Source organism: Streptomyces sp. NBC_00012 (assembly GCF_045040875.1).
In the GTDB taxonomy this organism is placed as follows: Bacteria; Actinomycetota; Actinomycetes; order Streptomycetales; family Streptomycetaceae; genus Streptomyces.
The window spans coordinates 5,201,820-5,317,162 of the sequence record NZ_CP108309.1 but is presented as its reverse complement, the minus strand read 5'-3'; the positions used below and the strand labels follow the sequence as shown (position 1 = coordinate 5,317,162).

97 protein-coding genes, 2 tRNA genes, 4 pseudogenes and 1 riboswitch (2 of these 104 cut by a window edge) are annotated in these 115,343 nt (G+C 70.8%); of the genes and pseudogenes, 39 read left to right on the top strand and 64 right to left on the bottom strand.

Features of this window, described 5'->3' with window-relative positions; genetic code table 11:
- The 4 genes from hutI to hutU all read right to left on the bottom strand — a co-directional run.
- Positions 1-501, bottom strand: partial view of an imidazolonepropionase gene (gene hutI, locus OHA19_RS24515; RefSeq protein WP_405751616.1) — the beginning only. It extends 675 nt beyond the left edge of the window; only the first 501 of its 1,176 coding nucleotides appear in the window; it begins with the start codon at positions 499-501; the stop codon falls past the left edge of the window.
- A gap of 53 nt (positions 502-554) precedes the next feature.
- A complete protein-coding gene (locus OHA19_RS24510; protein WP_405751614.1) occupies positions 555-1,940 on the bottom strand; it encodes a formimidoylglutamate deiminase in 1,386 nt (461 codons plus the stop codon).
- Positions 1,931-3,139, bottom strand: coding sequence for an allantoate amidohydrolase (locus OHA19_RS24505; RefSeq protein ID WP_405753305.1), 1,209 nt, complete (start codon positions 3,137-3,139; stop codon positions 1,931-1,933). Before OHA19_RS24505 ends, OHA19_RS24510 begins: the two co-directional genes overlap by 10 nt.
- An 86-nt stretch (positions 3,140-3,225) precedes the next feature.
- The gene (gene hutU / locus OHA19_RS24500; RefSeq protein ID WP_405713334.1) at positions 3,226-4,887 is read right to left on the bottom strand and encodes a urocanate hydratase; all 1,662 of its coding nucleotides are present in this window, start codon (positions 4,885-4,887) and stop codon (positions 3,226-3,228) included.
- A gap of 317 nt (positions 4,888-5,204) precedes the next feature.
- On the opposite strand from hutU, the gene OHA19_RS24495 reads away from it, so the two are divergent.
- Entirely contained in the window at positions 5,205-5,789 is a 585-nt protein-coding gene (locus OHA19_RS24495; protein WP_405713336.1) for a roadblock/LC7 domain-containing protein, read from the top strand.
- Between the two features lie 24 nt (positions 5,790-5,813).
- Here the strand turns inward: OHA19_RS24495 and OHA19_RS24490 are convergent, their stop codons facing one another.
- From OHA19_RS24490 to OHA19_RS24475, 4 genes are all read right to left on the bottom strand, one after another.
- Positions 5,814-6,380 carry a hypothetical protein gene (locus tag OHA19_RS24490; RefSeq protein WP_405713338.1) on the bottom strand — a complete coding sequence of 189 codons (567 nt, stop codon included), beginning with the start codon at positions 6,378-6,380 and terminating at the stop codon, positions 5,814-5,816.
- Between the two features lie 142 nt (positions 6,381-6,522).
- Complete coding sequence (locus tag OHA19_RS24485; protein ID WP_405751611.1) at positions 6,523-7,137, bottom strand: hypothetical protein; 615 nt, start codon at positions 7,135-7,137, stop codon at positions 6,523-6,525.
- Positions 7,138-7,177: 40 nt separating this feature from the next.
- Entirely contained in the window at positions 7,178-8,026 is an 849-nt protein-coding gene (locus tag OHA19_RS24480; protein ID WP_405713342.1) for a MurR/RpiR family transcriptional regulator, read from the bottom strand.
- Positions 8,027-8,322: 296 nt separating this feature from the next.
- Positions 8,323-9,123, bottom strand: a complete 801-nt coding sequence (locus tag OHA19_RS24475) for a DUF6585 family protein (protein ID WP_405713344.1) — start codon at positions 9,121-9,123, stop codon at positions 8,323-8,325.
- A gap of 791 nt (positions 9,124-9,914) precedes the next feature.
- Between OHA19_RS24475 and OHA19_RS24470 the strand changes: the two genes are divergently transcribed.
- On the top strand, positions 9,915-10,334 hold the full coding sequence (locus OHA19_RS24470) for a hypothetical protein (protein WP_405713346.1): 420 nt from the start codon (positions 9,915-9,917) through the stop codon (positions 10,332-10,334).
- A 38-nt stretch (positions 10,335-10,372) separates the two neighbouring features.
- Here the strand turns inward: OHA19_RS24470 and OHA19_RS24465 are convergent, their stop codons facing one another.
- The gene (locus OHA19_RS24465; RefSeq protein WP_376622600.1) at positions 10,373-11,134 is read right to left on the bottom strand and encodes an SDR family oxidoreductase; all 762 of its coding nucleotides are present in this window, start codon (positions 11,132-11,134) and stop codon (positions 10,373-10,375) included.
- A gap of 149 nt (positions 11,135-11,283) precedes the next feature.
- Between OHA19_RS24465 and OHA19_RS24460 the strand changes: the two genes are divergently transcribed.
- Complete coding sequence (locus OHA19_RS24460; RefSeq protein WP_405713348.1) at positions 11,284-12,120, top strand: helix-turn-helix transcriptional regulator; 837 nt, start codon at positions 11,284-11,286, stop codon at positions 12,118-12,120.
- Positions 12,121-12,539: 419 nt separating this feature from the next.
- On the opposite strand, the gene OHA19_RS24455 is transcribed toward OHA19_RS24460, so the two are convergent.
- A complete protein-coding gene (locus tag OHA19_RS24455; protein ID WP_405713350.1) occupies positions 12,540-13,946 on the bottom strand; it encodes a cystathionine beta-synthase in 1,407 nt (468 codons plus the stop codon).
- 155 nt (positions 13,947-14,101) lie between these two features.
- On the opposite strand from OHA19_RS24455, the gene OHA19_RS24450 reads away from it, so the two are divergent.
- The 3 genes from OHA19_RS24450 to OHA19_RS24440 all read left to right on the top strand — a co-directional run bounded on the left by OHA19_RS24450 (position 14,102) and on the right by OHA19_RS24440 (position 17,852).
- Positions 14,102-15,169, top strand: a complete 1,068-nt coding sequence (locus OHA19_RS24450) for an SGNH/GDSL hydrolase family protein (RefSeq protein WP_405753303.1) — start codon at positions 14,102-14,104, stop codon at positions 15,167-15,169.
- A gap of 122 nt (positions 15,170-15,291) precedes the next feature.
- The gene (locus tag OHA19_RS24445) at positions 15,292-16,512 is read left to right on the top strand and encodes an acetyl-CoA C-acetyltransferase (RefSeq protein ID WP_405713352.1); all 1,221 of its coding nucleotides are present in this window, start codon (positions 15,292-15,294) and stop codon (positions 16,510-16,512) included.
- A 509-nt stretch (positions 16,513-17,021) separates the two neighbouring features.
- Positions 17,022-17,852: a hypothetical protein gene (locus tag OHA19_RS24440; protein ID WP_405721541.1), complete on the top strand. Its 831-nt coding sequence runs from the start codon at positions 17,022-17,024 to the stop codon at positions 17,850-17,852.
- 59 nt (positions 17,853-17,911) lie between these two features.
- Here the strand turns inward: OHA19_RS24440 and OHA19_RS24435 are convergent, their stop codons facing one another.
- The 3 genes from OHA19_RS24435 to OHA19_RS24425 all read right to left on the bottom strand — a co-directional run bounded on the left by OHA19_RS24435 (position 17,912) and on the right by OHA19_RS24425 (position 19,725).
- Entirely contained in the window at positions 17,912-18,229 is a 318-nt protein-coding gene (locus tag OHA19_RS24435; RefSeq protein ID WP_405713354.1) for a hypothetical protein, read from the bottom strand.
- Positions 18,230-18,565: 336 nt separating this feature from the next.
- Entirely contained in the window at positions 18,566-19,453 is an 888-nt protein-coding gene (locus OHA19_RS24430) for a Bax inhibitor-1/YccA family protein (RefSeq protein ID WP_405713356.1), read from the bottom strand.
- Between the two features lie 186 nt (positions 19,454-19,639).
- Positions 19,640-19,725 (bottom strand) — tRNA-Leu (locus OHA19_RS24425).
- Between the two features lie 491 nt (positions 19,726-20,216).
- Between OHA19_RS24425 and OHA19_RS24420 the strand changes: the two genes are divergently transcribed.
- Positions 20,217-20,987: an ABC transporter ATP-binding protein gene (locus OHA19_RS24420; RefSeq protein WP_405713358.1), complete on the top strand. Its 771-nt coding sequence runs from the start codon at positions 20,217-20,219 to the stop codon at positions 20,985-20,987.
- Between the two features lie 58 nt (positions 20,988-21,045).
- Positions 21,046-23,574, top strand: a complete 2,529-nt coding sequence (locus OHA19_RS24415; protein ID WP_405713360.1) for an ABC transporter permease — start codon at positions 21,046-21,048, stop codon at positions 23,572-23,574.
- Positions 23,575-23,683: 109 nt separating this feature from the next.
- Here OHA19_RS24415 and OHA19_RS24410 read toward each other — a convergent pair whose 3' ends face one another.
- The 13 genes from OHA19_RS24410 to OHA19_RS24350 all read right to left on the bottom strand — a co-directional run bounded on the left by OHA19_RS24410 (position 23,684) and on the right by OHA19_RS24350 (position 37,835).
- Complete coding sequence (locus OHA19_RS24410; protein WP_405713362.1) at positions 23,684-24,988, bottom strand: class I SAM-dependent methyltransferase; 1,305 nt, start codon at positions 24,986-24,988, stop codon at positions 23,684-23,686.
- A 277-nt stretch (positions 24,989-25,265) separates the two neighbouring features.
- Entirely contained in the window at positions 25,266-26,651 is a 1,386-nt protein-coding gene (locus OHA19_RS24405) for an NAD(P)/FAD-dependent oxidoreductase (protein WP_405713364.1), read from the bottom strand.
- A gap of 426 nt (positions 26,652-27,077) precedes the next feature.
- A complete protein-coding gene (locus tag OHA19_RS24400) occupies positions 27,078-28,019 on the bottom strand; it encodes an exopolyphosphatase (RefSeq protein WP_405751608.1) in 942 nt (313 codons plus the stop codon).
- Between the two features lie 179 nt (positions 28,020-28,198).
- Positions 28,199-28,732 (bottom strand): DUF501 domain-containing protein, encoded by a 534-nt coding sequence (locus OHA19_RS24395; protein ID WP_124722936.1) that lies wholly within the window; start codon positions 28,730-28,732, stop codon positions 28,199-28,201.
- 59 nt (positions 28,733-28,791) lie between these two features.
- Positions 28,792-29,262, bottom strand: coding sequence for a septum formation initiator family protein (locus tag OHA19_RS24390; protein ID WP_405751605.1), 471 nt, complete (start codon positions 29,260-29,262; stop codon positions 28,792-28,794).
- Between the two features lie 114 nt (positions 29,263-29,376).
- The gene (gene eno / locus OHA19_RS24385; protein WP_383719260.1) at positions 29,377-30,666 is read right to left on the bottom strand and encodes a phosphopyruvate hydratase; all 1,290 of its coding nucleotides are present in this window, start codon (positions 30,664-30,666) and stop codon (positions 29,377-29,379) included.
- Positions 30,667-30,964: 298 nt separating this feature from the next.
- Entirely contained in the window at positions 30,965-31,735 is a 771-nt protein-coding gene (locus OHA19_RS24380) for a transglycosylase family protein (RefSeq protein WP_405713370.1), read from the bottom strand.
- A 3-nt stretch (positions 31,736-31,738) separates the two neighbouring features.
- Positions 31,739-31,910, bottom strand: a riboswitch (cyclic di-AMP (ydaO/yuaA leader).
- A 300-nt stretch (positions 31,911-32,210) separates the two neighbouring features.
- On the bottom strand, positions 32,211-33,149 hold the full coding sequence (locus tag OHA19_RS24375; RefSeq protein ID WP_405751602.1) for a transglycosylase family protein: 939 nt from the start codon (positions 33,147-33,149) through the stop codon (positions 32,211-32,213).
- A 104-nt stretch (positions 33,150-33,253) separates the two neighbouring features.
- On the bottom strand, positions 33,254-34,567 hold the full coding sequence (locus OHA19_RS24370) for a cytochrome P450 (RefSeq protein WP_405751600.1): 1,314 nt from the start codon (positions 34,565-34,567) through the stop codon (positions 33,254-33,256).
- 109 nt (positions 34,568-34,676) lie between these two features.
- A complete protein-coding gene (locus tag OHA19_RS24365) occupies positions 34,677-35,639 on the bottom strand; it encodes a nucleoside triphosphate pyrophosphohydrolase (RefSeq protein WP_405751597.1) in 963 nt (320 codons plus the stop codon).
- Between the two features lie 46 nt (positions 35,640-35,685).
- Positions 35,686-36,336, bottom strand: a complete 651-nt coding sequence (locus tag OHA19_RS24360; protein WP_405713376.1) for a SurA N-terminal domain-containing protein — start codon at positions 36,334-36,336, stop codon at positions 35,686-35,688.
- A gap of 138 nt (positions 36,337-36,474) precedes the next feature.
- Positions 36,475-36,876: a GtrA family protein gene (locus tag OHA19_RS24355; protein ID WP_405713377.1), complete on the bottom strand. Its 402-nt coding sequence runs from the start codon at positions 36,874-36,876 to the stop codon at positions 36,475-36,477.
- On the bottom strand, positions 36,873-37,835 hold the full coding sequence (locus OHA19_RS24350) for a glycosyltransferase family 2 protein (protein WP_405713379.1): 963 nt from the start codon (positions 37,833-37,835) through the stop codon (positions 36,873-36,875). Before OHA19_RS24350 ends, OHA19_RS24355 begins: the two co-directional genes overlap by 4 nt.
- Before the next feature lie 123 nt (positions 37,836-37,958).
- On the opposite strand from OHA19_RS24350, the gene OHA19_RS24345 reads away from it, so the two are divergent.
- Positions 37,959-40,508, top strand: coding sequence for a YfhO family protein (locus OHA19_RS24345; protein WP_405751594.1), 2,550 nt, complete (start codon positions 37,959-37,961; stop codon positions 40,506-40,508).
- A gap of 17 nt (positions 40,509-40,525) precedes the next feature.
- Here the strand turns inward: OHA19_RS24345 and OHA19_RS24340 are convergent, their stop codons facing one another.
- The 3 genes from OHA19_RS24340 to OHA19_RS24330 all read right to left on the bottom strand — a co-directional run bounded on the left by OHA19_RS24340 (position 40,526) and on the right by OHA19_RS24330 (position 45,082).
- Positions 40,526-42,070 carry a protein kinase domain-containing protein gene (locus tag OHA19_RS24340; RefSeq protein WP_405713382.1) on the bottom strand — a complete coding sequence of 515 codons (1,545 nt, stop codon included), beginning with the start codon at positions 42,068-42,070 and terminating at the stop codon, positions 40,526-40,528.
- On the bottom strand, positions 42,067-42,873 hold the full coding sequence (locus tag OHA19_RS24335; RefSeq protein WP_405751591.1) for a hypothetical protein: 807 nt from the start codon (positions 42,871-42,873) through the stop codon (positions 42,067-42,069). Before OHA19_RS24335 ends, OHA19_RS24340 begins: the two co-directional genes overlap by 4 nt.
- 121 nt (positions 42,874-42,994) lie before the next feature.
- Positions 42,995-45,082 (bottom strand): N-6 DNA methylase, encoded by a 2,088-nt coding sequence (locus OHA19_RS24330; RefSeq protein ID WP_405713386.1) that lies wholly within the window; start codon positions 45,080-45,082, stop codon positions 42,995-42,997.
- Positions 45,083-45,318: 236 nt separating this feature from the next.
- Between OHA19_RS24330 and OHA19_RS24325 the strand changes: the two genes are divergently transcribed.
- Both OHA19_RS24325 and OHA19_RS24320 read left to right on the top strand, forming a co-directional pair.
- Complete coding sequence (locus OHA19_RS24325) at positions 45,319-46,176, top strand: DUF4190 domain-containing protein (protein WP_405713388.1); 858 nt, start codon at positions 45,319-45,321, stop codon at positions 46,174-46,176.
- Positions 46,177-46,257: 81 nt separating this feature from the next.
- On the top strand, positions 46,258-46,989 hold the full coding sequence (locus tag OHA19_RS24320; protein ID WP_405751588.1) for a hypothetical protein: 732 nt from the start codon (positions 46,258-46,260) through the stop codon (positions 46,987-46,989).
- Between the two features lie 90 nt (positions 46,990-47,079).
- Here OHA19_RS24320 and OHA19_RS24315 read toward each other — a convergent pair.
- A pseudogene (locus OHA19_RS24315) lies at positions 47,080-47,502 on the bottom strand (HNH endonuclease family protein); the annotation flags it as partial.
- Positions 47,503-47,625: 123 nt separating this feature from the next.
- On the opposite strand from OHA19_RS24315, the gene OHA19_RS24310 reads away from it, so the two are divergent.
- The 4 genes from OHA19_RS24310 (at position 47,626) to OHA19_RS24295 (ending at position 51,960) form a co-directional block, all read left to right on the top strand.
- On the top strand, positions 47,626-48,747 hold the full coding sequence (locus OHA19_RS24310; protein ID WP_405713390.1) for a tyrosine-type recombinase/integrase: 1,122 nt from the start codon (positions 47,626-47,628) through the stop codon (positions 48,745-48,747).
- A complete protein-coding gene (locus OHA19_RS24305) occupies positions 48,744-50,948 on the top strand; it encodes a tyrosine-type recombinase/integrase (protein WP_405751585.1) in 2,205 nt (734 codons plus the stop codon). The genes OHA19_RS24310 and OHA19_RS24305 overlap by 4 nt, the downstream gene beginning before the upstream one ends.
- The gene (locus OHA19_RS24300) at positions 50,945-51,529 is read left to right on the top strand and encodes a DUF6262 family protein (RefSeq protein ID WP_405751582.1); all 585 of its coding nucleotides are present in this window, start codon (positions 50,945-50,947) and stop codon (positions 51,527-51,529) included. The genes OHA19_RS24305 and OHA19_RS24300 overlap by 4 nt, the downstream gene beginning before the upstream one ends.
- A gap of 107 nt (positions 51,530-51,636) precedes the next feature.
- Entirely contained in the window at positions 51,637-51,960 is a 324-nt protein-coding gene (locus OHA19_RS24295; protein WP_405751580.1) for a hypothetical protein, read from the top strand.
- A gap of 103 nt (positions 51,961-52,063) precedes the next feature.
- Here the strand turns inward: OHA19_RS24295 and OHA19_RS24290 are convergent, their stop codons facing one another.
- Positions 52,064-52,246, bottom strand: coding sequence for a hypothetical protein (locus OHA19_RS24290; protein WP_405713396.1), 183 nt, complete (start codon positions 52,244-52,246; stop codon positions 52,064-52,066).
- A 102-nt stretch (positions 52,247-52,348) separates the two neighbouring features.
- Here OHA19_RS24290 and OHA19_RS24285 point away from each other — a divergent pair, with 102 nt between their 5' ends.
- Complete coding sequence (locus tag OHA19_RS24285; protein ID WP_405713398.1) at positions 52,349-53,140, top strand: hypothetical protein; 792 nt, start codon at positions 52,349-52,351, stop codon at positions 53,138-53,140.
- Positions 53,141-53,459: 319 nt separating this feature from the next.
- Here the strand turns inward: OHA19_RS24285 and OHA19_RS24280 are convergent, their stop codons facing one another.
- The 3 genes and pseudogenes from OHA19_RS24280 to OHA19_RS24270 all read right to left on the bottom strand — a co-directional run bounded on the left by OHA19_RS24280 (position 53,460) and on the right by OHA19_RS24270 (position 55,605).
- A complete protein-coding gene (locus OHA19_RS24280) occupies positions 53,460-54,251 on the bottom strand; it encodes an HNH endonuclease family protein (RefSeq protein WP_405713400.1) in 792 nt (263 codons plus the stop codon).
- A gap of 64 nt (positions 54,252-54,315) precedes the next feature.
- Positions 54,316-54,633, bottom strand: a pseudogene (locus tag OHA19_RS24275) (HNH endonuclease); the annotation flags it as partial.
- Between the two features lie 162 nt (positions 54,634-54,795).
- The gene (locus OHA19_RS24270) at positions 54,796-55,605 is read right to left on the bottom strand and encodes an SDR family NAD(P)-dependent oxidoreductase (RefSeq protein ID WP_405751577.1); all 810 of its coding nucleotides are present in this window, start codon (positions 55,603-55,605) and stop codon (positions 54,796-54,798) included.
- 87 nt (positions 55,606-55,692) lie between these two features.
- Between OHA19_RS24270 and OHA19_RS24265 the strand changes: the two genes are divergently transcribed.
- Positions 55,693-56,544, top strand: a complete 852-nt coding sequence (locus OHA19_RS24265; RefSeq protein WP_405751575.1) for a helix-turn-helix transcriptional regulator — start codon at positions 55,693-55,695, stop codon at positions 56,542-56,544.
- An 84-nt stretch (positions 56,545-56,628) separates the two neighbouring features.
- On the opposite strand, the gene mfd is transcribed toward OHA19_RS24265, so the two are convergent.
- From mfd to OHA19_RS24250, 3 genes are all read right to left on the bottom strand, one after another.
- Complete coding sequence (gene mfd / locus OHA19_RS24260) at positions 56,629-60,159, bottom strand: transcription-repair coupling factor (RefSeq protein ID WP_405713406.1); 3,531 nt, start codon at positions 60,157-60,159, stop codon at positions 56,629-56,631.
- Positions 60,160-60,478: 319 nt separating this feature from the next.
- Positions 60,479-63,064 (bottom strand): ABC transporter permease, encoded by a 2,586-nt coding sequence (locus tag OHA19_RS24255; RefSeq protein WP_405751572.1) that lies wholly within the window; start codon positions 63,062-63,064, stop codon positions 60,479-60,481.
- Entirely contained in the window at positions 63,061-63,849 is a 789-nt protein-coding gene (locus OHA19_RS24250; protein ID WP_405751570.1) for an ABC transporter ATP-binding protein, read from the bottom strand. The genes OHA19_RS24255 and OHA19_RS24250 overlap by 4 nt, the downstream gene beginning before the upstream one ends.
- A 522-nt stretch (positions 63,850-64,371) precedes the next feature.
- Between OHA19_RS24250 and OHA19_RS24245 the strand changes: the two genes are divergently transcribed.
- Positions 64,372-64,842, top strand: a complete 471-nt coding sequence (locus tag OHA19_RS24245; RefSeq protein WP_405751567.1) for a DUF485 domain-containing protein — start codon at positions 64,372-64,374, stop codon at positions 64,840-64,842.
- Positions 64,839-66,455 (top strand): cation acetate symporter, encoded by a 1,617-nt coding sequence (locus tag OHA19_RS24240; RefSeq protein WP_405713413.1) that lies wholly within the window; start codon positions 64,839-64,841, stop codon positions 66,453-66,455. Before OHA19_RS24245 ends, OHA19_RS24240 begins: the two co-directional genes overlap by 4 nt.
- Positions 66,456-66,581: 126 nt before the next feature.
- Here the strand turns inward: OHA19_RS24240 and OHA19_RS24235 are convergent, their stop codons facing one another.
- The 7 genes and pseudogenes from OHA19_RS24235 to OHA19_RS24205 form a co-directional block, all read right to left on the bottom strand.
- The gene (locus OHA19_RS24235; RefSeq protein ID WP_405751565.1) at positions 66,582-66,791 is read right to left on the bottom strand and encodes a DUF397 domain-containing protein; all 210 of its coding nucleotides are present in this window, start codon (positions 66,789-66,791) and stop codon (positions 66,582-66,584) included.
- Positions 66,788-67,118, bottom strand: a pseudogene (locus tag OHA19_RS24230) (Scr1 family TA system antitoxin-like transcriptional regulator); the annotation flags it as partial. The gene OHA19_RS24235 and the pseudogene OHA19_RS24230, both read right to left, overlap by 4 nt.
- Before the next feature lie 110 nt (positions 67,119-67,228).
- Positions 67,229-68,203 (bottom strand): MarR family transcriptional regulator, encoded by a 975-nt coding sequence (locus tag OHA19_RS24225; protein ID WP_405751562.1) that lies wholly within the window; start codon positions 68,201-68,203, stop codon positions 67,229-67,231.
- Positions 68,204-68,743: 540 nt separating this feature from the next.
- Positions 68,744-70,642 carry a protein kinase domain-containing protein gene (locus OHA19_RS24220; protein ID WP_405751559.1) on the bottom strand — a complete coding sequence of 633 codons (1,899 nt, stop codon included), beginning with the start codon at positions 70,640-70,642 and terminating at the stop codon, positions 68,744-68,746.
- A gap of 189 nt (positions 70,643-70,831) precedes the next feature.
- The gene (locus OHA19_RS24215; RefSeq protein ID WP_405751557.1) at positions 70,832-71,725 is read right to left on the bottom strand and encodes a cellulose-binding protein; all 894 of its coding nucleotides are present in this window, start codon (positions 71,723-71,725) and stop codon (positions 70,832-70,834) included.
- A 195-nt stretch (positions 71,726-71,920) separates the two neighbouring features.
- Positions 71,921-74,689 (bottom strand): SUKH-4 family immunity protein, encoded by a 2,769-nt coding sequence (locus OHA19_RS24210; RefSeq protein WP_405751554.1) that lies wholly within the window; start codon positions 74,687-74,689, stop codon positions 71,921-71,923.
- A 5-nt stretch (positions 74,690-74,694) separates the two neighbouring features.
- Complete coding sequence (locus tag OHA19_RS24205; protein ID WP_405751552.1) at positions 74,695-75,672, bottom strand: SMI1/KNR4 family protein; 978 nt, start codon at positions 75,670-75,672, stop codon at positions 74,695-74,697.
- A gap of 315 nt (positions 75,673-75,987) precedes the next feature.
- On the opposite strand from OHA19_RS24205, the gene OHA19_RS24200 reads away from it, so the two are divergent.
- Both OHA19_RS24200 and OHA19_RS24195 read left to right on the top strand, forming a co-directional pair.
- Positions 75,988-76,512, top strand: coding sequence for a YwqJ-related putative deaminase (locus OHA19_RS24200; RefSeq protein ID WP_405713423.1), 525 nt, complete (start codon positions 75,988-75,990; stop codon positions 76,510-76,512).
- 10 nt (positions 76,513-76,522) lie between these two features.
- Complete coding sequence (locus OHA19_RS24195) at positions 76,523-77,056, top strand: SUKH-3 domain-containing protein (RefSeq protein ID WP_405713425.1); 534 nt, start codon at positions 76,523-76,525, stop codon at positions 77,054-77,056.
- A 184-nt stretch (positions 77,057-77,240) separates the two neighbouring features.
- Here the strand turns inward: OHA19_RS24195 and OHA19_RS24190 are convergent, their stop codons facing one another.
- Complete coding sequence (locus OHA19_RS24190) at positions 77,241-78,557, bottom strand: sensor histidine kinase (RefSeq protein WP_405713427.1); 1,317 nt, start codon at positions 78,555-78,557, stop codon at positions 77,241-77,243.
- Between the two features lie 194 nt (positions 78,558-78,751).
- Between OHA19_RS24190 and OHA19_RS24185 the strand changes: the two are divergent.
- The 7 genes and pseudogenes from OHA19_RS24185 to OHA19_RS24155 all read left to right on the top strand — a co-directional run bounded on the left by OHA19_RS24185 (position 78,752) and on the right by OHA19_RS24155 (position 84,232).
- A pseudogene (locus tag OHA19_RS24185) lies at positions 78,752-79,371 on the top strand (hypothetical protein).
- Between the two features lie 23 nt (positions 79,372-79,394).
- A tRNA-Gln gene (locus OHA19_RS24180) sits at positions 79,395-79,466 on the top strand.
- A gap of 109 nt (positions 79,467-79,575) precedes the next feature.
- Positions 79,576-81,024 carry a bifunctional UDP-N-acetylglucosamine diphosphorylase/glucosamine-1-phosphate N-acetyltransferase GlmU gene (gene glmU / locus OHA19_RS24175; protein WP_405713429.1) on the top strand — a complete coding sequence of 483 codons (1,449 nt, stop codon included), beginning with the start codon at positions 79,576-79,578 and terminating at the stop codon, positions 81,022-81,024.
- Positions 81,025-81,144: 120 nt separating this feature from the next.
- Positions 81,145-82,119, top strand: coding sequence for a ribose-phosphate diphosphokinase (locus OHA19_RS24170; protein WP_405713431.1), 975 nt, complete (start codon positions 81,145-81,147; stop codon positions 82,117-82,119).
- Between the two features lie 186 nt (positions 82,120-82,305).
- Positions 82,306-82,890 (top strand): 50S ribosomal protein L25/general stress protein Ctc, encoded by a 585-nt coding sequence (locus OHA19_RS24165; RefSeq protein WP_405713433.1) that lies wholly within the window; start codon positions 82,306-82,308, stop codon positions 82,888-82,890.
- 120 nt (positions 82,891-83,010) lie between these two features.
- Complete coding sequence (gene pth, locus OHA19_RS24160; protein WP_405751550.1) at positions 83,011-83,604, top strand: aminoacyl-tRNA hydrolase; 594 nt, start codon at positions 83,011-83,013, stop codon at positions 83,602-83,604.
- A 157-nt stretch (positions 83,605-83,761) separates the two neighbouring features.
- On the top strand, positions 83,762-84,232 hold the full coding sequence (locus OHA19_RS24155) for a hypothetical protein (protein ID WP_405713437.1): 471 nt from the start codon (positions 83,762-83,764) through the stop codon (positions 84,230-84,232).
- Between the two features lie 27 nt (positions 84,233-84,259).
- Here the strand turns inward: OHA19_RS24155 and ppc are convergent, their stop codons facing one another.
- The gene (gene ppc / locus OHA19_RS24150; RefSeq protein ID WP_405713439.1) at positions 84,260-86,989 is read right to left on the bottom strand and encodes a phosphoenolpyruvate carboxylase; all 2,730 of its coding nucleotides are present in this window, start codon (positions 86,987-86,989) and stop codon (positions 84,260-84,262) included.
- A 325-nt stretch (positions 86,990-87,314) separates the two neighbouring features.
- Here ppc and OHA19_RS24145 point away from each other — a divergent pair, with 325 nt between their 5' ends.
- From OHA19_RS24145 to OHA19_RS24135, 3 genes are all read left to right on the top strand, one after another.
- Positions 87,315-88,316, top strand: a complete 1,002-nt coding sequence (locus OHA19_RS24145; RefSeq protein WP_405713441.1) for an acyl-CoA desaturase — start codon at positions 87,315-87,317, stop codon at positions 88,314-88,316.
- Complete coding sequence (locus OHA19_RS24140) at positions 88,313-89,002, top strand: TetR/AcrR family transcriptional regulator (protein WP_405713443.1); 690 nt, start codon at positions 88,313-88,315, stop codon at positions 89,000-89,002. Before OHA19_RS24145 ends, OHA19_RS24140 begins: the two co-directional genes overlap by 4 nt.
- 93 nt (positions 89,003-89,095) lie before the next feature.
- Positions 89,096-89,692 (top strand): Uma2 family endonuclease, encoded by a 597-nt coding sequence (locus OHA19_RS24135; protein WP_405753302.1) that lies wholly within the window; start codon positions 89,096-89,098, stop codon positions 89,690-89,692.
- Positions 89,693-89,695: 3 nt separating this feature from the next.
- Here OHA19_RS24135 and OHA19_RS24130 read toward each other — a convergent pair whose 3' ends face one another.
- Together OHA19_RS24130 and OHA19_RS24125 are read right to left on the bottom strand one after the other, a co-directional pair.
- A complete protein-coding gene (locus OHA19_RS24130; RefSeq protein WP_405713445.1) occupies positions 89,696-90,061 on the bottom strand; it encodes a VOC family protein in 366 nt (121 codons plus the stop codon).
- The gene (locus tag OHA19_RS24125; protein ID WP_405713447.1) at positions 90,061-90,858 is read right to left on the bottom strand and encodes a trans-aconitate 2-methyltransferase; all 798 of its coding nucleotides are present in this window, start codon (positions 90,856-90,858) and stop codon (positions 90,061-90,063) included. Before OHA19_RS24125 ends, OHA19_RS24130 begins: the two co-directional genes overlap by 1 nt.
- Positions 90,859-90,946: 88 nt before the next feature.
- Between OHA19_RS24125 and OHA19_RS24120 the strand changes: the two genes are divergently transcribed.
- Positions 90,947-91,444 (top strand): MarR family winged helix-turn-helix transcriptional regulator, encoded by a 498-nt coding sequence (locus OHA19_RS24120; protein WP_405713449.1) that lies wholly within the window; start codon positions 90,947-90,949, stop codon positions 91,442-91,444.
- Here OHA19_RS24120 and OHA19_RS24115 read toward each other — a convergent pair.
- The 9 genes from OHA19_RS24115 to OHA19_RS24075 form a co-directional block, all read right to left on the bottom strand.
- Complete coding sequence (locus OHA19_RS24115) at positions 91,403-92,209, bottom strand: LuxR C-terminal-related transcriptional regulator (protein ID WP_405751548.1); 807 nt, start codon at positions 92,207-92,209, stop codon at positions 91,403-91,405. The genes OHA19_RS24120 and OHA19_RS24115 overlap by 42 nt on opposite strands.
- A gap of 332 nt (positions 92,210-92,541) precedes the next feature.
- A complete protein-coding gene (gene galK / locus OHA19_RS24110; RefSeq protein WP_405751545.1) occupies positions 92,542-93,729 on the bottom strand; it encodes a galactokinase in 1,188 nt (395 codons plus the stop codon).
- Positions 93,726-94,706 carry a UDP-glucose 4-epimerase GalE gene (gene galE / locus OHA19_RS24105; RefSeq protein WP_405751543.1) on the bottom strand — a complete coding sequence of 327 codons (981 nt, stop codon included), beginning with the start codon at positions 94,704-94,706 and terminating at the stop codon, positions 93,726-93,728. Before galE ends, galK begins: the two co-directional genes overlap by 4 nt.
- Positions 94,703-95,746, bottom strand: coding sequence for a galactose-1-phosphate uridylyltransferase (galT, locus tag OHA19_RS24100; protein WP_405713453.1), 1,044 nt, complete (start codon positions 95,744-95,746; stop codon positions 94,703-94,705). Before galT ends, galE begins: the two co-directional genes overlap by 4 nt.
- A 218-nt stretch (positions 95,747-95,964) precedes the next feature.
- Entirely contained in the window at positions 95,965-96,669 is a 705-nt protein-coding gene (locus OHA19_RS24095; protein ID WP_405713455.1) for a LuxR C-terminal-related transcriptional regulator, read from the bottom strand.
- A gap of 279 nt (positions 96,670-96,948) precedes the next feature.
- Positions 96,949-98,847 (bottom strand): PQQ-binding-like beta-propeller repeat protein, encoded by a 1,899-nt coding sequence (locus tag OHA19_RS24090; RefSeq protein WP_405713456.1) that lies wholly within the window; start codon positions 98,845-98,847, stop codon positions 96,949-96,951.
- 133 nt (positions 98,848-98,980) lie between these two features.
- The gene (locus OHA19_RS24085) at positions 98,981-100,792 is read right to left on the bottom strand and encodes a PQQ-binding-like beta-propeller repeat protein (RefSeq protein WP_405713458.1); all 1,812 of its coding nucleotides are present in this window, start codon (positions 100,790-100,792) and stop codon (positions 98,981-98,983) included.
- 245 nt (positions 100,793-101,037) lie between these two features.
- Positions 101,038-102,798, bottom strand: coding sequence for a PQQ-binding-like beta-propeller repeat protein (locus tag OHA19_RS24080; RefSeq protein ID WP_405721550.1), 1,761 nt, complete (start codon positions 102,796-102,798; stop codon positions 101,038-101,040).
- A gap of 108 nt (positions 102,799-102,906) precedes the next feature.
- Positions 102,907-104,724: an ATP-binding cassette domain-containing protein gene (locus OHA19_RS24075; RefSeq protein ID WP_405751541.1), complete on the bottom strand. Its 1,818-nt coding sequence runs from the start codon at positions 104,722-104,724 to the stop codon at positions 102,907-102,909.
- Between the two features lie 152 nt (positions 104,725-104,876).
- Here OHA19_RS24075 and OHA19_RS24070 point away from each other — a divergent pair, with 152 nt between their 5' ends.
- Positions 104,877-105,128 (top strand): type II toxin-antitoxin system Phd/YefM family antitoxin, encoded by a 252-nt coding sequence (locus tag OHA19_RS24070; protein ID WP_189545522.1) that lies wholly within the window; start codon positions 104,877-104,879, stop codon positions 105,126-105,128.
- Positions 105,125-105,385 carry a Txe/YoeB family addiction module toxin gene (locus OHA19_RS24065; RefSeq protein WP_405713463.1) on the top strand — a complete coding sequence of 87 codons (261 nt, stop codon included), beginning with the start codon at positions 105,125-105,127 and terminating at the stop codon, positions 105,383-105,385. Before OHA19_RS24070 ends, OHA19_RS24065 begins: the two co-directional genes overlap by 4 nt.
- Before the next feature lie 12 nt (positions 105,386-105,397).
- On the opposite strand, the gene OHA19_RS24060 is transcribed toward OHA19_RS24065, so the two are convergent.
- The 5 genes from OHA19_RS24060 to rsmI form a co-directional block, all read right to left on the bottom strand.
- The gene (locus tag OHA19_RS24060; RefSeq protein ID WP_405751538.1) at positions 105,398-106,291 is read right to left on the bottom strand and encodes a 4-(cytidine 5'-diphospho)-2-C-methyl-D-erythritol kinase; all 894 of its coding nucleotides are present in this window, start codon (positions 106,289-106,291) and stop codon (positions 105,398-105,400) included.
- Entirely contained in the window at positions 106,288-107,196 is a 909-nt protein-coding gene (rsmA, locus tag OHA19_RS24055) for a 16S rRNA (adenine(1518)-N(6)/adenine(1519)-N(6))-dimethyltransferase RsmA (RefSeq protein WP_405751536.1), read from the bottom strand. Before rsmA ends, OHA19_RS24060 begins: the two co-directional genes overlap by 4 nt.
- A 47-nt stretch (positions 107,197-107,243) precedes the next feature.
- Complete coding sequence (locus tag OHA19_RS24050) at positions 107,244-108,110, bottom strand: TatD family hydrolase (RefSeq protein WP_405713468.1); 867 nt, start codon at positions 108,108-108,110, stop codon at positions 107,244-107,246.
- 86 nt (positions 108,111-108,196) lie between these two features.
- Positions 108,197-108,559 (bottom strand): hypothetical protein, encoded by a 363-nt coding sequence (locus OHA19_RS24045; protein WP_405713470.1) that lies wholly within the window; start codon positions 108,557-108,559, stop codon positions 108,197-108,199.
- Positions 108,560-108,730: 171 nt separating this feature from the next.
- Positions 108,731-109,627 (bottom strand): 16S rRNA (cytidine(1402)-2'-O)-methyltransferase, encoded by an 897-nt coding sequence (gene rsmI / locus OHA19_RS24040; RefSeq protein ID WP_405713472.1) that lies wholly within the window; start codon positions 109,625-109,627, stop codon positions 108,731-108,733.
- A gap of 53 nt (positions 109,628-109,680) precedes the next feature.
- On the opposite strand from rsmI, the gene OHA19_RS24035 reads away from it, so the two are divergent.
- The 3 genes from OHA19_RS24035 to OHA19_RS24025 all read left to right on the top strand — a co-directional run bounded on the left by OHA19_RS24035 (position 109,681) and on the right by OHA19_RS24025 (position 112,751).
- Positions 109,681-111,447 carry a dolichyl-phosphate-mannose--protein mannosyltransferase gene (locus OHA19_RS24035; protein ID WP_405713474.1) on the top strand — a complete coding sequence of 589 codons (1,767 nt, stop codon included), beginning with the start codon at positions 109,681-109,683 and terminating at the stop codon, positions 111,445-111,447.
- Between the two features lie 270 nt (positions 111,448-111,717).
- Positions 111,718-112,185, top strand: coding sequence for a GntR family transcriptional regulator (locus OHA19_RS24030; protein WP_405751533.1), 468 nt, complete (start codon positions 111,718-111,720; stop codon positions 112,183-112,185).
- Entirely contained in the window at positions 112,182-112,751 is a 570-nt protein-coding gene (locus OHA19_RS24025; protein WP_405751530.1) for an HD domain-containing protein, read from the top strand. Before OHA19_RS24030 ends, OHA19_RS24025 begins: the two co-directional genes overlap by 4 nt.
- On the opposite strand, the gene OHA19_RS24020 is transcribed toward OHA19_RS24025, so the two are convergent.
- Complete coding sequence (locus OHA19_RS24020; RefSeq protein ID WP_405751528.1) at positions 112,739-113,212, bottom strand: NUDIX domain-containing protein; 474 nt, start codon at positions 113,210-113,212, stop codon at positions 112,739-112,741. The two genes, OHA19_RS24025 and OHA19_RS24020, sit on opposite strands and share 13 nt — an antisense overlap.
- Positions 113,213-113,214: 2 nt before the next feature.
- Positions 113,215-113,976 carry an XRE family transcriptional regulator gene (locus tag OHA19_RS24015; RefSeq protein ID WP_405751526.1) on the bottom strand — a complete coding sequence of 254 codons (762 nt, stop codon included), beginning with the start codon at positions 113,974-113,976 and terminating at the stop codon, positions 113,215-113,217.
- Between the two features lie 605 nt (positions 113,977-114,581).
- Between OHA19_RS24015 and OHA19_RS24010 the strand changes: the two genes are divergently transcribed.
- Both OHA19_RS24010 and OHA19_RS24005 read left to right on the top strand, forming a co-directional pair.
- Positions 114,582-115,052, top strand: coding sequence for a transcriptional regulator (locus tag OHA19_RS24010; RefSeq protein ID WP_405751524.1), 471 nt, complete (start codon positions 114,582-114,584; stop codon positions 115,050-115,052).
- Between the two features lie 88 nt (positions 115,053-115,140).
- Positions 115,141-115,343: the 5' portion of a DUF6284 family protein gene (locus OHA19_RS24005; RefSeq protein ID WP_405751522.1), read on the top strand. 64 nt of this gene lie beyond the right edge of the window; the window shows 203 of its 267 coding nt (coding positions 1-203); its start codon is at positions 115,141-115,143; the stop codon falls past the right edge of the window.

Genomic DNA, 115,343 nt, shown 5'->3' with positions numbered 1-115,343 from the left:
GACGATGTGGGCGCCGAGGTAGGTGACCTCCTCGGTGTGCCGGGCGGCGATGCGCAGGGCGCGGGCCTCGTCCTCGACGGTGAGGCCGTAGCCGGACTTGGTCTCGAAGGTGGTGGTGCCCTGGCGCAGCGCCTCGGCGAGGTAGCGGGCGACGTTGGCGGCGAGCTGTTCGTCGGTGGCCGCGCGGGTGGCGGCAACCGTGGTCCTGATGCCGCCCGCGCTGTAGGCGCGGCCGGACATCCGGGCGTTGAACTCCTCGGTGCGGTCGCCCGCGAACACGAGGTGGGAGTGGGAGTCGACGAAGCCGGGGATCATCGCCCGGCCGCCCGCGTCGACGGCGTTGTCGGTGGCGGGTGCTTTGCTTGATTCACCGGTCCAGACGATCCGGTCGCCCTCGATGACGACGGCCGCGTCCCGGATCGTGCCCAGGGGGGAATCCGCGTGCAGGGAGGGGTTGTTGGTGACCAGACTGGCGATGTTGGTGATGGCGGTCGTCGTCATCGGGGTGCTGCTCTCCTTGATCGGGGTGCTGCTCTCCCTGCGGGGGTCCGGCGTCAGCGGTGCAGGGCTGCGATGGCCGAGGCGAGTGCCGCGGGGACGTCCTGGACGAGTGCGTGCCGCCCGTCGCGCACGATGTGCCGGCCCGCCACGACCGTGTGCCGCACATCGGCCGCGGAGGCGGCGAATACCACTGCTTCGGCAGCCAGTCGGGGTACCGGCCCCGCGGTTCTGACCGAGTCCAGGGCGACGGTCGCCAGGTCGGCGGGGGCGCCGGGTTCGATGATGCCCACCTCCGGCCGGCCGAGCGCCGCGTGTCCGTCGACGGTGGCGGCGCGCAGCAGGGCGGCCGCCGTCCAGTGACCGCGTGCCCGGGTGCGCAGGCGCTCGTCGAGCTCCATCGCGCGGGCCTCCTCGAAGAGGTCGATCACGGCGTGGCTGTCGCTGCCGAGGGAGAGCGGCGAGCCGGCCCGCTGGAGGGCGACGGCAGGGCCGATGCCGTCGGCGAGGTCGCGTTCCGTGGTGGGGCACATGCAGGTGCCGGTCGCGGAGGAGCCGAGGAGCGCGATGTCCTCGCCGGTGAGGTGGGTGTTGTGGATGCCGGTGGTGCGCGGGCCGAGGACGCCGTGGTCGGCGAGGAGCCGGGTGGGCGTGCGGCCGTGGGCGGCGAGGCAGGCGTCGTTCTCCGCGGTCTGCTCGGAGAGGTGGACATGGAGCGGGGCCTGCCGCTCCTCGGCCCAGGCGGCCACGGTGGCGAGCTGCGCGGCGGGCACCGCGCGCACGGAGTGGACGGCCGCGCCGATCAGGGCGTGGTCGGAGCCCTTGAGGAGGGAGGCCCGTTCGGCCCAGGCGTCCGCGGTGGTGTCCGAGAAGCGCAGCTGGTGCCGGTCGGGCTGCTGGTACTGGGTGGGGCGATCGCCGAATCCGGCGGAGAGGTAGGCGGTGTCCAGCAGGGTGATCCGGATCCCGGCCTCGCCCGCCGCCGCGATCAGCGCCTCGCCCATCGCGTTCGGGTTGTCGTACGGGGTGCCGCCCGGCGCGTGGTGCAGATAGTGGAATTCGCCGACCGCGGTGACGCCCGCCAGCGCCATTTCGGCGTACACGGCGCGGGCGAGTTCGTAGTACGAGTCGGGGGTGAGCCGGGAGGCGACCTGGTACATGGTCTCGCGCCAGGTCCAGAAGGTGCCGGAGCCCACCTGGACGGTGGAGCGCAGGGCGCGGTGGAAGGCGTGCGAGTGGGTGTTGGCGAGCCCTGGGAGGGTGAGCCCGCGCAGCACGGTGGCGCCCGGCGGAGGGGCGACGACGCCGGTGCGGACGCCCGCGATCAGCCCGTCGGAGACGTCCAGGGCCACGCCCGGCTCGACATGGGTGCCGAGCCAGGCGTGGGACAACCAGTACGTCACGGTGGCGGGCCGGCCCGCCGGCTCCGTTGTCAGCTGCACGCGAGACCTTCCAGTACGTCGGCGAGTGCGACCACCCCGGCCACGCAGTCGTCCTCGGCCGCGTGTTCGGCCGGTGCGTGCGAGATCCCGGTGGGGTTCCGTACGAACAGCATGGCGGTCGGCACCGAAGCGGACAAAATACCCGCGTCGTGTCCGGCGCCCGTCCCGAGGACGGGTACGGCACGACCGGCGTCGCCCCGGCCCGCGAGGATCTTGCCGAGTTCGTCGCGCAGGGCGTGCTCGAACTCCACGACGGGGGAGAAGGACTCCCGTACGACGTCGACGTCGATACCGGCCCGCTCGGCGTGTTCCCGGGCGGCCCGTTCGATGCCGGTGACCACGGCGTCCAGGCGGCCCTGGTCAGCGGCGCGGGAGTCGAGCCAGCCCCGGACGAGGGAGGGGATGGCGTTGACCCCGTTGGGCTCGACGGCGACCTTGCCGAAGGTGGCGACGGCGCCGGCCAGTTCCGCCTCCCGGCGGGCGGCGAGCACGGTCTCGGCGTACGTGAGCATCGGGTCGCGCCGGTCGGCGAGCCGGGTGGTGCCCGCGTGGTTGGCCTCGCCCCGGAAGTCGAACCGCCAGCGTCCGTGCGGCCAGATCGCGGAGGCGATGCCGACCGGGTCCCCGGTGAGGTCGAGGGCGCGCCCCTGCTCGACGTGGAGCTCGACGAAGGCGCCGATGCGGGCGAGCCGTTCGGGGTCCGGGCCGATGGTGTCGGGGTCGTACCCGGCCGCCTCCATGGCCTGCGGCAGCGTGATGCCGTTGTCGTCGCGGAGCCGGTGCGCCGCTTCGGCGGTCAGCCGTCCGGCGGCGAGCTGGGAGCCGACGCAGGCGAGCCCGAAGCGGGCCCCTTCCTCGTCGCCGAAGTTGCTGATGGCCAGCGGCCGGGTGAACTCCACTCCCCTGCGGCGGAGTTCGTCGAGCGCGGCGAAGGAGGAGACCACACCGAGCGGCCCGTCGAAGGCGCCGCCGTCCGGTACGGAGTCGAGGTGCGATCCGGTGACGACGGCGTCCCCGGCCAGGGGGTCCCCGAGCCAGGCCCACTGGTTGCCGTTCCGGTCGACCTCGTAGGTGAGTCCGCGCGCCTCGGCCTGCGCCCGGAACCAGGCACGGCAGTCGACGTCGGCCCCGGTCCAGGCGTAGCGCCGGTAGCCACCGCTGCCCCGGTGCCGGCCGATGGGCAGGAGCTCCCGCCACATGGCCTGGAACGAGGACGAGCCGCTGTGTGCGCCGGCGCCGGCCGTGTTCCCGGCCCCGTTCCTGATCGCGTCTCCGGTCGGCAGGCTCACCGGGCGTCCTCCGTCATCGGAACGCGCACGCCCTTGTCCGCGGCGACGGACTCCGCGATGTCGTATCCGGCGTCGACATGCCGGATGACGCCCATGCCCGGGTCGTTGGTGAGTACCCGGCGGATCTTCTCGCCCGCCAGCTTCGTACCGTCGGCGACGGTCACCTGCCCGGCGTGGATGGAACGGCCCATGCCCACGCCGCCGCCGTGGTGGATGGAGACCCACGAGGCACCGGACGCCACGTTGACCATGGCGTTCAGCAGCGGCCAGTCGGCGATCGCGTCGGACCCGTCGAGCATGGCCTCGGTCTCCCGGTACGGGGAGGCCACGGAGCCGCAGTCCAGGTGGTCGCGCCCGATGGCCAGCGGGGCGGCCAGCTCGCCGCTCGCCACCATGTCGTTGAACCGCTCACCGGCCCGGTCGCGCTCGCCGTAGCCGAGCCAGCAGATCCGGGCGGGCAGCCCCTGGAAGTGGACGCGCTCGCCGGCCATCTTGATCCAGCGGTGCAGCGACTCGTTCTCCGGGAAGAGCTCCAGCATCGCCTTGTCGGTCTTGTGGATGTCGGAGGCCTCACCGGACAGCGCCGCCCAGCGGAACGGGCCCTTGCCCTCGCAGAACAGCGGCCGGATGTACGCGGGCACGAAGCCGGGGAAGTCGAACGCCCGGTCGTAGCCCGCGAGCTGGGCCTCGCCGCGGATCGAGTTGCCGTAGTCGAAGACCTCGGCCCCGGCGTCCATGAAGCCGACCATCGCCTCGACGTGCCTGGCCATCGACTCCCGTGCGCGCTGCGTGAAGTCCGCGGGCTTCTCGGCGGCGTACGAGGCCATGTCGTCGAAGTCGACCCCCAGCGGGAGGTACGCCAGCGGGTCGTGCGCGCTGGTCTGGTCGGTGACGATGTCGATCGGGGCGCCCTCGGCGAGCATCCGGGGCAGCAGCTCCGCCGCGTTGCCGAGCAGGCCGATGGAGAGCGGGCGGCGCGCGTCCCGCGCCTCGGCGGCCAGCTGGAGCGCGTGCTCCAGGGAGTCGGCGCGCACGTCCAGGTAGCGGTGCTCGATCCGGCGCTCGATGGCGCGCGGGTCGCAGTCGATGCAGATCGCGACGCCGTCGTTCATGGTCACGGCGAGCGGCTGGGCGCCGCCCATGCCGCCGAGCCCGGCGGTCAGGGTGATCGTGCCGGCGAGGGTGCCGTTGAACTTCTTGGCCGCCACCGCCGCGAACGTCTCGTACGTGCCCTGGAGGATGCCCTGCGTGCCGATGTAGATCCACGATCCGGCGGTCATCTGACCGTACATGGTGAGCCCGAGCGCCTCCAGGCGGCGGAACTCCTCCCAGTTCGCCCAGTCGCCGACCAGGTTGGAGTTGGCGATCAGGACGCGCGGCGCCCACTCGTGCGTCTGCATGACACCGACCGGGCGCCCGGACTGGACGAGCATCGTCTCGTCCTGCTTGAGCGTCCGCAGCGTGCGCACCATCGCGTCGAACGAGCGCCAGTCGCGGGCCGCCTTGCCGGTGCCGCCGTAGACGACGAGCTTGTCGGGGTGCTCGGCGACCTCGGGGTCGAGGTTGTTCTGGAGCATGCGCAGGGCGGCCTCCTGCTGCCATCCCAGGGCGCTGAGTTCCGTACCGCGCGGTGCCCGTACGGGGCGGGGTCCTGACATGGCAATGCCTCCTCGCGACTGTAAGTCTTCTATTCACATCCTGATGGCCTGAATACTCGTAGTCAACAGTCCCGCGCCGTCGCACAGGGACGGACACCCGGCGCTCACCCCGCACACGGGTCGCCCGGCACCTCTGGCACGCGCCCTCCGTACGCCTCCGTACGCCCGGGGCACGTGCTCGCGGGAAGTGCCCGAACTCCTGTCCAGGGAAAGCACGTTGCGTAGCCTCGTGGTCACACTCACGCCGGGCCGGGAGGGGTGTCCGCATGCCCGCGGCCGCTCCGCCGCACCGGCCCTCAGACACCTGGGAGGCCCCTGTGATCCGAGCACTCAGACTGCGCGCCGGTACGAAGCCGCCGACGGCGCCCGAAGCCGAAGCGGGAGCGCAGGACGTCCTGGCCGAACTCCAACGATTACGGACCCGCCTCCCGCTCCTGTCCGGCGCCCTGGTCGCCGGTGTCGACGGGGTCGTCCTGGCCCACGACACCCCGGACGTGGCGGTGGAGCGCGTTGCCGCGCTGACCGCGGCCGCGCTCGGCGTCGCGACGCGGATGACGGAGGCGACCGGCCGGGGCGGCTTCGATGAACTTCTCGTACGGGGCGAGTCCGGCTGCGTCGCGTCGTACGCCGCGGGGCCCTCGGCCGTTCTCACGCTGCTGACCGAGGACCGGATCGACGCCGGGGCACTCCACATCGAGGGCCACCGGGCGGGCACCCGTATCGGCGAGCTGATCGACGCCGCGTCGCGTCGCGCCGCCCGTCCGGCTCCCCCGGCCCTCTCCGCCCAGCAACGGCCCCGGACACAGCCCCCGCAGCCCTCCCAGCGGCAGCCCCCGAACCTCGGCCCGCTGCCGTCCCAGCAGCAACCCCCGCGCCCCGGCCCGCTGCCGCCCCGCTCCTGACCGCCGGAGGTCAGGCGGGCGGATTCAGCGCCGGCGCCGCGCCCCGCCGGGCGCGGCGTCCCCTGCCATCGGCCCGGTCGTCCGGTAGCTCCCGACCTGCTTGCCCGCGGGCCGCCCGCGCTCCACCCAGTCGGTCCGCACCCAGTACAGGGCGTCGTCCCGCTCCTCGCGCCGCCCGATCAGGACGGCCTTGAGCCAGAGTCCGGCGCCCGCCCCGGCGAGCACCAGCCCACCGGCCCCGGGCAGCAGGAACGCGCTCGCCACCGCCACGAGGAACGCGCCGAACAACCACCACCGGCGCCCGCGCCGCCAGTTGCGTACGGTCACGGCCCGGTCCTGGAGGAAGTCGGACCGCCCGGCACGCGTGGCGCCCCCGGCCAGCTCCGCGTACCGGCGCCTGCGCACGAGCGCCACCACCGCCGCGGTGATCAGGAAGAGCGCGGCCCCGGACAGCAGGCCGATCCGGCGGCCGGTGAGCCCCGGCACCAGCGCGCCGATCGCCGCGGCCAGCAGCCCCGGCCACCACAGCGGTGCGGCACCGGCCCGTACGATCACGGCCACCCTCGCCAACGACTGCGCTCCGCGTCCCACGTCCGTACCCCTCTCCGCAGCTCCTGGTGAGCCTTTCCGGCCCGGAGATTAGTGGCCGCAGATGAGCGCTACCTGAGAAGTGACGCCGGAGGAGCGACTTCAGCGAGCCGACGGTTCGCGCGGGAGCCGCCCCGTCGCGCCCTCAGTACATGATCCCCACCAGTCCGTCGCCGCCCTCGGCGCACCGGAACCGGCCGGCGCAGCAGCGCGCCCAGCCGTCGGACCCCGTGCCGGTCAGGGTCAGTTGCCCCCACCTGTCGCCCACCGGAGCATCCCCGCCCAGCCTCAGCCCGAGCGCGGGCACGGCCACGGCGGTAGCCGGTCCCGGCAGCCGCACCGACTCCGGGAGCACCTGGAGCACCTCCTCGGCCGGGTGCCCGAACAGATCGACGCCGTCCCACACCACAGCAGCCGCGCCCGCGTGCGCCCCCGACGCCGGGCGCACGCGCCGCACCTCGACACCTGCGAGCCCGTCGGCCGCGCCCGGGCCGCCACCGGCCATGGTCAGCCGGAGCCCGTCGAACTCGGCCACGGTGTTCCACCCGGGCTGGAAGAGGTACCCGCCGAGCCACGCGTCGTGGGCATGGCGGAGTTCGGAGCAGTCCTTGATGGTCAGGGACCCGCACTGCATCCCCAGGTGGACTCCGTCCGCCGACGCCGTCAGCAGATCATGGGCCGCGTCGGCCCCCGTCCCGAATCGCAGCACCCCGGCCTCGCCCGGCAGCACCACACCGATTCCTGGCAGCAGTTCCAGCACCGCACCATTGTCCCCGGCCCGGACGACGGCCCCGGGGCCGTCACTCCACGAACAGCCCCCGCGCCGCCCTCGCGTCGAACTCCTCCAGCCACGCCTGCGCGTCGGGCAGGTCGTCGCACATCGCCTCCAGCAGCACCCGCCCCAGCAGCATCGGCGCGCACGCCGTGTCGAAGGCGAGCCCGGTGCCGACGGCGGCCGGGATCAGCAGATCGCTGTACTTGGCGACGGGCGCGAACGCGGAGTCCGCCACCGACACCACGGTCATCCCCTGCTCCTGCGCGTACGCGAGCGTGTCCACGACCTCCTTCGGGTGCCGGGGCAGCGCGAAGCAGATCAGCGCGGAGGCGCCCGCCCGGCGTGCGGCGTCGATCCGGTCGCGCAGCATGCTGCCGCCCTCGTCGAGCACCCGGACATCGGGGTGGACCTTGGCCGCGAAGTACCCGAAGCCACGCGCCTGCGAGGAGGCGGCCCGCAGCCCGAGCACCAGCAGCGGCCGCGAGGCCGCCAGCAGCCTGCCCGCCCGCTCGACGGGCCCGGGGTCGGCGAGCAGCTCGGCCAGATGCCGCAGATTCTCGATCTCGCCGAGCACCGCCTGCTGGTACTCGTTGTACGCGTCGTCCCCGCCCTCGCCCCCGGCCACGGCCTCGGCGGGTGCGACCTCCCGCAGGTGCTTGCGGAGCGCCGGGTAGCCGTCGAAGCCGAGCGCCACGGCGAAGCGGGTGACGGACGGCTGGCTGACCCCGGCGAGCTCGGCCAGCTCCACGCTCGACAGGAACGGGACGTCCCCGGCCCTGCGCACCATCGAGTGCGCGATGCGCCGCTGGGTGGGTGTGAGCCGGCGCCCCTCGAAGAGCTGCTGCAACCGCGCGGCCGGGCTGCTCCCGCTCATGCTGTCCTCTCGGTAGATTCCGGCGCACCGCGATCCGGCGCCGACAAATCCATTCAGCCAGCAAGGCGTCTGCATGTCCATATGCAGCCGGGGCGACCGGAGACACGGGCCGCCGGGCCGAATGAGGGCGGAAGGTGGAAATGAGAGTGTGAACCCCGACGTGATAGTGCACTTGATAGCGTGTACCCAATGCCGTTGTTTGAGAGGTGCAAGTAGTTCCTCTCCCAAGCACGGTGACCGCCGGGGTGCTGGTTCGTTGATCCAGACCTGCTGCCGGAGCGCCGGCCTTCGCCGGATCAGGCCGGATCGTCTGGTCGCGGCCTCTTCCCGGCCGCTTCCTGGCGCATCCTTGCGGCGAGGGCCAGGAAGACCGACAGATTCTCGACCATCTCTACGGGGAGCCTGGCCCACGGCTTTCCGCCGCCGTGCCGATGGATCTCCAGCCAGCCTTGTTTCACCGTGACCTGGTCGACCTCGCGCCAGCCGAGCCGGTGGTCGAGGTACCCGACACCGGCGGGATCGAGGTGGGCCCCGAAGAAGTCGACCCGTTCGCCCGCCTTCAGCCGGTCCCTGTCCTGCGGCAGCCGTACGCGCGTGAATGTCTTGTCCAGTTCGTCGATGAACCGTGCGACCCCCTTGTACGCGTCGGTCACCGTGATCTCGGCGCCCTCACGGGGACGCACCCAGAGTTCGTGTGTGGTGACGCTGGTGATCCCGTTCGTCACTTTGGTGCTGCTCCGCCGAATGCCATCGATCTCGTCCCATGAGTACGCCTCCGGCACGTGCCCGGCGACCTCCCGGACGATGCCGTGCTGGTAGTGACCTACCCAGACCTGCGCCTGCCGTCTCGTGAGCGCGAGGAAAAGGAAATACCCGGCTGCGGCGACTATGGCGGTCCCCAAGATGAGCAGCGGCAGCCCGTAGTACCAGGCGCCGTGGCTCCGCTGGCCCTCCACTGCGGCCGAAATCCCCAGCCAGAGCACCGGCAGTCCGACCAGTGCCGGCAGCAGCACCACGATCCACGGAAAGCGCTTGGGCTCGGTCCACACCAGCCCCTGGCGCGAACCGAGTTCGAACTCCCGCGCGACTCTGCGCATGAAGGGCGGAACAGGAGTGGGACCACGATCCGACACAAGCCCCCCAAGGCCAGACAGTTGAGGGCCATTATCGGGGAGAGGAACCCGTACGGGAAGAGCGCCCCGGCCCGGCGCATCGGTTAAGCGGACGGTCCCGCGCCCTCGGGCCGGGACGGTCCCCCGCTCTCGTCGCCGCCCCGGCCCTACGACGTCCCGCTGCGCTCGCTCGGCAAAGCAGACGCCCGCGCCGGCCACCACGGTCTGGGCCTGACCCTGCACACGGGCTGGGGGGCACGCACTACTACGGCAACATCCCGGCTCTCATCCTCACCCCAGACTGGTCCAAGGTCCCGTACCACCCGCCTGCGGAAGACCTCATCCGCGCCGCTCGTCAGCTGCCCCACCGCTGCGAGTGGTAGCCCATTGCGAGCAACACAAAACCCCGGGCCTCGAATGGCCCGGGGCCCGGCGGGAAAGCCCGCGGGCAGCGGCGACGCCGGGCCGCTCGCCCGCGCGAGGCGGACGCTGGAGGGTGACCCCGGCGTCGGTGAGTAGTCGCCGTCCACGGCCGTCCTCCCAGGAACCAAGTGGGAGCTCACACGCAGCGAGAACCCCCCTGGCCAGCTCCACTCTCATTTCCCATGTCCCAGAATGGCCTCGATTGGATATTCATCCAATCGACAGTGGCCAGGTCAGAGGGCATGTCAAGTCTGATCTTCAGCGGCGGCTCTCACGGGCCGAAGCGCCACCAGGCCCAAAGACGGGGGTTAGCCCCACTGCCCGCGAGGCCCTGGATTCATACCGTGAAGGGTATGAAAGCCCGTGACCCCGAGCTCAGGAACGAGCTCGACGCCGCCCTGCACGCCCGTAGTGAGCTGGGTTCGGAGTACGAGCCCGCGCTCGTCGAGTCTTTTCTGGAGAAGGTCGAGCAGCAGCTCGACAGCACCCTCGACCGCCAGGTGAGGCGCCATCTCGCCGAACAGCGGGTGAACATCGCCAGGGGCGCGCGCCCGCCGCAGCCCCTGGGGAACTTCGGCGAGCGCTACGGCTTCGGGATCATCTCGCTGATCCTGGCCATCCCGCTCTCGGCGATCGGCGCCGCGACCGCCGGCACCGGGGGCCTGGTCGTCGCCTGGCTCGGGATCGTCGCGGTCAACGCCGTGCACGCCGCCCGTAACTGGCCGTGGTTCTCGCGCCGTCCCGGACGTACGGGCTCCGACTGGGAGGACTGACGGCCGGGGCCCCGAGGCCGCCCCGGGAAGCCACGGCCCTACGCCTGGCGGGTGGGCTGCACGATCAGCTGGCGCAGGTTGATGTGGCGCGCCCGGCTGGTGGCGTAGGCGATCAGGTCGGCGATCTCGTCGCTGGAGAGCCCGCCGAGCGCATCGAACATGCCGTCGAGCTGGCCGCTCAGCTCGGCGTTGTCGACGTGTCCGGCCAGCTCCGTGTCGGTGAGGCCCGGCTCGATGTTCGTGACGCGGACGTCACGCGGCCCGAACTCGGTGCGCAGCGACGTCGACAGGTACGTCAGCGCGGCCTTCGTCGCCCCGTACACGGCGTAGTTGGGGAACATGATGTGCGCGCCGATGGACGAGATGTTGACCAGGTCCGCGGTGCGGCCCTCGGCAGCCGCCGCCACCAGGTCGGCCGTGAAGGCCCGGATGATCCGCAGGGCGCCCGTCACATTGGTGTCGATCATCCGCTGCCACTCGTCGGTCCGGCCCTCGTCCACCGGGTTCGGCAGCATCACACCGGCCGCGTTGACCACCAGGTCCACCTGGCCGAAGGTGCTGTGCACCAGCTCGGCCGCGGCGTCGACGGACGCCTGGTCGGTGACGTCGGTGGCGACGGCGAGCGCCTCCCCGCCCGCCTCCTTGATCGCGGCGGCCAGCTCCTCCAGCCGCTCCGCGCGCCGGGCCAGCAGGGCGACCCTGACTCCCTGGGCGGCGAGCAGCCGGGCGGTCGCGCTGCCCATGCCGCTGGCGGCTCCGGTGATGACGGCGGTGCGGCCTGCGAGAGTCGTGTACGACATGTCGTGCTCCTTGTGCGCTTCCCCGACCGGGGCGTTTCCCCGGGCCTGGTTCCACTCTGCGGGGGCGCCGACGGGTTACCCAGGGTGGTGCTTTTCCTGGGTCTGCCAGTACCAGGCTGGGCGCGCACGCTTCTTCTACGATCGACGCCATGGAAGCTGACCTGGGGGATTTCCTCCGCTCACGCCGTGCCCGTATCCAGCCCGAGGACGTGGGGCTCCAGGCGTACGGCCGGCGGCGCGTGCCGGGACTGCGGCGCGAGGAGGTGGCGCAGCTCGCGGGAGTGAGCGTCGACTACTACATCCGGCTGGAGCAGGGGCGCGGCCCGAGTGTCTCGGACGCGGTGCTCGACGCGATAGCCCGGGTGCTGCGGCTGGACGAGACGGAGCACACGTACCTGCGTACGGTGGCGCGCCCCAGGGCGGGCGCCCCGGCCCCGGCCTCCTCCCAGCGGGTACGTCCCGGGCTGCGTCTGGTGCTGGACTCACTGGCCGGCGCCCCGGCGTTCGTCCTGGGACGCCGGATGGACGTGCTGGCCTGGAACGCGCTGGGCGACGCCGTCGTCGGGTTCTCCCGGATGCCCGCCGCCGGGCGCAACATGCCGCGCCAGGTGTTCCTGGAGCCGACGGCGCGGGAGCTGTACCCGGACTGGGCGGCGGTGGCGGCGGAGACCGTCGCTTATCTGCGCCTGGACGCGGGGCTGCACCCCGATGACAGGCAACTGGCCACGCTGGTGGGTGAGTTGTCCCTGAAGAGCGAGGACTTCCGTCGGCTGTGGGCGGACCACCAGGTGAAGTCGAAGACCCGCGGCGTCAAGCGCATCGCCCACCCGGTCGCGGGTGAGCTCGTCCTGCCGTACGAGACGCTCGGCGCGGCCGGCGATCCCGGTCAGTCGCTGGTGGTCTACACCCCGGAGCCCGGCAGCGAGACCGCCGAACGCATCGCCCTGCTGGCGAGCTGGGCGGCCGCACCGGCACCGGCCGGCTGAGACACGTCCACGCATGGACCGACAGACGGACGGGCAGCAGCTCGTGCCGCACGCCCGCACCACCGGGCCGCACGCGCGCGCATGGACGGACGGACGCGCATGGACGGACGGATGTGTCGCGGGGACCGCCGCACCCCCGGTCGCCCGGGGGGCGGGACGACGGCGGTCCCCGCGAGGGACACGGTCCGGGTCAGTTCCGGTCACCGCGTCCTGGCGACGATGGAGGTCCGGGAGCCGCTCCGTAGTCCGTGTCGCCGCATCGGGTGCCGGCGGGTTCCCCTGCCGACACCCGTCAATCTGCCGGACTCGTGTTAAGCCGGTGCTGCGCGAACGTGTCGCGCTCGTACCGTTTTCGCGAAGCCCCGGCCCGCGCGTGCGTACGCCGCACCCGCGGGCCCTTCCCGCTCGCGGCGCGGCCGCTACGCCTTGCCGGCCGTCGCGTCCTTGGCGAGGAACGCCAGCAGGTCCTGCCGGCTGACCACGCCCTTCGGCTTGCCCTCCACCAGCACAATCGCCGCGTCCGCGGTGTTCGTGCCGCCGAGCACCGCCATCAGGTCCTCGACCGGTTCGCCGGAGCCGACCTGCGGCAGCGGCGGCGACATGTGCTTCTCCAGCGGGTCGGAGAGCGAGGCGCGCTGGGCGAACAGCGCGTTCAGCAGCTCCCGCTCCACCACCGAGCCGATGACCTCGGCGGCCATCACGTCCGGGTGGCCGGCGCCCGGCTTCACGATCGGCATCTGCGAGACGCCGTACTCGCGCAGCACGTCGATCGCCTCGCCGACGGTCTCCTCCGGGTGCATGTGGACGAGGGTCGGGATCGGGCCCGCCTTGTGGTCGAGCACATCGGCGACGCGCGCGGACGGGCCGGTGTCCTCCAGGAAGCCGTAGTCGGCCATCCACTCGTCGTTGAAGATCTTGCTCAGGTAACCGCGGCCGCTGTCCGGCAGCAGTACGACGACCACGTCGTCCGGGCCCAGCCGCCCGGCGACCTCCAGGGCGGCGACCACCGCCATGCCGCAGGAGCCGCCGACCAGCAGCCCCTCCTCCTTGGCGAGGCGGCGGGTCATCTGGAAGGAGTCCTTGTCGGACACGGCGACGATCTCGTCCGTGACCGTACGGTCGTAGGCGCTCGGCCAGAAGTCCTCGCCGACGCCCTCGACGAGGTACGGGCGCCCGGAGCCGCCGGAGTAGACCGAGCCCTCCGGGTCCGCGCCGACCACCTTCACCGATCCGCCGCTGATCTCCTTCAGATAGCGGCCGGTGCCGCTGATCGTGCCGCCGGTACCGACGCCCGCGACGAAGTGGGTGATCTTCCCGTCCGTCTGCTCCCACAGCTCGGGACCGGTGGTCTCGTAGTGGGAACGCGGGTTGTTGGGGTTGGAGTACTGGTCCGGCTTCCAGGCTCCCGGTGTCTCGCGGACCAGGCGGTCGGAGACGTTGTAGTAGGAGTCGGGATGCTCGGGGTCAACGGCCGTCGGGCAGACGACGACCTCGGCGCCGTAGGCGCGCAGCACATTGATCTTGTCCAGGGACACCTTGTCCGGGCAGACGAAGATGCACTTGTACCCCTTCTGCTGCGCGACGATCGCCAGGCCGACGCCGGTGTTGCCACTGGTCGGCTCGACGATCGTGCCGCCGGGCTGGAGCTCGCCGCTCTGCTCCGCGGCCTCGATCATGCGCAGGGCGATGCGGTCCTTGACCGAACCGCCGGGGTTGAAGTACTCGACCTTGGCCAGGACCGTCGCCTGGATGCCGGCCGTCACACTGCGCAGCCTCACCAGCGGGGTATTGCCTACGAGACTGATCATCGAATCGTGGAATTGCACCGTGTACTCCGGGGTCTCCGAGATGGTGCGGCAAGGGTATGCGTACGGGCACAGGATTGGGTGAAGCGATTGAGGGACGGTCACTGCGGGGCAGTTAGCTGTATGTACGGCGGTACGGCGACGAGGAGGTGGACCGGACTGTGTCAAGGGCAAGGGTGGCACGGCGGATCGCGGCGGGCGCGGCCTACGGCGGCGGCAGCATCGGATTGCTCGGTGCGGCGGCGGTAGGCGTCCTGCTGGCGGAGGTCCAGCTGGCGAAACGGCAGGTGGGCGGCGGGGTCGCACCGGTTCCGCCGAGCGCGGACGGGCGGTACGGGGTGGCGTTCGCCGGCCCCGCGGACCCGTTGCGGCTGGGGTTGCTGGGTGACTCGACGGCGGCCGGGCAGGGGGTACGCCGGGCCGGGCAGACCCCGGGGGCGCTGCTCGCCTCGGGGCTCGCGGCGGTGTCGGAACGGCCGGTGGATCTGCGCAATGTGGCACAGCCGGGCGCCCAGTCGGACGATCTGGAACGGCAGGTCTCGCTGCTGCTCGCCGACACCTCCCGTGCGCCGGACGTCTGCGTGATCATGATCGGTGCGAACGATGTGACGCACCGGATCCCGGCCACCCAGTCGGTGCGCTGTCTGACCACCGCCGTGCGCAGGCTGCGTACGGCGGGCGCGGAGGTGGTGGTCGGGACCTGCCCGGATCTGGGCACGATCGAGCCGGTCTACCAGCCGCTGCGCTGGCTGGCCCGGCGGGTGAGCCGGCAGCTGGCCGCGGCGCAGACGATCGGCTCGGTGGAGCAGGGCGGGCGCACGGTCTCGCTGGGCGATCTGCTCGGGCCGGAGTTCGAGGCGAATCCGCGGGAGTTGTTCGGGCCGGACAACTACCACCCGTCGGCCGAGGGGTACGCCACGGCGGCGATGGCGGTGCTGCCCACGCTCTGTGCGGCGCTGGGGCTGTGGCCGGAGTCCGAACGGCTGGACGGGGCCCGGCACGCGGACATGCTGCCGGTGGCCAAGGCGGCCTCCCAGGCGGCCAAGGAGGCCGGTACGGAGGTCACCGGGGCGCGGGCGCCATGGGCACTCCTCAAGCAGCGCAGGCGGCGGCGCCTGCCCGCGGCCACGGAGCCCCATCCGCACCCGGAGTCGCACGGGGAGCCGCACGGTCTTCCGGCCGGTTGGCCGACCGGTCCCCGGCCCGCCGAACAGCCCGCCGAGGACCGGCCGCCAGTCGACTGAGCGCTCGCTTAGAAAAGAGGTCGGCGTCACATGCGCTGCCCGGTGACCCAGCGTCTACGTACAGGTAACTTCCAAGTCAGTACCTGCCCGAACCCGCCTTCCAGCCCTCATGGAGCCGCGTGATGCCCGAAGCCGTGATCGTCTCTGCAGCCCGTTCCCCCATCGGCCGGGCCTTCAAGGGTTCGCTGAAGGACCTGCGCGCGGACGACCTGACCGCCACGATCATCCAGACCGCGCTGGCCAAGGTTCCCGAGCTGGACCCGAAGGACATCGACGACCTGATGCTCGGCTGCGGCCTCCCCGGCGGCGAGCAGGGCAACAACCTGGGCCGCATCATCGCCGTACAGATGGGGATGGACCACCTTCCCGGCTGTACCGTCACCCGCTACTGCTCGTCCTCCCTCCAGACCAGCCGGATGGCGCTGCACGCCATCAAGGCCGGTGAGGGCGACGTCTTCATCTCGGCCGGTGTCGAGATGGTGTCCCGCTTCTCGAAGGGCAACTCCGACAGCTGGCCGGACACCCACAACCCGCTGTTCGCCGACGCCGAGGCCCGCACCGCGGCCCGCGCCGAGCGGGGCGGCGACGACTGGCACGACCCGCGCGAGGACGGCGTGGTCCCGGACGCGTACATCGCGATGGGGCAGACCGCGGAGAACCTGGCCCGGCTCAAGGGCGTCACCCGCCAGGACATGGACGAGTTCGGCGTCCGCTCGCAGAACCTCGCCGAGGAAGCCCTCAAGAACGGCTTCTGGGAGCGCGAGATCACCCCGGTCACCACCCCGGACGGCACGGTCGTCTCGAAGGACGACGGCCCGCGCGCGGGCGTCACCTTGGAGGGCGTGCAGGGCCTGAAGCCGGTCTTCCGCCCCGACGGCCTGGTCACCGCGGGCAACTGCTGCCCGCTCAACGACGGCGCCGCCGCACTCGTGATCATGTCCGACACCAAGGCGCGCGAGCTGGGCCTGACCCCGCTGGCCCGGATCGTCTCGACCGGCGTCTCCGGCCTCTCCCCCGAGATCATGGGATACGGGCCGGTGGAGGCCAGCAAGCAGGCACTGAAGCGGGCCGGGCTGACCGTCGACGACATCGACCTGGCCGAGATCAACGAGGCGTTCGCCGCCCAGGTGATCCCCTCCTACCGCGACCTCGGCCTGCCGCTGGAGAAGGTCAACGTCAACGGCGGCGCGATCGCCGTCGGCCACCCCTTCGGCATGACCGGCGCCCGGATCACCGGCACGCTGATCAACAGCCTGCAGTTCCACGACAAGCAGTTCGGCCTGGAGACCATGTGCGTGGGCGGCGGCCAGGGCATGGCGATGGTCATCGAGCGGCTGAGCTGAGGCGCAGCGGAGGGTAGGGGTCGTCCGAGGCACGAGGACGGCACCTGCCCGCAGCGAAGACGAAGCGAACGCGACCGACAAGCACCAGCGGCTGAGCTGAGGCGCAGCGGAGGGTAGGGGTCGTCCGAGGCACGAGGACGGCACCTGCCCGCAGCGAAGACGAAGCGAACGCGACCGACAAGCACCAGCGGCTGAGCTGAGGCGGGCCGGGCATAGCGCCGGGCCGGGCCGGACCTGACATAGCCGTCAGCGGGCCCGGGCCCCATACGGTGGCCGGTTCCGAGCCCCGACCGTGACCGAATCTCCCCCAGGATGTGACCTATCTCCTGGGGGAGAGTCATTTCCGCAGGTCACACCCATCCCAGGGTTAAACAGCAGGCCCAAAGACCTGTCCAATTCGTGACGTAATGCACTGACACAGGGCGCAGGTAGGGGACAAGCTGATGTAGGAAGTCGGGGGATCGATTGAAACCGGGAGTATGTCAGTGAGCGCCATGTCTCTTGCCCTGTTGCTGACCACCGCCGCCGCCACGGCCGTGGGCGCCGCTGCTCTGCACGCTGCTCACGGGCTGCGCAAGCAGGTCACGGCCCTTCGTACGGAGCTGGCCGCGGCCAGCGTCCACAGCGCCGCCGTGCCCGCGCAGAGCCGCAGCACCGTCACCCCGGTCGCCGAGATACGCGCGGCCGTCGCCGAAGCGCTGGCCGAGGAGCGCGAGCGCGAGCTCGCCGAGGCCCGCGCCTTCTGGGCCACCCAGGAAGCCCGTGACGCCGCCGACGCCCCTTCCCTGCTGGGCGGCCTGACCGGGGCGGGCGAGGACGCGCCGTTCTTCATGCCCCGCCAGGCGGACTTCGCGGGCCTGGACGCGATGGACCTCGACGCCGCCGAGGCCCTCGACGAGCTGGTGGAACTGACGGAGCTGGCCGACATGACCGAGCTGCCCGGACCCGCAGAGTTCGCCGAGGACTCCCCCGAGCTGGCCGCCGCCCGTCGCCGGCACCCCTCGCACCCCGACTTCGTACCGGTGCAGACCCCGGTCGTCACCGACCACGAGCGCACCGTGAACCGTCTCGAAGAGCTCGCCGACAGCCGTACGGAGCTCGCCGATGTGCGCCCCGGCCCGCTCGGCACGCTCGACGTCTACGTCTTCGCCGACGGCACCACGCTCTGCATGACCCCCGGGCACCGCGAGACGGCCGAGCGCCTGGCCGGTTCGCTGCTCGCCGGTGAGCACCCGGTGCTGCTGGGCGGTTCCGGCGTCTCCGGCGCGTACGCCCTGACCTTCTCCTGCGGCAAGGAGAACGTCTACATCCTCGCCGACCGCGTCATCGCCTCGTTCTGACACCGCGGCATCCGGGCACAGCGGCTCTCGCCGGCCGCCCGCCCCGGGCTGCCCCGCCGCTACGCGAACGCGCGTGCGGCGGCCTCGTTCACGAATTGCACGGCCTCGTCGAGCTCAGCCGACGGGGCCGTTTCCAGTGCCACCGCCAGATCGCGCCCGGCCACAGCGAGTTGGTCGCCGATCGAGAAGATCCCGGCGTCCGGCATCGGGCGCGGCTCCCGGTCCGGCGTCTCGATCCGCTGGGCGCGCAGCGCCAGCTCCCGCGCCGCGGCAAGTCCTTCGGAGGCGGCTCCGCGCTGCAGACGGCTCTGCGGGGCGGCGCGCAGCCGGTCGGCGAATCGGTCCACGGCGGTGATCAGCGGGGTCGTATCGAGCACTCCGCGACCCTACGCGCCCCGGCAGGGCGGTTGCCAACGGGCCGTCACGCGGGCACGGTGCCGGGCAACGGGCCGTCACGCGGGCACGGTGCCGGGCAACGGGCCGTCACGCGGGCACGGTGCCGGCGAGGGACAGCAACGCGCAGAGGAACAGCAACGCACAGAGGAACAGCAACGCGCAGAGGGACAGCAACGCGCAATGCGTCGCGGGCGCCGACGTCCCGGGTCTTCCGCGAAGAGACTCCTCGCGATCCGCTCTCCCGGAACGCGCGTGGAAACGGGAACGGCCTGCAGGCACAGTGCCTGCAGGCCGTCCCGTCGTGCGGGTGCGGGCGATCAGTCGTCGCCGCTGAGGATGGAGAGCAGACGCAGCATCTCCAGGTAGATCCACACCAGGGTCATGGTGAGGCCGAAGGCCGCCAGCCAGGACTCCTCGCGGGGGGCGCCGTAGGCGATGCCGTCCTCGACCTGCTTGAAGTCCAGGGCCAGGAAGCACGCGCCGAGGATGATCCCGATGACACCGAAGAGGATGCCGAGGCCACCGCTGCGGAAGCCCAGGCCGTCGCCGCCACCGAAGACTGCGAACAGCAGGTTGACCACCATCAGGAGCATGAAGCCCATGGCGGCGGCCATCACGAAGCCGTAGAAGCGGCGGGTGACACGGATCCAGCGCATCTTGTACGCGAGCAGGACACCGGCGAAGACACACATGGTGCCCATCACCGCCTGCATCACGACGCCCGGTCCGATGTACGTGCTGACCGCGCTGGAGATCACTCCGAGGAAGACGCCCTCGAAGGCCGCGTACGAGACGATCAGCGCCGGCACCGGCCTGCGCTTGAAGGACTGGACGAGCGACAGGACGAACGCCACCAGGGCGGCGCCGATCGCGATGCCGTACGACTTGCCGAGGTTCGCCTCGTCGACCGGCAGCAGCGCCCAGGCGAGCGCGGCGCCGAGCACCACGGTGCCCAGCGTGATCGCCGTGCGCGTGACGACGTCGTCGATCGACATCGCACCGGAGCGCGCCGGTGCCTGCGGGGCGCCGTACTGGGTGTCCGGCTGGGCGTAGGGGTTGGTGGCGTACGGGTTGGCGGCGGCGCCCTGCGCGTACGGGTTGGCACCCGCTGCGGGGGCCCCGGCCTGCGGCGCCGCGTTGAAGCCCGCGTATCCGTTGTCGCGGCTGAAGCCCCGTCGCGAGAAGACCGGGTTGCTGCTCCTCATCTCACTCCTCCATGGCCACCCTGCGCGGCCTTCCCACAAGAGTAATGGGTAGGCAAAAGAATCAGACTAGTGCTTGGGGAGGATCTTTGTGGAAACTCGTCCGGAGGCAACCCGCAAACCCGTCGGGAACCGGGCCGGATCCGATGGCGGGCGGAACTGCCGCCGGCTCGGCAGCCGAGTGAGAAGTGGTGCCTGGAACCGGACTCGAACCGGTACGCCCCCGAGGGGCAGCGAGGTTTAAGCTCGCCGTGTCTGCATTCCACCATCCAGGCCTGGTGCGCGGCTCCGCGTTGGCACATGACCCTATCCGGGGACTTCCCCCGAACAGCGGATCAGTGGCGCGATGTTGTCTTATTTTATTGACCGCTTGAGGGGTCGTCAGCACTCTTCGAAGGGCATCGCCACATGCCTGGGCGGGGTACCGGGCACGTCAGCCGGTAATCCGGATTGACGTAAAGTCGCCGCACTCGGACGGCGCATTCACCGGCCGCGCCCCGATGGTCGCCACGTGCGCGTCACCGGGCCGGGCAGAGAGCCTGGTGCGGGTGGCGCGAAGTGCCCGGCCGGACGGTGGTCCCGGGGCCGGGTACTCAGGGTCGGTGTCATACCGCAGGAGGACCCGCGGCCCTCCCGGTGCGACTCAAGGCTGTCCCAGGAACGGGCATGCGGACGGACGACCGGCGGCGCGACGGCGGTGACGATTGAGGGGTCCCGCTCAAACCCCGGACGAGCCGTCGGCCGGAGCCCGAAACAGGAGATTCCCGTGACCACCATTTCCACCGCACCCCGCGTCACCACGGTGGCCGCCCGCGCCACGGATCTGTCGAAGGTCTACGGGGAGGGCGAGACCAGGGTGACAGCGCTGGACCATGTCTCCGTGGACTTCCCCCGGGGCGAGTTCACCGCGATCATGGGCCCGTCCGGCTCCGGCAAGTCCACGCTGATGCACTGCGTGGCCGGTCTCGACAGCTTCAGCGGCGGTTCGGTACGGATCGGCGACACGGAGCTGGGCTCCCTCAAGGACAAGCAGCTCACCCAGCTCCGCCGGGACAAGATCGGCTTCATCTTCCAGGCGTTCAACCTGCTGCCGACGCTGACGGCGTACGAGAACATCACGCTCCCCATGGACATCGCGGGCCGCAAGCCCGACGCCGAGTGGGTGCGCCAGGTCATCGACATGGTGGGCCTCTCCGACCGGCTGTCCCACCGGCCGACCGAGCTCTCCGGCGGTCAGCAGCAGCGCGTCGCCGTCGCCCGCGCCCTGGCCTCCCGGCCGGAGATCATCTTCGGTGACGAGCCGACCGGGAACCTGGACTCCCGCTCCGGCGCCGAGGTCCTCGGTTTCCTGCGCAACTCGGTGCGCGAGCTGGGACAGACCGTGGTCATCGTGACCCACGACCCGGCGGCCGCCTCCTACGCGGACCGGGTCATCTTCCTCGCGGACGGCCGGATCGTCGACCAGATGATCAACCCCACCGCGGACCGGGTCCTCGACCGGATGAAGGCGTTCGACGCCAAGGGCCGCACCAGCTGAGTCCCGCCCCGCCCCGCGCCTCTTCCCGGATCCTCTCCCCTCCACAGGACTGACAGACATGTTCCGTACCGCCCTGCGCAATGTGCTCGCGCACAAGGCCAGGCTGCTGATGACCGTCCTCGCCGTGATGCTCGGCGTGGCCTTCGTCTCCGGCACCCTGGTCTTCACCGACACCCTCGGCAACGCCCTCCGCAACCAGTCGGCCAAGAGCTACGACGACGTGGCCGTCGCCGTCACCACCTATGCCGACCAGCACGAGGAGAAGACGTCCGGCATCACCGCCGCCACCCTGAAGAAGATCCAGGGCCTGGACGGCGTCGGCACCGCCACCGGCCGGGTCTCCGGCTTCGCCGGGGTCGCCGACCCCGACGGCAAGCTGATCGGCAACGGCTGGTCGAACACCGGCGGGAACTACTTCCCCGGCAAGAACGGCAAGGACTCCGCGTACACCTTCGTCGACGGTACGGGCCCGGCCGCGGCCGACCGGATCGCGCTCGACAAGGAGACCGCGGAGCGGGGCGAGTACCACGTCGGTGACCGGGTCCGGGTCGCCACGAACGGGCCGGTGAAGGAGTACGTCCTCTCCGGCGTCTTCACCACCGAGGACGGCGCGGTCAACGCGGGCGGCAGCCTGGTCCTCTTCGACACCGAGGTCGCCCAGAAGCTCTACCTCAGGCCCGGCGTTTTCCGGGACGCCAACGTGTCCGCCGCGCCCGGCGTCTCCGCCGAGAAGCTGCTGGCCGGAGTGAAGCCGCTGCTGCCCAAGGACGCCGAGGCCCAGACCGGCCAGGCGCTCGCGGACGAGCAGGCCAAGCAGATCGAGTCCGGTCTGAGCGGCCTCAACGGGATGCTGCTCGCCTTCGCCGGCATCGCCCTGTTCGTCGGTGTCTTCCTGATCGCCAACACCTTCACCATGCTGGTGGCCCAGCGCACCAAGGAGCTGGCACTGATGCGCGCCGTCGGCGCCTCCCGCCGCCAGGTCAAGCGCTCGGTGCTCATCGAAGCGGCCGTCGTCGGCGTGATCGCCTCGGTCGTCGGCTTCGCCCTCGGTCTCGGCCTCGCCATCGGACTGCGCTCCACGATGGGCCTGTTCGGCGGGAAGATCCCGGCCGGGCCTCTGATCGTCTCGCCCACCGCGGTCCTCGCGGCGTTCGCCGTCGGTGTCCTGATCACCGTGCTGGCCGCCTGGCTGCCCGCCCGCCGGGCCGCCAAGATCCCGCCGGTTGCGGCGATGAGCAGCGTGCACGCCACGGCCACCGTCAAGTCCCTGGTGGTGCGCAACTCGATCGGCGCGGTGCTCACCTTGCTGGGCGGGGCGGCGATCGTGGCAGGCGCGTCCAAGAGCGGATCGTCCGGCCGGACCGTCATCGCCGTGGGTGCCTTCCTCGCCCTGATCGGTGTCATCGTGCTGATCCCGCTGCTGTCGCGGCCGGTGATCGCCCTGGTCCGCCCGCTGCTGAAGCGGCTGTTCGGGGTCTCCGGCAAGCTGGCCGCGCAGAACGCGGTCCGCAACCCGCGTCGTACCGGCGCCACCGCTTCCGCGCTGGCGATCGGTCTCACCCTGGTCACCGGTATCTCGGTCCTCGGCGTCACCCTCGGCCAGGCGGTCGACCGGATGACCACGGACAACATCAAGGCCGACTACATGGTGACGATGGCGAGCGGCGGTTCGCTCGACGAGTCGGCGCTCACCGCCCTGGAGAAGGCCGACGGCGTCTCGGCGGTCTCGCCGCAGCAGGCCATCTCGCTGGAGGTCAAGGGCGAGTACCACTCCGCGTCCGGCGTAACCCCCGGCGATGTGCAGCAGCTCTTCGCGCTGCCGATCGTCTCCGGCTCGATCGACGCGCTGGGCAAGGGCGAGATCGCCGTCGACGAGAAGACGGCGAAGTCGAGCGGCTGGAAGACCGGCGACACCCTGCGGGTGAAGTTCGACGACGGGAAGAACGGCGAACTGAAGGTCGGGGCGGTCTTCAAGGGGAACGAGATGCTCTCCCCGGTCCTGGTCCCGAAGAACATCGCCGATGCGCACGGCAGCCTGGCGAACATCCGCGAGATCTGGCTGAAGATGGACGGCGGCGCGAGCGAGGCCAACGAGCAGGCCCTGGTGAAGGCCCTGGGTGACAACCCGGCGATGAGCATCATGGACCGTCAGGACATCCGTGACATGTTCGGCGGCTCGGTCAACCTCGCGATGAACATCATGTACGGGCTGCTGGCGATGGCCCTGATCATCGCGGTGCTCGGGGTCGTCAACACCCTGGCGATGTCGGTCTTCGAGCGTCAGCAGGAGATCGGCATGCTGCGGGCGATCGGCCTGGACCGGCGCAGGGTGAAGCGCATGATCCGGCTGGAGGCCGTGGTCATCTCGCTCTTCGGCGCGGTGGTCGGTGTCGCGCTCGGCATGTTCCTCGGCTGGGCGATCGGGCAGACCCTGTCGTCGGACATCCCGGACTACGCACTGGTCATCCCGTGGGACCGGATCGCGGTCTTCCTGGTGCTGGCGGGGGCCGTGGGTGTGCTGGCCGCGCTCTGGCCGGCCCGCAGCGCCGCGAAGCTGAACATGCTGACGGCGATCAAGACCGAGTAGGACCGGGCGGGGCCCGGGGTCCCGCCCGACACGGCCGAGGGCCGGTGCGCGCAGCGAAGGAGCTGCGCGCACCGGCCCTCGGCCGTTTCCATGGCGTCCCGTCCCGGTGTCAGCCGGTCGCGGAAGCCGTCCAGTCGCGGGCCCGCAGCGGCATTCCGGCGGCCCCACCCTCCTCGGGGCGCACCGCGAGGATCTGGTTGACGCCGATCTTGTTGTGCTCGAAGGAAAGGGCGGAGGCGGCCATGTAGAGCCGCCAGACCCTGGCCCGTCCCGGCGAGGTCATCCGGACCGCCCGGTCCCAGTGCTCCTCCAGGTTGGCGACCCAGCGGCGCAGGGTCAGCGCGTAGTGCTCGCGGAGCGTCTCGACGTCGCGGGCCTCGAAGCCGGCCTCTTCGAGGGTGGCCACGGTCCGGCCCACCGGGGCCAGTTCGCCGTCGGGGAAGACATAGGCGTCGATGAAGTCGTCCACGTGGTACGCGGACTCGTCCTTCTCGGGGCGGCGGGCGATCTGATGGTTGAGCAGCCGGCCGCCGGGCTTGAGGAGTGCGTGGAGGTCGTCGGCGTACTCGCGGAACCGGACCGAGCCGACGTGTTCCGCCATGCCGATGGACGAGATGGCGTCGTAGGGGCCGTCCCTGACGTCCCGGTAGTCCTGGACCCGGATCTCGATCCGGTCGGTCAGGCCCTCCTGTGCGATGCGCTTCCTGGCGAAGGCGGCCTGCTCCACGGAGAGGGTGACCCCGGTGACCCGGGCGCCGTACTCACGGGCGGCATGGATGGCCATGGAGCCCCAGCCGCAGCCGACGTCGAGGAGGCGGTCGCCCTCCTTCAGCGCGAGCTTGCGGCAGACCAGGTCGAGCTTGTCGCGCTGGGCGTCCTCGAGGCTTCCGCCGTTCTCCCAGTAGGCGCAGGAGTAGACCATGGACGGGCCGAGGACCAGTTCGTAGAAGTCGTTGCCCACGTCGTAGTGGTGGCTGATGGCCTCCTTGTCGCGGCTCCTGGTGTGGAGGGGGCCGCTGCGGCGGCGCAGCTCCTCCGGCGGCGGGGGCGGCGGGGGCAGGGGGCCGGCGAGGCGCAGCAGCCCCTTGGCGAAGGCCCGTACCTTGGGGTCGCGGGCCGGATGGACGCGGTCCTCGGTGCCGGCCCCGCGTTCCCAGATCAGCGAGGCCATCAGGTCCAGGGCCTCGTAGAGATCGCCCTCGATGTCGAGTTCGCCCGCGACCCAGGCGCGGGCCAGGCCCAGTTCGCCCGGCTTCCAGAGCAGCCGGCGCAGCGCGCGGCGGTTCCGGATCACGAGTACGGGGGCACCGGGCGGTCCGGATTCGCTGCCGTCCCAGGCCCGGATACGGACCGGCAGCTTTTCTCCCAGCAACTCATCGGCGAGAGCGGTCAGCCGCAACGCGGCGTCTGCCATGGCGCACACCTCCGTGATGGTGTTCCCAATGTGCCCAAACATGGTCGAACATGCCTGCAACCACGCCGGGCACCCGTGTGCCACGACGAGGTACGTACCCCTCAACAGTCCGCGAGGCGCCCGCCATCCCGCTACAGCGCAATGGATCGGCAAAATAGCTGTACACCGCACACATTCGGGGCCGGATACGCCGAAGGGGCCGCCCGCACCACGGATGGCGGACGGCCCCTTCGGGCGTTGTGCGTGTACTGCGCGGGCGAGTGGGCCCGCGGGCGGACTAGGAGGCCTTGGCCTTCTCGCCCTCGGCCTTGGCGGCGGCCGGTGCCGGGGCCGGCTTGGCGGCCTCGTAGAACTCCTCGCGCGGCGTCTCCATGGCGCCGAGCGAGACGACCTCGCGCTTGAGGAACATCGCAAGGGTCCAGTCGGCGAAGATCCGGATCTTACGGTTCCAGGTCGGCATCGCCATGCCGTGGTAGCCACGGTGCATGTACCAGGCGAGACGTCCCTTGAGCTTGATCTTCATCTTGCCCATGACGATCATCGCGACGCCCTTGTGCAGCCCCAGACCGGCGACGGCACCCTTGTTGGCGTGGCTGTACTCCTTCTGCGGGAAGCCCCGCATGCCGGAGATGACGTTGTCGCCGAGGACCTTGGCCTGCCGCAGCGCGTGCTGGGCGTTGGGCGGGCACCAGGCGTTCGGGTTGCCGGCCTTGCGTCCGATCATGTCCGGCACCTGGGCGTTGTCGCCCGCGGCCCAGATGTAGTCGGTGCCCTGCACCTGGAGCTTCTCGGAGGTGTCCACGTGACCGCGCGGACCGAGCGGCAGGCCGAAGCGGGCCAGCGCCGGGTTCGGCTTCACGCCGGCCGTCCACACGATGGTGTTGGAGTCGACCTCGAGGCCGTTCTTCAGGACGACGTGACCGTCGACGCAGGAGTCCATGGAGGTCGAGAGGAAGACCTCGACACCACGGGACTCCAGGTGCTCCCGGCCCCAGGTGCCCAGCTTCGGGCCGACCTCGGGAAGGATCTTGTCGGCGGCGTCGACGAGGATGAAGCGCATGTCCTCGCGCTTCACGTTCGTGTAGTACTTCGCCGCGTCGCGGGCCATGTCCTCGACCTCGCCGATGGTCTCCGCACCGGCGAAGCCACCGCCCACGAAGACGAACGTCAGCGCCCTGCGGCGGACGTCCTCGTCGGTCGTCGAGTCAGCCTTGTCCAGCTGCTCGAGAACGTGGTTGCGCAGGCCGATGGCCTCCTCGATGCCCTTCATACCGATGCCCTGTTCGGCGAGGCCGGGGATCGGGAAGGTGCGCGAGACCGCGCCCATCGCGATGACCAGGTAGTCGAAGGGCAGCTCGTAGGCCTCGCCGACGAGCGGCGCGACCGTGGCGACCTTGCGGTCCTGGTCGATGGTCGTGACGCGGCCGGTGAGGACCTCGGCCTTGGGCAGGACGCGTCGCAGCGGGACGACGACATGCCGAGGCGAGATGCTGCCGGCAGCAGCTTCGGGGAGGAAGGGCTGGTAGGTCATGTACGACCGGGGGTCGACGACCGTGACGGTCGCCTCTCCGTAGCGCATCTTCTTGAGGATGCGCCGAGCTGCGTACAGGCCTACGTACCCACCGCCTACTACGAGGATCCTGGGACGCTCCGTGGTGCTCATGCCATCGAGTATCCACCCCTCTCGGAGGGCATGCTCGTGAGCCCCTTCACAAGCTTGTGGCCACCTTCTGCTACACTTCGCCGCCCACGTGACCGAGGTCATGACGCCGCAGGGGAACCACGGCGTTACGGCGAACGTTGTTCACCGCTTGTGAGCTGGCCCTTGGCCCTCCGGACGGACTGAACCACCGCTCCGATCCACCTGCCGGCAACACGCCCGGAACACTTCCGCGCCACCTCGCAACGGCCTTGCGGGCGCCCCCGGATGCCCATCCGGAGCAGAACGGCCCTCCACAGGGCCGAATTCCTTGTGAAGAAGTTCACGAACTTCGTCGCGAGGTGTCCCGCGAGCCACCGCGCGGACGGCCCACGAGAGCTCAAAGGTGCAGGCCAAGATACGCGTGAGCGGCCTGCACCGAGCGTCCCGTCAGGCGATCGACCAGCCGATCCCGTCGAGGATGTCGTGCTCGCTGACGACGACCTCACGGGCGCCGGTCCGCTTCATCACGGCGAGCAGGATCAGCGCCCCTGACGTGATCACATCGACCCGTCCCGCGTGGATCGCACCGATCGCGGCCCGCTCGGCGTGGGTGGAGCCGAGGAGCCGTCCGGTGATCTCCTGGACCTGCTCGAAGGAGATCCGGGAGTGGTGGATCGCCCCGGAGTCGTACGCGTCGAGCCCCAGGGCGATCGCGGCGATCGTGGTGACCGTCCCGGCGAGGCCGACGAGGGTGGCGGCCCTGGTGAGCGGGACGCTCTCCTCGGCGAGGTCGAGGGCGGCCTCGATGTCGGCCCGGATCGCGCCGGTCTGGGCCTCGGTCGGCGGGTCGGTCACGACACCGTCACGCACCAGGTGCCGCTCGGTCATCCGTACGCAGCCGATGTCCACGGAGCGCGCGGCCCGTACGTGGTCGTCACCGACGACGAACTCGGTGGAGCCGCCGCCGATGTCCACGACGAGGTACGGCTTCGCCAGGTGATCGCGGCCCGCGAGCTCCTTGGTGGCTCCGGTGAAGGAGAACTCCGCCTCCTGGTCGCCGCTGATCACCTCGGGCTCGACGCCCAGGATCTCCAGCACCCCGCGGACGAAGTCGTCCCGGTTCTCCGCGTCGCGCGAGGCGGAGGTGGCGACGAAGCGGATCCGCTGGGCCCCGTGCTCCTTGATCACCGCCGCGTACTGCCGGCAGGCCGCGAACGTCCGCTCCAGCGCCTCGGGGGCGAGCCGGCCGGTACGGTCGACGCCCTGCCCGAGCCGGACGATCTCCATCCGCCGATCGAGCTCGACGAACTCACCGGTGGACGGATCGGCGTCGGCGACGAGCAGACGGATGGAGTTGGTACCGCAGTCGATGGCGGCCACGCGGGTCATCAAGCACTCCCAGATCAAGCCCCTCCGACGGACGAGGCAGTCCAAGCCCCTCGGGCGGACGAGGGGCAATTCAGCCCCTCCGGCGATTGAGGAGCGGGGGTCCGGGGGCAGAGCCCCGGATCAAGCCCCTCCGGCGATTGAGGAGCAGGGGTCCGGGGGCAGAGCCCCCGTAAGGACGGTCAGCCCTCGTCCGGCGCGCCGCACGGCGAAACGCACGGCCCCTTGCGCCACCACTCCGGCAGCATCGCGATCGCCTCGTCGCCCAGCGGGTTCACCCCCGGCCCCGCGGCCAGCGAGTGCCCCACCAGGACGTGCAGGCACTTCACCCGGTCCGGCATGCCCCCCGCGCTCGGGAACCCCTCCAGCACCTCGATCGCGTCGCGCCGCGCGATGTAGTCCTCGTGCGCGGCCCGGTACGCGGCGGCCAGCTCGGGGTCCGTACCGAGGCGCTCGGTCATCTCCTTCATGACCCCGTTCGCCTCCAGCGTGCCGATCGCGGACGCGGCACGCGGGCACGTCAGGTAGTACGTCGTCGGGAACGGCGTACCGTCCTCCAGCCGGGGCTGCGTCTCGACCACGTCCGGGTTGCCGCACGGGCAGCGGTGCGCGATCGCGCGCAGACCGCGCGGCGGACGGCCCAGCTGCTGCTGGAACGCGGCGATGTCCGCCTCGGTGGGCGCGGTGGACTCGGTCTGGGGAGGGGGCGTTTCCATGCCTGCCTAGGTTCTGATCGGGCTGCTCGAACTGCGGTTCTGCAGATGGATGAAGAGAGTCAGTCGCGGTCGGCGCTGTCCACGCCGTCCCAGAGGTTGGAGTGCCACGGCCGGCCGGACTCGTCCGTCCTGCCCTCGCGCTCCTTGACCGCGTCGGGGTCGATCACGGTGTAACCGGTCTCCCCGGGAAGAAGGTAATGCAGGTGCGTACGGGCCAGCTGCCGGATGTACGCGTCGTCCTGGAGGCGCGCCTTCTCGTCGCGCAGCTCCTCGGTACGGGCCTTGGCCTCCTGCGCCAGCCGCTCCTGGTCGGCGATCTCGTCACGCTGCGAGACGTACTGCCGCATCGGGTACGCGAGCGCGACCACCAGCGAGCAGACGATGAGCGCGAGGAAGGCCGCCCGGCCGGTGAGCCGTGAACGGCGGGCCTGGCGGCGGGTCTGGGACCGGTAGACGCGGGCCGCGGTCTGCTCGCCGAGCAGTCGCAGCCGGGTCGCGGTGGAGAACCGGTCCCGGTCCTTCGCGGCCATGTCTCCGCCTCCCCACTACGCACGTCCGTCCCCGCACACGGTACGGGACCGAGTGCGGGGACGGACGGAGGCCGGGGCACATGACCCCGCCGGGCTTGTCAGCCCTTGCTGTGCCTACTGGTTCGCAGGGCGAAACCGCGGGAACGCCGAGCGGCCCGCGTACACCGCGGCGTCGTCGAGGATCTCCTCGATGCGCAGCAGCTGGTTGTACTTGGCGACGCGGTCCGAGCGGGCCGGCGCGCCGGTCTTGATCTGGCCGCAGTTCACGGCGACCGCGAGGTCGGCGATGGTGACGTCCTCGGTCTCGCCGGAGCGGTGGGACATCATGCACTTGAAGCCGTTGCGCTGGGCCAGCTCGACGGCGTCCAGGGTCTCGGTCAGCGAGCCGATCTGGTTGACCTTGACGAGCAGGGCGTTGGCGGAGCCCTCCTCGATGCCGCGGGCCAGCCGCTCCGGGTTGGTGACGAAGAGGTCGTCGCCGACGATCTGCACCTTGGCGCCGAGCTTGTCGGTGATGACCTTCCAGCCGGCCCAGTCGTCCTCGTACAGCGGGTCCTCGATGGAGACCAGCGGGTACGCGGAGACGAGCTCCTCGTAGTACTCGGTCATCTCGGCGGCCGAGCGGGCCTTGCCCTCGAACTCGTACTTGCCGTCCTTGTAGAACTCGGACGCGGCGACGTCGAGCGCGAGCGCGATGTCCTTGCCCGGGACGTAGCCGGCCTCCTTGATGGCCTCAAGGATGAGGTCGAGGGCGGCGCGGTTCGACTCCAGGTTCGGCGCGAAGCCGCCCTCGTCGCCGAGACCGGTCGACAGGCCCTTGGTCTTCAGGACCTTCTTCAGCGTGTGGTAGACCTCGGCACCCCAGCGCAGCGCCTCGGAGAAGGACTCGGCGCCGATCGGCGCGATCATGAACTCCTGGATGTCCACGTTGGAGTCGGCGTGCGAACCACCGTTGAGGATGTTCATCATCGGAACGGGCAGCAGGTGCGCGTTCGGGCCGCCGAGGTAGCGGAAGAGCGGCAGGTCCGAGGCCTCGGACGCGGCGTGGGCGACGGCGAGCGAGACACCGAGGATGGCGTTGGCGCCGAGCGAGCCCTTGTTCTCGGTGGCGTCCAGGTCGAACATCGCCTGGTCGATCAGCCGCTGCTCGGTGGCGTCGTAGCCGACGAGCTCCGGGCCGATCTGCTCGATCACGGCGAGGACGGCCTTCTCGACGCCCTTGCCCTGGTAGCGGTTGGGGTCACCGTCGCGAAGCTCAATGGCCTCGAACGCACCGGTGGAGGCGCCGGACGGAACAGCAGCACGGCCCGTGCTGCCGTCGTCGAGGCCGACCTCTACCTCGACCGTGGGGTTTCCGCGGGAGTCGAGGATTTCCCGGGCTACGACGACGTCGATGGACGGCACGAGGCATCTCCTTCTGGGATATGACGCTGGTTGTGCAGGGTCGCTTTGGCCTTGCGACAAGAGCCTAACCGGCCCGGCCCGATCAGTCGGCCGACCGCCCGACCCCTGGGACGAAAAAGGACCCGAGGGCACACATTGCCGGGCAAACAGCCAGAAATTTACTGGTCAGTAACTACAACAGTTGAACAATTCGACACCCCTGCCGCACCTCCCCGGAGGAACGGCAGCACCCCGGCCGGGCGCATACGGGGAAACGCGCGCCGGACCGGGGTGGTGCTCGGGGAGGAGAGAGCCGCGACTACTTCGTCAGGTGCAGCTGCTGACCCGGGTAGATCAGGTCGGCGTCCTTGACGATGTCCTTGTTCAGGTCGAACAGCTTCTGCCAGCCACCCTTGACCTTGTGGTCGGCGGCGATCTCGCTCAGCGAGTCGCCGGAGACGACCTTGTACTCGCCGTCGCCCTTCTTGACCTTCTCGCCGGTCGGCGTGGTGACGGTCTTCTTCGACTCGGCCTGCGGGGCGGCGGAGCGCTCCGAGCGGGAGGCGGCGGGGGCCTCGGTGCGCTCGGCCGGCTTCGGCTGGGCCTGCTGCTTCGGGGCAGCCGGGGCGCTCTGCTGCTCGGAGGCGCTGGAGCTCGCGGTGGAGTTCGAGGAGGAGTTCGAGGACGAACCGGTGTTGACGCCCGGGTCGACACCGTCGTTGGTCAGGCCGCCGGCGCCGGCGCAGCCCCAGGCGCCCGGGCCCTGCATGTCGAGGAGCTTCTCGGCGGTGGCGATCTGCTGGGCCTTGGTGGCCAGGTCGGCACGGGCGGCGTACTGCGTACCGCCGGCGGCGGCCCAGCTGGACTGCGAGAACTGCAGACCGCCGTAGTAGCCGTTGCCGGTGTTGATGGACCAGTTGCCACCGGACTCGCACTGAGCGACGGCGTCCCAGGTGGCGACGGAGGCGGCGGAGGCGCCGGTCGCGCCCATCAGGGGCACGGCGACGGCGGCACCGGCGACACCGGCGAGCGTGGCGATACGGACGGCCTTGGACGGGCGGCGGTGCTTGCCCTTGCTGGAAAGCAGCATGGAACTTCTCCTCACCGACGCCTACGAGGTGAGCTGTCGGGTTCGGGCCAAGTGAGTTGCCCGGTCGCACGTCCTAGCACGCGACTTCACCCCAAGCCGGTCCTGATGCGTCTTTCGACGATCGGGCCCGGCGCTTACCTGGGTCCCCCGCTCCTGCCTACGGCGCTTTACGCGTCTGTTCCCTTCGACCGACGGCAGGATTCGGCGTGACGGTCGACGGGGCCCGCGGTGCGAGCGGTTCTGACCGTAAACATACGCAACCCCCACATTCAAAGATGGACACATCGGACAATCACCCCTTATTTGCATCTGAAGATCTGCCATTTCCGCAGGTGGGGCATGATGCGGAAGGGCTCTCCGGACGCGACACGCCAGTTGACGCAAAGAGACCCATGTCTCACTTACGCATAAGCGGACATAGGTCCCTGAACTGCCACAGTTTTTGAGGCGTTGTTAGTCGATTATCAGACTTTCCTCACTTGGCCTTCACATCGAGATCGAGGCTCTCGCCAGGGAGGATGAGGTCCGGGTCGGCGCCGACGACACCCTTGTTGGCCTCGTAGAGCGCGGGCCAGCCGCCGGGAACCTTCTGTGCGTCAGCAATCGACCAGAGGTTGTCGCCGGCGTGGACGGTGTACGTGCCGTCGACTGCCGGCTCGGCCGTGTCGCGCGCGTCCTTGCCGCCGCGCGAGGCGTGGCGGCCCGACTCGCGGCCTTCGCGGTCCGCGCCGCCGCCCTTCTCCGCGGCCGGCGTGCCGCGGTGCTTGCCGCTCTTGCCGCTGGGCGCGCCGGGCACCTCGGAGGGGGCGTCGGCGGACGCGTCGGGGGACGGGGTGGCCGAGGGCTTCGGGGACCGCGAGGTCTCCCCCGACGGCTTGCCGGCCTCGTCCGCGCCGTCCACGGCGTCCGTACCGTCCGAGGCGCTGTCCGACGACGTGGCGGCGTCGGACGGGTCCGCCGACGCGTCGTCAGCCGGCTTCTCGCTCCCGGCCGGGTCGTCGGCGGGCACCGAGCCCGGGTCCACCCCCGGCAGCGTCCCGTCCACGGCCAGACCGGAGATGACCGCGCAGCTGGGCCAGGCCCGCGGGCCCCGGTCGTCCAGCACCTTCTCGGCCACCTCTATCTGTTGCGCCCGGCTGGCGAGGTCGGCGCGCTCCGCGTACGCCTCACCGCCGTACGCCTTCCAGGTGTCCTGCGAGAGCTGGAGACCACCGTAGTAGCCGTTCCCGAAGTCGGCGCTCCACGCGCCGCCGCTCTCGCACTCGGCCACCCGGTCCCAGGTCGTGGCGTCGGCCGCGTGGGCACCGGACGCGCCGAGCAGTGGGATGGCGATGGCCGATCCGGTCACGCCCGCGGCGACGACGATGGCGGGTGCCTGACGGGGGCGACGGTGTCTGCCGTTCGCGGAGCCCATGGGGTTGCCTTCCGGGTAGCTGACGTGTGACTGGTGAGTCGAACGCGAACCTAGCCGGGTTCGAACGGGAGTCACAAGTCGATGCAGCGCAGATCACGTGAAAGTCACAGAGTTGACGGAGTGTCACTTTCCGCGTGGGCGGACCCCGGGGTGAACTCCACGGGAAGCGTGCGAAGTCCGCGCATGATGAGCCCGCCACGCCATCGCAAATCGGTAGGTTCCACCGCGAGTCGCAGGTCCGGAAGGCGGTTCAGGAGCATGGCGAGCGCGGTCCGTCCCTCCAGCCGGGCGAGCGGCGCTCCCAGGCAGTAGTGGATGCCGTGCCCGTATCCGAGGTGCTGATTGTCACGTCGTGCGAGGTCGAGCGTGTCGGGGTCCCCGAAGCGCTCCGGGTCGCGGTCGGCCGCGGCGAGCACCACGAGCACCGGATCCCCGGCCGCGATGTCCTGTCCGCCGAGGGTCAGCGGTTCGGTGGCGAACCGCCAGGTGGCCAGTTCCACCGGACCGTCGTACCGCAGCAGTTCCTCGATGCCGGTCTCCAGCAGCCCGCTCTCCCCCGCGTCGAGGGAGAGCTGGAGCCGTTCGCGCTGCCCGGGGTTGCGCAGCAGGGCGTAGACCCCGTTGCCGATGAGATTGACCGTGGTCTCGAATCCGGCGAAGAGCAGGATGAAGGCCATGGCCGCGGCCTCGTTCTCGGTGAGGTGCTCGCCGTGGTCGCTGGCCCGGATCAGCCCGGAGATCAGATCGTCCCCGGGGTTCTCCCGCTTGCGGTGGATGAGTTCGGCGAGATAGCCGCGCATCTTCTTCACCGACCTGGCCACCCCGCCGCGCGGGCCGCCGCCGTGGCGGATCATCATGCCCGCCCAGTCCCGGAAGTCGTCCTGGTCCTCGCGCGGGACGCCCAGCAGATCGCAGATCGCGTAGATGGGGAGCGGGAAGGCGAAGTCGTGGATGAGGTCCGCCTTCCCTTCCGCGATGAAGCGGTCGATGAGGCGGTCCGTCAGTTCCTGTACGCGCGGTGCGAACTCGGCGACCCGGCTCGGGGTGAACGCCTTGGCCACGAGGCGGCGCAGCCGGGTGTGGTCCGGCGGGTCGATGTTCAGCAGATGCGTCATCAGCTCCGCCTTGCGCTCGCCCGGGATGCCCGTCTTCCCCTTGGCGTGCGCCGGCTCGGCGTGGTGCGCCGGGTTCTTGGAGAGCCGGGTGTCGGCGAGCGCCTGCCGCGCGTCCGCGTACCGGGTCACGAGCCACGCCTCGACGCCGCTGGGCAGCGCGGTCCGGTGCACGGGGCTGTGCTCGCGCAGCCAGGCGTAGGCCGGGTACGGGTCGGTGGCGAACTCCCAGGTGAAGAGTTCGGGGCCGCCGGCGGGGCAGGCGGCGGGCTGATCGGCGGGGCTGTCGGCGGGGCTGTGGTTCACCCCCCGACGTTATCCGCCGCCCCCGTGCACCGTCCCCCGCCCTCCGGCGTCAGGCAGAGCCCTCCGGCGTTACTCGGCTCCTTCCGGCGCCAGGCATCGCCCTCCGGCGCTACTCGTTGCCCTCCGCCGCCCTGATGGCGTCCCGGTAGGCGCGGCCCGCGGCACGCAGTGCGGCCTCGGGGTCGATGCCGTCCTGCTCGGCGCGTACGGCGAGGGCGAGGAGCTCGTAGCCGATGCCGTCGCCGGTGGGGAGCGGCACGTCGAGCCTCGCGGTACGGACCCGGCCGGCCAGCTTCGCCGCCAGCGCCAGGCCGGGCTGGCCGAGCGGGACGCCGTCGGTGACCGATTTGCGCTGCTTCTCGATGGCCTTGGTCCGCAGCCAGTGCGCGTGGACGTCCTCCGGGGTCTCGGCGCTCTCGTCGCCGAAGACGTGCGGGTGGCGGTGGATCAGCTTCTCGACGAGGGTCGCTGCCACGTCGTCGACGGAGAACGGCTCCTGCTCGTCCTCCTCGGCGATCCTCGCGTGGAAGACGACCTGGAGGAGTACGTCGCCGAGCTCCTCGCGCAGTTCGTCGCGGTCGCCGTCCTCGATCGCCTCGACGAGTTCGTACGCCTCCTCGATGGCGTACTTGGCGAGGCCCTTGTGGGTCTTCTGCGAGGTCCACGGGCACTCGACCCTGATCCGGTCCATGACCTGGACCAGATCGAGGAGCCGGGCGCCCGGCAGGTCGTACGACCCCGGCAGCAGCTCCAGGTCCGGCATCCGCACCCTGCCCGAACCGGCGAGCCGGGCCAGCCCGTCGGTCAGCGGCTGATCGCCCTCGCCGCCCGCGAGGACGACGACGGACCGGCCGCCCGCACAGGCGTCGACGAGCTCCTGCGCGGTGGGCGCGGAGTGCTCGACGGTGACGCCCGCCTCACGCAGATACGGCAGCTGCGGGTGGTCCGGCCCGGCGCAGAGCACCCGGTCGGCGGCGTGCAGTGCCTGCCAGGCGGGCCAGGACAGGAGTCCGGGCGCGACGCGGTGGCTGGCGGTGAGCAGGACGATGCGGCCGGGGTCTTCAGCGTTCACCGTTCGAATCTACTCCGGTCGGTCCCGTCGCCCTGTCCGCGGCCGGTCAGGCCCCGGCGCCCGCACCGGCCGGCTTGGTGACCCGGTTGAGCCAGGGGGCCTTGTAGTCGGCGAGCTGGGTCTGCTTGTCGTCCCAGGTGCCGTAGCGGGGATTGACGTCGACCCGCAGGGCCTTCGACGCCTTGCCGAGCGCCTCACCGACGGCCTGCTGGCCGGCGGGCTGCTGGAGGTCGGCGCCGAGCGCCTGGGCCAGCTTGGTCAGCTGGACCTGCTCGCGCAGGACGGCGTCGATCTGAGCGGGGGCGACCCAGCTCTGCTGGAGCATCGCCGTCCGCAGCCGCTTCTCCCCGCCGGACTGGGCGGCCGCCGCCCTGCGCATCTGCTGGATCTCGCTGCGGCTGACGGACACGCCCGCGTCCTGTGCGGCCCGGTCCAGGACCCGGTCGAAGATCATGCCGTGCAGCTTGGCCCGGCCGAGCTGCCCGGACTTGTCGATGAGCTGGGAGGCGTCCTTCGAATCGCGCTGCGCCTCGCGTACCGCGGCCACCTGGCTCTGCAGCGTGGAGACCTCGATCCGGTCCCCGCCGACGACGGCCGCGGCGCCCGGGTGGGCCTCGCCGCCGCAGGCGGTCAGGAGTGGGGCGCCGACGAGCAGGGCGGCGGAGACGGTGAGCGCGGTGCGACGGCGGCGGTGCAAAGGAACCTCCCGGGGAGAGTTTGTGCATCAGTGCACAAGACCTTGCGGTGATCGATGTTAGGCAGTGGACACGGCTGGGGCCACCGATTCGACCAACGATTCGGGAGGAGTTGGGGATGTGGGCCCGCTCGGGACGGCTCAGGGCACGCGTTCGGCCGACGGGGCCGGGGTGTCGGGCCGCATCATGATCGTGCGCGAGACGACGAAGGTGATCGGGATGGCCGCGGCGGCCGCGACCAGCGGCGCGTACCGGCTGCTGAACCCGGCGAGGTCGACCAGCAGATAGACGCCGCCGGTCGTGATGACGAAGTTGGCGGCGTTGGTGAGCGGGAAGAGCAGGAACTTCCGCCAGGTGGGCCGGGTCCGGTAGGTGAACCAGGAGTTCAGGAAGAAGGAGCCGGTCATGCTCAGCGCGAAGGCGATCACATGGGCGGCGATGTAGGGCAGCCACATCAGCAGGACGAGATAACAGCCGTAGTACGTGCCGGTGTTCACCACTCCCACGAGGGCGAATCGGGCCATCTGCGCGGTGACCGTCATCGGCGTACGAACTCCTGGGGTTCCCGTATCTGTCGCGATGCCTCGGTGTTGGTGGCCTTCACCAGGAAGTGCGGGCGTCGCTTCACCTCGTAGTAGATGCGTCCGACGTACTCGCCGACCACCCCGACCATCACCATCTGGACCCCGGCGAGTGCGGTGACCACGACGATGAGGGTGACGTAGCCGGGGGTGTCCACCCCTTTCACCAGGGCGACGCCGACGATCCACGCAGCATAGGCGAAGGCCACCGACAGCAGCAGCATGCCGAGGTAGAGCGCGGCGCGCAGCGGTTTGTTGTTGAAGGAGAGCAGCCCGTCGAGACCGTAATTGAGCAGCTTTCCGAAGGTCCAGGCGGAACTTCCCTGTTCACGGACGGCATTCTCGTACGAGAAGGTGGTCGTGCGGAATCCCACCCAGGCGAAAAGGCCCTTGGAGAACCGGTTGTATTCGGTGAGTTCCAGTACCGCGTCGACGGTGCGGCGGGACAGCAGCCTGAAGTCCCCGACGCCGTCGACCAGCTCCACGTCCACCAGGCGGTTGATCAGCCAGTAGTAGGCGCGGGCGCTGAGGGTGCGGGTGACGCGGTCGCCCTTGCGGGTGCGGCGGGCGATCACCTGGTCGTGGCCCTGCTCGTGCTCCTGGAGCATCCGGCCCACGAGCTCGGGCGGGTGCTGGAGGTCGGCGTCCATGATGACGACGGCGTCGCCCTCGGCGTGCTGGAGGCCGGCCAGCATGGCGGCCTCCTTGCCGAAGTTGCGGCTGAAGGAGACATAGCGGACCCGCGGATCGGCGGCGGCCAGTTCCTGGAGGATCACCAGGGTCCGGTCGGCACTGCCGTCGTCGACGAACACCAGCTGGAATTCGTGTCCCAGCCCGGCCATTTCGTCCGTGACGCGTTCATGGAAGCGTTCGAGGATCTCTTCCTCGTTGAAACAAGGCACCACCAGCGAGATCAGCACGGAAGTACATCAGCCCGGCCAGATGTCAGAACCCGATGCAGCACGTGACCGGTGGGCGTCCATTGCGTGAACTGACCCAATTCGGCACGGGGTTGAGCGTTCGAGACTGGCATATTCCTGCGTATGCCGACTTCCCGTCCCCGCCTGCGCGCGGGCTCGCTCGCCGCGCTGCTCACCGTCGCCGCCGTCTGCGCGGGTGACGTCCTGGCGCGCAGCTACCCGTTCGGCTCGCACACGCGGAGCGTCAACGACCTGGGCAATCAGTTCGTGCCGTTCCACGCCCGGCTGTGGGACCTGCTGCACGGCAACACCGACGGCGGGCTGCTGCTCAACTGGTCCTCCGGGTACGGGACGAGTTTCCTGCCGGATCTCGGCACCTATCTGACCAGCCCGTTCGCCCTGCTCGTGGGGGTCTTCCCGCGTGACCGGATCGATCTCGCGGTCTATGTGGTGACGGTCCTGAAGATGGCGTCGGCGGCGGCTCTGATGGCCCTGTTCCTGCTGACGCTGCGCGGCGGGCGCTGGTGGGCGGCCGGCGCGCTCGGCGGTTCGTACGCGCTGTGCGGCTGGTCCGTCGCCGAGGCGTCGTACAACCCGATGTGGCTGGACGGCCTGGTCGCGCTGCCGCTGCTCTGCCTGGTCGCCGAGTGGGCCCGTACGGGACGGCACCGGATCGCCGGGCCACTGCTGGTGGCGGTGGTGTGGGCGGCCAACTTCTACACGGCGTACATGGCGACGCTCGGCGCCGCCCTGGTGCTGGCCGTCCGGTTCCTCACCGAGCGGGACGAGCGGCGGGCGGTGGTCCGGGGGCTGGTACGGGCCGTCTGCACGGTCGGGGTGGGGATCGGGCTCTCGGCGCCCGTCCTGATCCCGGTCTACCTGGGGACGAAGCACGCCTACCCGGGCTGGGACCGCCCGTTCGCGCCTGCTTCCTGGCCCGATGTGCTGGCCCGGCTGCTGCCCGCCACGTACAGCTTCTTCACCCCGGCCCTCTTCCTCGGCACCGGCACCCTCCTGCTGGCCTGCGCACTGGCCTTCCAGCGCTCCGTTCCGGGGCGCGAGCGGTGGGCGTGGGCGGGGCTGGTGGCCGGGGTCGCGCTGTCGTTGCAGTGGGAGCCGACGCATCTGCTGTGGCATGCCTTCGCCACGCCCAACGGCAGTCCGTACCGGCAGACGTTCGTGCTGGCCGGGCTGGTGGTGATCGCCGCCTGGGTCTCGGTCTCGTACGGATGGCCGGAGCGGCGGGCGCTGCTCGACGGGGCCGCGGTCCTGGTGCTGCTCGCGGCCGGGGCCGGCTTCAGCGACCTGATCACCGGGTGGACGTATCCGCTGTTCGCGGTGGGGCTGGTGGCCGCGGCATGCGCCCTGGTGCTGGTCGGGCGGGGCCGGAGGCTCGCGGCGCTGGCCGCCGTGCTGCTGATCGGCGCACAGGCCGGGCAGGCCGCCGCGAGCACCGCGTACTTCGACCGGCAGCGGCTGAACCGGCTCGACGACTACGCGCCCTGGGGCGAGCGGCAGCGGACCCAGGCGGCCGTGGTCGCGGGCGCCGACGGCTGGCCCGGCTACCGCACGGACCCCGGCCGGGAGCAGACCACCACGAACGATCCGCTGCTGGTGGGCGGGCAGGGCGGCGCGTACTACAGCAGCCACACGCCCGCCGTTCTGACCCGCACGGTGCGTGCGCTCGGCGGCGGGTGGACGTCGAACGGCCGGGCCGTGCAGAGCCTCGACAACCCGGTCACGGACGCGGTCTTCTCGGTCGGCGCGCGGGTGCGCGGGCCGCGCGATCCGCACCAGGGGTCGAACGTCCCGGACGACCGGCCGGTGACGGTGAGCCGTACCGGGGCACCGCCGCTGGTGACGGTGCGACGGCCGGGCGGGCCGGTGCCGTACGGCCGTTCACCGTTCCGCAACCAGGAGCAGCTGCTCGGCTCGCGGGTCTACACGGTCCCGGCGACGGTGCTGCGGTCGGCGGACGGCGGTGCGGTGACCGACAAGGGGGCGTACGACTACCGGGTGGGGCGCGGCACGTACACGCTGACCGCCTCCTGCCCGGCGGGCACCGAGGCGTATCTGTGGTCGCCCGACATGTTCGGCTGGGCACGGCTCGGCAACGGTCCGGAGGTCGAGTTCAAGGGGCAGCTGCCGGCCAGGCGTGCCGCGATGCAGCGTCTGGGCACGGTCGGCGGGGCCGGGAGCGTGTGGGTCACGCTGGCCCCGGTGCGTGCCGGGACCGTGCCGCACGAGGCGGTCGGCTGTCTGGACCGGGCCCGGCTGTCCTCGGCGGTCGCCGGTCTGAAGCGCACCGGAGCGACCGCCGTCCACATCACCGGCCACGGCGTCCGTGCCGAACTGCCGCCCGGCACCATCGGAACGGTCGTGATCGCGGCGCCCCGGATCGCGGGCTGGAGCTGCCAGGGCCGCCCCGCCGACAGCTACCTGGGCCTGGTCGCCACCCCGGCACCGGCCGGGGACGGGGCCGTCGACTGCACGTTCCGGCCCCCGGGGCTGCGGGCGGGTGCGGTGGCCGGGGCGGGCGCGCTGGCCGTCCTCGTACTCGGCGGGCTGGTCCTCGCGTACCGGCGGCGGCCGGAGGCCGGGCGACCCGGCCCCGGCGGCGCGCAGCAGCACGCCGGGACTCCAGCCGGGGCTTCACAGCCTGTGGACGCCTGACCGGGGCGGGCCGGCCGTCAGCCGCCCCGCACCTCCACCTGGCGGTCGAGCCGGCGGCGCAGCTCCACCGGCAGCGGGTGGTGGGGCCCGTAGGCCCGCTCGGCGTCGTACAGCAGCGCCTGGAGCTGGACGCGCGCCGTCACATGGTCGCCGAGCGCGAGCAGCAGGTGCGCGATGCGGTTGCGGATCTCGAAGGATCGGGCCGGGTCGCCGCCCGTGGTGCGGTGGTTCTCGAAGTACGGGAGGACCGCGCGGTACTCGGCGAGAGCGGCGGCCGGTTCACCGAGCTGTTCCAGGCACTGGGCCGCTTCGTAGCGGAACTGGAGTGTCTGCGGGTCGGCCGGGCCGGCTTCCGCCGCGCGGTCGTCGGCGAGCCGGCGCAGCTCGGGCAGGGCCCGGCGGTACTGGCCGTCGTCCATCAGCGTCGCCGCGTACTGCTTGCGCAGGATGCGGACCACGGCGGAGTCCTCGCCGTGCTGTTCGGCGGCGACCGGGAGGATCGAGCCGAGGATGTCCACGGCCTGGGTGATCCGGCCCTCGCCGAGCAGCTGCTTCACGTCGTCGACGGCGGCGGCCACATCGGGCCGGGCGGCGGCGGGGGCGGGCGGGGCCGGTGACGGCGGCTGGGGACGGGTGGCGGTGCGGTCGGGCCACGGGGCGTGCGGGCGCAGGAAGGGGCGGGTCGGGTCGAGCGGTCCGACAAGGCGCCCGGTGCCCGGCGGGGGAAGCAGCGGGGCGAGGTGCTCATAGACCTCCTGGGCGCCGGACGGGCGGTGCTGCGGGTCCTTGGCGAGCAGCCGCAGCACCAGCGCTTCGAGCGGCTCGGGGATGTCGGGCCTGATCCGGCGGACCGGGACCGGCGGCTCGTAGAGGTGGCGGTGGAGCACGCCGAGGGCGGTGGACCCGGCGAACGGGACTTCTCCGCTGAGCAGTTCGTGCAGGAGCACGCCGAGGGCGTACAGATCGGTGTACGGGCCCACGGCGCCGCCCATCGCCTGCTCGGGGGCCATGTAGGCCGGGGAGCCGATCGGTGAACCGGTGTGGGTGAGCCGGGTGGTGTCGGTGTCCAGGACGGAGGCGACGCCCAGGTCGAGAACGGTGACGGTGCCGTCCGGCCGCACCATCACGTTGCGGGGCTTGAGGTCGCGGTGGACGATCGGCACCGCGTGTACGGCGCACAGGACGGCACAGAGCTGGGCGGCGACCGCGACGGACCACTGCCAGGGGTACGGGTCGTGCTCGGCGAGATGGTCGGCGAGGTCGGCGCCCTCGACGTACTGCATGACGAGGAACAGGTCGTCGCCGTCGCTGCCCGCGTCGTGGACGGTGACCAGGCCGGGGTGGTCGACCTGGGCGGTGACCCGGCACTCGCGGACGAAGCGGCGGCGCAGCTCGCCCGCGGCCTCGCTGTCGATGGGGCCGGTGACCCGGTCGGGGCGGAGCAGCTTCACCGCGACGCGGCGGTCCAGTCGCTGGTCGTAGGCCGTCCAGACCTGGCCCATACCGCCCTGGCCGAGCACGGTCGCCAGTTGGTACCGCCCGCCGATGAGACGCCCGCTCACCGGCCTTCCTCCTTGCGGAGGTAGTCGCTCAGCTCGTCGAGCTCGGCACGGACCTGGTCGATGCGCTGGGGGTGGGGGTGAGGCTGGGGGTGGGGCTGGGATTGGGGTGCGGGGTCCGGCTGGGGGTGGGGCTGAGGCTGGGGCTGAAGTTGCTGCTGGGGCTGGGGGTGGGGCTGAGGCTGGGGCTGAAGTTGCTGCTGGGGCTGGGGCTGAAGTTGCTGCTGGGGCTGGGGCTGAAGTTGCTGCTGGGGCTGGGGCTGAGGCTGGGGCTGAAGTTGCTGCTGGGGTGCGGCGGGCGGCTGCTGTGCGGACATGGGCGGCGCCGGCGCGGGCGTGGACGCGAGTGCGGGCGCGGACGCAGACATCCGCATCGGCACCGTGGGCGCGTACTGGTACCCGTATCCGTACCCCGGCACCGGCGGGGTGGCCGCGTAGCCGCCCATCGGGTGGTGCTGCTTCGTCAACCGCTCGTAGTGGCGGATGTCCCCGACCAGGTAGTACGCGAGCGAGCCCAGCATCACCACCAGCAGCAGCGGGATGAGGACGTTGTCGATGCCGGTCGGCTCGTCGTTGCCGTCCCTGCCGAGGATCGGCAGGAGCACGCAGACGAACACGAACCCGGCCCCGGTCAGCCACCAGTCGGACGCCCGGCGGCGCACGATCGCGAGCCGGAGCAGCGGACTCCACAGCAGCAGTCCGAGCGAGCACACCGAGAGCACGCCGAACAGCACACGCATGGAGACGATCCAGGCCCGGCTGGGAACCCGGCGCGGCGGCGTCGGCGGATGACCCGGGGCGTACATGGCTGCTCCTGGAGACCTGGTCGTTGAACATCCCGCGCACACGCTCCGTGTACGCAGATCCGAGCGTAAAGGGCGACACCGACAACCCGCCCCGGGTTGTACGGAATCGTTGTGGTTCAGCTCACTCCGGCGCGACCGTGCCGTCCGTCAGTCCGTCGTACATCCCCTGCACGAGCTGTCCGCCGAGCCGGCCGGCCAGCCTGAGGGCATCCTCGAACTCGGCCAGGGCGCGGAACCGTTCCCCGTACCGCTGCTGCTCCGCGAGGGGCAGCCGGGGCAGTTGGAGGCGGCGGGCGTCCAGCCGGGTGGCGGTGGAGGCGTAGCTGCTGGCCTGGCGGTTGTTGGCGGTGCCACGCAGGAAGCCGGCCAGGAACCAGGGGTCGAGGGCGGCCGGATCGGGGCGCAGCAGCTGAAGGTTGCGGCCCAGCGCGGCGCCCGCGGTGGCGTCGTCGATGACGCGGGCGGCGGAGCCGCCGCCGAGCACGGGAACGACGACATCGCCCGGTTCGACGAGAACCGGCTCCTCGGAGGGGCCGTCGGCGGGCAGGCTTCCCGAAGGGGCGGTGGAGCCCAGGACATCGTGTTCGGTGAGCACGGGCGTCTGGCCGGTGCCGGAGCCGCCGGCACGGAGCTGGAGTGCGCCGGCGCGGGCGAGTTCGCCGACGGTGGTGAGGGGCCAGTGGGCCGGGTCGGCGAGGGTCACGGCGGGCGGGGTGAGGGCGCCGGTGCGGCCGAGCGTCTCGGTGAGCCGCTCCCGTACCCGGATCAGTTCGCCGGGTCCGCCCGCGGCGGCCGGGGGCGGCAGATGGCGTGCGGGGGCCAGGTCCACGTCCTCGTCGAGGAGTTCGATGACGGGAACGACGCGGCCGGAGCCGGGACGGACCGCGGCCGGGTGTCCGGGGCTCTGGAAGGACTGCCAGGCGTCGAGCACGGCGCCGTGCACCGCCTGCCAGTCGAGCCGGTCGCGCCCGCCGGCTGCGGACGCCTGCCCTCCCGGAGCCGGCTCGGCGGGCTCGGTGGTGTCGACGAGCAGCAGTTCGGGCGAGGGGTGCGAGCCGCCACCGGGCTTGCGGAGCACCCAGAGGTGGAGCGGGATGCCGTACGGGGGTGCGGCGCCGGCCGGGAGCGCGATGACGGCGCGCAGCGCGCCGCGGCGCAGCAGATCGGCGCGGATCCGGCGGCCGGACCGGCGTGAGGCGGCGGCCGGGGGCATCAGCAGCACAGCGGTGCCGCCCTCGCGCAGATGGGCCAGGGCGTGCTGGACCCAGGCGAGTTCGGACTCGGTGCGGGCCGGGAAGCCGTACTCCCAGCGCGGGTCGTAGGCGAGTTCGTCGTGGCCCCAGTTGCGTTCGTTGAACGGCGGGTGGCAGAGCACGGCGTCGGCGGCGAGCTGCGGGAAGGCGTCGGCGCGCAGGGTGTCGCCGGTCCGCGCCGCCAGGGCACAGCCGGGGTCGGTGTGCAGGGCGAGTCTCAGCGCGGTGAGCGCGGCGAGGTCGGGGTCGGTCTCCTGGGCGTACAGGGCGGCGGGGTCGCCGACGGCACGCAGCAGGGCGCCGGTGCCCGCGGCCGGGTCGAGGACCGTGCGGGCGGGCCGCTCGCCCGTCTCCGCCAGGGCGGCCATCAGTTCGGCGAGGCCGGGCGGAGTGAGTGTGTACTGGCGCGGGTTGGCGTCCAGCTGGCGGCCGAGCAGGAACTCGAAGGTCTCCCGGATCCCGGTCCCGGCGGCGAGCTCCATGACCGCGCGGAGCAGCGGGACGGACGGGAGCAGTTCGGTGTCGCTCGGGGTGTGAACGGCCCTTCCGCCTTCCGCGGCCGGCCCGAAGCGTGCGGTGAGCACCTTGTCGAGGGCGAGGGACAGCACACCGGCCATCCCTTCGCCGGACGCGGCGGTGATCTCCGGCCAGGTCTTGGGACTGGTCCGCAGGAGCAGCAGGGCGCAGCCCGCGTGGACCAGGGCGGGGACCGCGCCGGCCGGGTGCCCGGCGACCTGCTGCCAGACCCGTTCACGCAGCGGCACTTCGGCGAGTTTTCCCTGGTCGCGGAGCCATTGCTCGACCTCGGGCAGCGCGAAGGACGGGCTCGTCTCGGTGCCGCCGACGGGCTTGGGAAAGTCGGCGTGGCGGCGGCGCCAGTTGCTGACCGCGGCGCGCCCCACCCCCGCCAGCCGTGCGATCCCGGCCGCGGTCACCTCTGTCGAGTTCTCCGGCACTGACTGTCTCCCTGGGCCTGGTCCTGGCACTCGTCCCGGTACTGCTTGTCGGCGAGCATACCGACCCGGTTTACACGACACCGATTCACAGCGTGCATCGACTCCTTCCCCGTGAAGCGTGTTGACTCGGTTCACAAGCTCTGCTGTTATTGACCCATCGCCACACAGGGCGATGCATCGGAGCGATGCACGGAACCGCTCACCACCCATTTCTGCTTTCGCCGGAGGGCACAGCCATGTCCCAGTTCACGCAGCCGCCGCAGTCCCCGCAGTCCCCGGAGCCCCAGCAGCCGTACGCCCCCGCCCAGATGCCGGGCATGCGCCCGGCCCGTAACGGACTGGGCATCTCCGCCCTGATCCTGGGTGTCATCGGCGCCGTGTCCGGCCTGATCCCGTTCCTGTTCTGGCTGGCGGGCATCCTCGGCCTCATCGCCCTGATCCTGGGTCTGGCCGGCCGGGGCCGGGCGAAGCGCGGCGAGGCCACCAACAAGGGGATGGCGACCTTCGGTGCCGTGCTCGGCCTGATCTCGCTGATCCTCACGGTGGTGGGCGCGGTGATCACGTTCAAGGCCGTGGACGACGCCGTGAACGACCTCAACAAGGCGGTCTCCGACACCACGGCCTCCGCGAAGCCGAAGCCCGGCGGCGACTCCGCCAAGGGTGGGGACGCGGACAAGGGCGGCGCGGACAAGAAGGACACCGGCAAGGCGCTGGAAGCCGGTGACTCGGCCGTGTACGACGACGATCTGACGGTCACGGTCGGCGACGCCACCAAGTACACCCCGGACGAGTACGCCGCCGGACACACCAAGGGCCAGAAGGCCTACCGGGTCGCCGTCGTCATCGAGAACGCGGGCAAGGAGAAGTTCGACTCCGCGCTGGTCAGCGTCTCGGCGCGGGCCGGCCAGGACGGCGTGGACGCCGAGCAGATCTTCGACAACAAGGTCGGCGCGGGCTTCAGCGGCACGGTCCTGCCGGGCAAGAAGATCACCGTTCAGTTCGCCTTCGACACCCCGGCGGACGCCAAGAACCTGACCGTGGAGGTCAACCCCGGCTTCACGTACGACGCCACCCAGTGGGACCTGAAGCTCTGACCTCCCCTCCCCTCGGCCTGGCCTCCCCTCCCCTCCCCTTGGACCGGACAGACCGAACCGGACAGACCGGAGCCGACCCCCATGCGCCTTCCCGCCCGCGCCTCGGCAGCCGCCCTGAGTGCCGCGACCGCCCTCGTCCTCGCGACGGCCTGCGGCATGCTTCCGGACGACGCACCCGACGCCACCACCCCCTACCCCCGGCTCACCGGCCCCGAGGTCGTCAACAAGGCCCTCGCGACGACCCGCGCCGCCAAGTCGGTACGCATGACGGTGCGGACGACGACGCCCGAGGGCCTGGTGGAGGCGTATGTGGCCACGGACATCAGGGGCGAGTGCACGGTCACGCTCTCCATGGGCGCGGCAGGCACCATGGAGCTGGTGCGGACGGGCGGCACGGTCCGCACCCGCTCCGACGCCGCGATGCTGCGACCGGCCTCCGCCGCACGGGCCAAGGACCTCGCCGGCCACTGGGTGCGGCCCACCGCCGCCGACCGGCACGCGAAGCTCGCCGAACGCTACTGCGACCGGGAGACGTTCCTCGGCCGCCTCGCGCCGAAGACCGGAACGGCCCACAAGGGACCGACGGCCGCACCCGGCTCCGGCACCCCCGCCCTGACCGTCACCGGCGAGACGGCCGACGGGAAGTGGACGGCGGACATCGCCACCGACGGCAGGCCCTACCTCTTGAAGCTGGGGCTGAAACCGCGCCCCTCGCACGGCACATCGGGACACGACACCGACCGCACCACCCCCGTGACAGTCGAATTCTCCGAATTCGACAAGCCGTTCACGGTGAACAAGCCGAAGCCCTGAACCCTCCGGGCCGCACGACCGCGCAACGAAACCCGCCCACCCCGGGGCGGGTTTCCGCGTACCCCGGGCCCTGGGCCCCGGGCTACCCGCTCATCCGCCGCACTGCTCCAGCATCGCCGTCTTGTCGGCAGTGGTGACGGGCAGCTGGTACTTCAGGGACACCTGCGCGAACCGCACCGCGTACGAGCAGCGGACCGGCTTGTACGGCGGCAGCCAGGACGCCGGCCCCGAGTCGCGCTTGGCGTTGTTGGCCGGCCCGTCCACCGGGATGAGGTTGAGCGGGTCGTTGGCGATCTGCTGCCGCTTGGCCTCGTCCCAGCGCGAGGCGCCCATCTGCCAGTCGTACGAGAGCGGCATGACGTGGTCGATCTGGACCTTGGCGGCCTGCTGCTTGCGCCAGTCGATGGTGGAGCCGGTGTACGGGTCCTTGAGAGTCATCGACACGACCACACAGTCCGAACCGGACCGGAACTTCACGTCCTTGCCGTCCCTGGCAAGGAGGTCGTTACGGGTTATCTCCATCTCTCTCCTCGGTGCGATGCGCATGAGGCACAGCCGTAACCCCTTCATGTCCCTCGCCGTTATCAGTCACGACATGAGGCACATGAGCGACATCAGAGGCAGGAAACAAATGCCGTGACGTTACGTACAGAGAAGGCCGTCTCACCTACCACCGGCGAGGTCACCTGGCTCCTGGTCGACGAGGAGACGTACGCACCTCATCCCGAAGCCCGCGAGTTCTCCCTGTACCTGCGCGGAGTCGGGCGATCGCCGCAGACACAGCGCGCGTACATCCCCAGAATCGGACGCTTTCTCAGCTGGTGTGCGGAGCGGGGTACCGACTGGCGGACCGTCCGACTCGGAGACATGAGCCTCTTCAAGTTCCACCTCGAACGAACGCCGACACGGTACGGGCAGCCCCCAGCCGGCAAGACGGTCAACGCCACGCTCACCGCGGTGTGCGAGTTCCTCCGCTTCTGCGCGGTCCAGGGCCATATCGGTCACGAGGTCGCGGCCCGCCTCAGCGAGCCGCGGTTCCTCGCCCACGCCCCGGCCAGCTTCGATCCCGGCGAGGGTGGCCAGCATCTGATGATCAAGGCCCGTGCTCTGAAAGCGCCGGAGATCGAGCGGGCCCCACAGATGCTCACCGGCACCCAGATGCATCAGGTCCTCGATGCCGCTCGCACCGCGCGTGACCGGCTGCTACTGGCCGTCCTGGCGGAGGCGGGCCTCCGCATCGGTGAAGCCCTCGGGCTGCGGCGTGAGGACATGCATCTGCTCCCCGACTCCACACACCTCGGCTGTCGGACCGGTGGCGCGCACCTGCACGTCAGGCCCCGGCAGGACAACACCAACGGGGCACGGGCCAAGGCCGGGCGTCATCGCACGGTTCCGCTCACACCGGAAGTGGTGCACCGATACCGCGAGCATCTCGCCGAGCGGGAGCAGGTGGCCGGCTCCGACGAGTGCGACTACGTCTTCGTCAATCTCGTCGGCGTCTACGCCGGACGCCCCTTGTCGTACTCCAACGCCAAGCAGGTGATCGAACGGATCGGGAGGCGCTGTGGCCTGACCGCCCGACCGCACATGATGCGACACGCGGCCGCCACCCGCTGGATCCGAAACGGAGTCGCTCCGGACATCGTGCAGACCCTCCTGGGCCACGCCTCCTCCGCAAGTACCGCCGTGTACCTGCACGCCCAGGACGAGGATCTCCGCGCAGCCGTCGACAGTCTCACTCCGGAGGAGAGCCGATGACCCACGCAGTCGTTCGCTCTCTCGCCGCCCGTCCCGCCCGGATCGGTCCCGAGTGGTCTTCGTGGCTCGACGAACAGCTCCGTCCTGGCTGGCGCGCAAACGAGTGGAACCCGGAAAGGGCGCTGTTCACCGCTTCCCCGGGCAATCCGACGACCAGCGTATTCACGTGTTCCGTAGTTGCCTGCTCCACCCATGTGGCGAACAACGGGTCCCGCTGCGGCACCTGTCGGAAGGCCCGCTACCTCCGGGGAAATCCCGCAGACTTCGACACCACCCACGCCCCGATTCCGTCCCGCCGCAGGCCCAATACCTCGGTGGACGGTGCGATGCCGGGCGTCTCCCAGTTCTCACTGGCCGACGTCAGCCCAGCCGTGCGCAGGGAGATCCTGTACGGGCTCCAGCAGCGTGACGATGCCGGGATCAATCTGGTCCCCCAGCGGGTACGCCGCATCGTGGCGGGGCTCCCCGTCGGCCTGGGCTCTCTCCTCGACCTCGACGAAGGCTTCGCTGCCGATCTCCCGAAGGCATCCGCCGGTGTCTTCAATGGTGTTCTGCTTCATGTCCGCCGCGCCCGCGTCGAGTTCGAGGGAGCCGATCCGACCTCGGGCGACGTGTGGGAATGCGCCCTGGTCGGGCTGACCGCCGGACGCGGCCGGAAGTACGCCGCTGTTCACGGGGACGTCGACTTCCGCCCGGTACGGCAGCGTTGGCTGCGGGAACTGGTCAAGAAGTACGGCCGCACGGCACGCCCCAACGTCCAGGACCTGCGGCAGACCGTCTACGCGGCGACCATCGCGTCCTCCGCGCTGGCAGGCCGCCCCCCCGGGGATGAGCCGGAGCTCCTCGCCATGGCGGACATGAACGCCGTAGTGGACATGTTCCGGATCACCAAGCGTCCCGAGGACGGCCACGACTACTCCACCAGCCACCGCAGGGCCCTGCTCCGTCACTGGCGCACGTTCCTGGAGTACGCGCGCCAGGCCGGGATGATGGACCACGTGCCCGGCGGGTTCGCGCTCAATCCCCGCTTCCATTCCATCGCCGCCGTGGAGGTGACCGAGGACGACCTCGGCCGTGCGATCCCCGAGCACGTCATCGCCCAGCTCGACGCACACCTCGACCTGCTGGGCGCCTCAACGGCGTACGCGAGTGGCGGCTGGACGGCCGCCGACTTCGCCCGGATGTACCAGGTGGTCTATGCGGTCCTCCGGGACACCGGCCGACGCCCGGGAGAGGTCACCAGCCTGCGCCGCGACTGCCTGGAGCGAGTCGACGGCAAACCGACTCTGATCTATGACAACCACAAGCGGCGACGGCACGGCCGTCGGCTGCCCGTCTCAGAGCGCACCGCCCAGATGATCGAGTCCTGGCAGAAGGAACTCGACGCACTGCCGACCATACTGGGATGCGCCCAGTGGCTGTTTCCTTCGCCAGGACAGCGCAACCGCCCGCGCCGTGGGCATCTGACCGCCGCGCAGTTCTGCAACAGGATCTTCCGCGACTGGGTCGACGAGCTGATCCCGGACCTCGTGGACGAACGGCTCGACGAGGACGGCGCCCCGCTCGCGTACGACCGCACCCAGGTCGTTCCGTACGGCTTCCGCCACTCGTACGCCCAGCGTCACGCGGACGCAGGCACCCGCCCCGATGTCCTTCGGGAGCTCATGGACCACCGTTCACTGGACGTCACCATGGGGTACTACAAGGTGTCCCTCAGCCGAAAGCAGGAGGCCGTACGAACGGTCGCGGCGCTCGCCGTCGACCGGCATGGTGAATCCCATGGCTTCAGCGACCCCCTGGCCTACGAGGTGGAGAGCGTCGGGGTTCCCTACGGCGGCTGCACCGAGCCGAGCAACGTCAAGGCCGGGGGCGGGCACTGCCGCATCCGCTTCCAGTGCGCCGGCTGCGACTTCTACCGTCCCGATCCCTCCTATCTGCCGGCCCTGGAACAGCAGATCGCGGACCTGCGGGCCGACAAGGAGGCCGCCCTGGCGATGGAGGCCGCCGACTGGGTCGTACGCAATCTCGACGACCAGATCCGCGCCTACTCGAAGTCGGCCGACGAGATGCGGCGGAAGCTCGATGCGCTGCCCGTCGAGGAGCGGGCCGCCGTCGAGACCGCCTCGCGTGAGCTGCGCAAGGCACGTTCCGCAGCGGCCTTCGTGCCCCTACAGGCGCTGACGACACGGAGTTCTGAATGAAACGCCCTGCAACTTCCGGCGCCAATGACCGGAACGCCCGGGTCGAGCGCCTGCGCGCCAGCCGCGCCAAGGACAGCGAGGACAAGATCAGGCGCGCGCTCGATGCGGTGGACGGCCTTCTCCGCTCGGGACGGCGTATCACCGTCACCCAGGTGGCACGGGACGCGGCGGTGTCCACGTGGTTCATCTACAACCAGCCCCCGGTGCACCAGGCCGTTCAGGACGGCATCGCCGCCCAGCGAGAGCATGTGGTTCCGGAAGCACGACAGGTCTCCTCTGCCGGGCTGCGGACGGATCTCGCTCTGGCACGCGAAGAGATCAAGGACCTCAAGAAGGAACGCGACCGCCTCCGGAACCGGGTCCGGCTGTCTCTCGGCGCCGAGCTGGACGAGGTGAACCGGAACGAGCTGATCGAGCGGGTGCAGCAGTTGGAGCAGCGGAATACCACTCTGGACCAGGAGCTGTCAGAGGCCAGGGATCAGATCACCGCCCTGGAGGGCCGGCTGCGCGAGGCTGAAGACGATCTCACTGCCGCACGGGGCAGTCTCCGCCGTGCGATGCGGGCCGTCCCGTCCCCATAGCCCTTGCTCTACCGCCACACCCGCTGCTGTCCGGCTTGTGTGTCGCCTGCCGGACAGCAGCGAGGGATACCGGGCGATGCGACCGCGTACCAGCACTGCTGGGAACTGTGCACGCTGCTCGCACTGCCGACGGCCTGCGCTCGGGCGACGTGTTCGTGCCGGGCTCGCGCCGCTACGACAACCCGGCCGCCCACCTGTTCAAGCCCGCGCCGTGGGAGACGCACCGTACGGAGTTCTGCCGCCTGGTCGGCAAGAGCTCCGGCGCCTCACAGGCCCTGCCGCTGGTGATCGACGAACTGGATGAGGCCAGCGAGCCCGCGTACGGCGGCGGCCTCTGCGCCCTCCACGTCGATCTTGATCAGCCGGGCGGCGGTGAGTTCGGTGTCCGTGAGGGTCTGGGGCAACGCATTCCGGGGGCTCGATTCCGCTAACTCGCCTTGTTTCTCAGTAAGTTGACGTAGAGGAGACCGCCTCAGGTCCTAGCATGTACACAGCCGACTCTTGGGGGGCTCGATGGATCCAACGGAGCTCGTGTCACAGACCGTGCGAGTAGTAACAGAGTTTGCCGGGGGCGCAGCCACCGCGGCGGCCACCGGAGTCGGGCAGGCCGTCTCCGACCTCGTACGGCAGCGGCTGGGCGGTACGCCATCGGGACAGGCGGCCTTGGCGGCTGTGGACGCGCAGCCTGGTGACCCGGCTGCCGTCGCAGGGCTGCACAGCGAGCTCAACGCCGGGGTCGCGGCGGACCAGGAATTTGCCGCCGCGTTGGCCGCGGCCCTTGCTCCGGTCCTCGCCGGGCCGCCGCCCGAGGAGCCGCCCATGCAGACCATCCAGAACAGTGTGGTGATCGACGGTGGGTCGCGGGTGCGCGGCAACACCATTTCGCTCGGGCCGGTGACCTTCAACAACACTCCTTCGGGACGCACCGCCTTGGGTGCGATCTGCGTCGCGCTGGCGACCTTGGTGGCGCTCTTGGTCTACGGCAGTATCCAAGCCCTGGACGGTGACTCTCCAGGCTCCCAGGCCAGAGGCGGGTCGGATCCGGGGCAGGGCCAACAGAAGACCGGGACCGACAGCAACGAAACGGGCAACGACACAGCAGGCGTCGGCAATGCGGACCGCGCGATGCCACTCGGCGATGCACAGGCCGTCCGCAACGTACTGCCGGATGAGAGAAGCCTGCCGTCGGGCTGGACCGAGAGCTCAGCACCCACCGCAGACGTCTCCTCGCAGGATGACGGCTCCACCTTCGAAGGCGAGGCCGAGTATCTGGGGCGCTACAGCATGGAGACCCAGTTCCTGGTTCGCTCCTACCCGGACGAGGGCACGGCACAGACGGCCTTCGACGCGCTGACCTCCAAGGCGCGGAAGGAAGGAGCGAGTTCCCTGACCATGGCGCAGATCGGGGACCAGGTCGCAGCGTTCTCGATCTCGACGAGCCAGGGAGACGCCTACGTCACCCACACCACCCGCAGCACCGTGGTCCGCACCGGAACGGTCCTCACCAGCGTCGTCGGCAACGACAACGAGAGCCGCAGCTACAGCAGCACAGACCTCGAAAGCCTCACCCGACTCCTCTCCGACCGCGCCCGAACGGCCCAGACGGGCTGACAACCCGGCCCGCCCTGAGACCGACCCGTTCAGAAGCCATCCGGACCGCGTGTGGTGTTACTGCTCAGGCATGGCGGAGGCGGAGTGGCAGGTCCGGCCGGTGTCGGAGCCGTAAGCCCCGGCGAGCACGATGCCGAGGTCCGCGAGGAACGCAGCACCCCCCGCGCGAGACTGCGGTCAGCCACCTTCCACGCGTCGGTGACGCTCTTCAGGCCCGGCAGCCTCGTCACGATCTTTCGTATGCGGTCAGCCACGGTACGGAGCGTGCGCGTCCGACAGCCTGACCCCGAACGCGTTTTCCCAGATCACTGGAGACCTATCAGTCCTCGCACTGTTTCAGCATCATGGTCTTGTCCGCCGTGGTCACCGGGAGCTCGTACTTGTCGGAGACCTGCGCGAACCGCACTGCGTACGCGCATCGGATCTTCTTGTTCGGTGGCAGCCAGGACGCGGGTCCGGAGTCCCGCTTTGCCGAGTTGGCGCGGCCTTCGACGGGAAGCAGATTGAGCACATCGTTCGCCAGCTGCTTGCGCTTGTACTCCGGCCACCGGGCAGCGCCCATCTGCCAGCTGTAGGACAGCGGCACGACATGGTCTATCTGGACCTCGGTGGCCTGCTGCTTACGCCACGCGATGGTGCGGCCGGTATAGGGATCGTACAACGACATCGAGACGACCACACAGTTGGACCCTGCACGGAACCGCACGTCCTGACCATCGCGTTGCATAAGATCGTTTCGAGTGTCACAACCATTCCGGGCGAGCGGAACGCCATCTGCCGTATCCATCCAGGCATACCCGAACTCGTCCCGCTCGTAGCCCGTCTTCGGCCCACGGCCTTTCGTGGCCAGTCCTTCGATGAGCTTTCGCGCGTCGGCCTTGTCCGTCTCCGACGTGAGAGGAGCGAGGCCCGGCTTCGTTCCGTCGGGATTCCTCAACGGACTCACCGCGCGGCCGTCGGAGACGGCGGGTCCGGATTCCGAGGAAACGTCGCCCGGCCCGAGGCCGTCACAACCCGCGATGAACGTCGCGGCAACGGCCAGGGCGAGCACAGCCCTCTTCCGACGGGTACACACAGTGTTCTTGTGACTCACGTGCCTCTCAGAACGCATAGCCCACCACACCCTGCATACGCTGCGAGAACAGCCTCATCACGGCGTGAAGCATAGAGATAATACGGGTGTCGCAGCCGTTCCTCGCGAGCGGTATCCCGTCGACCGAGTCCTTCCACGCGTAGCCGAACCTGTCCCGCGCGTAACCGGTCTTCGGCCCCCGCCCCTTCGTCGCCACCTTCTCGATGACCTTCCGCCCGGCCGCCAGGTCCGCCTCGGACGTGAGCGGGGCGAGCCCCGGCTTCGTACCGTCGGCATTGTCGAGCGGGCTGGCCCCGAAACCGGTGACGGCCCGCCCGCCACCCTCCCCCTCGGAGGACGAGGGCTCGGGATCACAGCCGGCCAGGGCCAGCACCGCCGCCACACTGAGGGCGGGCAGCATCACTCGGTAAGCGCGGGGAGATATCACTCGGAACCGTCCTGACGGGGAGAAAGCCGAACCCGGGAATCCTACGGAGGCCTTCCCCTCTGACGGGTGCTCATGAGCGCGCCGCCGACCCGATGCGGCCGGAATCACATCCTCCGCCCCTGGCCCGGCCCCGGCTCAGGCCCGCATGCCGCCGTCCACGCGGAGGACGGTGCCGGTGACGTACGAGGCGCGGTCGCTCAGCAGCCAGGCCGCGGCCTGGGCGATCTCGTCCGGGTCGGCCGCACGGCCCAGCGGGGTCTGGGTGTTGAGCTGCTCGACGATGCCGGGAGAGTTCGCCTCCCACTCGTGGACCATTTCGGTCAGCGTGGTGCCGGGCGCGATGGCGTTGACCCGGATGCCCTCCGGGCCGTACGTGACGGCGGCCGACGCGGTGAGGCTGTTGACCGCCCGCTTCGCGGCACCGTAGGCGGGCAGCCAGGGGTTGCCCATCAGGCTGCCGACGCTGGAGGTGTTGACGATCGCCCCGGTCCCGGCGGTGGCCCGGATGGCGGCGATCTCGGCGGTCATCGCGAGCCACGGCCCCTTGAGGTCGACCGCGTACACATGGTCGAAGTCGGCCTCCGCCAGCTGGTCCATCGGGCCGGGCGGCTGGGCCGTCGCGCCGTTGTTGAAGGCGACGTCGAGCCGGCCGTACAGCTCCACCGCCCGGTCGACGGCGGCACGGATGCTCGCCGGGTCGGCCAGGTCGCACAGCACGTACTCCGCGGTGCCGCCCGCTGCCCGGATCTCCTCGGTCACCGCCTTGAGCTGGGCCTCGGTACGGGCCGCGAGGAGCACCCGGGCGCCCTCCCGGGCGAAGAGCCGCGCGGCGGCCGCGCCGATGCCGCGGCCGGCTCCGGTGACGAAGGCGACCTTGCCGGAGAGCAGGCCCGAATGCGCGGTGGACGTGGTGGATGCGGTGGACGTGATCGTCGTGTCGTTCATGCCGACGAGCCTGCGCCGGGCCGCGCCCCTCATCCAGGCACCGGCAGTACCTGGCTGGGCCGACCGGAGCCCGCGCACACTGGAGGGGTGGATCGACGAGAACTGGCAGGTTTCCTGCGCAGCAGGCGCGAGCGGATCACCCCCGCCGACGTGGGGCTGCCCGCCGGGCCGCGCCGCCGCACCCCGGGGCTGCGCCGAGAGGAGGTGGCACAGCTGGCGTTCATCTCGACCGAGTACTACACCCGGCTGGAGCAGGCCCGCGGCCCGCACCCCTCCCGCGAAGTACTGGCCCAGATCGCCCGCGCCCTGCGCCTGTCGGACGCCGAGCGCGACCACCTCCACCACCTCGCCGGCACCCCGCCCGGCCCGCTTCCCGGACCGTCGAGGGAGGTGCGGCAGAGCATCGTCGACCTGCTGAGCCGGCTGCCGGAGGCCGCGTCGCTCGTGCTGTCGGCGACGTACGAGGTGATCGCCTGGAACGACCTGGCCGCCGCGCTGATGGAGGACTTCTCCGCCCTGCCGCGCCGCGACCGCAACCTCATCCGGCGCGCCTTCCTGGGACCGCACCGCAACGGCCGGCCGCTGTACGGCGTCTCGGACGCGGACGAGTTCGCCCGGACCTCGGCCCAGCACCTGCGTGCCGCCGCGGCCCGCTACCCGGACGACCCGGAGGTGACCGGCCTGGTCGGCGAACTCCTGGCCGGCAGCGAGGAGTTCGCCCGCATCTGGGCGGCCCACGACGTGACCGCCCGCCCCACCCTCTGCAAGACCTTCCACCACCCCCTCGTCGGCCCGATCTCCGTAAACTGCGACATCCTGGACATCGCCGACCGGGACCAGCGGGTCATCATCTACACCGCCACCCCCGGCTCACCGTCCGAGCAGGCCCTGCGCCTCCTGTCGGTCGTCGGCACCCAGCGCCTGGACGTGCCCGGCTGAGGGCCTCGCCCGGATTCTCGGAACTGAGAAAGAGATCGGCCCCGCCGGAAGTCCGACGGGGCCGGTACGCGGCACGTTCCAGAGCTACGACCCCAGGATCGTAGTGAGGAACTCCCCCGTCCAAGCCAGCAGTTCACGTCCCACGACCGGCTTGCCGCCGACCCTGGCCGTGGTGGGGCGGGGGACCAGGATCTGGTGAACGGCGGGCTTGATGACCGTCTTCGGGTAGAGGCGCTTCAGCCTCAGCTCCTGCGATTCACGCAGCTCGACCGGGGCGAACCGGATGTTCGGGCCCTGGAGGACGATCTCGCCGACGCCGCAGGCGCGGGCCAGCATGCGCAGGCCGGCGACCAGGAGGAGGTTCTCGACCGGTTCGGGGAGCTTGCCGTAGCGGTCGGTGAGCTCCTCGCGGACGGCCCTGATGTCGTCCTCCGTGTTGGCCGAGGCGATGGCGCGGTACGCCTGGAGGCGCAGCCGCTCGCCGGGGGCGTAGTCGTGGGGGACATGGGCGTCGACCGGGAGCTCGATCTTGACCTCCAGCGGCGGCTCCTCCTCCACGCCGCCTTCGAGGGAGGCCCGGTAGTCGGCGACCGCCTCGCCCACCATGCGTACGTACAGGTCGAAGCCGACGCCCGCGATGTGGCCGGACTGTTCGCCGCCCAGGAGGTTGCCGGCGCCGCGGATCTCCAGGTCCTTCATCGCCACGTACATGCCCGCGCCCATCTCGGTGTGCTGGGCGATCGTGGCGAGGCGCTCATGGGCCGTCTCGGTGAGCGGCTTCTCCGGCGGGTAGAGGAAGTACGCGTAGCCGCGCTCGCGGCCACGGCCGACACGGCCGCGCAGCTGGTGGAGCTGGGAGAGGCCGAAGTTGTCGCCGCGCTCCACGATCAGGGTGTTGGCGTTGGAGATGTCGATGCCGGACTCGACGATCGTGGTGGAGACCAGGACGTCGAACTTCTTCTCCCAGAAGTCCACCACCACCTGTTCCAGGGCGTGTTCGGACATCTGGCCGTGGGCCGTCGCGATCCGGGCCTCCGGGACGATCTCGCGCAGGCGGGCGGCGGCGCGGTCGATCGACTCGACCCGGTTGTGGATGTAGAACGCCTGGCCCTCGCGGAGCAGTTCGCGGCGGATGGCCGCGCCGATCTGCTTCTCCTCGTAGGGGCCGACGAAGGTGAGGACCGGGTGGCGCTCCTCGGGCGGCGTGGTGATCGTCGACATCTCACGGATGCCGGTCACGGCCATCTCGAGCGTACGGGGGATCGGCGTCGCGGACATGGTGAGGACGTCCACGTTGGCGCGGAGCTTCTTCAGCTGCTCCTTGTGCTCGACGCCGAAGCGCTGCTCCTCGTCGACGATGACCAGGCCCAGGTCCTTGAACCTGGTCTCGGAGGAGAAGAGGCGGTGGGTGCCGATGACCAGGTCGACGGAGCCCTCGTGGAGCCCTTCGAGGGTCGCCTTGGACTCGGACTCGGACTGGAAGCGGCTGAGCGCCCGTACGTTGACCGGGAACTGGGAGTAGCGCTCGGTGAAGGTGCCGTAGTGCTGCTGGACCAGGAGGGTCGTGGGTACGAGGACGGCTACCTGCTTGCCGTCCTGGACAGCCTTGAACGCCGCCCGCACCGCGATCTCCGTCTTGCCGTAGCCGACGTCGCCGCAGATCAGCCGGTCCATCGGGACGGACTTCTCCATGTCCTCCTTGACCTCGGCGATGGTGGAGAGCTGGTCGGGTGTCTCCGCGTACGGGAAGGCGTCCTCCAGCTCGCGCTGCCAGGGGGTGTCGGGACCGAAGACATGGCCGGGGGCCGCCATCCGGGCCGAGTAGAGCTTGATCAGGTCGGCGGCGATCTCCTTGACGGCCTTCTTGGCGCGCGCCTTGGTCTTCGTCCAGTCGGCGCCACCGAGCCGGTGCAGGGTGGGCGCCTCGCCGCCGACGTACTTGGTGACCTGTTCCAGCTGGTCGGTCGGGATGTAGAGGCGGTCGCCGGGCTGGCCGCGCTTGGCGGGGGCGTACTCGACGAGGAGGTACTCGCGGGTGGCGCCCTGCACGGTGCGCTGCACCATCTCGATGTAGCGGCCCACCCCGTGCTGCTCGTGGACGATGTAGTCGCCGGTCTCCAGCGTCAGCGGGTCGATCGTCTTGCGGCGGCGGGCCGGCATCCGGCCCAGGTCCTTGGTGGCGGTGCGCTGGCCGGTGAGGTCCGTCTCGGTGAGGACGGCGAGCTTGAGCGCCGGGTCGACGAAGCCCTGGTCGATCGCGCCGCAGGAGACGTGGACCAGCGAGGGGGAGATCTCCGCCAGGTCCGGGTCGAGGCGGGCGGCGATGCCCTCGCCGCTCAGCACCTCGACGGTGCGGGAGGCGAGGCCCTGGCCCTCGGTGACGTACACCGTGCGCCAGCCGTCGGCGATCCATCCCTTGGTGTCGGCGAACGCGCGGGCGGTGTCGCCGCGGTACGACTCCGGGGCGTGCATCGTGAACTTGAGGGTGTCCTCGTCGAGCTCGTCGTCGGCGGCGAACGGGGAGACCGACCACCACATCATCCCCAGCTCGCGGGCCCGGTCCCGGACGTCCGCGATGCCCCACAGCGAGGCCGCGCCCACGTCGATCGGGGCCTCGCCCCCACCCGCGGTGGCCGCCCAGGACGCCTGGAGGAACTCCTGGCTGGTGGCGACCAGGTCGGCGGCCCTGGTGCGGACCCGCTCCGGGTCGCAGACCAGCGCCATCGAGCCCTTCGGCAGCACGTCGAGCAGCAGCTCCATGTCGTCGACCAGGACCGGGGCGAGGGACTCCATGCCCTCCACCGCGATCCCCTCGGCGATCTTGTTGAGGAGTTCGCCCAGCTCGGGGTGGGCCTCGGCGAGCGCGGCGGCCCGCTCCCGCACCTCGTCGGTGAGCAGCAGCTCGCGGCAGGGCGGCGCCCACAGACCGTGCTCGGCGATCTCCAGGGACCGCTGGTCGGCGATCTTGAAGTAGCGGATCTCCTCGACGTCGTCGCCCCAGAATTCCACCCGAAGGGGGTGCTCCTCGGTCGGCGGAAAGACGTCCAGGATGCCGCCGCGTACGGCGAACTCGCCGCGCTTCTCGACCAGTTCGACCCGGGAGTACGCGGCGGCCGCCAGCGCCTCGACCGTCTTGCCGAGGTCGGCGCTCTGCCCGATGCGCAGCGCTACGGGTTCCAGGTCGCCGAGCCCCTTGACCTGCGGCTGGAGCACGGAGCGGATCGGCGCGACGACGACGGAGACCGGGCCGGTCTCCGGGTCGTCCGCCCTCGGGTGCGCCAGGCGGCGCAGCACGGCGAGGCGGCGGCCCACGGTGTCCGAGCGGGGCGAGAGCCGCTCGTGCGGCAGGGTCTCCCAGGACGGGAACTCGGCGATCGTGTCCGGCGGCAGCAGGGTGCGCAGCGCGGCCGCCAGGTCCTCGGCCTCCCGGCCGGTCGCGGTGACGGCGAGCACGGTCCGCCCGGTCTCGCGGGCCAGCGCGGCGACGGCGAAGGGGCGGGAGGCGGGCGGGCCGACGAGGTCGACGTGCATCCGGTGGCCGTCGCCGGCGGCCTTCACCGCTTCGGAGAGTGCCGGGTCACGTACGACGACATCCAGCAGACCGTGCAGGCTCATGAAGGGCTTCCGTCCGGGTAACTAGGGCGAGGTCCGGCAGCCGGCTGCTGCCAGGGCGACACGAAGAGCAACGCGCAGGGCAACGCGAAGCGCCCGACACGTCGCACGTACCGGGGGGCTCCCAGCGTACGACTCCGCTGTGACAGCCGCGCCCGCAATCCGCGCCCGGCGGGGTGTTCGGGGTGACGTCCCGGACGCGCGGATCCGGCCCCGGGCGTGCGGCGGACACCCGGTCCCGGACGCACGAATCCGGCCCCGGGGTGTTTGGAGGAACACCCCGGGGCCGGATCGGGTCATCCTACGTCGGCCGTCGCCCGCGCTAATCCGTGGCGATCGCGTTCAGGACGTTCATCCGGCCCGCCCGGAACGCCGGGACCAGTGCGGCGAACAGGCCGACGAAGGCCGAGGCGACGAAGACCGTGAGGATCGTCGGCCACGGGATCTCCAGGACGCCGAGGCCCTCCAGGGCCAGCAGCTTCTGGGCCGCGGTGCCCCAGCCCATGCCCAGGCCGAGGCCGAGCAGGGCTCCGAAGACCGCGATGACCACGGACTCCAGGCGGATCATCCGGCGCAGCTGGCGGCGGGAGAGGCCGATGGCGCGCATCAGGCCGATCTCGCGGGTCCGCTCGACCACCGACAGGGCCAGGGTGTTCACCACGCCGAGGACGGCGACGATGATCGCGAGTGCCAGCAGGCCGTAGACGATGTTCAGGAGCTGGCCGATCTGGTCCTGGAGCTGCTCCTTGAAGTCGGCCTGGTTCTTGACCTCGTACTGCGGGTACTTGGCCAGGGCGCTCTTGAGGGCGGCGTACGCCTCCTTCTCCTTGCCGTCCGCGGCCTTCGCGAACATGATCATGTTCTGCGGCAGGGTGTCGGCTGGGACGTACCGCGCGGCGGTCGTGATGTTGACGTACATCGCGCCCTTGTCGATGTTCACGTCGTCCGAGGTGATCGCGGCGACCTTCAGCTTCGCGGTCTCGCCGCCCTCGAAGGCGACGGTCATCCGGTCGCCGACCTTGACGCGGTGCTTGGTGGCGTACGTCTCGCCGACCGACATGGCGTCCTTGCCGTACGCGGCGGCCAGCTCGCCGGAGACCGTCTCGCGGCGGACGTCGTCCTTGTACGAGGGGTCGGCGGCGACCAGGCCCTCGCTCTCGGTGGTGCCGTCGGGGGCGGTCAGGCGGGCGCCCACGACCTTGTACTCGGTGAGGTGCTCGATGTCCGGCACGGTCTTCAGGGCCTTCGCGGCCTGGTCGACGATGAGTGCGCCGTCGCCGCCGGCCGGCTGGACGATGAAGTCGGCGCCCACCGACTTGTCGAGTTCCTCGGTGGCCGAGGCGACCATGGAGGAGCCGACGACCGAGAGGCAGGCGACCAGGGCGAGGCCGACCATCAGGGCGGCGCCGGTGGCTCCGGTGCGGCGCGGGTTGCGCAGGGCGTTGCGCTCGGCGAGCCGTCCCACGGGGCCGAACATCCGCAGCATGACCGCGCTCAGCACCCGGACCACGAGGCCGGCCAGCAGCGGGCCGATCACGATGAATCCGATCAGGGTGAGGAACACCCCCGCACCGAGCATGAGCGAACCCTCGCTCGCCTTGTCGGCCCTCGTCGCGGCGAGCAGCGCGGCGCCGCCGGCCAGCGTGAGGACCAGGCCGATCGCGGCCCGGACCCGGCCCGCGCGGCCGTCCGCCGGGGTTCCGGCCTCGCGCAGGGCGGCCATCGGGGAGACCTTGCCGGCCCGGCGGGCCGGGAAGTACGCGGCGACGACGGTGACGACGATGCCGAGCACGAGGCCGACCACGGGGGTGGTCCAGGCGACGGTGAGGTCCTCGGTGGAGAGCTCCATGCCCATGGCGCCCATGAGCTTCATCAGGCCGACGGCGAGGCCGACGCCCGCGCCGACGCCCAGGAGCGAGCCGACGACGCCGAGGAACAGTGCCTCGATCAGCACCGACCGGTTGACCTGCTTGCGGCTGGAGCCGATGGCCCGCATCAGGCCGATCTCGCGGGTGCGCTGGGCGACCAGCATCGAGAAGGTGTTGACGATCAGGAAGATGCCGACGAGGAGGGCGATCCCGGCGAAGCCGAGCATCGCGTACTTCATGACGTCGAGGAAGGAGCCCATCGAGTCCTTGTTGGCCGCCGCCGCCTGCTCCTGCGTCTGGAGCTTGTACACGGAGGTGTCGCCGAGCGCCGTGGCGACGTTCTTCTTCAACTGCTCGTCGGACACGCCCGCTTCGGCGGTGACGGAGATCAGGCTGAAGACGTCGGGCGCGCCGAGCAGCTTCGTCTGGGCGGTGACGGTGTCGAAGTAGACGACCGCGGCACCGGGGTTGGTGACCCTGAAGGTGGCGATGCCGCTGATCGCGGCCCTGATGTCGCCGTTGGCGGTGATGGTGCGCAGTTCGTCGCCGAGCTTCAGGTGGTGCTTCTCGGCGGTGTCGGCGTCGACCATCACCTCGGTCGGGCCGCGCGGTGCGTGGCCGGAGGAGATCTCCATCGAACGGAGGTCGTTCTTCGTCCAGTTGCCCGCGATCGTCGGGGCGCCCGAGGTCGAGCCCATGTTCTTGTCGTGGCTGTCGACGACGGTGACGGACATGCTGGAGACCGCGCCCTCGGCCGCCTTCGCGCCGGTGGCCTTCGCGGCCTTCCCGACGGCGGACGCGGGGACCGTGACGGGCTTGCCGTTGCCCGGGAGCCGGTCGTCCTTCTCGGGCGCCTTCGGGACGACCGTGACATCGGCCGCGGTCGCGGCGAAGAGCTTGTCGAACGTGGTGTTCATGGTGTCGGTGAAGACGAGCGTGCCGCACACGAACGCCACCGACAGCAGGACCGCGACGGCGGAGAGCGCCATGCGTCCCTTGTGGGCGAGGAAGTTCCGCCGCGATGTCTTCCAGACGGTCATGACGTCCGCCCGCGCGAGTCGAAGTCCTTCATCCGGTCGAGGACCTGGTCGGCCGTGGGGTTGTGCATCTCGTCGACGATGCGCCCGTCGGCGAGGTACAGCACGCGGTCCGCGTAGGAGGCGGCGACCGGGTCGTGGGTGACCATGACGATGGTCTGGCCCAGCTCGTCGACCGACCTGCGCAGGAAGCTCAGCACCTCGGCGCCGGCCCGCGAGTCCAGGTTCCCGGTGGGCTCGTCGCCGAAGATGATCTCCGGCCGGGCGGCGAGCGCCCGGGCCACGGCGACGCGCTGCTGCTGGCCGCCGGAGAGCTCGGTGGGCCGGTGCTTCAGCCGCTCGGCGAGACCGACGGTCTCCACGACCTGCCGCAGCCAGGCGGCGTCGGGCCTGCGGCCCGCGATGTCCATCGGCAGCGTGATGTTCTCCAGCGCGTTGAGCGTGGGGAGCAGGTTGAACGCCTGGAAGATGAAGCCGATCCGGTCCCGGCGGAGCTGGGTGAGCTTCTTGTCCTTGAGCCCGGTGATCTCGGTCTCGTCGAGGAAGATCTGCCCGGACGACACGGTGTCCAGGCCGGCCAGGCAGTGCATCAGGGTCGACTTGCCGGAGCCGGACGGGCCCATGATCGCCGTGAACTGCCCGCGGGCGATATCCACGTCGACATGGTCGAGCGCGACGACCCGGGTCTCCCCGGCCCCGTACGCCTTGACGACCTGCCGCGCTCGCGCAGCCACGGCCGTACGCCCTCCAGTACCCCCGTGCCTGGGAATGGTCACAGCCGTTGTCACGGTTTATCTCCTATGTCGGTCATCATGTGCGATGTGTCGGCGCACATGCAGAGTCTGGTGTCGGGAGCGGGTCCGGCGCACTGGTGCCCAGCGCAGTTCCCGGGTGGGGTTTTCCCCACCCCTCCCCCCGGTGTCCGCCCGCTTCGACGGTGGGATTCGGCCGCTTTTCGCGGTGTAGGAACACGGTAAGGAACGCGCCCCCGCCGTCACGTCCTCCGCCGGGAGGAACCGCCCCTGGCGAGAACCGAGGAGCTCCCCCTAAGGGTCTCGGCCCCAGGGTGGAGACCCGTGTCAGGGGCTCGGACCAAAGGTGTGGCGGGGGCCGCACCGGAAGGCCCCGTTCACACAGGCCGCCACCTCCGGTTCACCCGGCCTCACGCAACTGAGCCATTACCGTGGGTAATTCAGGCCACCCATTCCCCAACTGCCATACCCACAAGTAATGTTCGCGCATCCGCACGCACCCGCACTCCTGCCTTGCCGCCCGCCCCAGGACCCGAGCCACGCAAGGAGCAGCACCCGATGTCGCACGGAACCCCGCCCCCAACCCCCCACTCCTCCTGGCCCGGACAGCTGCCGAAGCCGTCCCCGCAGCATCGGCCGCCGCCCCCGGACCACCCCGGCCACCTGCTGCCCTGGCAGAGCTCCGGGACCGGAGCGGCCCCCGGCACGCCCGGAGCCTCCGGCGCCCCCGCACCCGCACCCGCACCCGGCCGCCACAGCGACCTGCGCCGGCTGCGCACCTCGTACCGGCTGCTGCGGCGCATCGCGGCCCTGACCGCGCTCGGCTACTTCGTGGTCTTCCTGCTGCTCTCCGGATTCGCCAAGGAACTGCTGGACACCCAGCTGTTCGGCGGTCTCAACATCGGCCTGTTGCTGGGGCTCTGCCAGCTCCCCGTGATCCTGGTCGCGATCGCCGTGTACGAGCGGACCGCGCGGCGCACGGTCGACCCGCTCGCCGCCCGGATCCGAAGAGCGGGAGCGGCCCGGTGAACGGATTCGACAACTCCGCGCAGTCGATGTCCCTGGTGGCCTTCCTCGCCGTGGGCACCGTGGCGCTGCTGCTCTGCGTGATGACCGGCCCGGACCGCGACGACGTCGACGAGTTCTACACCGGCTCCCGCTCGCTCTCACCCATGCAGAGCGGCTTCGCCCTCGCGGGCGACTACCTCTCCGCGGCCACGGTGCTCGGCACCACCGGCATCATCGCCCTCACCGGCTACGACGGGATGATCCTCGCCCTGAGCATCACCCTCTCGCTCGTCCTGCTGATGTTCCTGCTCGCCGAACCGCTACGCAACGCGGGCGGGTTCACCATGGGCGACGTGCTCGTACGCCGCGCCCCCGGCCGCGCGGTCCGCATCACCGCCTGCGCGGCCACCCTCGCCGCGCTCGTCCCGATGATGGTCGTCCAGCTCGCCAGCAGCGGCGATCTGCTCGCCTTCATCCTGGGGTTCGACACCTCCGGGTTCCGCACCGGCGCCATCATCGGGCTCGGCACGCTGATGATCGGCTACGCGGCGATCGGCGGCATGAAGGGCACCTCGCTGATCCAGATCGTGAAGACCGTGGTCCTGTTCGTGGCCGCGTTCACCATCGCCGTAATGATCATGAACCGGTTCGACTGGAACACCGACTCGCTGCTCTCGGCCGCCCGGCAGAGCAGCGGCGCGGGCGCCGACTATCTGCGCTCGGGGCTCCAGTTCGGGGGCAGCGGGCTCGACATGGTCAGCTCCGAACTGACCGTGGTGCTCGGTGCCGCCTGCCTGCCGCACGTCACCATGCGCATGTCGAGCGCCCGGTCCACACAGGCCGTCCGGCGCTCGATGTCCTGGGCGATATCCGTGGTCGCCGCGATCTGCCTGCTGCTCGTCGTGATCGGCTTCGGCGCGGGCGCACTCGTCGGCCACGACCAGATCACCGCCGCCGGAGCGTCCGGGAACAGTGCGATCCTCCAGATCAGCGGAGAGGTCGCGAACGGCGCGCGGCTGGGCGCCCTGGTCATCACGACGATGACGACGGCGATCTTCCTGACCCTGCTCGCCTCGGTCGCCGGAATGATCCTGTCCTGCGCCAACTCCCTCGCCCACGACCTGTTCGCGCACGGCCTGCACGGGGTGCGCGACCCCGACCGGAAGCCGCTGGCCGGACTGTCCGAGATGCGTACGGCACAGGCCTCGGCGATCGTCGTCGGACTGCTCGCCACCACGCTCGCGGTCGTGGCCAGGCACTGGAACGTGCAGGCGCTGGCGACGCTCTCGTTCTGCGTCGGCGCGTCCGCGCTCGCCCCGGCGCTCCTCTTCACCATGTTCTGGCGGCGCTTCACCCGCACCGGACTGCTCTGCACCCTCATCGTCGGCACCCTCACGACACTGGTGCTGATCACCGGCACCAACCTGGTCTCCGGTTCCCCCACCTCGGTCTTCCCCGACCACGACTTCAACTGGTTCCCGTACACCACCACCGGGCTCGTCTCCATCCCGGCCGGATTCCTCGCGGGCTGGCTGGGTACGGTCCTCCCCCGCCACACGGCCCCCGCGGCACGCCGGCTGTACCAGAGCGAGGAGCCCCGGATCCTGGCGGGTGCCCCACCGACACGCCGTTGAGCCGACCCTCGCACGCTCCACGGCGCCCTGTCGGCAGGCAGCACGACGACAGCCCCGCACACTCCGGATCGAGGGTGCGGGGCTGTCGTCATTGTGCGGGGCTGTCGTCGCCGCAGCGGGTTGCGGTCAAGCCGCGCCGAACTCTCCGTCCGTGACACCTGCCACGAACGTAGCGAATGCGGTGGGGGAGGTATTCAGCACGGGGCCGCTCGGGCTCTTCGAGTCACGGACGGGGACGACGCCGAGCGAGCCGACGAGATTGGCTGCGACCTCGACGCAGGCACCGCCGTTGTCGCTGTAGGAGAACTTGAACCAGCGGGGGGATTCGGTCGTCACGAGGAACCCTCTCGTAACTGGCTGATCATGGCCACGGAGGCCGCCTGGAACAGAGCCCCGGCCTGCAGCTGATGGCAGGCCGTCAACAAGGGGACAACCGAAGCGCTTTCCCGGTTGAGAGTGCCCCAGGTGGGAGGACTCGGCATAGGACATGAACTGGCGGTCCGGCAGCGTCATTATGTACAGCGGGAAGTCGAAGGGACGGAGCTCCGCCATGTCGAACGGAGCGACCTGGAGCACGGTGCTCGGCAGCTCGGCGAACTCGATCAGCCGCGCCAGCTGTGCGTCCATGACAGCGGGGCCGCCCACGGGTCGGCGGAGGCAGGCGCCACCTCGGCGGTGCGCTCGCCGGGCACCCCTGCCTGCGTTGCGAACGTGACACTTTGATGGGTGTTCGACACGTTCCGCCGCTTGGTAGGAGGTGCCGCAGCAGCCGCTCAGGCCGGGTCGGGTTCGCGGCAGGGGCGGCAGAGGCCGTCGCGGAACGCTTCGGGCCTGCCCGGGGCGCCGCATTCGGTGCACTCGACCATCAGACGGCGTACGGGAGTTCCCGGCGCGGCCGGGGTTGCGGCGGGCAGGCGGGGCGGGAGCTTGTCGCGGAGGCGCCGACGGACGAAGCCGAAGGGCGAGTCGACGGACGCGGGGAGCCCGGCGGTGAGGGCGCGCGTCAGGTAGTCGGCGTCCACGCCACGCGCGAACCACTCGGCGGCCGCCTGTTCCAGTGCCGCACAGTCCGCCGCCGAGAGGGCCAGGCGGGAATCGGCACGGCCGAGATGGGCCAGGGCCAGGAAGGCGGGGGAGGGACGGCCCGCAGTCGCCTGCGACACCGACACCGACACCGGATTCGGCACCGGCACCGGCACCGGCTCTGCGGTGCGTTGCTGCGGCACTGTCGTTACGAGCGGCTGCGCCGGTACGGGCACGGATGCGGGTGCCTCGGACGAGGCGTCCACCTCGGGCGCGGTGGTCGCTGCGGCTTCTGCGACCTCCTGCGGTGCGGGGTGGCACTCCTCGGCGGTCAGGAAGGCATTCCACCACTCGTTGTCGCGGGCGGTGCGGGACCAGAAGGTGCGGGTGACCCAACGGACCTGGCCGCCGTTCTCGCCGCTCAGGCACCGCACATGCCGCAGATGACCGGCCACGCCAAGGGCCCGTAACGCGCTGCCGACGGCCATCTGCCCGTACAACGGCTGGCTCCTGGCCAGCGATTTGATGTCCATCGCCGCACCTTCGGGCAGCGCGTCGACGTAACCGGCGATATGCCGCTCACGCTCGGGAAGTAACGCGAAGTCGCCTTCGCGGGAAGGGTGTTGCGCCGGGACGGAACGCTTTCCGTAACCGGGCTTGGCCTTCGGATGGGCGCGCGAGGATGCGGACGCGCACGGGGCGGAGCTAAGGTCTGAAACAGCCACGGGATCGCTTTCATTGGTGTTCGATCTTGGGGTCAGACCCCGGCCGGTGCTGGTTACACCGCGTCGGGGTCGTTGCATTTGGCACCGTAAGCAGTCACTACTCCGCGCCGCAAGTCGGTCACAACTAGTCATACTTGCTGGCCGTGACGGGTCCGGGGAGGGTGGGGAGGTTTTCCCAACCCCCTTCTTTTTCCTACCGGTTGTAAGACACCGCTCGAATCCCGACGCCCGGATCCCGGCCCCCGAATCCCGAAGCTCAAGACCCGGCCCCGAGCCCCTCCCCGTACCCACGAAGGAGTGAACAGGGCCTTCCCGAAGCTCGAAACCCGGCTCTCGGATCTCGGCTCTCGGCTCTCGGCTCTCGGATCTCGGCTCTCGGCTCTCGGCTCTCGGCTCTCGGCTCTCCACAGCTTCGACGCGGACAGCGCGCCCGCCCAGGAGCTCCTCGGGCGGTTCCGTGCGGCTGCGGAGAAGCCCGCGCAGTCGGATCGGTTCGGCGCGGTCACCGGGGTGTGCAGGAGCCCAACCCCAGTGCGCCGGTCAGGAGTTACGCCACAGTTGCGCCGGATCCGAGGGGTCGCACGCCACCGACCGGAAGCCGATGGTGCTGAAGACCTGGAGGCAGACGCCCTCGGCGACGTTCACCAGGGTGTGACCGCCCGACGTCTTGGTCCCGATCCGCCAGACCTGGGAGTCGGAGGAGTTGCAGGCCTCGGCCGACAGCCCCGCGGGACCGTTCAGCCTGAGGCAGTTGCCGGTGCCCTGGCCGACGAGCTTGAACTTGCCGCCGGAGGTGGGTTTGTACGTCCACTTGTAGTAGAGCGTGGCCCCGTTGTGCGCCGGCTCGCCGCACACCGAGTTCATGAGCATGGAGCCGCCGTACGGCGATGCCGACTCGCCCAGGCACCGCTTGTTGGACGCGTTCTTGAGGTAGTACTGCCCCGAGGGCGCCGGGACCTGCCCGCCGCCCGAGCCGCTGGAACCACCGGATCCGCCGGAGCCGGAACCGGAACCGGAACCGGAACCGCTCGTGGGCTTCGAACCACCTGAACCGGAGCCGCCCGAGGGGCCGGACCCGCCCGAACCTCCCGAACCGTCCGAACCTCCCGAACCGGAGCCGCCGGCGCCGTCGGCCCCGCCCTTCCCACCCCCTGCGTCCTTCCCGTCCTTCCCGTCCTTCGGCTTGTCGGAGGATCCCGGCTTGGAACTCGACGAGCGGGAGGGCGACTTCGTGGGGTCCGCCGAACCGCCGTCCGCCCCGGGTCCGGACGGCCCGACGGTGACCGAAGGCGCCGCGGCGCCGGAGTCCGTACCGCCCGGACCGCCGATCTGGTACGGCCCGAGCGCCAGGGTCAGAGTCGTGCCCGTCACCACCACGACGGGGAGCGCGATGAGCAGCACCCGGGAGCGGCGGCTGCGCGGCTTCTCGGGGACGGCGCCGGTCGTCCGGACGTCAGGCAGGGAGGGCACCGCGGCAGGGGCGGGCGCCTGGGGCAGCTCCGGCTCGGGCTCCTCGGGCGGCGGCGGGCTCGCCGCGAACGCCGCCCGCTCGGTGATCCGGTCCGTGACGGCCGGCGGCCACAGCGCGGAGACCGCGGCGGGCACCCGGGCGGCGGCGATCTCGAAGAGCTCGGCGGCCGTCGGCCGGTCCGCGGCGTCCTTGGCGAGACAGGACTCGACCACGGCGGCCAGGGCCGGATCGACGTCCGGCAGCCGCCCGAGGTCGGGCTCGGTGTGAACGATGCGGTAGAAGAGGCCCGGCCCCGACCCGTCACCGAACGGCGGGCGGCAGTTCGCCGCGAAGAGCAGCAGTCCGGCCAGCGCGAACACATCCGCCGCACCGGTCAGATCCCGCTCGGCCATCGCCTGCTCGGGGGCCATGTAGGCGGGCGTCCCGATGACCATCCCGGTCCTGGTCACCCTGGACTGGTCCGCCGCCCGGGCCACCCCGAAGTCGATCAGGGTCACACCGTCGAGCGTCAGCATGACGTTGGACGGCTTGAGGTCGCGGTGCACCATGTCGGCCGCGTGCACCGCACGCAGACCGCTCGCCCCGTCCCGGAGCAGCCGCCACAGACTGTCCGGGGGCAACGGGCCCTCGTTCAGCCGCAGCGCGTCACTCAGGGTGACGCCGGGGATGTACTCCGTGGCGAACCACGGAGGCTGCGCCGTACGGTCACTGGCCAGCAACCGCGCGCTGACGCCGGACGGCAGCTTGGCGAGATTGTCGAGCTCGTGCCCGAAGTGGGACAGGAAGTCCTTGTCCGCGGCCAGCACCGGCAGCACCTGCTTGACCGCCGCGTACCGCCCCGCCGAGGTACCGAGATAGACCCGGCCCATGCCGCCGGTACCGAGGATGCCGAGCAGCCGGAAAGCGCCGATCCGCCGGGGGTCGTCCGGCTCCGTAGGCGTGGCTCCGCTGCCCTGTAAACGTGACACTTCTTCAGCTCCCCCGTGCATGGCGCCAGATTAGCCCAGCCCGAACGCACGCACGACGGTTCCTCGGGCCCACGTACGAATCGTGACCACGCGACCGTCCCAGCCGTTCCGGCCGTCCCGGAGACAGTCCGGACCACGCTCCGGAAGCGGTCCCGAAGCAGCCCGGACCGCGCTCCGGAGGCGGCCGGTTCAGTCCTCCGCCGGTGCCACCCGCCCGGTGAGCGCCGCGAGCGAATTCCGTACGTGCGCCATGTGCGCCTGCACCTCGTCGCGGCCCTCCTCGTGCTCCCGCACGATCCGCTCCGTCTCCCGGACCACCCGCTCCTCACTGACCCTGGCCGCCGCGATCAGCTCCGCCGCCCGCGCCTCGGCGTCCTCCTGGCCGTGCCGGGCGGCCTCCTCCGTCTCCGCGAGCGCCCGTCGCGCCTCGGCCAGGCGGGCCTCCGCCTGCTCGGTCAGCTCGTCGTGGTGCGCCGCCTGCGCGGCCTCGGCCCCGGCCACTTCGAGCTCGGCCGCCTGCCACCGCTCGGAGTGCTCCTGCTCCTGGTGCGCCAGGACGCTCTCGGTGCGGCGGCCCGTCTCCGTCATCATGGCCTGCGCCCGCTCCCGGACCTCCGCGGCCTCCTCACGGGCCTCGGCAACGGCCTCGTCGGCAGCGCCCCTCGCCGTGGCCAGCGTCTCGTCGGCGTGCTTCACGGCCGCCGCCCGCACGGCCTCGGCGTCCGCCCGCGCCGAGGCCCGGAGCTCCCGGCCCGCCTCGTCCGCCGCGTCCCCCAGCGCCTGCGCCTCCTCCTGGGCGGCGCCCCGCACGGACTCCGCCTCGCTCCCGGCGAGGGCCAGGATCTGCTGGGCACGCTCGCCCAGCGATTCATAGTTCTGCGGGGCGAGCCCGGCGACGACCTCGCTCAGCCGGACCGACTCCGCCGACAGCTCCTCCACCAGCGCCGTCAGCCGGGACACCTCGTCCAGCGCCGCGTCCCGCTCCGCCGACAGCCCCGCCACCGCACGGTCCACCTGCTCCGGACGGTAGCCACGTCCCCGTACGCCTACGAAGCCATGCGCGGACACCGGTGCAGAACTCATCCTTGAAGCCTCTTTCCGACTCTCCGACCACCAGCAATACGTCAAGGATGCGGCAATTGGCACAGAAGTCGGAATCGATCAGCTGCTTTCCGGACGGAAGCGACAGGCATCACAAGCAGCACGGACAACACGCGGCACACGGCACGGCGCCCGGCCCCTCTCGGGAGCCGGGCGCCGTGCCGTGTGCCTGCCGGGTCAGATCAGCCCGTCCCACATCTGTTCGAGCAGCACGGACCACCAGCTCTCCGGCGACGCCAGCGCCGCCGCGTCCAGCGCCACCAGCTGGGCCTGGAAGTCGACCGTCCAGCGGCCCGCCTGCTCCGGGTTGAGCCCGAAGCGCAGCCGCCACATCCGGCCGAGCAGCGCCATCGAACGCTGGAACTCCGGCAGCCCGGTGTTCACGAACTGCGGCGCCACCGACTGACCGCCCGGCCCCGCCTCGACCGGCACGGCCACGATGTTCGCGGTCCCGTACTGGACACAGATCGCCCGCCCGAAGTCGGACCCCATGACGAGGTACGACCCCGCGTCCGGGGCGGCCTGCACCTGGCGCTGCGCGGCGAGCTCGGCCAGCGTGGGCACCACCGGCTGACCGGGCTGCGCCCAGAAGAACGGCCCGAAGTCAGCGGGCAGCCCCGCCCACACCAGCGTGAGCGCGACGGTCTCGGGCACACCCTGGCGGGAGACGGCGCGCTGGTCGAAGCGGCAGATGCCCTGCGGCCCGAAGGTCTGCAGCAGCTCGTCCGCGATGGCCTCGGGCGGCGCCGCCATCGCGGGCGGCATCTGCGGCAGCGGAGCCCGCACCGGCGCCGGACGGGCCGGCCCGTCCGCCACCTGGTGCAGCTCGCCCTGGTGGGTGAGCAGATGCTGCATGCCCTGCTGACGGCTGGCGTGATCGGTGCCGTACGGGGCGACGCTGGTGATCCGCACCTGCGGCCAGGTCTCACGGATCATCCGCGCGCAGTAGCCACCGGGCAGCTCACAGGACTCCAGCTCGGTGTGGAGCTCGATGACCTGTTGCGGCGGCACGTTCATCGCCCGCAGCTCGTGCAGCATCTGCCACTCGGGGTGCGGGGTACCGGGCGCCGAACGCCGGATCAGCTGCTGCTCGCTGCCGTCGGGCGCGCGGTAGCGCAGCACGGCCTGGTAGCCGGGCCCGACGGTCGGCTGACCGGTCGGCGCCTGCGGATACCCGTACGCCGGGGGCGGCGGGGTGTGCTGATTCGGCGGTACGGGGCCGGGGGCCCCACCCTGCGGCGCTCCGGGCGGACCGGGAGGACCGGGCGGGCCCGGCGGCCGGGGTGCGGCGGGGCCGCCCATGCTCGGATCGGCCAGCATCGTCGCGGCATGGTGCACACCACCACCGGGCGGAGGCGTCGAACCAGGCGGCGGAGGCGGCACAGCAGCACCAGGAACACCCGGCGGACCAGGAGGCTGCGGCACACCAGGAGCACCAGGAGCACCGGGCGGACCCGGCGGCCGGGGCGCGGCGGGGCCGCCCATGCTCGGATCGGCCAGCATCGTCGCGGCATGGTGCACACCACCACCGGGCGGAGGCGTCGAACCAGGCGGCGGAGGCGGCACAGCAGCACCAGGAACACCCGGCGGACCAGGAGGCTGCGGCACACCAGGAGCACCAGGAACACCGGGCGGACCCGGCGGCCGGGGCGCGGCGGGGCCACCCATGCTCGGATCGGCCAGCATCGTCGCGGCATGGTGCACACCACCACCGGGCGGAGGCGTCGAACCAGGCGGCGGAGGCGGCACAGCAGCACCAGGAACACCCGGCGGACCAGGAGGCTGCGGCACACCATGCGCACCAGGAACACCGGGCGGACCCGCCTGGGGGGCGAGCTGTGTCGGCAGGTACCCGCCCGCCGGGGCACCGGGCGCACCCGGTCCCGAAGGCGGCGGCACGGGCGCGCCCGGCCTGGCGCCCGGAGTTCCGGGAGCACCGGGCGGCGGCGGGGTCGACGGACCGCCACCACGCGCACCACGCGGCGGCACGACGGCCTTGCTGGTGGCCGCGTCCGCGATGTCACCGGCGCCCGTGCCCGAAGCACCGGGAAGGCCCGGAGCACCCGAAGCACCCGAAGCGCCCGGAGCACCCGGCGGAACACCAGGGCCACCAGGGCCACCAGGGCCACCAGGGGCGCCTCCCTGCGGGCCGAGACCCGGCACGACCGCCGTACGCGGCAACTGGCTGCCGCCCGACATCAGGGCAGTCGGCGCATCGGCCGGCACGACCGGCGGCGGAGTGCCGTCGTCGTCAGCGCCCGAGAGCGGCGGCGCGAACACCGTGGCCGGCAGCGGCACCGCCCTGTCGTCGGTGTCCGAGTTCGTGTCCGTACCGGCCCACGGGGTGGACCCGGCGGGCACGTTCGGCGGACCGGCCGGGACGCCGTCGTTGGCGGTGGGCTCGTACGCGACCTGCCCGCCGTGCGAACCCGGCGACACCTGACCGACCGGGGCGGCCGGGACCACGGGCGGCTCAGCGACGGCCGGAGCCGGCGAGACCGGCGGGGCCGGGGACGCCGGAGCGGCCTGAGGCGCCGCGTCCCGGCTCCGGTCCTGGCCCTCGCGGCGGTCCGGGATGCCCAGCTTGTCGGCCGCTTCCTGGAGCCACTCCGGGGGGCTCAACAGGAACGACGTCTGATTGAGGTCGATGCGCTGCGGCGGCTCCGGAGCGGCCGCGGCAGTCGCCTGCGCGCCGTACTCCTCCTCGTACCGCCGGATCACCTCACCCACCGGCAGTCCCGGCCACAGGGTGGCCTCGCCGCTGTCCCGGGCGATCACCAGTCGCTGGTTGCCGCCGTCCGAGACGGGGCCCTCGGCACGGTCCTCGCCCCACACCACGAAGCCCAGCTCGAACTCCCGCACCCGCACCTCACGGTGCTGGTACGCGGGGACGTCGCCGTTGATCCACTCGTCCGCGCGCTCCTGCGCCTGCGCAAAGGTCACCATCGCGCTCACCCCTCCACCGGGACGGCCCGCGCGAAGCCGCCGTCCACCATCAGGTTCGCCACGGTCTCCAGCTCCGGCGGATTGCCCGCCAGACGCTGCAGGAAGGCGTCGAAGTCACTGCCGCACGGCAGCAGCAGCCGGTCCACCCGCTCCTGCACGCTCCAGCCGTCCTGGTCCCGGGCGTCGTCGTACGCGCAGAACCAGACCGAGCCGATGCCGTTGCCCTTCACCTTCACCGCGACGATCCCGCCCTGGACGAAGGCGACGCCCAGGAAGTCCTTGGTGAGGTGGTCGCGCAGACACTTGTTGACGTACACCAGGTCGTTCGCCGCGGCCTGCTCGCGCACCGTGAAGAACGGCTGGTCGACCAGCAGCCCCAGCTCCGCGTCGAGCGCAGCACCGACCGGCGCCGAACCGCCCGCCGCCTTCAGGAACGAGCGGTAGGCACCGGGCAGCCGATAACCCAGATCCTCCTCGACGCCCAGGACCTGCGACTCGCTCACCGCCACGGCGCCCTTCGGCAGCCGGAAGTGCGCGGGCCGGGTCTCCTGCAACGGGCGGGTGCCCCGCTTGTTGTGGTCGACCGCCGTGGCGGCGAGACCGCCGTGATGCCTCAGCAGCGCCTTCACCTCGACCGGGACCAGCTCCATGCGCCGGCCACCGGGCACGTGGTGCCACGTCCAGCCGTGCGGAGTGGCGACCGCCGGGATCGTGTCCCACAGCTCATGGCCGCTCGCCGCCAGCGCCGCGTTGGCCGATACGTAGTCGGTGAGCCGCAGCTCGTCGACCCCGAAGCCCTGCGGCGGCTCGGCGATCTCGGCGGCGGCGCGCGCGTACGGCGCGAAGTCCGGGCTGCCGTTCCCGTCCATACGCACGCCGCCGGGGTGGCGGGACGCCCGGACCGGGTCCGGGAAATGCACGAGCTGCCCGGCGTAGGCCGCGTTCGGTGGCGCGGCTTGCTGCCCGAGCCGACCTGTCGTCATGGCGGTTGCCCCCTGCTGCGTCTGGCTGGTGAGGACCGGCCTGCCCAGGGCAGGCCGGTCCTGGCACAGCCTATGCGGTGGCACAAGGGCCGGTCTCGCCCATGTGACCTGTCCGACGCCTCCCCCTCCGCATCCGTCACGAACCGTCACAACGACGTGACGGACGAGCGACGCCCCCGCCACGACCGGGCGACACGGAGACACGTTTCACCGCCCCAGCTTCCCCACCAGCCGGGACATTTGGCAGGCTGTCACCGCAACTCGGGGGCGTGCACATCGCGCAGCTACCGCTGCGGGCACGGGAGGGAAAGCACCATGCACACTGCACGATCAGTCACATCCGGGGATCCACGCCTCAGCTGGAGCAGCACCGAGACCGGTCGCACACCCCGTCTGCACCACCGGCGCGACGGCATCCTGCCCGCGGTCGCGGCGGCGCTGTCCGTCCGCGGCGAGACGCTGACCTGCACCGCGGGCAAGGGCGACCAGCCCCCCGTGCTGCACCCGCTCGTCCAGGACTTCCTCGACACCCTCCCCAGCAGCCGGCGCGAGCGCTTCACTGGCCGCTGCCCCGAGGCGATACTGCTCTCCCGACAGCTCACCGCCGCGGAATCGACCCGCTCCAAGCGCGCCCAGCGCAAGCCGCTGACCAACGGCGAGGCCCGGCGCGCCCTGAAGCACTCGCGGCTCACCGCACGGCGCATCCGTGAGGACGGCGACCCGATGCACGGCAGCTACGCGCCGCCGTGCCGCTCCTGCACGGCGATGCTCGCCCACTTCGGCGTACGTCCCGTCGACCTCACGACCACCGGGGCGGCGACCACCGCCGAGAAGGGCTGACCGCACGCCGATGCACGACCGAACCGACGTACCCGAACAGACGGGCCCCGCGGACCGCGACCGGAACGCCACCACCCGCTTCCCCGTCGCCGTGGACGCCGCCCTGCGCACCGCGGGCTGGCAGCCCGGCCGCTGGGACATCCGGCAGGCCGAGGAGTGGGCCGACACACTGCGCTCGCACACCTCGCCCGCCGGCCACCAGCACGCGGTCTTTCCCGCAGCCGTGGAGGCATGGGCCGAATTCGGCGGACTCCGTATCACCGCGTCCGCGCCGGGCCGCCAGATCGCACCAGCCCCGGTGCGCATCGATCCGCTGAGCGGACTCCACCTCGCCCGCACCCTCGGCGACCTCGGCCGCGCCCTGGAGACCGAGGTCAGCCCGCTGGGCGAGGAAGGGGACGGACAGGCGGTCCTGGCGATCGACACCGAGGGCCGCGTCTACAGCATCGACCACACCGGCGACTGGTACCTCGGCCCGGACATCGACCAGGCACTGGCAACCCTGATCACGGGCATCCAGCCGGACCGCCTCGTCTCGGACTGAACCAGCGGCACCGCCTCGTCCCGGACCGAACCAGCGGCACCGTACGGGCGGCCCGCCCCGAACCCCCGGACCGGACGGCCCCCACGGATCACGCGGGCCCCCGCTCAGGCAGCCCCATGATCGCGCGACCCCCCGCTCAGACGCCCCACGACCACGCGCCCCCCTGCTCACGCGGCCCCACAGCTCAGGCCGCCGCCCCCCGGGCCGGCAGCACCGCCGACACCCGGAAGCCCCCCGCGTCCGTCGGGCCCGAGACGAAGACACCGCCGAGCCCCAGCACCCGCTCCCGCATCCCGACCAGGCCGTTGCCCCCGCTCGGCAGCCCCGCGTCCGCCGTGGCCGCGTCCGACGGACCGTTCTCCACCTGCATCGCGACCTCCGCGTCCCGGTGCGCCAGCCGCACCCAGGTCTTCGCGCCCGCCGCATGCTTGTGCACGTTCGTCAGGGCCTCCTGCACCACCCGGTACGCCGTCTGCTCGACCTCGGGCGGATATGCGCGGGCCTCGCCGTCCACCGACAGCTCCACCGTCATCCCCGCCGCCCTGGACTCCCCCACCAGGGTCTCCACCTCGTGCAGCCGCGGCCCTTCCTCCGTGGCGGCGGCCGCAGCGGCGGCAGCGGCCTGGCCGACCGAGGCGAGCGGCACCGAGGCCGGCCGGTCCGTCACCGACTCCCCCGCACGCAGCACCCCGAGCATCTCCCGCAGCTCGGTCAACGCCTGCCGGCCCATGTCACCGACCAGCGCCGCGTTCCGCACCGCCTTCGCCGGATCCTTCGGCGCCACGGCCTGGAGCGCGGCGGCGTGCACCACCATCAGACTGACCCGGTGGGCGACCACGTCGTGCATCTCGCGGGCGATCCGGTGACGCTCCTCCGTACGCGCCCACTCCGCCCGCTCCTCGGCCCGGTCGGCGAGCAGCGACAGCTCCCGCTCCAGCGAGTCCGCCCGCTCCCGCAGGCTCTCCATCAGCCGCCGCCGGGCCCCTATGTAGAGGCCGAACAGCACCGGCGGCGCGGTGAGCCCGAGCGACATGAAGAGGGACATCAGCGGTACGTACCAGTCGTCGGGCCCGAAATCGGCCTGTTCGGCGACGCTCTGCCGCAGCCGTACGTAGGTGACGATGAACGTCCCCATGAAGGACATCCCCATCAGCACCGCGGTGATTCTCCGCGGCACGTCGGACGCGGCCAGCGTGTAGAGGCCGACCAGGCCCATCAGGAAGCCCATCTCGGCGGGCGTCGTCGCGATCGCGACCAGCACCACGACGATCGGCCACCGCCGCCGCACCACCAGCACGGACCCCGCGAGCAGCCCGAACAGCACCCCCGCCGGTACCGGCAGCCCGGTGTCCCCGGCGAACTCCACCCCTTCCAGTGCGCATTCCAGCGCCGACAGGAGCGCGAGCCCCACATCCAGAGCGACGCCGCGCCGCCGCTCCCACCACCAGTAGCCGCGGGTGGTCGGTCCCGCCGCTTCCCGGTCTGCCCCCGTTGCGGTCATGCCGTCCAGCCTACGGGCGGCCGCACCTCATTTTCGGGCGGCCTGGACCGCATGTACGCCTGCGAAACAGAGATGGAACGACCACTTATCACTTGAAATGGTGAATCGAGCAGGCTTTCGCACCGGACGTCCGCATTCCGGACAACGCTCGTCATATGACGGAGATCACGAGCAAGTAGGCCAACTTCGAAGCCCTGCGCGAGCAGGCCATCACCCTGCGCCGAGAGGGCCTCAGCCTCCGGCAGATCCGCGACCGGCTACACATCCACAACAACGACATCCTGGGCCGCCTGGTCAAGGGAGAACCGGCTCCGGAGTGGACGAAACGCCCACGCGCCAAGGATGAACTCCGGGAAAAGGCCCGGGAGCTGCGCAGCCAGGGCATGACCTACGACCAGATCCAGGTGGAGCTGGGGTGCTCGAAGAGCTCCATCTCCCTGTGGGTGCGGGATCCGCCGAAGCCGGAGCCTGTCTCCAGTTCATCAACAGCGACCCCACCGTGATCACGCTGTACCTACGCTGGCTCGAACTGCTTGAGGTCCCACGCGAACGCATGCACCTCCGGGTCAGCATCCACGAATCAGGGGATGTCACCGGGACCGAGCGATTCCGGGCCGATCTCGCAGACGTCCCCGCCTCCTCGCTCCAGAAGGCGACTCTGAGGAAGCACAACCCCAGGACCATCCGCAAGAACACCGCCGAGACCTACCGCGGCTGCCTGATCATCTGCGTCACCAAGAGCGCGGACCTTTATCGTCGCGTAGAAGGCACTTGGTACGGCATAGTGTTGGGTGCCGATCCAGCGACCGGATGACATGTCCGGTTAGTCGGCCTTGTTCCCCTGTGGTGTAATTGGCAGCACAGTAGCTTTTGGTGCTATTTGTCCGGGTTCGAGTCCTGGCAGGGGAGCCTCCGTATGTGGGCCCCGTCCAGCAAGGTCGGGGCCCTCACCCATGTCCGCTCACCTGCCCCCCGGTATCCTTCGGGTGTCCACCACCCGAAGCCGAAGGGCATTTCCGTGAGCTCCGAACGCCCGGCAGCCGTCGTCGTCCTCGCAGCGGGTGAGGGCACCCGCATGAAGTCGAAGACCCCCAAGGTTCTGCACGAGATCTCCGGGCGGTCGCTCGTCGGACATGTCGTCACCGCCTCCCGCGAACTGGACCCCGAGCACCTCGTCGTGGTCGTCGGCCACGGGAGCGAGCAGGTCACCGCGCACCTCACCGCCGTCGACGACCGTCTGCGGACCGCCCACCAGGCCGAGCAGAAGGGCACCGGCAACGCCGTGCGCGTCGGGCTCGACGAGCTCGGCGGCACCGTCGACGGCACCGTGATCGTCGTCTGCGGCGACACCCCGCTGCTCTCCGGCGAGACGCTCACCGCGCTCGCCGCCACCCACACGGCCGACTCCAACGCGGTCACCGTGCTGACCGCCGAGGTGCCGGACTCCACCGGCTACGGCCGCATCGTCCGCGACCCGGCCGACGGCGCGGTCACCGCGATCGTCGAGCACAAGGACGCCACCGACGCCCAGCGCGAGATCCTGGAGATCAACTCCGGGGTCTTCGCCTTCGACGGCCGGCTGCTCTCCGACGCCCTCGGCAAGCTCCGCACCGACAACAGCCAGGGCGAGGAGTACCTCACCGATGTCCTCTCCATCCTGCGCGAGGCCGGACACCGGGTCGGCGCCTCGGTCGCCGGGGACCACCGGGAGATCCTCGGCATCAACAACCGCCTCCAGCTGGCCGAGGCCCGGCGGCTGCTGAACCAGCGGCTGCTGGAGCGCGCCATGCTGGCCGGCGTGACCGTCGTGGACCCGGCGTCCACGCTGATCGACGCCACCGTCACCTACGAGCGCGACGCGATCGTGCACCCGGGCACCCAGCTCCTGGGCACCACGCATCTCGGCGAGGACGCCGAGGTCGGCCCCAACTCCCGGCTCACCGACACCGTCGTCCGCGCGGGCGCCCGGGTGGACAACACGGTCGCGGACCGGGCCGAGGTCGGCGAGGGCGCGACGGTGGGCCCGTACGCCTACCTGCGGCCCGGCACCAGGCTCGGCGCGAAGGCCAAGGCCGGTACGTACGTGGAGATGAAGAACGCCACGATCGGCGAGGGCACCAAGGTCCCGCACCTGAGCTACGTCGGCGACGCGACGATCGGTGACCACACCAACATCGGCGCCGCGAGCGTCTTCGTGAACTACGACGGCGTGGCCAAGCACCACACCACGATCGGCTCCCACTGCCGTACCGGCTCGGACAATATGTTTGTGGCTCCTGTCACGGTCGGGGACGGCGCCTACACCGCCGCCGGCTCGGTCATCACCAAGGACGTACCGCCCGGTTCGCTGGCCGTCGCCCGCGGCCAGCAAAGGAATATCGAGGGTTGGGTGGCCCGCAAGCGTCCGGGAAGCGGCGCCGCGCAGGCGGCTCAGGCCGCCGCATCGGAGCGCGACGGCGAAAGCTGACCGGAAACAGGTACGCCCCGCACGGCGTACCGTGATAGGTGCTCACCCCATTTCGGCTGGCTCGTTGCACATCGGGACACATGCGTGCAGCGCCAGGAACATGTCTGAGGAGACTGTGCTGTGACCGGGATCAAGACGACCGGCGAGAAGAAACTGATGTTCTTCTCCGGCCGCGCCCACCCCGAGCTGGCCGAGGAGGTTGCGCACCAGCTGGGTGTCGGCCTCGTGCCGACGAAGGCCTTCGATTTCGCCAACGGCGAGATCTACGTCCGCTTCCAGGAGTCGGCCCGCGGTGCCGACTGCTTCCTGATCCAGAGCCACACGGCCCCCATCAACAAGTGGGTCATGGAGCAGCTGATCATGCTGGACGCGCTGAAGCGCGCCTCGGCCCGTTCCATCACGGTGATCGTGCCGTTCTACGGCTACGCCCGGCAGGACAAGAAGCACCGCGGCCGTGAGCCGATCTCGGCCCGTCTGGTGGCGGACCTGATGAAGACGGCGGGTGCCGACCGCATCCTCACCGTCGACCTGCACACGGACCAGATCCAGGGCTTCTTCGACGGTCCGGTCGACCACCTCTTCGCGCTGCCGATCCTGGCCGACTACGTCGGTGCCAAGGTCGACCGTTCGAAGCTGACGATCGTCTCCCCGGACGCCGGCCGGGTGCGTGTCGCCGACCGCTGGTGCGACCGTCTGGACGCCCCGCTGGCCATCGTGCACAAGCGCCGTGACAAGGACGTCGCCAACAAGGTGACCGTCCACGAGGTCGTCGGCAATGTGAAGGGCCGGGTCTGTGTCCTGGTCGACGACATGATCGACACCGGTGGCACCATCTGCGCCGCCGCCGACGCCCTGTTCGCGCACGGTGCCGAGGACGTCATAGTGACGGCGACGCACGGTGTGCTCTCGGGTCCGGCCGCCGACCGGCTGAAGAACTCCAAGGTCAGCGAGTTCGTCTTCACGGACACCCTGCCTACCCCGGGCGAACTGGAGCTCGACAAGATCACGGTGCTCTCGATCGCGCCGACGATCGCGCGCGCGGTGCGTGAGGTCTTCGAGGACGGTTCGGTCACGAGCCTCTTCGAGGAGCAGTAGGCAGAAAGCGTCACAGAAGATCCACTTTGGGGTGCGGCCTCCCCGCCGGGTAGACTCAGCGAGTTGCTCGGCGAGGGAGGCCGTACTCACAGGTACGGCGGTCCGTTATCGACGCGCTCTTCGTAGCAGGCCTGTCGTGGGCCGGGTGACCATCCGCAATTTTGTCACCTTACGAGGAGTGCAGTCATGGCCGAGATCAAGCTTGCCGCCGAGGTCCGTTCCGAGTTCGGCAAGGGCGCTGCCCGCCGCGCCCGTCGCGCCAACCTCGTCCCCGCCGTCATCTACGGTCACGGCGCCGAGGCCGTTCACATCACGCTGCCGGCTCACGAGCTGCAGCTGGCGCTCCGTACCGCCAACGTCCTGATCGGTCTCGAGATCGACGGCAAGGACGCGCTGGTCATCCCGAAGGCCGTGCAGCGCAACGCCCTCAAGGGCAACATCGAGCACGTCGACCTGCTGACCGTCAAGCGCGGCGAGAAGGTCAACGTCGAGATCGCCGTGCACGTCGAGGGCGACCTGGCCCCGGGCGGCAACCTCCTGGAGTACGTGCAGAACACCCTGCTCGTCGAGGCCGAGGCCACCCACATCCCCGAGTCCGTCACGGTCTCCGTCGCGGGCCTGGACGCCGGTGCGTCCGTTCTCGCCAAGGACATCCCGCTGCCCAAGGGCTCCGTGCTCGCCGGCGACGAGGACGCCGTCGTGCTCCAGGTCGTCGCCGCGCAGGCCGAGGAGCCGGCCGCCGAGGGCGAGGGCGAGGGCGCCGAGGCCTGAGCCTCGCCCGCACTGCTTGACTGACGGGGCGGCGGTTTCCTTGTTTTCGGGGATCCGCCGCCCCGTTTCCCTGTATCCGGGCCGTCCGGATCCATCCGTACACGAGGAGACCGAGCGCAGATGTCCGACGCCACCGACCCCTGGCTCATCGTGGGCCTCGGCAACCCCGGTCCCGAGTACGCGGCGAACCGGCACAACGTCGGCTTCATGGTGGCCGACCTCCTGGCCGAGCGGATCGGCGGGAAGTTCAAGCGGGCGCAGAAGGCGCAGGCGCAGGTCGTGGAGGGGCGCATGGGTCCGCCCGGACCGGCGAACCGGCGGGTGATCCTGGCCAGGCCGATGTCGTACATGAACCTCTCGGGCGGCCCCGTCACCGCGCTGCGTGATTTCTACAAGGTTCCGACGGACCACGTCGTGGCGATCCATGACGAGCTGGACATCGATTACGGGGCGCTCCGGCTGAAGCTGGGCGGTGGCGACAACGGGCACAACGGCCTCAAGTCGATGACCAAGGCGATGGGGGCGGACTATCACCGGGTCCGGTTCGGGATCGGCCGGCCGCCGGGGCGGATGCAGGTCGCCGATTTCGTGCTGAAGGACTTCTCCTCCACCGAGCGCAAGGAGCTCGCGTACCTGGTGGACCGGGCGGCGGACTCGGTTGAGTGCCTGCTCGCGGAGGGCCTGGAGCGCGCGCAGAGCACGTACAACTCGTAGCGGCACGCACGACTCGTAGCGGCTGGCACGACTCGTAGCGGCTCGCGCAACTCGCAGTGGCTCGTGGCTCGCACAACTCTGACATTCCTGTCGCTACCCCGGCGATTTCCGGCCACGAGTTGACCGGCGGTGCCGGTCTGCCCAAGGATCGCTCCACATGAAGCGGAGCTCCTCCAACCGCGCCCTGGTCTATGCCCGCAACACCGCCATGGGCTGTGTCGTCCTGCTGTTGCTGGTGGCGGGTGTGCTGTCCTCCTGGGACGAGGCGCACCACGTCGTTCTGGCCAAGGGCCGTGAGCACGGCACGATGACCGTGACCGGGTGTGGCGCCGATGTCTGTACGGGCCCGTTCACGCCGTCGGGGCAGGCCGCCGCACGTGCCAGGGTGACGGTCGACAAGTCCGTCGCGGCGCGGCGGGGCGACCGGTTTCCCGTGGTGATCAAGCCGGGCACGGACGATGTGGTGCGGACCGGGACGCCGGGTTTTCTGCATGCCTGGGTTCCGCTGGGCGGTGCGCTGGTGCTGGCGGGGCTGATGATCGGTGGTGGTCTGCGGCTGTCCCGGACCGGTTGGGGCACCGGGATCGCGGGTGCGGCCCTGCTCGTGGCGACGTTCATCGCGCTGTGAGCGGGGCCGCTCCCGCGTCCGGACGGGTCAGCCGGTGTTGCGCAGGCCTGCGGCGACACCGTTCACGGTGAGCAGCAGGGCCCTGGCGAGCAGCGGGTCGGGCTCTTCGCCGCGTGCCGCGGCGTCGCGCTGGCGGGCCAGCAGCGAGACCTGGAGGTAGGAGATCGGGTCCAGGTAGGCGTCGCGGATGGCGAAGGTCTGCTGGAGCACCGGGCTGGTGCCGAGCAGTTCGGTGGAGCCGGTGACCTTGAGGACTTCCCGGACTGTGAGTGCGTGCTCGGCCTCGATGTCGGCGAAGACGTGCTTCAGTTCGTCGGGGACGAGCGTGTCGACGTAGTGGCGGGCGATCCGCAGGTCGGTCTTGGCGAGGGTCATCTCCACGTTGGAGATGAAGTTCTGGAAGAAGTGCCAGTGCTCGTGCATTTCGTCCAGGACGGTGTCCAGACCGGCCTCGCGCAGTGCCTTGAGCCCGGAGCCGACGCCGTACCAGCCGGGCACGATCTGGCGGGACTGGGTCCAGCCGAAGACCCACGGGATGGCGCGCAGTCCGTCGAGTCCGGCGCCCGAGTCGGGGCGGCGGGACGGGCGGGAGCCGAGGTGGAGGTCGGCGAGCTGGTCGACGGGGGTGGCCGCGAAGAAGTACGCGGGCAGGTCCGGGTCCTCGACGAGCTTGCGGTACGCGGCGTGCGCCGCGTCGGAGACGGTGTCCATCGCGGCGTCCCAGCGGGCCAGGGCCTCGTCGGACTGGCGGGGTGCGGTGTGCAGTGCGGAGGCCTGGAGGGTGGCCGCGACGGTCAGTTCCAGGTTCTCCCGGGCGAGTGCCGGGATGAGGTACTTGTCGGAGATGACCTCGCCCTGTTCGGTCACCTTGATCTCGCCCTCCAGGGTGCCCCAGGGCTGGGCGAGGATCGCGTCGTGCGAGGGGCCGCCGCCGCGGCCGACGGTGCCGCCGCGGCCGTGGAAGAGGCGCAGGCGTACGCCGTAGCGGTGGGCGACGTCGCGGAGCCGGCGCTGGGCGCGGTGGATCTCCCACTGGGAGGTGGTGATGCCGCCGAACTTGGAGGAGTCGGAGTAGCCGAGCATGACCTCCTGGACGTCGCCGCGCAGGGAGACGAGGCGGCGGTACGAGGGGTCGGCGAGCATCTCGTCGAGGATGACGTCGGCGGCGCGCAGTTCGTCGGTGGTCTCCAGGAGCGGCACGATGCCGATCTTGGCCCAGCCGCCGTGCAGGTCGATCAGGCCGGCCTCGCGGGCGAGTACGGCGGCGGCGAAGACGTCGTCGGCGCCCTGGCACATCGAGATGATGTAGGACTCGATGACTTCGGGTCCGAAGCGCTCGAAGGCTTCCTTGACGGTGTGGAAGACGCCGAGGGTCTTCTCGCCGGCGGCGTCGAGCGGGGCTGGGGTCGGGGCGAGGGGGCGGCGGGAGCGGAGCTCCTTGGCGAGGAGCTTCTGCCGGTAGTCGCGGGGCATGTCGGCGTAGCGCCAGGATTCCTCGCCGAGCCGGTCGAAGAGCTGGCCGAGGGCGTGGTGGTGGGCGTCGGCGTGTTCGCGGACGTCCATGGTGGCGAGCTGGAGGCCGAAGGCTGCGAGGGTACGGATGGTGCGGTCCAGCCGGCCGTCGGCGAAGAGTCCGCCGCGGTGCTCGCGCAGTGAGGTCTGGATGAGTGCGAGGTCAGCGATGAGTTCGGCGGTGCCGAGGTAGTCGCAGCCGGGGCGGTGCGGGGTGCCGGAGGCGAGGCGCTCGCGGGTGTTTACGAGCTTCTGCCGGATGCAGGTGGCCTTGAGCCGGTAGGGCTCCTCGGCGTTCAGCCGCTTGTAGCGGGGGCTGATCTCGGGGAGGCGTTCCAGGTCGGCTTCGAGGGAGGTCAGCAGTTCGTCGGTGGCGCCGGTGTAGCGGATGGAGTTGGAGAGCAGTCCGCGCAGGTGGTCGATGAGTTCGAGGGCGTCGGTGATGCCGTGTTCGTGCTGGAGGATCAGCACCTCCCAGGTGACGGCGGGCGTCACGTTGGGATTGCCGTCGCGGTCGCCGCCGATCCAGGTGCCGAAGGTGAGGGGGCGGGTGCCCGCGGGCAGCTCGACGCCGACGCGTTCGAGTTCGGCGGCCAGGTCCTCCAGTACGTCGCCGACGGCGTTGGCGTGGAGTTCGTCGAGGTAGTAGATGGCGTTGCGGGCCTCGTCGGCCGGCTCGGGGCGGACGACGCGCAGTTCGTCGGTCTGCCAGATGAGGTCGATGTTCTCGGCGAGCCGGAGGTCCTGGCGGCGCCGGTCGGCGTCGACGACGGGAGTCTCCAGGAGCGCGGCGATGCGGCGGAGCTTGTTGAGCACGGAGCGCCGGGCGGCCTCGGTGGGGTGCGCGGTGAAGACGGGCCGGACGTTGAGGTTCTTGACGGTCTCGCGCAGGTGGACGGGGTCGGCGTCCTTGAGCCGGTCGGCGGTGCGCGCGAGGAGTCCGCCCTCGGCGGCGCGGCGGTCGCGCATCTCGTGGGCGCGGTGGACCTGCTCGGTGACGTTGGCGAGGTGGAAGTAGGTGGAGAAGGCGCGCACGAGCTGTGCGGCGGTCTCCAGGTCCGTGTCGCCGAGGAGCTGGGCCGCGGCCTCGCCGTCGGTGCGGGTCAGGGCGCGGACGCGCTCGACGAGGTCGAGGAGCTCCTGGCCCTCCTGACGTACGAGGGTCTCGCCGAGGAGGTCGCCGAGGCGGCGGATGTCGGCGCGCAGCTCGGGGCTGGCGGCAGGGGTCTGGTCGGCACTGCTCACGGTGTGCGGCTCCTTGCAGTGGTTGAGCACGGGGTTTCTCCCGGGGCCGCGGCAGGGCAGCGGCCACAGGGGTCTCCGGGGCCACGACAGGCAGCGGTGCTGACGCCACCCCGGGAAAGCAGAGTGCGGACCGCGCTGTCCGACCCCACCAGGATAGGTGTCCACTCCGTCGGCGCCGCTCGCGGCCCGATCGGGTTTCCCCTCGACGGGCGGCCCGCCGCGCTCTCGTGCGATGGGCCTTTCCGCTGCCATACTTACGTTGCCGTAGGTTACGGATGCGTAGCCAGAGCTGTCCGTCGTATTCCTCATCCCCAGGGGACCCCCCATGAACACCAGCCCCGCCGTGATCGACGACGCCCAGCCACCGGCGGCCGACGATCACGCCTTTCCCTCCGCCACGCTCGGCGGGGACAGCAAGAGGTCGATCGAGCAGTTCGCCCTCCTGCTGTTCATCGTGGTGCCGTTCGTGGCGCTGGTCGCGGCGGTGCCGCTGGCCTGGGGCCGCGGTGTGAGCTGGCTCGATCTGGGTCTGCTCGTGGCGATGTACTTCATCGGCTGCCATGGCATCACGATCGGTTTCCACCGCTATTTCACGCATGGCTCGTTCAAGGCGAAGCGCCCGCTGCGCATCGCTCTGGCCGTGGCCGGTTCGCTGGCCGTGGAGGGTCCGCTGGTGCGCTGGGTGGCCGACCACCGCAAGCACCACCGCTTCTCCGACGCGGAGGGCGACCCGCATTCGCCGTGGCGTTTCGGCGAGAGCCTGCCCGCTCTGATGAAGGGCCTGTGGTGGGCCCACATCGGCTGGATGTTCGACGAGGAGCAGACTCCGCAGCAGAAGTACGCCCCCGATCTGATCAAGGACCCGGCGCTGCGCGGCATCTCCCGCCACTTCATGAGCCTCACGATCGTTTCGCTGGCGCTGCCGCCGCTGGTGGGCGGTCTGGTGACGATGTCGTGGTGGGGTGCGGCGACGGCCTTCTTCTGGGGCTCGCTGGTCCGGGTGGCCCTGCTGCACCACGTCACCTGGTCGATCAACTCGATCTGTCACGCGGTCGGCAAGCGGCCCTTCAAGTCGCGTGACCGGTCCGGCAATGTGTGGTGGCTGGCGGTCCTGTCCTGCGGCGAGTCGTGGCACAACCTGCACCACGCGGATCCGACGAGCGCCCGGCACGGCGTGATGCGCGGTCAGATCGATTCGAGTGCCCGGCTGATCCGCTGGTTCGAGAAGCTGGGCTGGGCGCACGACGTGCGCTGGCCGGACTCCGCCCGGATCGAGTCCCGCCGGATCGACGCCCGGCGCGACCCCGAGCGTGCCGACGCGGCATGATTGACGACGTGGCGACCGACTCCAGCACCAGCAACGAGAAAAACCGTCCTTCCTCCTCCGCCCGGCGTACCCGCCGGGTGCGGATGACCGGCAAGGAACGCCGCGAGCAGTTGCTGGACATCGGTCGCACGCTCTTCGCCGACAAGGGCTTCGAGGGCACCTCGGTCGAGGAGATCGCCTCCCGCGCGGGTGTCTCCAAGCCGGTGGTGTACGAGCACTTCGGCGGCAAGGAGGGTCTGTACGCCGTCGTGGTCGACCGCGAGATGCGCCAGCTCCTGGACATGGTGACCAGCGCGCTGACCGCGGGCCACCCCCGCGAGCTCCTGGAGCAGGCGGCGTTCGCGCTGCTCGACTACATCGAGACGTACACCGACGGCTTCCGCATCCTGGTCCGTGACTCCCCGGTGGCCCAGTCGACCGGCACCTTCGCCTCCCTCATCAGCGATATCGCCACCCAGGTGGAGGACATCCTGGGCCTGGAGTTCAAGGCCCGCGGCTTCGACCCGAAGCTGGCCCCGCTGTACGCGCAGGCGCTGGTCGGCATGGTCGCCCTGACCGGCCAGTGGTGGGTCAACGCCCGCAAGCCGAAGAAGTCGGAGGTCGCCGCCCACCTGGTGAACCTGGCTTGGCACGGCTTGGAGAACCTGGAGGCGAAGCCCCGGTTGATAGGGCACCGCAAAAGCTGAACGGGGGGGCCGGTCACCCGTTGCGATGACGGCTCGGGGAAGTGGCCCCTACTGTGGTCGGTAGGGCCAAGAATCCCGTCCATGGGAGGAATCATGACCGCCGAGCCGTTCACCGCGCACAGCTCCCGCTGGCCGGTGCCGCCCCAGGACGGATACACGGTGGACGACCTGTTCACCTTGCCCGATCTCCCGCCGCACACGGAGTTGCTCGACGGGAGCCTGGTTTTTGTGAGTCCACAGCGTCGTTTCCACGCCAAGATGATCGACTTGCTGATGAATGGTCTGCGCGCCACGATCCCGGCCGACCAGAAAGCCGAACGTGAGATGACCGTGGTGCTGGATCAGCGCAACGGCCCGGAACCCGATGTGTCCGTCGTTCGTGCCGACGCCGTCACCGATCTTGAGCAGACCCGTTTCCACGCCGCCGACGTCCTGCTCGCCGTCGAGGTGGTCTCGCCCGATTCCGAGGCCCGGGACCGCGACGCCAAGCCGCAGAAGTACGCCGCGGCCGGCATCCCGAACTTCTGGCTGGTCGACATGGCCGGCACCGACCACCACCCGGTGGTGCGGGTGTACGAGCTGGACCCGGTGTCCAAGGCGTACGCGCTGACGGGAATCCACCACGACCGGCTCAAGACGAGCGTGCCGTTCCCGATCGACATCACCCGGGAGGCGCTGGACGCGTTGTGACGGTCAGCCGTCCACCGGTTCCAGGAATTCGAGGCGGTTGCCCACCGGGTCGTGGCTGTAGAAGCGCCGGTGCCCCGGCAGGTTGCCGTCCCAGTGCACCTGGGCGCCCCGCTCCTCCAGTCGGGCCGCGTACGCCTCGATGTCCGTGACGCGCAGGCCGGGGTGGGCCTTCTTCGCCGGGTGGAAGTCCCGTTCGATGCCGAGGTGGAGCTGGACCGGGCCCGCCTGGAACCAGCAGCCGCCGCGGGCCGCGAGCACCGGGGGCTTGGGGATCTCCGTCATGCCGAGGGTGTCCGCGTAGTAGGCGCGAAGGGTGTCCTCGGAGCCCTCCGGGGCGGCGAGCTGTACGTGGTCGAGGGCGGCGATCATCACTTCTCCTTGCGGGCCACGGCGAAGATACGGCGGAACGGGAAGACGGTGCCGTGCGGGCGCCGGGGGTAGGCGGTGCGGAGCAGGTCGCGGTATTCGGTGAGGAAGGCGTCGCGGGCCTCGGGGTCGTCGGCGAGGGCGGTCAGGACGGGGCGCAGGCCGGTGCCCTTCACCCAGTCGAGCACCGGGTCCTGGCCGGGCAGGAGATGCAGATACGTGGTCTCCCAGACGTCCGCGGTGATGCTGGGGGCGGTCAGCGCGTCGAGGTAGGCGGCGGGGGCGAGGACCGCGTCGGCGTGGCGCAGTTCGCCGGCCAGGCGGGCGCGCCAGCGCGGGGAGCCGGCGAGTTCGCGCATCAGTACGTGGCTGGGCTGGTCGAAGTTGCCGGGGACCTGGAAGGCGAAGGTGCCGCCGGGGGTGATCGCGTCCAGCCAGGCCGGGAAGCGGGCGGTGTGGTCGGGGACCCACTGGAGCAGAGCGTTGGAGACGATCAGGTCGTACGGCTCGGCGGGGGTCCAGGTGGCGGCGTCGGCCTCGGCGAAGTCGAGGTGGGGGCCGGCGTGGGCGCGGGCCCGTTCGAGCATCTGCGGGGAGTTGTCGTAGCCGGTGATCCGGGCTTCGGGCCAGCGGTCGGCGAGCAGGACGGTGACGTTGCCGGCGCCGCAGCCGAGGTCGGCGACACGGGGTGCGGGGGCGGCCGGGAGCTCGGCGATGCGGGCGAGGAGGTCCAGGAAGGGGCGGGTGCGGTGGTCTGCGTGGCGCAGGTACTGCTGCGGGTCCCAGGTGGGTGCGGTCATGGGTTCAGGATCACGCCAGAAATATCTTGATGTCAAGACACTTGAATTCAAGAGACTTCATGTCGACAGACCATCTACACTGATCCACATGGAGGACGAGGTCGACCGACTGGTTGCTGCATGGCGCCGCGAGCGCCCCGACCTCGACGTGGAACCACTCGAGGTGCTCAGCCGTGTCTCCCGCCTGGCCCGCCATCTGGACCGGGCCCGCCGGATCGCCTTCTCCGAGCACAATCTGGAGCCCTGGGAGTTCGACGTACTGACGTCCCTGCGTCGCGCGGGCGCCCCCTACCAGCTCTCCCCCGGCCAGCTCCTCACCCAGACGCTGGTCACCTCCGGCACGATGACCAACCGCATCGACCGCCTGACCAAGAAGAACCTCGTCGAGCGCCTCCCCGACCCCAGCGACCGCCGGGGCGTACTCGTCCGGCTCACCGCCGAGGGCCGCGACAAGGCCGACGAGTCGCTGGCCGGTCTGCTCGCCCAGGAGCGCGCCATCCTGAGCGAGCTCTCCACCCAGCAGCGGGGCGAACTGGCGGGGCTGCTACGCCAGTTGACCGCCCCGTTCGACAACATTCCCGGCTAGGAGCGATCCGTCGGGCACCGGATCGGCCGGTCCGACACCCGCCCTGCGGGCCAGGGCGACGGCGGCCAGGGTGGAGTGCACGCCCAGTTTCCCCAGCACGTTCTGCATATGGGTACGGACCGTGTGCGGGGAGAGGAAGAGCCGCTCGGCCACCGCCTTGCGGCCCAGGCCGGCCACCATGCAGCGCAGCACCTCGCGTTCGCGCGGGGTCAGCGACTCGACCAGTTGCTCGCTCTCGCTGCGGTGCTTGCGCGCCGCCGTCAGCTCCCGCAGCACACCGGTGAGCAGCGCCGGGGGCAGGTGCGTCTCGTCCCGCAGCACCCCGCGGATGACGGTGAGCAGCCGTTGCAGCGAGCAGTCCTTGGCGACCCAGCCCGACGCCCCGGCCTGGAGCGCCAGCGCGGCCCGGACGGGGTCGTCCTTCTCGGCCAGCACCACCGTGCGCACGGACGGCCGGCCCGAACGGACCCCGGCCACCAGGGAGATGCCGTCCACCCGGGCGCTCTCCCCGTCGGCGGAGACCGGTACGGGTGCCCGCCGGCCTCCCGCCGTGCCCAGGATGCCCAGCTCGGCATCGATCAGCATCACGTCGTAGCCGCGCCCCTCGGCGGCGGCCCGCTCCAGGCACCGTAACGCGGCGGGGCCACTGCCCGCCGCCGCCACATCGACGTCGGGCTCGGCCGCGAGCGCCGCAGCGAGCGACTCGGCGAAAATCCGGTGGTCGTCCACCACGAGAACCCGGATACGAACCACAGGCACCCCCATGCCGCGTCTGTTCCTGGGGCCACCCCCGGCCCGCCGAAAGGGACCGAACCAGTGCGGGTACGGCACCTGGATCGGGGAGATGGACCATGGTTCCACGGCCGCCGCCGCGTCCCGGCCACCGCCCGCCCCGGGCGCCGCACCCGACTGTCTCGTACCCCTGAATCAGCACCGGCCCCCACCGGTGCTGTGCATCAGGGTACGGCCGACGGGCCGTGGCGGAAGCCGATTCGCAGAACTGACCGGCTCTGGCCGCCCCTGGGATGTGGCACGTGCTTCGTCTTGTGACAGAAGCGGACGAAGGGCTGCCTGCCCGGCTGGGCCGGCAGCGGATTTCAGCCGAGCCGGCGGGCGCCCGCCGAGGGTACGGCCGGGAAGATCCGCGGGGCCGCGTACCCCGCCGCGGCGAACGCCTCCAGCACGGACTTGGAGACCATGTCCGCCTGCTCCTGGGCCACCAGCACGATCGCCGAGCCGCCGAAGCCGCCACCGGTCATCCGCGCGCCGAGCGCCCCGGCCTCGTTCGCCGCCGAGACCACCAGGTCCAGCTCCGGGCAGGAGACCCGCAGATCGTCGCGGAGCGAGACGTGCCCGGCGTTGAGCACCGGGCCCGCGGCCCGCACATCGCCCGCGTCGAGCAGCGCGATGACCTGCTCGACGCGCTGGTTGTCGCTGACCACATGGCGTACGTAGCGCACCACGGACTCGTCGGCACCGGCCGCGGCCAGGGTTTCCAGGGCCGCGCCGAGGCCGTCGTACGGCACCTCGCGCAGCGTCCGTACGCCGAGCGCCGCCGCGCCCGCCTCGCAGCCGGCCCGCCGCTCGGCGTAGGCACCGTCGCCGAGCGCGTGCTTGACCTGGGTGTCGACCACGAGCAGCCGCAGTCCGTGGGCGGCCAGGTCGAAGGGGACCTGGCGCTGGGTGAGGTCGCGGGTGTCGAGGTGCAGGGCGTGGCCCTCGGTGCAGCAGGCGGACGCCATCTGGTCCATGACCCCGCAGGGCACACCCACGAAGTCGTTCTCGGCGCGCTGGCCGAGAACTGCCAACTCCTGGGCGGAGAGCCCTAGTTCGAAGAGGTCGTTCAGGGCGAGCGCGGTGACGACCTCCAGCGCGGCGGAGGAGGACAGGCCCGCACCGGTGGGAACGGTGGAGGTGAGCTGGATGTCCGCCCCGGTGACCGGATGGCCGGCCTCGCGCAGCGCCCAGACGACCCCGGCGGGGTACGCCGCCCAGCCGTGCCCCTCGTGCGGGGCCAGTTCGTCGACGCGGAGCTGGACCACGCCACCGGGAACGTCGGTGGAGTGGAGGCGCAGTTCGCCGTCGGTGCGGCGGGCGACGGCGGCGAGCGCGGTGTGCGGCAGCGCCAGCGGCATCACGAAGCCGTCGTTGAAGTCGGTGTACTCGCCGATCAGGTTGACCCGGCCGGGGGCCGCCCAGATCCCTTCGGGCGCGCGCCCGTAGAGCTCGGCGAAGGAGGCGGTCAGCTCGGCGCGGGAAGCGGACGGCTCGGTGTTCTCGGTCATGGGGCGGTGGGCTCCTCTCGGCGGGCGAACGCCCAGGCGTCGCTGACGATTCCGGTCAGGTCGGCGCGCGAGGGCGTCCAGCCGAGCCGCTCCCTGGCGGTGGCGGCGGAGGCGACCAGCACGGCGGGGTCTCCGGCGCGGCGGGGGGCCGCGGTCTCGGGGACGGGGTGGCCGGTGACCTCGCGGACGGTCTCGATGACCTCGCGGACCGAGAAGCCGTTGCCGTTGCCGAGGTTGCAGATCAGGTGCTCGCCCGCGGTGGCCGCGTCCAGGGCCAGCAGGTGGGCCTCGGCGAGGTCGGCGACGTGGATGTAGTCGCGGACGCAGGTGCCGTCGGGGGTGGGGTAGTCGTCGCCGTAGACGGAGATCGACTCGCGCAGGCCGAGCGCGACCTGGAGGACCAGCGGGATGAGGTGCGACTCGGGTTCGTGCCGCTCCCCGCAACTGCCGTACGCACCGGCCACGTTGAAGTAGCGCAGCGAGACCGCGGCCAGTCCGTGCGCGGCCGCCTCGCCGGTGATCATGTGGTCGACGGCGAGCTTGGTGGCGCCGTAGGGGTTGGTGGGCGCGGTCGCGTCGGACTCGGTGATGGGGGTGGTGGCCGGTTCGCCGTAGGTGGCGGCGGTGGAGGAGAAGACCAGGGTGCGCACCCCGGCGTCGCGCATCGCGGCGAGCAGTGCGACGGAGCCGCCGACGTTGTTCACCCAGTACTTCTCCGGGTCCGCGACGGACTCGCCGACCTGGGAGTACGCGGCGAAGTGCAGCACTCCGTCGTAGGAGGCGTCCAGCCACTTCGCCGCGTCCTGGATCCGGCCCTCGATGAACTCGGCCCCGGCCGGGACGCCCTCCCGGAACCCGGTCGAGAGGTCGTCGAGAACGGTGACCGCGTGCCCGGCCTCCAGCAGGTGCTGGGCGACCACGCTGCCGACGTATCCCGCGCCGCCCGTGACCAGGTACTTCTTCTGGGGCTTGCTCACTCGCTCGCTACCTCTCGCAGTCGCTGGGCCGCGGCCTCCGGCGGCACATCGTTGATGAACACGTTCATGCCGGATTCGGAACCCGCGAGGAACTTCAGCTTGCCGGAGGTACGTCGGATGGTGAAAAGCTCCAGATGGAGCCCGAAGTCCTCCCGCCCGGGGGCCCCGAACGGGGCCTGGTGCCAGGCCGAAATGTACGGGGTCGGCGGCTCGCCGGGGCCGAAGATCCGGTCGAATCGCCTCAAGAGTTCCAGATAGATCTGTGGGAACTCCGTGCGCGCGGCCTCGTCGAGTTCCCGCAGGTCGGGGACGCGGCGGCGGGGGTGGAGGTGGACCTCGTACGGCCAGTGCGCGGCGTACGGCACGAAGGCGACCCAGTGCTCGCCGTCGATGACGATCCGGGAGCCGTCCTTCTCCTCGCGGGCCACGACATCGTCGAAGAGGTTGCCGCCGGTCTCGGCGCGGTGGGCCGCCATCGAGCGGAACATCAGCTCGGTGCGCGGGGTGACGAAGGGGTACGCGTAGATCTGCCCGTGCGGGTGGCCGAGCGTGACGCCGATCTCGGCGCCCCGGTTCTCGAAGCAGAACACCTGCTTGACCTGCGGGAGTTCGGCCAGTTCGGCGGTGCGGTCGGTCCAGGCCGCGAGGACCAGGGCGGCCTGCTCCTCCGTGAGGTCGGCGAAGGACGCGTCGTGGTCGGAGGTGAAGCAGACGACCTCGCAGCGGCCGGAGTCCCCGGCGAGCGAGGGGAAGCGGTTCTCGAAGACCGCGACGTCGTAGTCGGCCTCGGGAATCTCGCTCCGCCGGCCGTCCCGCGAGGGGCAGAGCGGGCACTCGTCGGCCGGCGGGTGATAGATGCGGCCCTGGCGGTGCGAGGCGATGGCGACGCTGTCCCCGAGGAACGGGTCCCGGCGGATCTCGGACGAGGTCGATACGGCGTCGAGGGGGCGCCGGTCGACGGCGTCACGGACGACATCGTCGCGGCTGTCGTAGTAGAGCAGCTCCCGTCCGTCGGCGAGCGTCGTAACCGTCTTCTTCACCAGGTTCCTCCAAACATAACCGAACACAATGAACCACAAGTCAACAATGACGTCAATGAGTGGTCCACGCCGGGCGGCCAGGGGCCGACGTCCGGTGTCGGGGTGCTCAGGTGCTGGGATGCTCGGGTGCTCGGGTGCTCGGGTGCTCGGGTGTCCGAGTGTGTGCGGCGGCCGTACGGGGACAGGGCTCGGCCCAGCGCGTTCGGCTGCTCAGCTGCTCAGCTGCTCAGCTGTTGCCCCGGTCGTCCCGGCCGCTCGGCCGGTGCCGCGCGGTCCAGCAGCCCCGTGCGGGCCGCGAGTGCCGCGGCCTCCAGCCGGGAGCCGACGCCCAGCTTCATCAGCACCCGCTGCACATGCGTACGCGCGGTGCTCGGTGCGATCCGCATCCCGGCCGCGATCAGCCGGGTGTCCTCCCCCTCGGCGACCCGCACCAGGACCTCGACCTCGCGCGGGGTGAGCATCTGTAGCAGCCGCTGCCCCTCGTCGTCCGGTGCCGCGGCGGGATTGAGCAGCTCGGCGAAGGCGCCCTGGAGCAGCTGCGGCGCCACCACCGCCTCTCCGGCGCGCGCCTTGACCATCGCCCGCTCGACGCCGTCCATCCGCTCGTCGTGGCGGACGTATCCCGCGGCCCCCGCCGCGAAGGCCGCCGCGATCCCGCGCGGGCTGGGCACCGGTCCGAGGACGACGACGGCCACCTGGGGGCGCTCGCGCCGGATCCGTACGATCGGGTCGAAGACGCCGGGCTCGGCCGGTGCCGAGGTGCCGAACAGGCAGACCTCCGGGGCCCTGCTGACCACCAGTTCCGCCACCCCGGACGTCGGTGCGGCCGCCGCGAGGACCCGGTGGCCCCGCAGCTTCAGCGCCGAGGCGAGCGCCTCGGCGAGCAGTCTGTGATCATCGACCACCATCAACCGCACGCCCATCGAGCACACCCCCGTAGCACCGGCACACCGGGCCCCCCGGCTTTCCTGACCCGGCAAGCTACACGCTTGTTCGACGCCGCGGGCTCTTACCGGCCAAAAGGCTCCGGAACGCCGGATCGACGTGCGTTCAGGACCGGTTGGGGGTGCGCCGTGTCCGACTGATCAGCGCTGTGATCTGCCTGCCGGCCGTTGCGGACCGCCTCCGGCGCCTGATCCCGTACGCGTGCGGGGGTGGTGTCCGTTGCCCGGACACCACCCCCGCACGCGTACGGCTTACCGCTACGGCCTGCTGAAGCTGACCACCAGTCGGCGGCTCGTGTCCAGCGATCCGCTCGGCTTGCTGACCATCGTGCTGGCCAGGAACAGGTGCCCGTCGCTGTAGCGGAACTCGGAGTAGTCCGGCGTGAAGCTGGTCTCCGCGTCCCGGATGGACTCGTCGCTCGGGTTCTCCATCAGCACCGTCTGCTTGAACGTGGCGCCGTCGATGGAGACGACCTGGCCGCCCTTGTCGTACGGGGGAACCCGGTAGGCGATGATGTTGCCGCCGTCCATGCGGATCGGGAACATCGTGTAGCGGTCGCCCGCGTCGGCCTTGTCGCTGGTCGGCTTGCCGGTGGTGAGGTCGAAGGAGACGATCTCGTTGGTGTCGCCGTACTCGCCGGTGCCCTCGTGGTCCTCGGTCGGCACGTAGATGCGGTTGTTGCCGACGGCCAGCTGGCTGCAGCTCTCGACCTCGGTGGAGGCGCAGCGCGCCGCGTACTTCTCGCCGTCCGCCGCGATCCTGGTGAGCAGCTTGCCGGTGGAGGCGTCGATCGAGAAGAAGTCCGAGATGCCGCTGCCGTCACCGGCGGTGTCGCCGACGTCGGCCGCGACGACCAGCGGCTTGGTGGAGACGATGCTCGCGTAGTCGACACCGGGCGGCATCTTGAACGAGGAGATCGGGGCGCCGGTGGTGGGGTTCAGCGCCTGGATGACGAGCTGCGGGTCGTCGTACGAACCGCACTTGCGGACCACCGCGAGTGCTTCGCCGCCGCCGTACCCCTTGTCGTAGCAGCCGTCCGTGGTGGCCTTGGGCTTCCAGCGCTCGGCGCCGGTGTTGAGGTCGAAGGCGGCGCCGCCCTCGGTTCCGCCCGCGGCGACCGTGGTGCCGCTGAGCGTGACCTCGTCGAACCTGACCGCCGCGTCACCACTGGTGGCGGCGGTGACCGACTTGCTCCACAGCAGCTTGCCGGTGCTCAGGTCGAGCGCGCCGACCTGGTTGCACGGCGGGTACTTGGTGGCCTTCGACGGCTTGCTCTGCTCGAAGGCGATCGCGGTCTTGAAGTCCTTGGACATGTGCCGGGAGGCGGCGCAGACCTGGCCCGCCAGCGGGATGGACCAGAGCTTGGTGCCCTTGGCCGGGTCGTAGGCGACGATCTCGTTCAGGCCGGTCTTCACGTACGCCTTGTCGGTCAGCCAGGAGCCGTCGACCTTGGTGACGTCGGTGACCTTGGGCAGCGGCAGCTGGAAGGCGACCTTGGACTTGGGGTCCGCGGGGGCCTTCTCCTTGCCGGCGCCGTCGACGGCGTTGCCGCCCTTGGCCTCGCCGCCCTTGCCCTCGGTGGAGCCGCTGGACGAGGACGCCTCCTCCTTCTTGCCGCCGTCGTCGCCGGAGGCGTACCAGATGCCGCCCGCGACGATCAGCACCACGGCGACCGAGGCGGCGACGATGATCTGCATCTGGGTGGAGAACTTCTTGGCGCCGTTCCCGTTCTGCGGCGGCGTCGGCGGCTGCTGCATCGGGGTGGTCTGGTAGCCGTACCCCTGCTGCGGCGGCTGACCCGGCGGCATGCCCTGCGGGAAGCCGTAGCCCTGCTGCGGCTGTCCGGGCACCGGCGCCTGCGGGTAGCCGTAACCGGGCTGCGGGGGCTGGTTCTGCGGGTAGCCGTAGCCCGGCTGCTGGCCCTGCGGGTAGCCGTAACCGGGGCCCGGCTGCTGCGGAGCACCGGTGGGCGGCGGGGTGTCCGCGGGCGGCGGCGTCGGGGCGCCGAACCCGCCCGCGGGCGGGGTGGCCGGCTGCTTGCCGAACGGGTCCGCGGGTGGCGGCGTCGGGGCGCCGAATCCACCGGGCGGGGGGTCCTGCGGGGCACCGAATCCGCCCTGGGGCGGATCGTTGGGCGGCTGGGGCGGCTGCGTCATGGCGTACGTACCTCTGGGGAAAGGGAGTCGGTGGGACGGGGCCGGCAGCGGTCGGTCGTGCGCCGGCCGCTGCCGGTCATGAGCCGTGGGGCTCCGACGGCCGGGTGGTGCCGTCGAGGGGCGTCGTGAGCCGTCAGTTGCCGAAGGCCATCATGGTCTTCGTCTCCAGCTCTTCCTTGTCGTTCCTGGCGCTGACCCGGCCGCTCGCGATGAACGAACGGCCGCCCGCGTAGAGGATCTTCGAGTTGTAGAAGTCGCTCTCGATCGCGGACGTCGACGTGGGGTGCTGCAACAGCATCCGCGGGGCGCCGCCGGTCGGTGCGAGGGTGGCGATGCCGCCGCCCTTCTCGTAGCCGGACTCCACGTAGAGCAGCACGTTGCCGCCCTCCATGCGCAGCGGCTTCACCGTGCGCTCGGCCGGGGCGGCGGCCTTCCACTTGCTCTTCCCGGTGTTCAGGTCGAACGCCACGACCTTGTTCGTACGGGCGGTGCCGCTGGAGTCGGGCGCGGTCGCCATGTAGAAGGTGTTGGCGTCGGCGGCGACTCCGGTGCAGCCGTCGAGGGACTTGCCGAAGATGGCGAAGGCGCTGCCGCAGTCCGGTGCGAACTTGTCACCCTTGTCGCTGGTGATGCCGGTACGGAGCGAGCCGTTCTCCTTCAGCGCGAGGATGCTCCACTCCTTGTCCTTCTTCAGCGAGACCACCAGCGGGCTGACCGAGTAGACCTTGTCGATCTCCCAGCCGCGCTTGGGCCGGTAGGTCCACCTGGCCTTCCCCGTGTTCGGGTCGAGCTCCTGGATCTGGTGCTGCGGGTTGTTGACGTCGTCGGTGCGGCAGCTGGAGGCGGCGATCAGCTTGGATCCGCCGGCGAAGGCAAACGGCTGGCAGATGCCCGACGGCTTGCCGAACAGTTCCTTGCCGTCGCTGACCCGGTAGGCGTTGGAGTTGCCGGTGCGCCCGACCGTCACGGTGTCGCCGCTGATGGCCAGCGAGATGTCCGAAAGAAAGTCCCAGGTGCCGTTCTGCTTGATCGACTTCTTCCAGCCGGCCTTGCCCGTGGCGAGGTCGATCATCTGGAGATCGGCGCAGTCCGCCTTGTCGGTGGTGCCGTTCTTGACCCCGATGACGATCTTGCCGTTGGCCGCGGGCTGCGAGGGTGCCGCGCAGAGGTCGGCGGGCAGCTTGAGGGTCCACTTCTGCTTGCCGTCGGCGACCGAGTAGCCGGAGATCGAGCGGTACATGCCCTTGACGATCGTGTCGCCGGCCACCCAGGGGCCGTACACGTCGGCGCCGTTGCGCGGCAGGTCGATGTCGTTCTTCTGGAGCCAGAGGACCTTCGCCTCGCCGGCCTTGCGCCCGGCGTTGAGGTCGTCGCCGCCGTCGCGGCCCTCGCCGTCGCCGTTGCCGTTGCCCTCGTCGACGGAGGGCGACGTGCTCGGCTTGGCGTCGCCGCTCTCCTTCGCGACGGGCTTCTTGTCGTCGTCGCCCCCGCTCGTGGCGACGAAGATGCCGCCGCCGATCACCAGGAGCGCGGCGGCCGCGGCACCGATGATGATCGCGGGCTTGCGCTTGGAGGAGCCGCCGCCCGGACCGCCGGGGGCCGGTGCGCCGGGGTACTGCTGCTGCGGGTAGCCGTAACCGGGCTGCTGACCGTACGGCCCCGGCTGCTGGCCGTAGGGGCCGGGCTGCTGACCGTACGGACCGGGCTGCTGGGCGTAGGGGCCCGACTGCTGCTGACCGTACGGGCCGGGCTGCTGGCCGGGCTGCTGCGGGTAGCCGGGGGCCTGGGCCGGCGGCTGGCCGGGTGCCTGCGGGTAGCCGTAGCCCGGCTGGGTGGGCGGCTGAGCCGGTGGCGGCGTCTGCGGCGGCTGCGGACTTCCCTGCGGCGGCTCCTGCGGCGCGCCGAAGCCACCCTGCGGCGGTTGCTGGTTGGGCGGCTGGCTCATCAGCACGTCCCCCTTCGTGCGGTCCGGGTGCCCGGTCCGATCTCCCCCGCGATTCCGTGGAGCGCCACGGGGCCGAAACCCCCTGAACTTCCTGGAAAGGAGCGAATCAGGCATGGATCCCGCGGCGTTACGTCAGTCGAGCGGGGCTTCTTTGTACCACCCGCGAGACCTCGGGCACCGGGGCGGTCCACCCCCTGTTCCCAAGGGAGAACCGCCCCGTGATGCCTCCGTTACGCCTCGGACCGTCAGTTGCCGAAGGCCGCCATCGACTTCGCCCGCATCTCGTCCCCGTCCTCGACCCCGCTGATGCTCGTGCTCAGGAGGAGGGAACGGCCGTTCACGTAGGCGATCCGGCTGTCGAAGAGCGCGCGTTCGGCCGCCGCCCCGGCGGCCGGGTGCCGCACCACCATCTGCGGTGCGCCGCCGGTCGGCGGGAGGGCTGCGATGCCGCCGCCCTTGTTCTTCGCCGCCGACAGGTACATCAGCACCCTGCCGCCCTCCACCCGCATCGGCATCAGGGTCTGCCCGGCGGGGGCTGCGGCCTTCCACTTCGTCTTCCCGCCGGCCAGGTCGAAGGCGACGACCTTGTTGGTGGGGTCGGACTCGGCGGGCTTGGTCGCCAGATAGACCGTGCTGTCGTCGGCCGCCACCCCGAGGCAGTTGTCGAGGTTCCTGCCGTCGGACGCCACGTCGGTGTCGCACTGCGTCTTGTAGTTCTCGTCGCCGCCGACCAGTTGGGAGCGGTAGGTGCCGTTCGCGTTGAGCATGATGATCGCCCATTGGTCCCCCTTCTTCAGGGAGACGACCAGCGGGCTGACCGAGTAGAACTGCGCGATCTCCCAGCCCTTCTTGACCTCGTACTTCCACAGGACCTTGCCGGTGGCGGGGTCGATCCGCTCCACCAGTTGTTCCTTGTGGTCGTCGGCAGCCGTCTGGCAGCTGGCCGCGGCGATCGCCACGGGGCCGCTCGCGAAGCCGAACGGCTGGCAGTTGCCCGGCAGTCGCCCGAAGAGCACCTTGCCGTCGCTGACCCGGAAGGCGTCCGTCCTGGTCGTGCGCCCGATGGTCACGGTGTCGCCGTTGATCGCCATCGCGGGGTTGGAGAGCAGGTCCCAGGTGCCCTGCCGCTTGAACTTCTTGTACCAGCCCGCCTTGCCGGTCGCGAGGTCGACCATCTGGAGCGCGCTGCAGATCGCCTGGTCGCCGTGACCGGTCTGGACCCCGAGGGCGATCTTGCCGTCGGCGGTGGCCTGCGAAGGGGCCGCGCACATGGCGCCCGGCAGGCGCAGGCTCCATTTCTGGCTGCCGTCGGCGACGGAGTAGCCGGAGACGGTCTGGAACATCGCCTTGACGACGGTGTCACCGACGATCCAGGGGCCGTACACGTCCGAGCCGTTGGCCGGCAGGTCGACGCCGCCCTCCTGGAGCCAGAGGACCTTCGCCTCGCCCGGCTTGCGCTTGGCGTTGATCCCGTCGGCCTCCGCACGGAGGTCGCTCGGCCCCTGGCCCTTGTCCTCACCCTTGGGCTTGCCCGTGGACGAGGTGCTGGGCGCGGGGGCGCCGCTCTTCTTCGCCGCGGGCTTCGTCCCGTCCCCGCTCGTGGCCAGCCAGACGCCACCGCCGGCCAGCAGCACCACCGCGAGCACGGCACCGACGACCGCCCCCCGCCTGCCCCGGAAGAACCCTCCGCCGCCGCTGCCCGCGGGGCCACCGGGCCGAGGTGGCGACGGCACACCGTAGGGACCGGGCTGCGTCGGCGCGTCGTACAGCCCCGGCTGCGACGGCACTCCGTACGGGCCGGGCTGGGTGGGCGCGTTGTGCGGACCGGGCGGGCCGTACGGTCCGGGCGGCTGCGTGGGCGGGCCGTACGGGCCCGGCGGCTGGGTGCCGTACGGACCGGCGGCCTGGCCCGACGGCTGGGTGGGAGGCCCGTACGGACCGGACGGGGGGTCGTACGGAGCCCCGAAGCCCCCCTGCGGCGGTTGCTGGCCGGGCGGCTGGGTCATCAGCACGTCCCCCTTCGTGCGGACGGGCCCGGCTTCCGCGCCGGACAAGGCTTCTTTGTATCACCCGTCCCACGAGCCCCAGCCGTCACACCTGACGCACCGCAGCGGTCAGGCGTCCTCGGCCAGTTCCAGCCAGCGCATCTCCAACTCGTCGCGTTCTGCGACCAGTTCGCGCAGCTCCGCGTCGAGCTTGGCCACCTTCTCGAAGTCCGTGGCGTGCTCCGCGATCTGCGCGTGCAGCGTGGTCTCCCGTGTGGAGATCTTGTCGAGTTGCCGCTCGACCTTCTGGAGCTCCTTCTTCGCCGCGCGGGCGGCCTGCGGGGAGACGGCCGCGGCCGGGGCGGTGGTCTCCTTGGCCGGGACGGGTGCGGCGGAGGGCGTGGCCGCCTCCTCCATCCGCTGCCTGCGCTCCAGGTACTCGTCGATCCCGCGCGGCAGCATCCGCAACGCGCGGTCGCCGAGCAGCGCCATCACCCGGTCCGTGGTCCGCTCGATGAAGAACCGGTCGTGGGAGATCACGATCATCGATCCGGGCCAGCCGTCGAGGAGGTCCTCCAGCTGGGTCAGGGTCTCGATGTCGAGGTCGTTGGTGGGCTCGTCGAGGAAGAGGACGTTGGGCTCATCCATCAGCAGGCGCAGGATCTGGAGCCGGCGCCGCTCACCGCCCGAGAGGTCGCCGACCGGGGTCCACTGCTTCTCCTTCGAGAAGCCGAACTGCTCGCAGAGCTGGCCCGCGGTCATCTCGCGGCCCTTGCCGAGGTCGACCCGGTCCCGTACCTGCTGCACCGCTTCGAGCACCCGCAGGTTCGGGTTCAGCTCGTGGACCTCCTGGGAGAGGTAGGCCAGCCTGACGGTCTTGCCGACGACGACCTTCCCGGCGGCGGGCTGCTCGTCGCCCTGGGTGCGGGCCGCCTCGGCCAGCGCCCGCAGCAGCGAGGTCTTGCCCGCGCCGTTGACCCCGACCAGGCCGATCCGGTCACCGGGGCCGAGCTGCCAGGTGAGGTGGGTGAGCAGCGTCTTGGGGCCCGCCTGGACGGTCACGTCCTCCAGGTCGAAGACGGTCTTGCCGAGCCGGGCGTTGGCGAACTTCATCAGCTCGCTGGTGTCGCGCGGCGGCGGCACGTCGGCGATCAGTTCGTTGGCCGCCTCGATGCGGTAGCGGGGCTTGGAGGTGCGTGCGGGGGCGCCGCGGCGCAGCCAGGCCAGCTCCTTGCGCATCAGGTTCTGCCGCTTGGACTCCTCGGTGGCGGCGATCCGCTCCCGCTCGGCCCGCGCGAAGACGTAGTCGCTGTAGCCGCCCTCGTACTCGTGGACCGTGCCGCGCTGGACGTCCCACATGCGGGTGCAGACCTGGTCGAGGAACCAGCGGTCGTGGGTGACGCAGACGAGCGCGGAGCGGCGGGCCCGCAGGTGGCCGGCCAGCCAGGAGATGCCCTCGACGTCGAGGTGGTTGGTCGGCTCGTCGAGGACGATCAGATCCTGCTCGGCGATGAGCAGCTTGGCCAGCGCGATCCGGCGCCGCTCGCCGCCGGAGAGCGGAGCGATGACGGTGTCCAGGCCGTGCTCGAAGCCGGGCAGGGCCAGCCCGCCGAAGAGCCCGGTGAGCACATCGCGGATCTTGGCGCTGCCCGCCCACTCGTGGTCGGCGAGGTCGCCGATCACCTCGTGGCGGATGGTCGCCTGCGGGTCGAGCGAGTCGTGCTGGGTCAGGACGCCGAGCCGCAGCCCGCCGCTGTGGGTGACACGTCCGCTGTCCGCCTCCTCCAGCCTGGCGAGCATCCGGATGAGCGTCGTCTTGCCGTCGCCATTGCGGCCCACGACACCGATCCGGTCCCCCTCGGACACCCCGAGGGACACGCCGTCGAGCAGGGCACGGGTGCCGTACACCTTGCTGACCTGCTCGACATTGACCAGATTGACGGCCATTTCACTCCTGCCCGGGGGGGGATCGATCGGCTTCCCAGGGTACGGGGCCCGGGGGCGGGATTCCTCGGGCGGCCTTGCTTCCCAGGTACCTCGTACGTACATTTTCCTGTACGTACAACTTCCTGTACATGGACTCACGCCGGGAGGCGAGTATGCGAACCATGACCTACACGGAATCGCGCGCCAAGTACGCGGAAACCCTGAGTGCCGTCGTCAACGACCGCGAAGAAGTCATAGTGACGCGCGCCGGTCACGAGCCCGTGGTGATCGTGGCTCTCGACGAGTACGAGTCCCTGAAGGAGACGGCCTACCTGTACCGCAGCCCCGAGAACGCGCGTCGCGTCCTGGCGGCGATCGACGATCTCGAGAACGGTGGCGGCGAGGTACGGGAGCTCCTCGAATGAAGCTCATCTGGCACGAATCCGCATGGGCGGACTACGTGTGGTGGCAGACCCAGGACCGGAAGGTCCTCAAACGGATCAATGCCTTGGTCCAGGATGTCGTCCGCAACGGAAACGAGGGCATCGGCAAACCGGAACCCCTGCGGCACGGCTTCCACGGCTACTGGTCCCGCAGGATCAGCGAGGAACACCGGCTCATCTACCGCGTGGTCGAGGACGAGGTACGCATTGTCTCGTGCCGCTATCACTACGGCCGGTAGCGGCGGACACCGTCAGACAGCCGTGGCCCCCGGTGCCGGGGACACCGCGGTCCGTGCGTTGCGGCAGGTGCCCGAGGCGAGCAGTGCTTCGGCGACCTTCCGGGCCGACTCCTCGTCCGCCACCAGGAACGCGGTGGTCGGTCCGGAGCCCGAGACCAGTGCGGCCAGGGCGCCGGCCGCGGTACCCGCGGCGAGGGTGTCGGCGAGCGAGGGGCGCAGGGAGAGCGCGGCGGGCTGGAGGTCGTTGGAGAGCGCCGCGGCGAGCGCGGTGGCGTCACCGGTGCGCAGGGCGTCGAGGAGCGCCGGGGAGGCTTCCGGTACGGGGACGTCGGTCTCCGCCGTCAGCCGGTCGAACTCGCCGTAGACGGCCGGGGTGGAGAGCCCGCCGTCGGCGACCGCGAAGACCCAGTGGAAGATGCCGCCGACGTCGATCGGGGTGAGCCGCTCGCCGCGTCCGGTGCCGAGGGCGGCGCCGCCGACCAGGCTGAACGGGACGTCGCTTCCCAGCTCCGCGCAGATGGCGAGCAGTTCGTCCCGGGTGGCGCCGGTGGACCAGAGGGCGTCGCAGGCCAGCAGCGCGGCGGCACCATCGGCGCTGCCGCCCGCCATGCCGCCCGCTACGGGGATGTCCTTGTCGATGTGGATGTGCACATCGGGTGCGATGCCGTGCCGCTCGGCCAGCGCGATCGCGGCGCGGGCGGCGAGGTTGGTCGCGTCCAGCGGGACCTGGGCGGCGTCCGGGCCCGAGCAGGTGATGCGCAGCCCGTCGGCGGGGGTGACGGTGACCTCGTCGTACAGGCCGACGGCGAGGAAGACGTTGGCCAGGTCGTGGAAGCCGTCGGGGCGCGGGGCACCGACCGCGAGCTGGACGTTGACCTTGGCGGGTACGCGGACGGTGATGCTCACTCGCCACTCCCGGAGGGCTTGTGCTCGGTGGCCCCGGTGGCCCCGGCGGGCTTGTTCTCGGCGATGGCGGCGAACTCCTCGACCGTCAGCGACTCGCCACGGGCCTGCGGCGAGATCCCGGCCGCGACCAGCGCCGCCTCGGCGGCGGGTGCGGAGCCGGCCCAGCCGGCCAGGGCCGCCCGCAGGGTCTTGCGGCGCTGGGCGAAGGCCGCGTCGACGACCGCGAAGACCTCGGTCCGGCTCGCGCTCGTCGCGATCGGTTCGGTGCGCCGGACCAGGGAGACCAGTCCGGAGTCCACGTTCGGGGCGGGCCAGAAGACGTTGCGGCCGATGGAGCCCGCCCGCTTGACGTCCGCGTACCAATTGGCCTTCACCGACGGCACGCCGTAGACCTTGTTGCCCGGCCGCGCGGCCAGCCGGTCGGCGACCTCGGCCTGGACCATGACGAGGGTGCGCTCGATGGACGGGAAGCGCTCCAGCATCGTCAGCAGGACCGGCACGGCGACGTTGTACGGCAGGTTCGCGACCAGCGCGGTGGGCGCCGGGCCGGGGAGCTCGCGGACCAGCATCGCGTCGGAGTGCACCAGGGCGAACCGGTCGTCGCGCCCCGGCATCCGGGCCGCGACGGTGGCCGGCAGCGCGCCCGCCAGCACGTCGTCGATCTCGACGGCGACGACCCGGTCCGCCGCCTCCAGCAGCGCCAGGGTCAGCGAGCCGAGCCCCGGACCGACCTCGACGACGACGTCGTCCGGGCGGACCTGAGCCGTCCGTACGATCCGGCGGACCGTATTGGCGTCGATGACGAAGTTCTGGCCGCGCTGCTTGGTCGGGCGTACGCCCAGCTCGGCGGCCAGCTCGCGGATGTCTGCGGGGCCCAGGAGGGCGTCGGGCTCAGTGGTGCTCACCTGTAAAGCGTAAGGGGCCCCGCGATTCGCGCCCGCCGCCGTGGCGCTCAGTAGTCGAAGGCCCGTGCCGTGTTGTCCGCGATCGCCGACGCCAGGGTGTCCTCGTCCAGGCCCTTCACCGCCGCCATCGCGCGCAGGGTGACCGGGATGAGGTAGGGCGCGTTGGGCCGTCCCCGGTACGGGGCGGGCGTCAGGAACGGGGCGTCCGTCTCGACCAGGACCAGTTCCGTCGGGGCGACGGCCAGGGCGTCCCGCAGCGGCTGGGCGTTCTTGAAGGTGACGTTGCCCGCGAAGGACATGAAGTAGCCGGCGTCCGCGCAGATCCGGGCCATGTCGGCGTCGCCGGAGTAGCAGTGGAACACGGTCCGCTCGGGAGCACCCGCGTCGGCGAGGACGCGCAGCACGTCCGCGTGCGCCTCACGGTCGTGGATGACCAGCGCCTTGCCGTGCCGCTTGGCGATCTCGATGTGGGCCCGGAAGGACTCCTCCTGGGCGGCGATGCCCTCGGGGCCGGTACGGAAGCAGTCGAGCCCGGTCTCGCCGACGCCCCGTACGTGGTCGAGCGCGGCCAGTGCGTCGATCTCCGCGAGCGCCTCGTGCAGCGCCGCCGTGCCGCCCGCCGCGCGCGCCCCCTGGCGCGCGGTGCCGTCGGGGTCGCCGTGCACGATGCGCGGCGCCTCGTTGGGGTGCAGGGCGACCGCCGCGTGCACGTTCGGGTGCGCGGCGGCCGTCTCGGCGGCCCAGCGCGAACCGGCCACGTCGCATCCCACCTGGACCACGGTGGTCACATTGACCGCGGCGGCCCTGGCCAGGCCCTCCTCGACGGTCGCGTCCTGCATGTCCAGGTGGGTGTGCGAATCGGCGACCGGCACCCGGAGGGGTTCGGGCAGCGGCGGGGCTTCGGTACGGCTCATGACGACGATCGTACGAGGCTCCGCCGGCATGCCCGGACGGACCGTGGTGGAGCCGGAGTGCCTACTTCCGGTGGAGCCGGAAGTGCCTACTTCCGGTGGAAGGGGTGCAGCAGGTCGGACAGGTGCCAGTGGTGCCCGCCGCCCGCGGCGGCCACGGCCTCGCCGTCCTGGATCGCCGGCCGCGCCGGCTCGGGGTTGTGGAGCAGCCGCTGGACGGTGGAGACCCGGCCGGACCGCATGATGCGGACCACGTGTCCGCCGCAGTTCGCGCAGCTGGGCCTGGAAAGGGGGGAGGGAACCCGCTCCCCGTCCGCCTTGTATATGACGAAGGCCTTGTTGGATCCGTCGACGTGGTGCTCTATCTCGTAGGCCTGTTCCCAGCCGTGTCCACACCTCATGCAGGCGAATGCGTACGCCTCGTGCGCGGTGCTGTCTGCGATCTCGCTCATGCCCGCTCCTTTGTCCGCCGGACAGGCACTCCGGACGAGCGTCCTGGAGAATGTGTCCCTGATTCAGTGGACGCCCTTACCGGCAGGAGCGCATCGGGCCCTGCCGACTGTTGGAGCGCTTTTGGCCTTCTCGTGGCAGAAAGGCCGGGTGCGCGGCTCTCGCTTTGCTTTTCACGACAGTCCTTTGCCTTCTTCAGGACCGGTTCGCGCCGCGTTCTTTGCCGCGACGACCGCGTCGAACACTTCGCGCTTGGGCAGCCCCGCGTCGGCGGCGACGGCGGCGATCGCCTCCTTGCGCCGCTCCCCCGCCTCCTCGCGCACCCGCACCCTGCGTACCAGCTCCTCGGCGTCCAGTTCCCCGGGTCCGGATTCGGCCGCGCCCTCGACGACGACGGTGATCTCGCCGCGCACCCCTTCGGCCGCCCAGACGGCCAGCTCGCCCAGCGGTCCGCGCTTCACTTCCTCGTACGTCTTGGTCAGCTCCCGGCACACGGCCGCCCTGCGGTCGGCGCCGAAGACCTCGGCCATCGCGGCGAGGGTGTCGTCGAGCCGGTGCGGGGCCTCGAAGAAGACCATGGTGCGGCGTTCGTCGGCGACCTCGCGGAGCCGGCCGAGCCGTTCGCCGGCCTTGCGCGGCAGGAAGCCCTCGAAGCAGAAGCGGTCGACGGGCAGTGCGGACAGGGCAAGCGCGGTGAGCACGGCGGACGGGCCGGGGACCGCGGTGACCTTGATGTCCTTCTCCACGGCGGCGGCCACCAGCCGGTAGCCGGGGTCGGAGACGGACGGCATCCCGGCGTCCGTGACCAGCAGGACGCGGGCGCCGCCGGTCAGTGCCTCGACGAGTTCCGGCGTACGGGCCGACTCGTTGCCCTCGAAGTAGGAGACGACCCGCCCCGTGGTGTGGATGCCGAGCGCCTGGGTGAGGCGGCGCAGCCTGCGGGTGTCCTCGGCGGCGACGACGTCCGCCGTCTCCAGTTCGGCGGCGAGGCGCGGCGGGGCGTCCGCCACATCGCCGATGGGGGTTCCTGCGAGTACCAGCGTTCCAGTCGTTCCAGTCACAAGAACCATCCTCCCAGCACGGGGAAGGGCACTCGCACAGATGCGTTCCCTACGATGGCGCGGTGACGAGTACTGCGCCCGAAGCCCGACAGGGCCAAGACGCCGGGGAACCGCACGGCGAAGCACCGGCCTCCTGGCAGCAGCGGCTGCGCCGCTTCGGCCATTCGCCCCGGCCCGGGATCGGGCTGCGCGAGCGGCTTGTCCCGCCGTACACCAGGCCCGGCATCCAGCTGTGGGCGGTGCTCGGGATCTCCCCGCCGACGGCCGATCGCCTGGTGCGGTGGTCGGCGTGGGGCGGTCCGCTGCTGGTGGCGCTGGTCGCCGGGGTGCTGCGGTTCTGGAAGCTGGGCAGCCCGCACGCGCTGATATTCGACGAGACGTACTACGCCAAGGACTCGTGGGCCCTGATCAACCAGGGGTACGAGGGTGACTGGCCCAAGGACATCGACAAACTGATCCTCCGGGACCCGTCGCAGGTGGACATCCCGGTGGACCCGGGCTACGTGGTGCACCCGCCGGTCGGCAAGTGGATCATCGGGCTCGGTGAGCACTTCTTCGGGTTCACGCCGTTCGGCTGGCGGTTCATGGTGGCGGTGCTCGGCACGCTCTCGGTGCTGATGCTGTGCCGGATCGGCCGCCGGCTGTTCCGCTCGACGTTCCTGGGCTGCCTGGCGGGCGCCCTGCTCACCGTCGACGGTCTGCACTTCGTGATGAGCCGCACCGCGCTGCTGGACCTGGTGCTGATGTTCTTCGTGCTGGCGGCGTTCGGCGCGCTCCTGATCGACCGCGACTGGGCGCGGCGCAGACTCGCCGCGGCGTTGCCGGTCGACGAGGAAGGGGTGCTGCGCCCCGATGCGGAGGTCGCGGAGAACCTGCGGCTCGGCTGGCGGCCCTGGCGGATCACCGCGGGCCTGATGCTGGGCCTGGCCTTCGCCACCAAGTGGAACGGCCTGTACATCCTGGTCGGCTTCGGCCTGATGACGGTGTTGTGGGACGTCGGCGCGCGCCGGACCGCGGGGGCGGTCCGCCCGTACGTGGCGGTGCTGAAGCGGGACCTGGTGCCGGCCTTCGTCTCGACGGTCCCGGTCGCGATCCTGACGTATCTCGTCTCCTGGACCGGCTGGATCGTCACCGGCAAGGGCTACTACCGGAACTGGGCACAGACCGACGGCCGGGGCGGCAACTGGACCTGGCTGCCGGACTGGCTGCGCAGCCTGTGGCACTACGAGTACCAGGTCTACGAATTCCACGTGAACCTGACGTCCGGCCACACCTACCAGTCCAATCCGTGGAGCTGGATCGTGCTGGGCCGGCCCGTCTCGTACTTCTGGGAGGAGCAGTCGGGCTGCGCGGCGTCGGAGACCGGCAAGTGCTCGCGCGAGGTGCTGGCCATCGGGACGCCGTTGCTGTGGTGGGCGGCGTGCTTCGCCCTGGTGTACGTGCTGTGGCGGTGGTTCTTCCGGCGCGACTGGCGGGCGGGTGCGATCGCCTGCGGCGTGGCGGCGGGCTGGCTGCCCTGGTTCCTCTACCAGGAGCGGACGATCTTCCTCTTCTACGCGGTCGTGTTCGTGCCGTTCCTGTGTCTGGCGGTGACGATGATGATCGGCGCGATGCTGGGCCCGGCGGCCGGGACGGGGGCCCGCGAGGAACTGGGCCTGGGTTCCGGCGATCCGACGGGCGACCGACGGCGGACGCTGGGCGCGATCGGGGCGGGCGTCCTGGTCCTGCTGATCATCTGGAACTTCATCTACTTCTGGCCGATCTACACGGGCACACCGATCCCCGACGGGTCGTGGCGCGACCGGATGTGGCTGGACACCTGGATCTAGCTGGGAACAACCACCGAGAGGCCGCAGTCATCGACTGCGGCCTCTCGGTGGTTGTTGGTCGTCATCGGTGTTCGTTGGCCGCCTTTGGACGGCCCACAGACGGCCCGGCTACCGAGTCATTCCGCCTGTGAGTCGGTGGTGGCTAGGCCGGGGCACCTGCGGCTCGCCCAGCAGAGCTGCACTGCCCCCAGGCGCCACCCGTCCGCCAGTACTGACGAGAAGGAGGACGTGGCAGGCTTGAGACAACTACGAGGGAGAGAGGGAAGACGCGTGTCGCAGCAGGCCAGCCCTCGCGGGACCTTCCTGAAAATCGCTGACGTTGTCAAAGCTCAGATTGACGCCGACGACGAAATGACCGAACTACCGTCGGCTGCGGACCTGATGCGCGACCACGGTGTTTCCCGCGGCGTCGCGCTCCGGGTCTTCGGCGCCCTCCAGAAGGATGGAGTCGCAGAACCGGTGCCCGGCGGGCGCTGGAGAGTGGTGCGCCACGGGGAGTCCATCGACCGCCGGCCACTGGCCGAACGTCTGGCTGACGTGATCACGGATGACGAACTCGCCGTGGGGTCGACCTTCCCCAGCGCGTCGGCGCTGTGCGCGCGCTTCGGTGTCTCGCGGCCGACGGTGAGCAAAGCACTCGACAAGTTGCAGGCTGCCGGACTGGTGTCAGAAGGGAAGCAGGGAAAACAGCGAACAGTGCTGTCCCTGCCGAACCGAGAGGAGAGTGCCAAACCTTGACCACGGCATTGACTGAATGGGCCTACCCCCTCGCCGAATCGCTGCTCTCCGAGCCCCTGCCCCGCCGGTGGGCTCATTCGCAAGGGGTAGCAGAGCGGGCCCGCACGATCGCCTCGATCCTTGGCTCGGACGCAGACCTCATGGAGGCCGCCGCGGTACTGCACGACATCGGCTATGCGCCCGACCTCGCCAAGACAGGCTTCCACCCAATGGACGGCGCTCGGTACCTCCGGCACGTCGCCCACGCCGACGAGCGAGTGGTGCGCCTCGTGGCTCACCACTCCTGTGCGTGGATGGAGGCCGAAGCGCGCGGTATGCGTGACGAGCTGGAGGAAGAGTTCCCGCGGGAGCATCCCCACCTCGCCGACGCGCTCTGCTACTGCGACATGAACACGACGCCGGACGGCACGCCAACGAACCCCGTGGACCGGGTGAACGAGATCGCAGGCCGCTATGGCCCGGACAGCCTGATCGGGACGTTCATCCGGCGCGCAGAGCCAGAGATCCTCGCCAGCACTGCACGCGTCATCGAGCGGCTGTCAGCCGCCAAGCGTCAGCCGACGTAGGGCACCAGGCGCGTCCGGTCCATTGCGTGCTCGATCCTGAGCCGCATGGTGGGGTGAATATCGAATTCGACCAGGTCCGCTGGGGAGACCCAGCGGACCTGTGTCGTTTCGTTGCTCGTACGGAGTTCGCCGCCGACCGGGCGAGCGCGGAAGCAGATACTGAACTGCTGCCGCGCCTCGCCGTCGTCGTACAGCATCACGTGCCCAGGGTCGGTGTAGATCCCCGACATGTCGACGACCTCGGCTTTGATCCCTGTCTCTTCCCAGACCTCACGCACCACGGTGTCGCTGATGGACTCACCCACGTCGTGACCGCCACCGGGCAGTGCCCAACGGCCGTTGTCGGACCGCTGGATCAGCAGGACGTCACCCACGCCGTTTTGCACGAACGCCACGACGGAGGGCACTACCGAGTTGGCCGGCGGGGCGGCGGGGTCGTGAAGGTAGTCGATACGTCCCATGCTCAGACTCCCGTGATGTCGTGATCCGTGACCGGGCGTGCGCCGCCCCAGGTCTGTTCGATGCTATTCGCATAGGTATCGAAGAGCCCGCCGCCGGGAAGTCGCCGCAGATGCAGGACAGGGGCCATGTACGCCCCGATTCCGTACACGTGAGTGTTCACGAGCATTTCGTCATCGGACCGGAAAAGTGAGTTGTAGAGCGTCCCGCCGTGCAACCGAAAGCCGATGTCGGGGTGGCTCGCGAAGAGCGGTCGGTAGTTCATCAGCGCATTGCGAATCTTGCCGTCCATGATGCGGTGACCTTCGTCTATGCCGCGCTGTCGCACCGCCTCGCAGTCCGGATCTCCCAGCAGGATTCGCACCTGAGTTGCCCCTTGCACCTTCCGCTTCAGGAGGTCGTGAAACAAGGGGTCCTCCGACAACCACAGTCCGGAGTAGACGAGAACGTCGATGCGCGATTCGGCCTGCTCGTAGATCTCGCGCCACAGGGTGGCAGGCACCATATGCCGGTGCGGATAGATAGTGACGATCTCGGCTTTACTCAGGTCCGTTGCCGTGTCGACGGCGCGAGAGTCGTCCGGCCAGAGGGTCGTCACGTCCACGCTCAGCTGTGACGCTGTGGCGTACTGATGCCGCCGATACGGCACCTTGCCCTGAGTAATCCAGCGTTCGACCGTCTTCGGGTTGACCTCGATGGACTCAGCCAGTTCCTGCACGGTCATGCCCTGCGCAAGTAGGGCGGACCGCAAGCGTTCGTTGGACATCTCAACCCCCGGTGGGACGTCTAGGGACGTCTCGAAGGTAGCCAGATGGATCTGAGCTGTCCACGCATGGGGTAACCAACGCCCCTGACCTGCACCGATGCTGATTGTGCGCCAGGAAGTCCACGGCGCGAAAACAAGAAGTTCCATCGCCCTGCTTGACGGAACCATGATGCAGGACCTGTAATACAGGTATCGCATCGCCGCTAGGTGGATGCGAGAAGAGGAGCCCTTCTTTGGGCTGCTCAAACTGCACGACCCAGGAGCCCCGCGTTGGTCGGGGGGAGGTTACGGGTTCCCTTGTCAACCCGATGGCACGAGACCGAAAGGTCATGTCTCTGCCTACAACGGATTAGCGGCTCTACCTGGTACGGGAGCCGCCTCCGAAGGAGACACGCACATGTTCAACCAACTCCGCGGCTGACGCTGCGGCCGGTTGCCTCCTCCGCCCGTCCAGCCCTCATCGCGGCTGTACGGGTGGGGTTGAGGGGAGCCGGTTCGACGACTCCATTGATTGCGATTGCTGTGGAAGCAAGTGCAAGGCGGGTCCGGTGTTGCAGCGCCGGGCCCGCACCCACTCATCCCCCCGCCGTTCATGAGGAGCAACGATGACCGTTTCCGTGTTCGCCGCCGTGTTCGTCGCCCTGTTCGTCGCTCACAGCGTGGGTGACCACTGGGTGCAGACGTCCTGCCAGTCCGCGCACAAGGGCCTGCCCGGCTGGACCGGCCGTCTGGCCGGCGCCCGCCACGTCGCCACCCTGACCGCCACCAAGCTGGCCTTACTCGTTCCTGTGGCCTTCCTGCTGGGGCTGCACCTGTCCGTGCTGGGCCTGGTCGCCGGTCTGGGCGTGGACGCGGTCACGCACTGGTGGGCCGACCGCCGCACCACCCTCGCCTGGCTGGCCCGGGTGACCGGCAAGGCCGAGTTCTACAGCCTGGGCACCGCAGCTCACCCGGCACACCCCGTCACCGCCGACGGCAAGCCCGCCGCGACGCTCGGGACCGGCGCCTACGCCCTGGACCAGTCCTTCCACCACCTGTGGCTGCTGATCGCCTCGGTGCTCATCGCCACCGTCTGACCCACACCCCATGAACGGCCCGCGGCCCCGGTGTTGGAGCACCGGAGCCGCAGTTTCGGGCCGTTCCGTTCGAGAGGAACCACAACCCATGAAGACCATCGCTGCACTTCAGGACCTCGTTACGGCGGCCTCGCTCGACGGCGGGCCGTCGGCTGCCGAGCTGAACGCGATCGAGCAGGAGATGCCGCTTATCGCGGCCGAGGTCGAGTTGCTGGACGCGCAGATCATGACCCTGGACCGCACGCCGACCGAGCTGGACGAGCGGCGTATCCGCCGCGCCCGCAACCGGGT

Bases quoted from the DNA above. Each gene is read 5' to 3' on its own strand.
- OHA19_RS24505 (WP_405753305.1), bottom strand. From the start codon at position 3,139: ATGTGGCGGGAGCTCCTGCCCATCGGCCGGCACCGGGGCAGCGGTGGC.
- hutU (WP_405713334.1), bottom strand. From the start codon at position 4,887: ATGTCAGGACCCCGCCCCGTACGGGCACCGCGCGGTACGGAACTCAGC.
- OHA19_RS24480 (WP_405713342.1), bottom strand. From the start codon at position 8,026: ATGAGCGGGAGCAGCCCGGCCGCGCGGTTGCAGCAGCTCTTCGAGGGG.
- OHA19_RS24475 (WP_405713344.1), bottom strand. From the start codon at position 9,123: ATGCGCAGAGTCGCGCGGGAGTTCGAACTCGGTTCGCGCCAGGGGCTG.
- OHA19_RS24470 (WP_405713346.1), top strand. From the start codon at position 9,915: ATGAAAGCCCGTGACCCCGAGCTCAGGAACGAGCTCGACGCCGCCCTG.
- OHA19_RS24465 (WP_376622600.1), bottom strand. From the start codon at position 11,134: ATGTCGTACACGACTCTCGCAGGCCGCACCGCCGTCATCACCGGAGCC.
- OHA19_RS24460 (WP_405713348.1), top strand. From the start codon at position 11,284: ATGGAAGCTGACCTGGGGGATTTCCTCCGCTCACGCCGTGCCCGTATC.
- OHA19_RS24445 (WP_405713352.1), top strand. From the start codon at position 15,292: ATGCCCGAAGCCGTGATCGTCTCTGCAGCCCGTTCCCCCATCGGCCGG.
- OHA19_RS24430 (WP_405713356.1), bottom strand. From the start codon at position 19,453: ATGAGGAGCAGCAACCCGGTCTTCTCGCGACGGGGCTTCAGCCGCGAC.
- OHA19_RS24415 (WP_405713360.1), top strand. From the start codon at position 21,046: ATGTTCCGTACCGCCCTGCGCAATGTGCTCGCGCACAAGGCCAGGCTG.
- OHA19_RS24410 (WP_405713362.1), bottom strand. From the start codon at position 24,988: ATGGCAGACGCCGCGTTGCGGCTGACCGCTCTCGCCGATGAGTTGCTG.
- OHA19_RS24405 (WP_405713364.1), bottom strand. From the start codon at position 26,651: ATGAGCACCACGGAGCGTCCCAGGATCCTCGTAGTAGGCGGTGGGTAC.
- OHA19_RS24400 (WP_405751608.1), bottom strand. From the start codon at position 28,019: ATGACCCGCGTGGCCGCCATCGACTGCGGTACCAACTCCATCCGTCTG.
- OHA19_RS24395 (WP_124722936.1), bottom strand. From the start codon at position 28,732: ATGGAAACGCCCCCTCCCCAGACCGAGTCCACCGCGCCCACCGAGGCG.
- OHA19_RS24390 (WP_405751605.1), bottom strand. From the start codon at position 29,262: ATGGCCGCGAAGGACCGGGACCGGTTCTCCACCGCGACCCGGCTGCGA.
- OHA19_RS24380 (WP_405713370.1), bottom strand. From the start codon at position 31,735: ATGCTGCTTTCCAGCAAGGGCAAGCACCGCCGCCCGTCCAAGGCCGTC.
- OHA19_RS24375 (WP_405751602.1), bottom strand. From the start codon at position 33,149: ATGGGCTCCGCGAACGGCAGACACCGTCGCCCCCGTCAGGCACCCGCC.
- OHA19_RS24355 (WP_405713377.1), bottom strand. From the start codon at position 36,876: ATGACGGTCACCGCGCAGATGGCCCGATTCGCCCTCGTGGGAGTGGTG.
- OHA19_RS24345 (WP_405751594.1), top strand. From the start codon at position 37,959: ATGCCGACTTCCCGTCCCCGCCTGCGCGCGGGCTCGCTCGCCGCGCTG.
- OHA19_RS24335 (WP_405751591.1), bottom strand. From the start codon at position 42,873: ATGTACGCCCCGGGTCATCCGCCGACGCCGCCGCGCCGGGTTCCCAGC.
- OHA19_RS24325 (WP_405713388.1), top strand. From the start codon at position 45,319: ATGTCCCAGTTCACGCAGCCGCCGCAGTCCCCGCAGTCCCCGGAGCCC.
- OHA19_RS24320 (WP_405751588.1), top strand. From the start codon at position 46,258: ATGCGCCTTCCCGCCCGCGCCTCGGCAGCCGCCCTGAGTGCCGCGACC.
- OHA19_RS24305 (WP_405751585.1), top strand. From the start codon at position 48,744: ATGACCCACGCAGTCGTTCGCTCTCTCGCCGCCCGTCCCGCCCGGATC.
- OHA19_RS24300 (WP_405751582.1), top strand. From the start codon at position 50,945: ATGAAACGCCCTGCAACTTCCGGCGCCAATGACCGGAACGCCCGGGTC.
- OHA19_RS24285 (WP_405713398.1), top strand. From the start codon at position 52,349: ATGCAGACCATCCAGAACAGTGTGGTGATCGACGGTGGGTCGCGGGTG.
- OHA19_RS24280 (WP_405713400.1), bottom strand. From the start codon at position 54,251: ATGCGTTCTGAGAGGCACGTGAGTCACAAGAACACTGTGTGTACCCGT.
- OHA19_RS24270 (WP_405751577.1), bottom strand. From the start codon at position 55,605: ATGAACGACACGACGATCACGTCCACCGCATCCACCACGTCCACCGCG.
- mfd (WP_405713406.1), bottom strand. From the start codon at position 60,159: ATGAGCCTGCACGGTCTGCTGGATGTCGTCGTACGTGACCCGGCACTC.
- OHA19_RS24255 (WP_405751572.1), bottom strand. From the start codon at position 63,064: ATGACCGTCTGGAAGACATCGCGGCGGAACTTCCTCGCCCACAAGGGA.
- OHA19_RS24245 (WP_405751567.1), top strand. From the start codon at position 64,372: ATGTCGCACGGAACCCCGCCCCCAACCCCCCACTCCTCCTGGCCCGGA.
- OHA19_RS24215 (WP_405751557.1), bottom strand. From the start codon at position 71,725: ATGAGTTCTGCACCGGTGTCCGCGCATGGCTTCGTAGGCGTACGGGGA.
- OHA19_RS24210 (WP_405751554.1), bottom strand. From the start codon at position 74,689: ATGGTGACCTTTGCGCAGGCGCAGGAGCGCGCGGACGAGTGGATCAAC.
- OHA19_RS24205 (WP_405751552.1), bottom strand. From the start codon at position 75,672: ATGACGACAGGTCGGCTCGGGCAGCAAGCCGCGCCACCGAACGCGGCC.
- OHA19_RS24200 (WP_405713423.1), top strand. From the start codon at position 75,988: ATGCACACTGCACGATCAGTCACATCCGGGGATCCACGCCTCAGCTGG.
- OHA19_RS24195 (WP_405713425.1), top strand. From the start codon at position 76,523: ATGCACGACCGAACCGACGTACCCGAACAGACGGGCCCCGCGGACCGC.
- OHA19_RS24190 (WP_405713427.1), bottom strand. From the start codon at position 78,557: ATGACCGCAACGGGGGCAGACCGGGAAGCGGCGGGACCGACCACCCGC.
- OHA19_RS24165 (WP_405713433.1), top strand. From the start codon at position 82,306: ATGGCCGAGATCAAGCTTGCCGCCGAGGTCCGTTCCGAGTTCGGCAAG.
- pth (WP_405751550.1), top strand. From the start codon at position 83,011: ATGTCCGACGCCACCGACCCCTGGCTCATCGTGGGCCTCGGCAACCCC.
- OHA19_RS24155 (WP_405713437.1), top strand. From the start codon at position 83,762: ATGAAGCGGAGCTCCTCCAACCGCGCCCTGGTCTATGCCCGCAACACC.
- OHA19_RS24145 (WP_405713441.1), top strand. From the start codon at position 87,315: ATGAACACCAGCCCCGCCGTGATCGACGACGCCCAGCCACCGGCGGCC.
- OHA19_RS24140 (WP_405713443.1), top strand. From the start codon at position 88,313: ATGATTGACGACGTGGCGACCGACTCCAGCACCAGCAACGAGAAAAAC.
- OHA19_RS24135 (WP_405753302.1), top strand. From the start codon at position 89,096: ATGACCGCCGAGCCGTTCACCGCGCACAGCTCCCGCTGGCCGGTGCCG.
- OHA19_RS24130 (WP_405713445.1), bottom strand. From the start codon at position 90,061: ATGATCGCCGCCCTCGACCACGTACAGCTCGCCGCCCCGGAGGGCTCC.
- OHA19_RS24125 (WP_405713447.1), bottom strand. From the start codon at position 90,858: ATGACCGCACCCACCTGGGACCCGCAGCAGTACCTGCGCCACGCAGAC.
- OHA19_RS24120 (WP_405713449.1), top strand. From the start codon at position 90,947: ATGGAGGACGAGGTCGACCGACTGGTTGCTGCATGGCGCCGCGAGCGC.
- OHA19_RS24115 (WP_405751548.1), bottom strand. From the start codon at position 92,209: ATGGGGGTGCCTGTGGTTCGTATCCGGGTTCTCGTGGTGGACGACCAC.
- galK (WP_405751545.1), bottom strand. From the start codon at position 93,729: ATGACCGAGAACACCGAGCCGTCCGCTTCCCGCGCCGAGCTGACCGCC.
- OHA19_RS24095 (WP_405713455.1), bottom strand. From the start codon at position 96,669: ATGGGCGTGCGGTTGATGGTGGTCGATGATCACAGACTGCTCGCCGAG.
- OHA19_RS24090 (WP_405713456.1), bottom strand. From the start codon at position 98,847: ATGACGCAGCCGCCCCAGCCGCCCAACGATCCGCCCCAGGGCGGATTC.
- OHA19_RS24085 (WP_405713458.1), bottom strand. From the start codon at position 100,792: ATGAGCCAGCCGCCCAACCAGCAACCGCCGCAGGGTGGCTTCGGCGCG.
- OHA19_RS24080 (WP_405721550.1), bottom strand. From the start codon at position 102,798: ATGACCCAGCCGCCCGGCCAGCAACCGCCGCAGGGGGGCTTCGGGGCT.
- OHA19_RS24075 (WP_405751541.1), bottom strand. From the start codon at position 104,724: ATGGCCGTCAATCTGGTCAATGTCGAGCAGGTCAGCAAGGTGTACGGC.
- OHA19_RS24070 (WP_189545522.1), top strand. From the start codon at position 104,877: ATGCGAACCATGACCTACACGGAATCGCGCGCCAAGTACGCGGAAACC.
- OHA19_RS24065 (WP_405713463.1), top strand. From the start codon at position 105,125: ATGAAGCTCATCTGGCACGAATCCGCATGGGCGGACTACGTGTGGTGG.
- OHA19_RS24050 (WP_405713468.1), bottom strand. From the start codon at position 108,110: ATGAGCCGTACCGAAGCCCCGCCGCTGCCCGAACCCCTCCGGGTGCCG.
- OHA19_RS24045 (WP_405713470.1), bottom strand. From the start codon at position 108,559: ATGAGCGAGATCGCAGACAGCACCGCGCACGAGGCGTACGCATTCGCC.
- rsmI (WP_405713472.1), bottom strand. From the start codon at position 109,627: ATGGTTCTTGTGACTGGAACGACTGGAACGCTGGTACTCGCAGGAACC.
- OHA19_RS24020 (WP_405751528.1), bottom strand. From the start codon at position 113,212: ATGGGACGTATCGACTACCTTCACGACCCCGCCGCCCCGCCGGCCAAC.
- OHA19_RS24015 (WP_405751526.1), bottom strand. From the start codon at position 113,976: ATGTCCAACGAACGCTTGCGGTCCGCCCTACTTGCGCAGGGCATGACC.
- OHA19_RS24010 (WP_405751524.1), top strand. From the start codon at position 114,582: ATGACCGTTTCCGTGTTCGCCGCCGTGTTCGTCGCCCTGTTCGTCGCT.